105 protein-coding genes (1 of these 105 cut by a window edge) are annotated in these 113,685 nt (G+C 67.0%); 71 read left to right on the forward strand and 34 right to left on the reverse strand.

Annotation, left to right across the window (positions count from 1 at the left end; all coding sequences use genetic code 11):
* The 4 genes from topA to proC all read left to right on the forward strand — a co-directional run.
* A protein-coding gene (gene topA / locus QRM95_RS06465; RefSeq protein ID WP_285246986.1) for a type I DNA topoisomerase crosses the window boundary here: on the forward strand, positions 1 to 1,637 show its 3' portion. The gene continues 1,090 nt to the left of window position 1, outside the view; only the last 1,637 of its 2,727 coding nucleotides appear in the window; its start codon lies beyond the left edge, outside the window; it ends in the stop codon at positions 1,635 to 1,637.
* Between the two features lie 136 nt (positions 1,638 to 1,773).
* A complete protein-coding gene (locus QRM95_RS06470) occupies positions 1,774 to 2,193 on the forward strand; it encodes an SseB family protein (RefSeq protein ID WP_018761826.1) in 420 nt (139 codons plus the stop codon).
* Positions 2,194 to 2,200: 7 nt separating this feature from the next.
* Positions 2,201 to 3,190: a Ppx/GppA phosphatase family protein gene (locus tag QRM95_RS06475; RefSeq protein WP_285246987.1), complete on the forward strand. Its 990-nt coding sequence runs from the start codon at positions 2,201 to 2,203 to the stop codon at positions 3,188 to 3,190.
* A 250-nt stretch (positions 3,191 to 3,440) separates the two neighbouring features.
* A complete protein-coding gene (gene proC / locus QRM95_RS06480) occupies positions 3,441 to 4,274 on the forward strand; it encodes a pyrroline-5-carboxylate reductase (protein ID WP_285246988.1) in 834 nt (277 codons plus the stop codon).
* A 54-nt stretch (positions 4,275 to 4,328) separates the two neighbouring features.
* Here the strand turns inward: proC and QRM95_RS06485 are convergent, their stop codons facing one another.
* Both QRM95_RS06485 and QRM95_RS06490 read right to left on the reverse strand, forming a co-directional pair.
* On the reverse strand, positions 4,329 to 4,967 hold the full coding sequence (locus QRM95_RS06485; protein ID WP_018761823.1) for a potassium channel family protein: 639 nt from the start codon (positions 4,965 to 4,967) through the stop codon (positions 4,329 to 4,331).
* Positions 4,968 to 5,007: 40 nt separating this feature from the next.
* A complete protein-coding gene (locus QRM95_RS06490) occupies positions 5,008 to 6,441 on the reverse strand; it encodes a TrkH family potassium uptake protein (RefSeq protein ID WP_285246989.1) in 1,434 nt (477 codons plus the stop codon).
* 105 nt (positions 6,442 to 6,546) lie between these two features.
* Here QRM95_RS06490 and QRM95_RS06495 point away from each other — a divergent pair, with 105 nt between their 5' ends.
* Positions 6,547 to 7,758 (forward strand): acetoin utilization protein AcuC, encoded by a 1,212-nt coding sequence (locus QRM95_RS06495; protein ID WP_285246990.1) that lies wholly within the window; start codon positions 6,547 to 6,549, stop codon positions 7,756 to 7,758.
* An 80-nt stretch (positions 7,759 to 7,838) separates the two neighbouring features.
* Positions 7,839 to 8,468 (forward strand): ArsR/SmtB family transcription factor, encoded by a 630-nt coding sequence (locus QRM95_RS06500; protein ID WP_285246991.1) that lies wholly within the window; start codon positions 7,839 to 7,841, stop codon positions 8,466 to 8,468.
* Between the two features lie 3 nt (positions 8,469 to 8,471).
* Here the strand turns inward: QRM95_RS06500 and QRM95_RS06505 are convergent, their stop codons facing one another.
* Positions 8,472 to 9,809 carry an alpha-hydroxy acid oxidase gene (locus QRM95_RS06505; protein WP_285246992.1) on the reverse strand — a complete coding sequence of 446 codons (1,338 nt, stop codon included), beginning with the start codon at positions 9,807 to 9,809 and terminating at the stop codon, positions 8,472 to 8,474.
* 68 nt (positions 9,810 to 9,877) lie between these two features.
* Between QRM95_RS06505 and QRM95_RS06510 the strand changes: the two genes are divergently transcribed.
* On the forward strand, positions 9,878 to 10,582 hold the full coding sequence (locus QRM95_RS06510; protein ID WP_285246993.1) for a FadR/GntR family transcriptional regulator: 705 nt from the start codon (positions 9,878 to 9,880) through the stop codon (positions 10,580 to 10,582).
* On the opposite strand, the gene QRM95_RS06515 is transcribed toward QRM95_RS06510, so the two are convergent.
* Positions 10,579 to 11,613, reverse strand: a complete 1,035-nt coding sequence (locus tag QRM95_RS06515; RefSeq protein ID WP_285246994.1) for a LacI family DNA-binding transcriptional regulator — start codon at positions 11,611 to 11,613, stop codon at positions 10,579 to 10,581. The two genes, QRM95_RS06510 and QRM95_RS06515, sit on opposite strands and share 4 nt — an antisense overlap.
* 352 nt (positions 11,614 to 11,965) lie before the next feature.
* Here QRM95_RS06515 and QRM95_RS06520 point away from each other — a divergent pair, with 352 nt between their 5' ends.
* From QRM95_RS06520 to QRM95_RS06540, 5 genes are read left to right on the forward strand one after another with little or no spacing between them, the layout of a single operon-like run.
* Positions 11,966 to 13,393, forward strand: coding sequence for a Gfo/Idh/MocA family protein (locus QRM95_RS06520; protein ID WP_285246995.1), 1,428 nt, complete (start codon positions 11,966 to 11,968; stop codon positions 13,391 to 13,393).
* A 9-nt stretch (positions 13,394 to 13,402) separates the two neighbouring features.
* Positions 13,403 to 14,368 (forward strand): NAD-dependent epimerase/dehydratase family protein, encoded by a 966-nt coding sequence (locus QRM95_RS06525; protein WP_285246996.1) that lies wholly within the window; start codon positions 13,403 to 13,405, stop codon positions 14,366 to 14,368.
* Complete coding sequence (locus QRM95_RS06530; RefSeq protein ID WP_285246997.1) at positions 14,365 to 15,270, forward strand: 5-dehydro-4-deoxyglucarate dehydratase; 906 nt, start codon at positions 14,365 to 14,367, stop codon at positions 15,268 to 15,270. Before QRM95_RS06525 ends, QRM95_RS06530 begins: the two co-directional genes overlap by 4 nt.
* Positions 15,270 to 16,373, forward strand: coding sequence for a mandelate racemase/muconate lactonizing enzyme family protein (locus tag QRM95_RS06535; protein WP_285246998.1), 1,104 nt, complete (start codon positions 15,270 to 15,272; stop codon positions 16,371 to 16,373). Before QRM95_RS06530 ends, QRM95_RS06535 begins: the two co-directional genes overlap by 1 nt.
* Before the next feature lie 33 nt (positions 16,374 to 16,406).
* On the forward strand, positions 16,407 to 17,858 hold the full coding sequence (locus QRM95_RS06540; protein WP_285246999.1) for an aldehyde dehydrogenase (NADP(+)): 1,452 nt from the start codon (positions 16,407 to 16,409) through the stop codon (positions 17,856 to 17,858).
* Positions 17,859 to 17,976: 118 nt separating this feature from the next.
* Here the strand turns inward: QRM95_RS06540 and QRM95_RS06545 are convergent, their stop codons facing one another.
* The 4 genes from QRM95_RS06545 to QRM95_RS06560 are packed head-to-tail and all read right to left on the reverse strand — an operon-like array spanning position 17,977 to position 23,610.
* Positions 17,977 to 19,092, reverse strand: coding sequence for a M24 family metallopeptidase (locus QRM95_RS06545; RefSeq protein WP_285247000.1), 1,116 nt, complete (start codon positions 19,090 to 19,092; stop codon positions 17,977 to 17,979).
* Positions 19,089 to 21,134 (reverse strand): DUF6807 family protein, encoded by a 2,046-nt coding sequence (locus QRM95_RS06550; protein WP_285247001.1) that lies wholly within the window; start codon positions 21,132 to 21,134, stop codon positions 19,089 to 19,091. Before QRM95_RS06550 ends, QRM95_RS06545 begins: the two co-directional genes overlap by 4 nt.
* 31 nt (positions 21,135 to 21,165) lie before the next feature.
* Entirely contained in the window at positions 21,166 to 22,287 is a 1,122-nt protein-coding gene (locus tag QRM95_RS06555; RefSeq protein WP_285247002.1) for an alpha/beta hydrolase, read from the reverse strand.
* Positions 22,288 to 22,341: 54 nt separating this feature from the next.
* On the reverse strand, positions 22,342 to 23,610 hold the full coding sequence (locus tag QRM95_RS06560; protein ID WP_285247003.1) for an ABC transporter substrate-binding protein: 1,269 nt from the start codon (positions 23,608 to 23,610) through the stop codon (positions 22,342 to 22,344).
* Between the two features lie 372 nt (positions 23,611 to 23,982).
* Between QRM95_RS06560 and QRM95_RS06565 the strand changes: the two genes are divergently transcribed.
* From QRM95_RS06565 to QRM95_RS06575, 3 genes are all read left to right on the forward strand, one after another.
* Positions 23,983 to 24,927: a carbohydrate ABC transporter permease gene (locus QRM95_RS06565; RefSeq protein ID WP_285247004.1), complete on the forward strand. Its 945-nt coding sequence runs from the start codon at positions 23,983 to 23,985 to the stop codon at positions 24,925 to 24,927.
* Positions 24,917 to 25,861 carry a carbohydrate ABC transporter permease gene (locus QRM95_RS06570; RefSeq protein ID WP_285247005.1) on the forward strand — a complete coding sequence of 315 codons (945 nt, stop codon included), beginning with the start codon at positions 24,917 to 24,919 and terminating at the stop codon, positions 25,859 to 25,861. Before QRM95_RS06565 ends, QRM95_RS06570 begins: the two co-directional genes overlap by 11 nt.
* A 252-nt stretch (positions 25,862 to 26,113) precedes the next feature.
* The gene (locus QRM95_RS06575) at positions 26,114 to 27,472 is read left to right on the forward strand and encodes an ABC transporter substrate-binding protein (protein WP_285247006.1); all 1,359 of its coding nucleotides are present in this window, start codon (positions 26,114 to 26,116) and stop codon (positions 27,470 to 27,472) included.
* Between the two features lie 151 nt (positions 27,473 to 27,623).
* Here the strand turns inward: QRM95_RS06575 and QRM95_RS06580 are convergent, their stop codons facing one another.
* Positions 27,624 to 29,651 carry a beta-galactosidase gene (locus tag QRM95_RS06580; RefSeq protein ID WP_285247007.1) on the reverse strand — a complete coding sequence of 676 codons (2,028 nt, stop codon included), beginning with the start codon at positions 29,649 to 29,651 and terminating at the stop codon, positions 27,624 to 27,626.
* A gap of 198 nt (positions 29,652 to 29,849) precedes the next feature.
* On the opposite strand from QRM95_RS06580, the gene QRM95_RS06585 reads away from it, so the two are divergent.
* From QRM95_RS06585 to QRM95_RS06605, 5 genes are all read left to right on the forward strand, one after another.
* A complete protein-coding gene (locus QRM95_RS06585; RefSeq protein ID WP_285247008.1) occupies positions 29,850 to 31,139 on the forward strand; it encodes an ABC transporter substrate-binding protein in 1,290 nt (429 codons plus the stop codon).
* A gap of 46 nt (positions 31,140 to 31,185) precedes the next feature.
* On the forward strand, positions 31,186 to 32,139 hold the full coding sequence (locus QRM95_RS06590; protein WP_285247009.1) for a carbohydrate ABC transporter permease: 954 nt from the start codon (positions 31,186 to 31,188) through the stop codon (positions 32,137 to 32,139).
* Entirely contained in the window at positions 32,136 to 33,053 is a 918-nt protein-coding gene (locus tag QRM95_RS06595) for a carbohydrate ABC transporter permease (RefSeq protein ID WP_285247010.1), read from the forward strand. Before QRM95_RS06590 ends, QRM95_RS06595 begins: the two co-directional genes overlap by 4 nt.
* 18 nt (positions 33,054 to 33,071) lie before the next feature.
* Positions 33,072 to 33,704: a Poxvirus protein I5 gene (locus QRM95_RS06600; RefSeq protein WP_285247011.1), complete on the forward strand. Its 633-nt coding sequence runs from the start codon at positions 33,072 to 33,074 to the stop codon at positions 33,702 to 33,704.
* 125 nt (positions 33,705 to 33,829) lie between these two features.
* The gene (locus tag QRM95_RS06605) at positions 33,830 to 35,005 is read left to right on the forward strand and encodes an MFS transporter (RefSeq protein ID WP_502934941.1); all 1,176 of its coding nucleotides are present in this window, start codon (positions 33,830 to 33,832) and stop codon (positions 35,003 to 35,005) included.
* Here the strand turns inward: QRM95_RS06605 and QRM95_RS06610 are convergent.
* Together QRM95_RS06610 and QRM95_RS06615 are read right to left on the reverse strand one after the other, a co-directional pair.
* Positions 34,992 to 38,243 carry a family 78 glycoside hydrolase catalytic domain gene (locus QRM95_RS06610; RefSeq protein WP_285247012.1) on the reverse strand — a complete coding sequence of 1,084 codons (3,252 nt, stop codon included), beginning with the start codon at positions 38,241 to 38,243 and terminating at the stop codon, positions 34,992 to 34,994. The genes QRM95_RS06605 and QRM95_RS06610 overlap by 14 nt on opposite strands.
* On the reverse strand, positions 38,243 to 39,448 hold the full coding sequence (locus tag QRM95_RS06615; RefSeq protein WP_285247013.1) for a Gfo/Idh/MocA family protein: 1,206 nt from the start codon (positions 39,446 to 39,448) through the stop codon (positions 38,243 to 38,245). Before QRM95_RS06615 ends, QRM95_RS06610 begins: the two co-directional genes overlap by 1 nt.
* A gap of 240 nt (positions 39,449 to 39,688) precedes the next feature.
* On the opposite strand from QRM95_RS06615, the gene QRM95_RS06620 reads away from it, so the two are divergent.
* From QRM95_RS06620 to QRM95_RS06650, 7 genes are all read left to right on the forward strand, one after another.
* Entirely contained in the window at positions 39,689 to 40,363 is a 675-nt protein-coding gene (locus QRM95_RS06620; protein ID WP_285247014.1) for a YesL family protein, read from the forward strand.
* Between the two features lie 105 nt (positions 40,364 to 40,468).
* A complete protein-coding gene (locus QRM95_RS06625; protein ID WP_285247015.1) occupies positions 40,469 to 41,998 on the forward strand; it encodes an extracellular solute-binding protein in 1,530 nt (509 codons plus the stop codon).
* Entirely contained in the window at positions 41,999 to 42,970 is a 972-nt protein-coding gene (locus tag QRM95_RS06630; RefSeq protein ID WP_018761792.1) for an ABC transporter permease, read from the forward strand.
* A 2-nt stretch (positions 42,971 to 42,972) separates the two neighbouring features.
* Positions 42,973 to 43,845, forward strand: coding sequence for a carbohydrate ABC transporter permease (locus QRM95_RS06635; protein ID WP_285245144.1), 873 nt, complete (start codon positions 42,973 to 42,975; stop codon positions 43,843 to 43,845).
* 23 nt (positions 43,846 to 43,868) lie between these two features.
* Positions 43,869 to 44,579 (forward strand): rhamnogalacturonan acetylesterase, encoded by a 711-nt coding sequence (locus tag QRM95_RS06640; RefSeq protein WP_285247016.1) that lies wholly within the window; start codon positions 43,869 to 43,871, stop codon positions 44,577 to 44,579.
* Entirely contained in the window at positions 44,580 to 45,251 is a 672-nt protein-coding gene (locus tag QRM95_RS06645; protein WP_285247017.1) for a DUF1961 family protein, read from the forward strand.
* 61 nt (positions 45,252 to 45,312) lie between these two features.
* Positions 45,313 to 45,690, forward strand: coding sequence for a DUF7793 family protein (locus tag QRM95_RS06650; RefSeq protein WP_285247018.1), 378 nt, complete (start codon positions 45,313 to 45,315; stop codon positions 45,688 to 45,690).
* 12 nt (positions 45,691 to 45,702) lie between these two features.
* Here the strand turns inward: QRM95_RS06650 and QRM95_RS06655 are convergent, their stop codons facing one another.
* Entirely contained in the window at positions 45,703 to 46,725 is a 1,023-nt protein-coding gene (locus tag QRM95_RS06655) for a LacI family DNA-binding transcriptional regulator (RefSeq protein WP_285247019.1), read from the reverse strand.
* Positions 46,726 to 46,877: 152 nt separating this feature from the next.
* Between QRM95_RS06655 and QRM95_RS06660 the strand changes: the two genes are divergently transcribed.
* The 11 genes from QRM95_RS06660 (at position 46,878) to QRM95_RS06710 (ending at position 57,956) form a co-directional block, all read left to right on the forward strand.
* Entirely contained in the window at positions 46,878 to 47,222 is a 345-nt protein-coding gene (locus QRM95_RS06660; RefSeq protein ID WP_285247020.1) for an L-rhamnose mutarotase, read from the forward strand.
* Between the two features lie 91 nt (positions 47,223 to 47,313).
* Positions 47,314 to 48,480, forward strand: coding sequence for an L-rhamnose isomerase (gene rhaI / locus QRM95_RS06665; RefSeq protein ID WP_285247021.1), 1,167 nt, complete (start codon positions 47,314 to 47,316; stop codon positions 48,478 to 48,480).
* 11 nt (positions 48,481 to 48,491) lie between these two features.
* A complete protein-coding gene (locus QRM95_RS06670) occupies positions 48,492 to 50,534 on the forward strand; it encodes a bifunctional aldolase/short-chain dehydrogenase (RefSeq protein WP_285247022.1) in 2,043 nt (680 codons plus the stop codon).
* Entirely contained in the window at positions 50,531 to 52,006 is a 1,476-nt protein-coding gene (locus QRM95_RS06675) for a rhamnulokinase (RefSeq protein WP_285247023.1), read from the forward strand. Before QRM95_RS06670 ends, QRM95_RS06675 begins: the two co-directional genes overlap by 4 nt.
* A 4-nt stretch (positions 52,007 to 52,010) precedes the next feature.
* Entirely contained in the window at positions 52,011 to 52,814 is an 804-nt protein-coding gene (locus QRM95_RS06680; RefSeq protein WP_285247024.1) for a (Fe-S)-binding protein, read from the forward strand.
* Positions 52,814 to 54,286, forward strand: a complete 1,473-nt coding sequence (locus tag QRM95_RS06685; RefSeq protein WP_285247025.1) for a LutB/LldF family L-lactate oxidation iron-sulfur protein — start codon at positions 52,814 to 52,816, stop codon at positions 54,284 to 54,286. The genes QRM95_RS06680 and QRM95_RS06685 overlap by 1 nt, the downstream gene beginning before the upstream one ends.
* Entirely contained in the window at positions 54,283 to 54,912 is a 630-nt protein-coding gene (locus QRM95_RS06690) for a LutC/YkgG family protein (RefSeq protein WP_285247026.1), read from the forward strand. Before QRM95_RS06685 ends, QRM95_RS06690 begins: the two co-directional genes overlap by 4 nt.
* A gap of 54 nt (positions 54,913 to 54,966) precedes the next feature.
* Positions 54,967 to 55,986 carry an acetylxylan esterase gene (locus QRM95_RS06695; RefSeq protein ID WP_285247027.1) on the forward strand — a complete coding sequence of 340 codons (1,020 nt, stop codon included), beginning with the start codon at positions 54,967 to 54,969 and terminating at the stop codon, positions 55,984 to 55,986.
* A gap of 242 nt (positions 55,987 to 56,228) precedes the next feature.
* Positions 56,229 to 57,350: a 3-deoxy-7-phosphoheptulonate synthase gene (locus QRM95_RS06700; protein WP_285247028.1), complete on the forward strand. Its 1,122-nt coding sequence runs from the start codon at positions 56,229 to 56,231 to the stop codon at positions 57,348 to 57,350.
* A 143-nt stretch (positions 57,351 to 57,493) separates the two neighbouring features.
* The gene (locus QRM95_RS06705) at positions 57,494 to 57,706 is read left to right on the forward strand and encodes a helix-turn-helix domain-containing protein (RefSeq protein ID WP_018761777.1); all 213 of its coding nucleotides are present in this window, start codon (positions 57,494 to 57,496) and stop codon (positions 57,704 to 57,706) included.
* Positions 57,707 to 57,857: 151 nt separating this feature from the next.
* A complete protein-coding gene (locus QRM95_RS06710) occupies positions 57,858 to 57,956 on the forward strand; it encodes a 30S ribosomal protein bS22 (protein WP_003792170.1) in 99 nt (32 codons plus the stop codon).
* Positions 57,957 to 58,082: 126 nt separating this feature from the next.
* Here QRM95_RS06710 and QRM95_RS06715 read toward each other — a convergent pair whose 3' ends face one another.
* A complete protein-coding gene (locus QRM95_RS06715) occupies positions 58,083 to 58,901 on the reverse strand; it encodes an HAD family hydrolase (protein WP_285247029.1) in 819 nt (272 codons plus the stop codon).
* A gap of 78 nt (positions 58,902 to 58,979) precedes the next feature.
* On the opposite strand from QRM95_RS06715, the gene QRM95_RS06720 reads away from it, so the two are divergent.
* A complete protein-coding gene (locus QRM95_RS06720) occupies positions 58,980 to 59,234 on the forward strand; it encodes a glutaredoxin family protein (protein ID WP_109045200.1) in 255 nt (84 codons plus the stop codon).
* Between the two features lie 10 nt (positions 59,235 to 59,244).
* Positions 59,245 to 59,949, forward strand: coding sequence for a redox-sensing transcriptional repressor Rex (locus QRM95_RS06725; RefSeq protein WP_285247030.1), 705 nt, complete (start codon positions 59,245 to 59,247; stop codon positions 59,947 to 59,949).
* Between the two features lie 75 nt (positions 59,950 to 60,024).
* Here the strand turns inward: QRM95_RS06725 and QRM95_RS06730 are convergent, their stop codons facing one another.
* Both QRM95_RS06730 and QRM95_RS06735 read right to left on the reverse strand, forming a co-directional pair.
* Positions 60,025 to 60,813: a hypothetical protein gene (locus tag QRM95_RS06730; RefSeq protein ID WP_285247031.1), complete on the reverse strand. Its 789-nt coding sequence runs from the start codon at positions 60,811 to 60,813 to the stop codon at positions 60,025 to 60,027.
* 202 nt (positions 60,814 to 61,015) lie between these two features.
* Positions 61,016 to 61,564: a YceI family protein gene (locus tag QRM95_RS06735; RefSeq protein WP_285247032.1), complete on the reverse strand. Its 549-nt coding sequence runs from the start codon at positions 61,562 to 61,564 to the stop codon at positions 61,016 to 61,018.
* A gap of 202 nt (positions 61,565 to 61,766) precedes the next feature.
* Here QRM95_RS06735 and QRM95_RS06740 point away from each other — a divergent pair, with 202 nt between their 5' ends.
* The 10 genes from QRM95_RS06740 to QRM95_RS06785 all read left to right on the forward strand — a co-directional run bounded on the left by QRM95_RS06740 (position 61,767) and on the right by QRM95_RS06785 (position 75,630).
* Positions 61,767 to 62,447 carry a histidine phosphatase family protein gene (locus tag QRM95_RS06740; protein ID WP_285247033.1) on the forward strand — a complete coding sequence of 227 codons (681 nt, stop codon included), beginning with the start codon at positions 61,767 to 61,769 and terminating at the stop codon, positions 62,445 to 62,447.
* Between the two features lie 35 nt (positions 62,448 to 62,482).
* Entirely contained in the window at positions 62,483 to 63,061 is a 579-nt protein-coding gene (locus QRM95_RS06745) for a TlpA family protein disulfide reductase (RefSeq protein WP_109045380.1), read from the forward strand.
* A gap of 15 nt (positions 63,062 to 63,076) precedes the next feature.
* On the forward strand, positions 63,077 to 63,832 hold the full coding sequence (locus QRM95_RS06750; protein ID WP_285245318.1) for a cytochrome c biogenesis CcdA family protein: 756 nt from the start codon (positions 63,077 to 63,079) through the stop codon (positions 63,830 to 63,832).
* A complete protein-coding gene (gene resB / locus QRM95_RS06755) occupies positions 63,832 to 65,604 on the forward strand; it encodes a cytochrome c biogenesis protein ResB (RefSeq protein WP_285247034.1) in 1,773 nt (590 codons plus the stop codon). Before QRM95_RS06750 ends, resB begins: the two co-directional genes overlap by 1 nt.
* Positions 65,604 to 66,692 carry a c-type cytochrome biogenesis protein CcsB gene (gene ccsB / locus QRM95_RS06760; protein WP_285247035.1) on the forward strand — a complete coding sequence of 363 codons (1,089 nt, stop codon included), beginning with the start codon at positions 65,604 to 65,606 and terminating at the stop codon, positions 66,690 to 66,692. Before resB ends, ccsB begins: the two co-directional genes overlap by 1 nt.
* 127 nt (positions 66,693 to 66,819) lie before the next feature.
* Positions 66,820 to 68,934, forward strand: a complete 2,115-nt coding sequence (locus QRM95_RS06765; RefSeq protein WP_285247036.1) for an Hsp70 family protein — start codon at positions 66,820 to 66,822, stop codon at positions 68,932 to 68,934.
* Position 68,935: 1 nt separating this feature from the next.
* The gene (locus tag QRM95_RS06770; protein ID WP_502934938.1) at positions 68,936 to 71,023 is read left to right on the forward strand and encodes a LuxR C-terminal-related transcriptional regulator; all 2,088 of its coding nucleotides are present in this window, start codon (positions 68,936 to 68,938) and stop codon (positions 71,021 to 71,023) included.
* 166 nt (positions 71,024 to 71,189) lie between these two features.
* The gene (locus QRM95_RS06775; protein WP_285247038.1) at positions 71,190 to 72,167 is read left to right on the forward strand and encodes an IniB N-terminal domain-containing protein; all 978 of its coding nucleotides are present in this window, start codon (positions 71,190 to 71,192) and stop codon (positions 72,165 to 72,167) included.
* A gap of 122 nt (positions 72,168 to 72,289) precedes the next feature.
* Positions 72,290 to 74,140, forward strand: a complete 1,851-nt coding sequence (locus tag QRM95_RS06780; protein WP_285247199.1) for a dynamin family protein — start codon at positions 72,290 to 72,292, stop codon at positions 74,138 to 74,140.
* Positions 74,137 to 75,630, forward strand: a complete 1,494-nt coding sequence (locus tag QRM95_RS06785) for a dynamin family protein (protein ID WP_285247039.1) — start codon at positions 74,137 to 74,139, stop codon at positions 75,628 to 75,630. Before QRM95_RS06780 ends, QRM95_RS06785 begins: the two co-directional genes overlap by 4 nt.
* Here QRM95_RS06785 and QRM95_RS06790 read toward each other — a convergent pair.
* Together QRM95_RS06790 and QRM95_RS06795 are read right to left on the reverse strand one after the other, a co-directional pair.
* A complete protein-coding gene (locus QRM95_RS06790; RefSeq protein ID WP_285247040.1) occupies positions 75,622 to 76,131 on the reverse strand; it encodes a hypothetical protein in 510 nt (169 codons plus the stop codon). The genes QRM95_RS06785 and QRM95_RS06790 overlap by 9 nt on opposite strands.
* Before the next feature lie 65 nt (positions 76,132 to 76,196).
* Complete coding sequence (locus tag QRM95_RS06795; protein ID WP_285247041.1) at positions 76,197 to 76,586, reverse strand: PLD nuclease N-terminal domain-containing protein; 390 nt, start codon at positions 76,584 to 76,586, stop codon at positions 76,197 to 76,199.
* Between the two features lie 61 nt (positions 76,587 to 76,647).
* Here QRM95_RS06795 and QRM95_RS06800 point away from each other — a divergent pair, with 61 nt between their 5' ends.
* Positions 76,648 to 76,956, forward strand: a complete 309-nt coding sequence (locus tag QRM95_RS06800) for a DUF4229 domain-containing protein (protein ID WP_285247042.1) — start codon at positions 76,648 to 76,650, stop codon at positions 76,954 to 76,956.
* Here QRM95_RS06800 and QRM95_RS06805 read toward each other — a convergent pair.
* The 4 genes from QRM95_RS06805 to QRM95_RS06820 all read right to left on the reverse strand — a co-directional run bounded on the left by QRM95_RS06805 (position 76,953) and on the right by QRM95_RS06820 (position 80,562).
* Positions 76,953 to 77,834 (reverse strand): 1,4-dihydroxy-2-naphthoate polyprenyltransferase, encoded by an 882-nt coding sequence (locus QRM95_RS06805; RefSeq protein WP_285247043.1) that lies wholly within the window; start codon positions 77,832 to 77,834, stop codon positions 76,953 to 76,955. The genes QRM95_RS06800 and QRM95_RS06805 overlap by 4 nt on opposite strands.
* Positions 77,835 to 77,909: 75 nt before the next feature.
* Positions 77,910 to 79,133, reverse strand: coding sequence for an AMP-binding protein (locus QRM95_RS06810; RefSeq protein ID WP_285247044.1), 1,224 nt, complete (start codon positions 79,131 to 79,133; stop codon positions 77,910 to 77,912).
* Between the two features lie 12 nt (positions 79,134 to 79,145).
* A complete protein-coding gene (locus tag QRM95_RS06815) occupies positions 79,146 to 80,099 on the reverse strand; it encodes a 1,4-dihydroxy-2-naphthoyl-CoA synthase (RefSeq protein ID WP_285247045.1) in 954 nt (317 codons plus the stop codon).
* Positions 80,100 to 80,121: 22 nt separating this feature from the next.
* Positions 80,122 to 80,562, reverse strand: a complete 441-nt coding sequence (locus QRM95_RS06820; protein WP_285247046.1) for a VOC family protein — start codon at positions 80,560 to 80,562, stop codon at positions 80,122 to 80,124.
* Between the two features lie 163 nt (positions 80,563 to 80,725).
* On the opposite strand from QRM95_RS06820, the gene QRM95_RS06825 reads away from it, so the two are divergent.
* The 4 genes from QRM95_RS06825 to QRM95_RS06840 are packed head-to-tail and all read left to right on the forward strand — an operon-like array spanning position 80,726 to position 85,649.
* Positions 80,726 to 82,003 (forward strand): extracellular solute-binding protein, encoded by a 1,278-nt coding sequence (locus QRM95_RS06825; RefSeq protein WP_285247047.1) that lies wholly within the window; start codon positions 80,726 to 80,728, stop codon positions 82,001 to 82,003.
* Between the two features lie 4 nt (positions 82,004 to 82,007).
* Positions 82,008 to 82,949, forward strand: coding sequence for a carbohydrate ABC transporter permease (locus QRM95_RS06830; RefSeq protein ID WP_285247048.1), 942 nt, complete (start codon positions 82,008 to 82,010; stop codon positions 82,947 to 82,949).
* A 3-nt stretch (positions 82,950 to 82,952) separates the two neighbouring features.
* Positions 82,953 to 83,885 carry a carbohydrate ABC transporter permease gene (locus tag QRM95_RS06835; protein ID WP_285247049.1) on the forward strand — a complete coding sequence of 311 codons (933 nt, stop codon included), beginning with the start codon at positions 82,953 to 82,955 and terminating at the stop codon, positions 83,883 to 83,885.
* Between the two features lie 39 nt (positions 83,886 to 83,924).
* The gene (locus QRM95_RS06840; RefSeq protein WP_285247050.1) at positions 83,925 to 85,649 is read left to right on the forward strand and encodes a hypothetical protein; all 1,725 of its coding nucleotides are present in this window, start codon (positions 83,925 to 83,927) and stop codon (positions 85,647 to 85,649) included.
* A gap of 21 nt (positions 85,650 to 85,670) precedes the next feature.
* Here the strand turns inward: QRM95_RS06840 and QRM95_RS06845 are convergent, their stop codons facing one another.
* Positions 85,671 to 86,432, reverse strand: a complete 762-nt coding sequence (locus QRM95_RS06845; protein ID WP_285247051.1) for a CPBP family intramembrane glutamic endopeptidase — start codon at positions 86,430 to 86,432, stop codon at positions 85,671 to 85,673.
* 203 nt (positions 86,433 to 86,635) lie between these two features.
* On the opposite strand from QRM95_RS06845, the gene QRM95_RS06850 reads away from it, so the two are divergent.
* Positions 86,636 to 88,099, forward strand: coding sequence for an amino acid permease (locus tag QRM95_RS06850; RefSeq protein ID WP_285247052.1), 1,464 nt, complete (start codon positions 86,636 to 86,638; stop codon positions 88,097 to 88,099).
* A 101-nt stretch (positions 88,100 to 88,200) separates the two neighbouring features.
* Here QRM95_RS06850 and QRM95_RS06855 read toward each other — a convergent pair whose 3' ends face one another.
* Positions 88,201 to 88,935 (reverse strand): dienelactone hydrolase family protein, encoded by a 735-nt coding sequence (locus QRM95_RS06855; protein ID WP_285247053.1) that lies wholly within the window; start codon positions 88,933 to 88,935, stop codon positions 88,201 to 88,203.
* Between the two features lie 98 nt (positions 88,936 to 89,033).
* Between QRM95_RS06855 and QRM95_RS06860 the strand changes: the two genes are divergently transcribed.
* A complete protein-coding gene (locus QRM95_RS06860; RefSeq protein ID WP_502934939.1) occupies positions 89,034 to 90,104 on the forward strand; it encodes a DNA polymerase IV in 1,071 nt (356 codons plus the stop codon).
* A gap of 103 nt (positions 90,105 to 90,207) precedes the next feature.
* On the opposite strand, the gene QRM95_RS06865 is transcribed toward QRM95_RS06860, so the two are convergent.
* On the reverse strand, positions 90,208 to 90,384 hold the full coding sequence (locus QRM95_RS06865) for a CsbD family protein (protein ID WP_285247054.1): 177 nt from the start codon (positions 90,382 to 90,384) through the stop codon (positions 90,208 to 90,210).
* A 101-nt stretch (positions 90,385 to 90,485) separates the two neighbouring features.
* On the opposite strand from QRM95_RS06865, the gene QRM95_RS06870 reads away from it, so the two are divergent.
* From QRM95_RS06870 to QRM95_RS06885, 4 genes are all read left to right on the forward strand, one after another.
* Positions 90,486 to 91,160 carry a pentapeptide repeat-containing protein gene (locus QRM95_RS06870; protein ID WP_285247055.1) on the forward strand — a complete coding sequence of 225 codons (675 nt, stop codon included), beginning with the start codon at positions 90,486 to 90,488 and terminating at the stop codon, positions 91,158 to 91,160.
* Between the two features lie 117 nt (positions 91,161 to 91,277).
* A complete protein-coding gene (locus tag QRM95_RS06875; RefSeq protein ID WP_285247056.1) occupies positions 91,278 to 92,504 on the forward strand; it encodes a thiolase family protein in 1,227 nt (408 codons plus the stop codon).
* Complete coding sequence (locus QRM95_RS06880; RefSeq protein ID WP_285247057.1) at positions 92,504 to 93,307, forward strand: enoyl-CoA hydratase/isomerase family protein; 804 nt, start codon at positions 92,504 to 92,506, stop codon at positions 93,305 to 93,307. Before QRM95_RS06875 ends, QRM95_RS06880 begins: the two co-directional genes overlap by 1 nt.
* 3 nt (positions 93,308 to 93,310) lie before the next feature.
* Entirely contained in the window at positions 93,311 to 94,180 is an 870-nt protein-coding gene (locus tag QRM95_RS06885; RefSeq protein WP_285247058.1) for a 3-hydroxyacyl-CoA dehydrogenase family protein, read from the forward strand.
* A gap of 14 nt (positions 94,181 to 94,194) precedes the next feature.
* Here QRM95_RS06885 and QRM95_RS06890 read toward each other — a convergent pair whose 3' ends face one another.
* Complete coding sequence (locus tag QRM95_RS06890) at positions 94,195 to 94,428, reverse strand: DUF6480 family protein (protein WP_285247059.1); 234 nt, start codon at positions 94,426 to 94,428, stop codon at positions 94,195 to 94,197.
* Between the two features lie 81 nt (positions 94,429 to 94,509).
* Here QRM95_RS06890 and QRM95_RS06895 point away from each other — a divergent pair, with 81 nt between their 5' ends.
* The 3 genes from QRM95_RS06895 (at position 94,510) to QRM95_RS06905 (ending at position 98,145) form a co-directional block, all read left to right on the forward strand.
* Positions 94,510 to 95,130 (forward strand): GNAT family N-acetyltransferase, encoded by a 621-nt coding sequence (locus QRM95_RS06895; RefSeq protein ID WP_285247060.1) that lies wholly within the window; start codon positions 94,510 to 94,512, stop codon positions 95,128 to 95,130.
* Positions 95,131 to 95,211: 81 nt separating this feature from the next.
* Positions 95,212 to 95,922, forward strand: coding sequence for a tyrosine-protein phosphatase (locus tag QRM95_RS06900; RefSeq protein WP_285247061.1), 711 nt, complete (start codon positions 95,212 to 95,214; stop codon positions 95,920 to 95,922).
* A gap of 96 nt (positions 95,923 to 96,018) precedes the next feature.
* Positions 96,019 to 98,145 (forward strand): S1 family peptidase, encoded by a 2,127-nt coding sequence (locus QRM95_RS06905; RefSeq protein WP_285247062.1) that lies wholly within the window; start codon positions 96,019 to 96,021, stop codon positions 98,143 to 98,145.
* 41 nt (positions 98,146 to 98,186) lie between these two features.
* On the opposite strand, the gene QRM95_RS06910 is transcribed toward QRM95_RS06905, so the two are convergent.
* Complete coding sequence (locus QRM95_RS06910; protein ID WP_133830564.1) at positions 98,187 to 98,627, reverse strand: PaaI family thioesterase; 441 nt, start codon at positions 98,625 to 98,627, stop codon at positions 98,187 to 98,189.
* Between the two features lie 140 nt (positions 98,628 to 98,767).
* Between QRM95_RS06910 and paaZ the strand changes: the two genes are divergently transcribed.
* The 3 genes from paaZ to QRM95_RS06925 all read left to right on the forward strand — a co-directional run bounded on the left by paaZ (position 98,768) and on the right by QRM95_RS06925 (position 101,889).
* Positions 98,768 to 100,879, forward strand: a complete 2,112-nt coding sequence (paaZ, locus tag QRM95_RS06915; protein WP_285247063.1) for a phenylacetic acid degradation bifunctional protein PaaZ — start codon at positions 98,768 to 98,770, stop codon at positions 100,877 to 100,879.
* A 212-nt stretch (positions 100,880 to 101,091) separates the two neighbouring features.
* Entirely contained in the window at positions 101,092 to 101,487 is a 396-nt protein-coding gene (locus tag QRM95_RS06920; protein ID WP_285247064.1) for a VOC family protein, read from the forward strand.
* A gap of 117 nt (positions 101,488 to 101,604) precedes the next feature.
* Positions 101,605 to 101,889, forward strand: a complete 285-nt coding sequence (locus QRM95_RS06925) for a hypothetical protein (RefSeq protein WP_285247065.1) — start codon at positions 101,605 to 101,607, stop codon at positions 101,887 to 101,889.
* A gap of 97 nt (positions 101,890 to 101,986) precedes the next feature.
* On the opposite strand, the gene QRM95_RS06930 is transcribed toward QRM95_RS06925, so the two are convergent.
* The 4 genes from QRM95_RS06930 to QRM95_RS06945 form a co-directional block, all read right to left on the reverse strand.
* Positions 101,987 to 102,292 carry a hypothetical protein gene (locus QRM95_RS06930; protein WP_285247066.1) on the reverse strand — a complete coding sequence of 102 codons (306 nt, stop codon included), beginning with the start codon at positions 102,290 to 102,292 and terminating at the stop codon, positions 101,987 to 101,989.
* A 106-nt stretch (positions 102,293 to 102,398) separates the two neighbouring features.
* Positions 102,399 to 103,052 carry a TetR/AcrR family transcriptional regulator gene (locus tag QRM95_RS06935; RefSeq protein WP_285247067.1) on the reverse strand — a complete coding sequence of 218 codons (654 nt, stop codon included), beginning with the start codon at positions 103,050 to 103,052 and terminating at the stop codon, positions 102,399 to 102,401.
* Between the two features lie 61 nt (positions 103,053 to 103,113).
* Positions 103,114 to 104,466: a phenylacetate--CoA ligase PaaK gene (paaK, locus tag QRM95_RS06940; protein ID WP_285247068.1), complete on the reverse strand. Its 1,353-nt coding sequence runs from the start codon at positions 104,464 to 104,466 to the stop codon at positions 103,114 to 103,116.
* Positions 104,467 to 104,473: 7 nt separating this feature from the next.
* A complete protein-coding gene (locus QRM95_RS06945; protein ID WP_285247069.1) occupies positions 104,474 to 104,941 on the reverse strand; it encodes a hotdog fold thioesterase in 468 nt (155 codons plus the stop codon).
* 156 nt (positions 104,942 to 105,097) lie between these two features.
* Between QRM95_RS06945 and pta the strand changes: the two genes are divergently transcribed.
* Positions 105,098 to 107,218 (forward strand): phosphate acetyltransferase, encoded by a 2,121-nt coding sequence (gene pta, locus QRM95_RS06950; RefSeq protein WP_285247070.1) that lies wholly within the window; start codon positions 105,098 to 105,100, stop codon positions 107,216 to 107,218.
* A gap of 69 nt (positions 107,219 to 107,287) precedes the next feature.
* Here pta and QRM95_RS06955 read toward each other — a convergent pair whose 3' ends face one another.
* Positions 107,288 to 107,575, reverse strand: a complete 288-nt coding sequence (locus tag QRM95_RS06955; protein ID WP_285247071.1) for a hypothetical protein — start codon at positions 107,573 to 107,575, stop codon at positions 107,288 to 107,290.
* A gap of 102 nt (positions 107,576 to 107,677) precedes the next feature.
* Between QRM95_RS06955 and QRM95_RS06960 the strand changes: the two genes are divergently transcribed.
* From QRM95_RS06960 to QRM95_RS06970, 3 genes are read left to right on the forward strand one after another with little or no spacing between them, the layout of a single operon-like run.
* Positions 107,678 to 108,034 carry a VOC family protein gene (locus tag QRM95_RS06960; RefSeq protein WP_285247072.1) on the forward strand — a complete coding sequence of 119 codons (357 nt, stop codon included), beginning with the start codon at positions 107,678 to 107,680 and terminating at the stop codon, positions 108,032 to 108,034.
* Between the two features lie 55 nt (positions 108,035 to 108,089).
* Positions 108,090 to 109,250: an acetate kinase gene (locus tag QRM95_RS06965; protein WP_285247073.1), complete on the forward strand. Its 1,161-nt coding sequence runs from the start codon at positions 108,090 to 108,092 to the stop codon at positions 109,248 to 109,250.
* A gap of 5 nt (positions 109,251 to 109,255) precedes the next feature.
* Complete coding sequence (locus QRM95_RS06970) at positions 109,256 to 109,828, forward strand: GNAT family N-acetyltransferase (protein WP_285247074.1); 573 nt, start codon at positions 109,256 to 109,258, stop codon at positions 109,826 to 109,828.
* On the opposite strand, the gene QRM95_RS06975 is transcribed toward QRM95_RS06970, so the two are convergent.
* From QRM95_RS06975 to QRM95_RS06985, 3 genes are all read right to left on the reverse strand, one after another.
* Complete coding sequence (locus QRM95_RS06975) at positions 109,812 to 111,008, reverse strand: NAD(P)/FAD-dependent oxidoreductase (protein ID WP_285247075.1); 1,197 nt, start codon at positions 111,006 to 111,008, stop codon at positions 109,812 to 109,814. The genes QRM95_RS06970 and QRM95_RS06975 overlap by 17 nt on opposite strands.
* A gap of 4 nt (positions 111,009 to 111,012) precedes the next feature.
* Positions 111,013 to 111,219, reverse strand: coding sequence for a hypervirulence associated TUDOR domain-containing protein (locus QRM95_RS06980; RefSeq protein WP_026264575.1), 207 nt, complete (start codon positions 111,217 to 111,219; stop codon positions 111,013 to 111,015).
* 107 nt (positions 111,220 to 111,326) lie between these two features.
* Positions 111,327 to 113,546: a S9 family peptidase gene (locus QRM95_RS06985; protein WP_285247076.1), complete on the reverse strand. Its 2,220-nt coding sequence runs from the start codon at positions 113,544 to 113,546 to the stop codon at positions 111,327 to 111,329.
* Positions 113,547 to 113,685 lie beyond the last annotated feature (139 nt).

Raw genomic sequence — 113,685 nt, forward strand, 5'->3', positions numbered from 1 at the left:
CCGCCAACGCGCAGGAAGCGCACGAGGCCATCCGCCCGGCGGGAGATTCCTTCCGCACGCCGGCCCAGGTTGCCAAGCAGCTCTCCGGGGACGAGTTCCGCCTGTACGAGCTCATCTGGAAGCGCACCGTGGCGTCCCAGATGGGTGACGCCAAGGGCTCGACGGCGACCATCCGCCTTGGTGCCATTGCCGCCGACGGGCGGGACGCCGAGTTTTCCGCCTCCGGCACCGTCATCACCTTCCCCGGCTTTCTGGCCGCTTACGAGGAAGGCAAGGACGAGACCCGCGGCGATGACGAGTCCGACGAAGCACGCCGGCTCCCGAACGTGGCCAAGGACGACTCCCTCACTGCCGCGGACATCCTGGCGGTGGGCCACGAAACCTCGCCGCCGCCGCGCTACACGGAAGCGTCCCTGACCGCCGAACTGGAAAAGAAGGGCATTGGCCGCCCGTCGACGTACGCGTCCACGATCTCCACCATCCAGGACCGCGGCTACGTCCGGAAGCAGGGCTCCGCGCTGGTGCCCAGCTGGATCGCGTTCTCGGTGATCCGGTTGTTGGAGCAGCATTTCAGCGACTACGTGGACTACGAATTCACCGCCGACATGGAAGGCGACCTGGACAAGATCGCCAACGGCCAGGAGGCGGGAGCTTCGTGGCTCCGGCACTTCTACTTCGGCGAGGACTCCGACCCCGGCCTGTTGAGCATCGTGAACAACCTGGGCGAGATCGATGCACGTGAGATCAACTCCATCCCGATCACCGACGACATCACCTTGCGGGTGGGCAAATTCGGCCCGTACCTGGAAAGTTCGGCAGCCGTCGTCGATCCCAAGACGGGCGAGATCGTGGAGTCGGCCCGCGCCAACGTTCCCGAGGACCTGGCCCCGGACGAACTGACCGCGGCCAAAGCCATTGAGCTGATGGAGACTGCGGCGCCGGAGGAGCGCGTACTCGGTGCAGACCCGCACACGGGACACACTGTTGTGGCCAAGAACGGCCGCTACGGCGCCTACGTCACCGAGATCATCCCGGAAATGACCGACGAAGACCTGGCCAAGCAGCCGGTGGAGTACTACAAGAACGGCAAGCCCAAGCCGCCCAAGAAGCCGGTCAAGGCCAAGCCGCGCACGGGTTCGCTGTTCAAGTCCATGACCGTGGAGTCCGTGACGCTGGACGAGGCCCTGCAGCTCATGAGCCTGCCCCGCGCGCTGGGCGAGGACGCCGAAGGCAACCTCATTACGGTGCAGAACGGCCGGTTCGGTCCATACCTGAAGAAGGGCACGGATTCGCGCTCCATCGGATCCGAAGAGGAAATCTTCACCATTACCCTGGAGCAGGCGCTGGAGATCTATTCACAGCCCAAGCAGCGCGGAGCCCGTGCCGCCGTGCCGCCGCTGGCGGAGTTCGGTCCGGACCCGGTGTCGGAGAAGAACATCGTGGTGAAGGAGGGCCGTTTCGGTCCGTATATCACCGACGGCATCACCAACATCACGGTTCCGCGTGCCACCTCCCTGGAGGAACTCACCCGGGAACAGGCCGTGGAGCTGTTGGCCGAGAAGCGCGCCAAGGGCCCGGTCAAGCGGACGGCCACCCGCAAGGCACCCGCGAAGAAGAAGGCAACGGCCAAGAAGTAGTCCTGGGACCGCCGAAGTCGCCGGAGCGGTGCGGGCTCGCCGGAAAGAACCGGCGAGCCCGCATTTTTCCGGCGATTTCGGGTCATGGCAGCGACTCTGTTTGCGGTGCAGGGCACATCGTGATCGGGTAGACGGTATGACTGAACAGCCCGCGCACACGGATCTCCAGCCGCTCAACGACCTTGAGGAGAAGCTCGCCACCGGCGGGCAGGAAGACGCCAATCCCGTGGACGTCATCCTGTCCTTCCTGAACAGTGAGGTCTACATCATCAGCTCGGACACGGTGGAAGGCGTGGACTCCCAGGTTGAGCCGCTGGTCCTTGCCAACGCGGACGGCCGCCCCGTCCTCGCCGTCTTCTCACACCCCACCCGGGTGGACCAGCAGTACCTGGAAGCCGCACCCAACGTGCTGGGCACCCAGGGTGCGGCCATCATCGCCAACCTCGGCGACGAACTGGGCATGGTGATCAACCCCGGTGCCGCCTACGGCTTCGAGATCGATCCCGAAGGCGTGGCGAACATCCGGCGGGACTTCAAGCGCGCCGACGAGCAATAATGTCCCCATGCGTCTAGGCGTCCTCGACATCGGATCCAACACCGTCCACCTGCTCCTGGTGGACGCGCACCCCGGTGCGCAGCCGGTCCCGTTTGCGTCCCACAAGCGGCCGCTGTCCCTGGTCCAATACCTTGAACCGGACGGCAGCATCAGCGACGAGGGGCAGCATGAGCTGACCGAGTTCGTCCTGGAGGCCTGGGAGTTCGCCGCCCGGCACAAGGCCGAAGACCTGCTGGCATTCTGTACCTCGGCCATCCGGGAGGCCACCAACGGCCCCGCCGTGCTGGCCCGGGTCAAGCACGAGACCACGGTGACGCTCCAGGAACTCACCGGGAGCGAAGAAGCGTCCATGACGTTCTTCGCGGTGCGGCGGTGGCACGGGTGGGGCGCCGGCCCCATCCTGAACCTGGACATCGGTGGCGGATCCTTTGAAATGGCCTTCGGCCAGGACGAGCTTCCGGAGGTGGCCACCTCCGTGCCGCTTGGCGCCAGCAGGCTCACCCGCGACTGGTTCCCCGAGGACCCGCCGTCGGCCAAAAGCGTCAAGGAACTGCGGCGCTATATCAGGGCCACCCTCAAGCCTGCTGTCCGGGAATTCGACGGCCTCGGCCGGGCCAACGTGGTGGCAGGCACCTCAAAAACCTTCCGGTCCTTGGCCCGGATCGCCGGGGCCGCGCCCAGCGCTGAGGGCCCCTACGTCAAGCGCGAACTTCACGCCTCGGACCTGGGCATCTGGACCCAGCGGATCTCGGCCATGAGCTCCGAGGACAGGCTGCACCTCCCCGGTGTATCCGAAGCGCGGGCGCACCAGCTCCTTGCCGGCGCGCTGGTGGCCGAGGCCGCCCTGGAGATGTTCAAGTTCAAGAAGCTGCGCATCTGCCCCTGGGCCCTGCGCGAGGGGCTCATCCTGCGCCGCCTGGACCAGCTGGTCTTCGCCGGGCCGCTGGAACCGGCGCCCCATGTGGCCGCGTCGCGCCCGGTGGAACCTGCCGTCTAGCAACCAAACGTTCGGCCTGGCCGGGCCGCGCCTCCAGCTGAGCTTAAATGAGGAAGCACCGGGGCCGGCAACAGGAAAATGGGGGAAAACCTGTTGCCGAGCCACCGGTGCCTTGGCAGGCATCCCCATGCCTGCCGCATCACTCGCACCCTCAATGAGGTAATAACTACGTTAGGACTCCAAGTTGTGCGCTGCCTGCGCTGAACATGGGAGTTGCCTGTGAATGCATGCGTGCTGCAATGATGGAGGCATGAGCAACCGAATTGCATTCCTTGGCTGTGGATCCATGAACGAGGCCATTCTTGGCGGTCTGCTGGAGGCCGGCACGGACCCCGGGGATGTGGTGGCCACCGTCCGCCGCGCGGAGCGCGCCTCGGAACTCGCCGAACGGTACCCCGGTATTACCGCGATCGCCGGCGAGGAAGAACCCGACAACAACAAACAGGCCACCAAGGGATCCGCCGTCGTCATCCTTGGCGTCAAACCGGTGGGCATTGCTGACCTGGCCCGCGAAATCGGCCCTGCCCTTTCGCCGGATACCGTGGTGGTCAGCGTGGCCGCGGCAGTATCCATCGCCCAGCTTGAAGCCGCGCTCCCCGCCGGCCAGCCGGTCATCCGGACCATGCCCAACACGCCGGCAAAGCTGGGCCGCGGCGTGGTGTCCGTGTCACCGGGAACCCACTGCACTCCCGAGCAGCTCCTGAAGGTCAAGGACATCCTGCAGGGCGCCGGGACTGTGGTCGAAGTGCCCGAAGAGCAGGTGGATGCGCTGTCTGCGATCAGCGGCTCGGGCCCGGCGTACGCCTTCTACCTGGCCGAGGCCATGGCGTCGGCAGGGGAGGAGTTGGGCCTGGACCGCGAGCTGTCCCTGCTCCTGGCCCGCGAAACGGTGGCCGGCGCAGGCTTCATGCTCGCCGAACCGGGGGCGGACCCTTCCGCGCTGCGCAAAGCGGTCACCAGCCCCAACGGCACCACGGAGCGGGCCATCGCCACGTTCGACGAACAGGGCATCCCGGCCATCATTGCCGCCGGTGCCAAGGCGGCAGCGGACCGGGCAGCGGAAATCACCAAGCAGCTTGGGTAGCGGCGGTCGGGCCTGTCGAAATCCGGTTTCGACAGGCCCGACCACCGTGGGACTTTAAGGCCGGGCGGCGAACCGTTCCAGCAGGTCGACGTGCCCGGAGACAATGAGCATGTCCCGCGAGGACACCTTGGTCTCGGGCCGGGCGTAGGTGAAATCCTCGCCCGGGGACTTCACGCCCACAATGGTCACACCGTACTTGGAGCGGACCTTCGACTCGTCCAGCGTGAAACCCACGGTCTCGCGCGGCGGGTACATCTTCACAATGGCGAAGTCGTCATCAAACTCGATGAAGTCCAGCATCCTGCCGGAGACCAGGTGCGCTGCCCGGACGCCGGCGTCGGCCTCCGGGTAGATCACGTGGTTGGCCCCGATCCGCGTCAGGATCTTGCCGTGCGAGGGGGTGATGGCCTTGACCCAGAGATGTTCGATTCCGAGGTCCACCAGGTTGACGGTGATCAGCACGGAGGACTCGATGGACGTCCCCACCCCCACCACTGCGGAACTGAACTCCTGCGCGCCCAGCTGGCGCAGCGCGTCGATGTTGGTGGCGTCAGCCTCCACCACGTGGGTCAGGAGCGGGGCCCATTTCTGCACCAGGTTCCGGTCGCGTTCGATCGCGAGTACTTCCCGGCCCTGTTTGACCAGCTGCTCTGCCGTGGATGATCCGAAGCGGCCCAGCCCGATCACCAGCACCGGGGCGTTGTGGGCGGGGCGCCGCGGGGCGTCTGTGGAACTAGCCAATGATGGGCCTCTCTTCGGGGTAGTGGTACAGCTGGCTGCGCTGGCGCAGGGCCAGGGCGGCCGCGAGGGTAACGGTTCCCACGCGGCCCGCGAACATCAGGGCCGCGAGGACGTAGACGCCGGCAGGTGGCATCTCGGCGCTGAGGTTGGTGCTCAGGCCCACCGTGGCGAACGCGGAAATGGTTTCGAACAGCACCCGGTCAAGCGACTGGCCGCTGATGGCCAGCAGCAGGAAAGCGGACACGGACACCAGGGTGGCGCCGGCCACGATCACCGAGATGGCCACCCGCATGCTTCCTTGCGGGATGGTCCTGCCGTAGACCTTGACGTCCGCGTCACCGCGGGCCTCGGCGACGATGGCCAGGAACATCACGGCGATGGTGGTGACTTTGATGCCGCCCGCCGTGGATGCGGAACCGCCGCCGGCGAACATCAGGGCGTCCGTCAGCAGCATGGTGGTGGAATCCATCTGGTTCTGGTCCACCAGGTTGAAGCCGCCGGAACGCGTCATGACGGAGGCGAACAGCGCGTGGGTGATCTTGTCGCCCACATCCATGGTGCCGATGGTCCGGACGTTGTCCCACTCCATCAGCGCCCAGAGGAACGCCCCGGCCACCAGGAGGATCAGCGATACCTGGATGGTGAGCTTGGTGTGGAGGTTCCACTTTTTCCAGTTCAAGCCGTTCTGCTGGAGGACCATCACCACGGGGAAGCCCAGGCTGCCCAGGAACACGCCCACCATCAGCGGGATGAGGATCCACAGGTCCGTCTCGTAGGGCACGATGCCGTCAGAGTGCGGGGTGAAGCCGGCGTTGTTGAACGACGAAATGGCATAGAAGATGCCATGCCACACGGACTGCCAGAAGGGCTCGCCCAGGGTCAGGAAGCGGGGAACGAGGGCCAGCGCCAGGACGCCCTCGATGACCACGGAGGTGGTGATGACGATCCGGAGCAGCGTGCCCACCTCGCCGAGGCGGCCGGCGTTGTTCATGGATTCGGCGGCAATGATCTTCCCCCGCACCCCCAGCCGCTTGCTCACCATGAGCGCCAGCAGCGAGGCGAGCGTCAAGGTACCCAAACCGCCAATGAAGATGCCCACCAGGATCACCAGCTGGCCGAAGAAGGACCAGTGCACCGCCGTCGACACCACCGTAAGTCCGGTCACGCAGACGGCCGAGACGGCGGTGAACAGGGCCTCGTGGATGGGGGTGGCGGTTCCGTCGGCCGAAGCCATGGGCAGGGACAGCAGGAACGTGAACACCACGCAGACCGCGGCGAACGCCGTCAGGGCAAGCCTGGCAGGGGAGGTGTTGGCAATGTCGTCGATGAAGTCGCGAAGCCGCGTGAAGATCCAGAGGCCCTCCCGCTCCTGCGCTGGGGGGTGCCAGCTGGCCGGGGTCCGGGGCCTTGACTGGCTCTGCGTCATGTGTGGCTTTTCCTCGGTCGAAACTGCTTCCCCCAGTAGTAAACCACTAAAGCCCGGCTTCATGGCCTGGCTGGGAGTCCGGCGGGCTCGGGTAGCCTGTGATTGATGACATATCTGCCCGGTCTAAGCCAGCCCGCGCTGCCGACGATGGTGGCGTGGAGCCCTGACATGACTGCCTACAACTTTGGTCCGGGCCACCCCATGGCACCGGAACGGATGGACCTGACGGCCCGCCTGGCGCGCAGCCTGGGGCTGTTCGACCTGGACCACGTGGACGTGCAGGCGCCGGAGACGGCTTCCGATGCAGAACTGGAAGCGGTGCATTCGGTGGATTATGTCGCGGCGGTGCGCAGGGTCAGCGCCGACCCCTCCCGGCCGGACGAGTCCCGGGGGCTGGGAACCGAGGATGACCCGGCCTTCGCGGGAATGCATGAGGCTGCGGCGCGGCTCGCCGGCGGATCCCTGATGGCCGCCCAGGGCGTGCTGGAGGGCTGGGCCGTGCATGCGGTCAACTTCGGCGGCGGCATGCACCACGCCTCCCGGGACCGCGCCAGTGGATTCTGCATCTACAACGACGCCGCGCTTGCCGTGCAGCGGCTCCTTGACGGCGGCGTCGGAAAAGTGGCCTACATCGATGTCGATGCCCACCACGGCGACGGCACGCAGAACATCTTCTGGGACGATCCCCGGGTCTTGACGCTCTCGCTGCACGAAACAGGACTGACCCTCTTTCCTGGAACAGGGTTCGCCAATGAGATCGGCGGCCCCGCAGCGGAGGGAACAGCCGTCAACGTTGCGCTGCCCGCCGGCACCGGGGACGCCGGCTGGCTCCGGGCCTTTTACGCCATCGTGCCGCAGCTGGTAGCCGCCTTCGAACCGGAGGTCATCGTCAGCCAGCACGGCTGCGATTCACACCGCAGCGACCCCCTCACCCACCTCAACCTCAGCGTCGACGGGCAGCGCGAGGCCGCGAACGCCGTCGCGAACCTTGCCGAACGGTTCTGCGGTGGCCGCTGGATCGCCACCGGAGGCGGCGGATACAACGTCCTGGACGTGGTGCCGCGCGCCTGGAGCCACCTCGTGGCCATCGCCGCCGGACGGCCCGTGCCGCTGCGCACGGCCGTCCCCGAGGACTGGCGGCACTACGTGGCGGAGAAATTCGGGACCGTGGCCCCGGCGCTCATGGGGGACGACGTGGAACTCTGGTGGCGGTCCTGGGAAGTGGGCTTCGACCCCAACGACGCCGTCGACCGTACCGTCATGGCCACCCGCAAGGCGGTGTTCCCCTTGCACGGGCTGGACCCCTGGTTCGACTAGCGGCTCCGGTGCCGCCGTGGAGCACTGGGATACCGAAATAGTTGATGCCTTTCGGCGTATATGTCGCTAGGGTGGGAGGCATGGTGACAGACGACGTATTTGCCGTCATAGCGGAATCCACCCGGCGGGACATCCTGGTGGCCCTCCGGACGGGGGACAAAGCAGTGGGGGAGCTGGTGGAGGAACTGGACGCCAGCCAGCCCACCATTTCCAAGCACCTGAAGGTCCTGAGGGAAGCGCAGCTGGTCAGCATGCGCGCGCAGGGCCAAAAACGGTACTACGCCTTGAACCGGGGTCCGCTGGAAGGCATCGCAAGCTGGCTGGAGACGTTCGACGTCGGCACGGCCGCCAAGGCTGCCTCCTCGCCAACCGGCGCATCACCAAAGAACGCCTCCGCAAGCAGCGCCGCAGGGAGCACGGCAGCTGCGGCGAAAGGCCGGCCAACAGCGGCGGCCGCCGCAGCAGGCCCGACGGAGGCGCCCGCCGCCGTCGAACCGGGGCACGCGGCGCACATCCAGGAGGACGCCGCGGCCGCCGTCCTGGCGCGGGAGGGGGCCGAGCTGAGCCCCGCCGTCGTCATTCCCGGCGGAACCGCCGCCCCGTTGAGCGACGACAGCGTTCCGCAGCAGATTGGACGCAGCGTTGGCCGCGCGGCCACCAAAGCCGCGGACCTGCTGGCAAACCTGCCCAAGTTCGGCCGCAAGAAATAGCGGCTACCGCCCCAGCAGCCGCACATGGTCCGGCGTGAGCCCCGAAACGGAACTGACGCCCAGCAGGGCCATGGTGCGTGCCATGTCCTTTTCCAGGATCTGCAGGGCGCGGTCCACGCCGGCGCGGCCGCCGGCCATCAGGCCGTAGAGGTAGGCGCGCCCGATCAGGGTGAAGTCAGCGCCAAGGGCGAGGGCGGCCACGATGTCGGCGCCGCTCATGATGCCGGTGTCCAGCATGATGGCCGCGTCCGTGTTGTCCTTGGTGAAGGCCTCCTTGACCTCGGGGAGCAGGTGGAACGGGATGGGGGCCCGGTCCAGCTGGCGGCCGCCGTGGTTGGAGAGCACTATGCCGTCCGCGCCATGGTCCGCGACGCGGCGGGCGTCCTCCACCGTTTGGATGCCCTTGACCACCAGGTTGCCCTTCCAGGTGTCGCGCAGCCAGTCCAGGTCCTCGAAGGTCAGCGTGGGATCGAACATGGAGTTGATCAGGTCCGCCACGGTGCCGGTGTAGCGCGAGAGCGACGCGAAGGTCAGCGGCTCGTGGGTGAGGAAGTTGAACCACCAGGCAGGCCGGTAGGAGGCGTCCAGGACAGTCTTCAGGGTCAATGCCGGCGGAATGGTCATACCGTTGCGGACGTCGCGGAGGCGGGCGCCGGCCACGGCCGTATCCACGGTCACCATGAGGGTGTCGTTGCCGGCCTTGGCGGCGCGTTCGATCAGTTCCAGTGAACGGTCGCGGTCCGTCCACAGGTACAGCTGGAACCAGTTCCGGCCGTTGGGTGCAGCGGCGGCCACGTCCTCGATGGACGCGGTGCCCATGGTGGACAGCGTGTAGGGGATGCCCGCTGCCTCGGCGGCCCGGGACCCGGCGTATTCGCCCTCCGACTGCATCATCCGGGTGAATCCGGTGGGGGCGATGCCGACGGGAAGCCGGGACGGTTTGCCAAGGATGGTGGTGCTGAGGTCGATGGCTGAGACGTTCCGCAGGATCCCGGGCCGGAATTCGATGTCCAGGAAGGCCTGGCGGGCCCGGCGGAGGGTGATTTCCTCCTCGGCGGCTCCGTCCGTGTAGTCGAAGGGAGCCTGCGGCGTCCGCCGCTTGGCGATGTCCCGGAGTTCCCAGATGGTGCTGGCCCGCTTGAGCCGGGCGTCCTTGCTGAACCCGGGCTTCTTGAACTGCATCAGCGGAGCGAGGTCCGCGTACTTGGGCACGCGGCGCTTCAGGGCAGGGGGCACGGCGGACGACGCCGGCGCCTCGGCAGGGGCGGGGGCTGCGGGAATGTCCGTGGTGTCCGGGGCCGGGGCGGCTTCCGGGTTGCCGGGCTGGATGATGTGGGTCATGTCGTCCTCCTGTGGTCCAACCACACTGTAGGCCATGTGGTCCAACCACATCAACTACCATTGGCCGTATGCGAACCCATCAGCTGGTCCTGGCGTGGATCGAGGACCAACTCTCTGCCGGCCGGCTGGCCGTCGGCGGCAGGCTGCCGGCCGAACGGACCCTTGCCGAGCAGCTCAAGGTCTCCCGTACGTCGGTGCGGGAAGCCATCCGGATCCTCGAGGCGATGGGCGTGGTCCGTGCAGGTGTCGGGTCCGGCCCCGATGCCGGGACGGTGGTCATCTCTGACCCCACCGCGGCGCTCGGCTCGGCCCTCCGCCTGCACGTTGCCACCCAGCACCTGCCCGTGGCGGACATTGTGGAGACCCGCGTCCTGCTGGAGTCCTGGGCCGCGGGCAAGGCCAGGCCGGATGCCCCCGAACTCGACGAGGCCGCGGCCCTGCTGGCCGGGATGGACCAGGCGGAAGGCCTCTCGGTCGGTGACTTCCTGGCCCTCGACGTCCGCTTCCATTTCGCGCTGGCCAGCGCCGCCGGCAATGCGGTGGTCAGCGCCATGATGGGATCCCTCCGCGAGGCCATCCAGGGCTACGCTGCAGAGCTGACGTCAAACCTGCCCGACTGGGACGCCACCGCCTCCCGTTTGCGCGCCGAGCACCACGCCATCCTTGATGCGGTCCGGAAGGGCGACGGCGGCCGGGCGGCAGGACTGGTGGCGGCCCACATCGAGGGGTATTACCAGGAAGCTGGCCTGGGGGCCGGGTCCCGGGAACCCTAGCCGTGGACGGCGCTCCGTGGCGCCTTGGCCGGGCCGCTGCTGGCCCGCACTTCCAGTCGGGGCTGGAAGCGGCTGCCGGGCACCTCGTTCCCTTCCTTGCGGATCAATGCCCGGAGCTGGTGCCAGGCCTGCTCGCCCAGTTCGGTAATGGGGACGGCCGCGGTGGTGAGCGCCGGCGTCGTGTATTTGGCGAAGGGGATGTCGTCGAACCCGGTCACTGAGATGTCGCCGGGCACATCCAGGCCCCGTTCATGCAGTCCGCTCATCAGGCCCATGGCCACGAGGTCGTTGAAGGCGAGGATGCCGGTGGCCCCGCTCGCCAGGACCGCGTCAACTGCTTCATGCCCGGTGTCGAAGTCCGAGCCGCCCTCGAGCATGGTCACCTCCACCTGCGGGTGGGCGGCCTTGAATGCCTCCAGGCCCTTGAGCCGCATGCCGTTGGATGCGCTCCGCGGCGGCCCCGCCAGGAAGGCCAGCCGGGTGTGCCCCAGCTCCACCAGGTGTCCGGCGATGTCCTGGACGCCCTGCCCGTAGTCCACCACCAGGCTGGGCACGTCCGGCGCGGCCGTGGTGCGGTTGATCAGCACCAGCGGGTGCAGGGACGGCGCGATCTCCGTCAGTTCGGCATCGGACATGCGGGGTGCGCAGAGGACCAGTCCGTCGCAGCGGCGGCGCGCTTCGCCGGCCAGGATGGACTCCTCGCTGGAAACCTCGAACGAATCCGCGATCAGCACCCGGTAGCCATCCTGTGCCGCGGCCCGGCTGAGGCCGCGAAGGATCGCCTGGAACGTGGGGTTGGCCAAGTCCGGCACCACGATGCCGATGGTGTCCGTCTTCCCCAGTGCGAGGCTGCGGCCCACCGGGTTGGGCTGGTACTTCAGTTCGGCGGCGGCTGCGCGGACCCTGGCGGCGATGTCCGGGTCCACGGTGAAGTTTCCGTTCATGACACGCGAAACCGTGGCGTGTGAGACTCCTGCCTTCACGGCGACATCCGCGATGCCGATCCGGCCGCTTGCCGATTTCCTGGCCATGGGGAACCCTTCTTTCGCGCCACTCCGGACGGATGCTGCCGGCCGCGGCACGCGCCGGGCCAACAAGCCCCGGGTGGCAGGTGCTTTGGAAGACAGCATATACGGCAGCCGGAAAGCGATTTCTATCCTTTTCCCGGCAGTTTTCCGCCGGGGAGGGCGCCAGCGCGGCGCGTTGGGCTGGAAAACGCTTTCTGTCAGCGCCCGAAGTGGTTGACGGATGGGCGGGCGGGTTGATACAACTTCTATAGCGAACTGAGAAAACGCTTTCTCAGGCAGGTGCAGCAGAGTGCCACCGCCGAACCGCAGCGGCCGTCCCGGCGGCCGGGCAACGAGCTTTCGAAAGGTACCCCACATGGTCAACACAGCCCAGACGACGTCGGCCGCAGCTGCTCCCCACACGGCTGCCGGCAGCGCCACCTCCGACGGCCGCAAAGCGCGCCTTGCCCTGGTCGGCACCGGAGGGCGTTCCGAAATGTACATCCGCGCAGTGTTCGGCAAGCACGCCGACACCGCGGAACTGGTCGCGTTCTCAGACGTGAACCCCGGCCGCGTGGAGTTCTACCAGGGCCTCATCCAGGAACTCGGCGCTCCCGGCCCCATTGCCTCGTTCGATCCGGCGGACCTGACGGCGTTTATCCAGGCCAACAACATTGACCGCGTCGTGGTGACCACTCCGGACTACACCCACGCCGGCTACATCGTCGAAGCCCTCCGGGCCGGCGCGGACGTGGTGGTGGAGAAACCGCTCACCATCGATGCCGAGGGCTGCCGCCGCATCACCAAAGCGGTCCAGGAAACCGGCCGGAATGTGGTGGTGACGTTCAACTACCGCTACTCGCCCCGCAACAGCGCCCTGAAGGAAATCATCCAGAGCGGCGTGATCGGCAAGGTCACCTCGATCGACTTCAGCTGGGTCCTGGACACGGTCCACGGCGCCGACTACTTCCGCCGCTGGCACCGCGAGAAGAAGAACTCCGGCGGCCTGCTCATCCACAAGGCGTCCCACCACTTCGACCTCGTCAACTGGTGGATCGACGACGTCCCGGAGCGCGTCTTCGCCTCCGGCGGCCTGAAATTCTATGGCGACAAGAACGCCGCCGAACGCGGGCTGGGCCCCCGCCCCGAGCGCGGAACACCCGACGCCGGTGCGCCGGCCGGCGACAAGGACCCGTTCGCGCTGGACCTCCGTGAGGACGAGCGGCTCAAGGCGCTCTTCCTGGACAACGAGCACTACGACGGCTACCGCCGCGACCAGGACGTCTTCACCGGCGGCATCACCATCGAGGACAACCTGGCACTGGTGGTTGAGTACCAGGGCGGGCCGCGCCTGAGCTACTCCCTGAACGCGCACAGCCCGTGGGAAGGGTACCGGGTGGCGGTCAACGGCACCGAAGGCCGGGCTGAGCTCGAAGTGGTGGAACGCGCCGCCGTCCTGCACAGCACCGACAAGAAGGCCGTGGTGGACCCGAGCGCAACCCCCGTGGAGGAAGAGGACGCCGTGCGCCGCAACGGCGAACGGCTGGTGGTCCAGCGCCACTGGGAGGCCGCGTACGAGGTCCCGATCGTCAACGGCGAAGGCGGCCACGGCGGGGGCGACGAGCTCCTGCTCTCGGACCTCTTCAACGGCCCGGGTGAAGACCCGTTGGGCCGCCCCTCCGGCTACCTCGACGGGCTGCGTTCGGTATCCGTGGGCATCGCCGGCAACCAGTCGCTCGAAACCTCGCTCCCCATCCGCGTGGAGGACCTGGACCTCGGCGTCGACCTCCGCCGCAGCAAGTAAGGAACAACCATGAGCAGGATATTCGTTACCGGCGGCTCCGGCCGCCTGGGCCGCAGCGTCGTCGCGGGGCTTGCCCAGGCGGGCCACGAGGTGGTCTCCGTGGACCGTGACGCCGTGCCCGCCGGCCAGCTGCCGCCCGGCGTCGTGCAGGAAACCGCGGACCTCCTGGCGCCGGGGGAGGCGCTGCGCCTCCTCCGGGAGTCAAGGCCCGACGCCGTCATCCACCTTGCAGCGATCGCCGTCCCTTTCAGCGCGCCTGAGGACGTCATCTTTGGGACCAACACCAGGCTCGCCTTCGCCGTGATCAGCGCGGCCACCGAGCTGGGCGTCCCCAAAATCATCACCGCCAGCAGCCCCACCGTGCTCGGTTACGGCTCGCCCGCGGGCTGGCTTCCGCCGTCGTTCCCGCTCGACGAGCGGACGCCGCCGAAGCCTTGGAACGCCTATGCGCTGTCCAAGCTCATCGCCGAACAGACAGTGCAGATGTTCGCCGCCGCCCAGGGGGAGCGGATCCGGTACGCGGCATTCCGCCCATGCTTCGTGATCTCACCGGAGGAATGGGAGGGGGCGCCCACCCAGCAGAGCCACACCCTGGCTGAACGCCTGGCCGATCCCGCCCTTTCGGCGCCGGCCCTGTTCAACTACGTGGACGCCCGGGATGTGGCGGACTTCCTTGACCTGCTGCTCCGGAAAATGACGGACATTCCCAACGGCGAAACCTTCTTCGTCGGAGCTGCGGACGCCCTGGCAACCGCGCCGCTGGCGGAGCTCATGCCCCGGTTCCTGCCGGGCAGCGAAGACATCAGCGCGGGCTTGACCGGGACCAGCCCCGCGTTCTCCATCGCCAAGGCACAGGAACTCCTGGGCTGGCAGCCGCGGCGCAGCTGGCGCACTGAACTCACGTCCCGCCACACCCTCAACGACGAGGCTTCCACGCTGGTCACAGCCGGCGGCGGAAGCAAGGAGACACCATGAAATTCGACGGCGTACTGTTTTTTCCCGTCACCCCGTTCACGGCCGACGGCGCCGTTGACGTCGCACTGCTCAAGGAACACATCGCCTCCCGGCTGCCCTATGGCCCCGGTGGCGTCTTCCCTGCCTGTGGCACCGGTGAATTCCATGCCCTCAGCATCGACGAGGTCCGCACCGTGGTGGCGGCCGCCGTCGAGGTCGTCGCCGGAAAAGTCCCCGTAGTGGCAGGAGCTGGTGGACCGCTGGGCCACGCACTCGCTGCTGCCCGGGTGGCCGAGGAAGCCGGCGCCGACGCCCTCCTGGTGCTTCCGCCATACCTGGTGACCGGACCCACCGACGGCCTGGTGGCCTACATCGAGGCTGTCGCCGATGCCAGCAGCCTGCCGGTCATTGTCTACCACCGCGGCAACGCAAAGTTCACGGCCGCGTCCATGGCGAAGCTGGCGGCGAATCCCAAGGTCATCGGCTTCAAGGACGGCCTGGGCGACGTCGGCCTGGCCCAGGAGATCGTGTCCGCCGTCAAGGCTTCCGGCCGGGAGGACTTCGCGTTCTTCAACGGCCTGCTCACCGCGGAACTGACGCAGGGCGCCTACCGCGGCCTGGGGATCCCGCTGTATTCGTCGGCAGCGTTCGCGATGGCGCCGGAGATCGCCAAGGCATACTACGACGCCTACGTTTCCGGGGATGAAGACCGCCGCAATGCCCTCCTGGAGGGCTTCTACGCGCCACTGGTCCGCCTGCGCGACCAGACGCCCGGTTTCGGCGTCTCCCTGATCAAGGCCGGCCTGCGCCTGGGCGGCCTTCCGGTGGGCCCGGTGCGGCCGCCGCTGGTGGAACCCACGGAGGAGCAGCTCGTGGAGCTCAAGGCCATCCTGGCCAGGGGCTACGAGCTGGCCGGGCACTGATGAGCGCACCGGCGGCCGAAACCGTCCGCACCGTCCCGCGCATCACCGGCCTGTCGACGAGGCTCCTCACCGTTGCGCTGCGCCGCAGCTGGGGCGCGGAGGCACCGGAGAACCACGTGATCGCCACCGAGATCTCCACGGACGACGGCGGCACGGGTTTTGGTTTCTCCTGGACGCCTACCATCGGTCCCCAGGCAGTCAAGGCGTTGCTTGACCACGACATCGCCCCTTTCGTGACCGGGCTGCCCGCCACCCCCGAGGGTGTGTGGGACGTGCTCTGGAAGCGGCTGCACGAGGCCGGCGGCGGAGGGCTCACCACCATTGCCATGGCCGGTGTGGACCTTGCATTGTGGGACCTGCAGGCCCGCCGTGCCGGCATGTCCGTCACGGGCCTGCTGGGCCAGCGGCAGGAGTCAGCCGAGGTTTACGGTTCCGGCGTGAACCTGCACTACACCCTGGAAGAGTTGGTGGCGCAGGCCGAACGCTGGGTTGCCGCCGGCCACCAGGCAGTGAAGATCAAGGTGGGCAAGCCGGACCTCCGCGAGGACCGCGAACGCGTTGCCGCCGTCCGTTCCGTCCTGGGCCCGGACCGCAGGCTCATGATCGACGCCAACCAGCGGTGGGACCTGCCCACCACCCTCCGGGCCCTCGATGTCCTGGCCGAATTCGGGCTGGAATGGCTGGAAGAACCTATCCGTGCGGACGACCTCTGGGCCTACCGAAGGCTCCGCAAACATTCGCCGGTGCCCATTGCCCTTGGCGAAAACCTGCACACGATCTACCGGTTCCGCGATTTCATCGAGGCGGAGGCGGTGGACATCATCCAGCCCAACATCATCCGGGTAGGCGGCATCACCCCGTTCCGGCGGATCGTGGAGCTGGCACGGACCCACAGCATCAAGGTCATGCTGCACCTGCTGCCGGAACTGTCCGGGCAGCTGGCACTGACCCTGGCGGAACCCACAATGGTGGAGGATGTCGAGGAGGCATCCTTCGAACAGCTGGGGATCCTGGCCGGCCCGTCGCCGGTGCGGTTCGCCAACAGCAGGGTGGCCCTGGCGGACCAGCCCGGACTGGGCTTCCGTTTCCGGGACGCACCGTAACCACTACGCACATCCACAGAACAGGTACCTGACGTGACAACTGCAACGCTTTCCCTGTCCGAACTCACCGCTGCCGCGACGGAGGCCGCCCGGACTGCCGCTGCGGCCACCGATGCAGAGCGCGCCGCGTGGCTTCACGCGGTCGCGGACGCCCTGGACGCCAACGCGGCGGAACTGGTGGAAATCGCCGACGCCGAGACCAGCCTCGGTGTCCCGCGCCTGACGGGGGAAGTGGCCCGCACCACCGGCCAGCTGCGCTTGTTCGCCAGGGTGATCACCGAGGGCTCCTACCTTGAAGCCATCATCGACCACCCGGACCCCGCCGCCACGCCGCCCACACCCGACCTGCGCCGCCTCCTGCGGCCCATCGGGCCGGTGGCGGTCTTCTCGGCGTCGAACTTCCCGTTCGCCTTCTCCGTGGCAGGCGGTGACACGGCCTCGGCCCTCGCCGTCGGCTGCTCCGTGGTTGTCAAAGCCCACTCAGGGCACCTGCGGCTCTCCGAGCGGACCGCAGAAATTGTCGCGGAGGCGCTTCGCAGTGCGGGTGCTCCGGAGGGCCTGTTCGCCCTGGTCAGCGGCCGCGAGGTGGGAACGGCGCTGGTCCAGGACCCCGCCATCAAGGCCGTGGGCTTCACCGGGTCCATTCCCGGCGGCCGCGCCCTTTTCGACCTCGCCACCTCCCGCCCTGATCCCATCCCGTTCTACGGAGAGCTGGGCAGCCTCAACCCGGTGGTCATCACCGCGGCAGCACTGAAGGCCCGCTCCGCGGAGCTCGCCGCCGGCCTGGCAGGCTCCTTCACCCTTGGGGCGGGCCAGTTCTGCACCAAGCCGGGCCTGGTATTCATCCCTGCCGGAACCTCCTTCCCAGCCGAAGTGGCGGAAGCCAGCAAGGACAAGCCCGCGGCCGGCATGCTGACCAGCCGCATCGCCGAAGCCTACCCGGACGGGCTGCGCAGCTTCGCAGCCGTGGAGGGCGTGGAGGTGGTGGGCGGCAGCGTTGACCAGGACGCCGCAGCCAACGGGGCGGCCCCGGTGGTGTTCGCCACCACCGCGGCCAAGGTCCTGGACCGGCCCGGGCAGCTGCTTGAAGAATGCTTCGGCCCCACCACCATCCTCATCGAGTACACGGACCAGCAAGAGCTGTCTGCTGTCCTGGCGGAGGTTCCCGGCAGCCTGACGGCTACAGTGCATGCACAACCGGGCGAGGACATCGCCGCCCTGGTGGAGCAGCTCTCCGGCCTGGCCGGCCGGGTCCTGTTCGACGGCTGGCCCACCGGCGTCGCCGTGAACTGGGCCCAGCAGCACGGCGGCCCGTACCCCGCCACCACCTCGCTGTTCACCTCGGTGGGTGCGACGGCGGTCCGCCGCTTCCAGCGTCCCGTGGCCTACCAGGACGCCCCGGAAAGTGTCCTGCACCCGGCGTTGCGCGAGGACAATCCGCTGGGGATCCTGCGCCGTGTGGATGGGGAACTGCGGCTTCCGTAACAACGCCCGCCCACCTGCTGCAGCCAAACACGAAACGCCCGCTCACTTATGGCCGTATTTACGGCCATAAGTGAGCGGGCGTTTCGATTAAAGCTGCAGCAGGTGAGCGGGCGTCGACTTAGAGCTGCAGGGTCACGGGGCGTTCCAGCCCGTTCACGGTGGCCACCGGCCAGCGCGGATCAACAGTCAGGATGCGGAGCCCGGATCCCGTGAGCTGGACCGTGTCTTCGATCTTGACGCCCGGCCCTGACGGGTTCCACGTGAACGCCTGGTCCAGCACCACCGTATCCGTGGCGCCGGAGGTGACCCGGGGGTCACGGCCCGCGTAACCTGCGGGCCCGCCCTGGTGGTGCTGTTCCCACTGGTCCGCGCCGAAGCCATGCCGGACGTAGGCGGCCTGGATCTCGGTGAAGATACGGTCCAGCCGGGTGCCGGGAACCGTCGCATCGAAAATATCAGCCTCTACTGCCGCGATGCGGGCCTCGGCGTCGCGCTCTCCGGGAGTGCCGGCGTCGAACCTGATCCAGCGGGTGATGTTGGCCACCAGGCCGTCGCGGCGGGCGCAAACCACCGCCATGGCACGCCGGCCAAGAGGCGCGTGCGTGGCCAGGGGGTGCCGGAACGTGCTGCGGGAGCTGCCGTTGCACAGGAGCACCAGCGGCTCTGCCCCCGCGGCCACCACTCGCGCGGCCAGCGCCGACACCAGCGCGAATTCGCTAGTGTCCGGGCGGGCGGCGGACAGGACATCGGTCATGATGCCGGCAACGTCAGCGCTGAGCAGGGCATAGCGGGCGCTCTCCGCCGGAAGCAGCTGCTGGCGGGCGGCGCGCAGTTCGGCGACAACCTCTGCCTCGGACAGCGGCGGCCCGGCATCATTGCCCACGGCGGCCGCAGCCTGGTGCAGGTTCGCGTACCAGGGAACGGTATGCAGGTTGACTCCCAGCGGAAGCTCCTCGGCGGCGATCCTGCCGGCTTCGTTGTTGAACGTCACCAGGTGATCGCCGTCGCGCGCCACGAGCAGGGCGGCGATGGGGTCGCCGGCCAGGCTGACGTGCACCCGGCTGCCATCCAGGTACCAGGTCAGGGCCGTGTTGGTGGTGAGGAGCAGCGAATCCCGCCCGGCCACGTCAAGAATGTCCAGTACGCGCCGGCGCTTGATGGCCCGGTCACCCGGGGATCCGGGAGCCAGGCGTGCCTCCTGCTGGGGAACGGCTGCGGCTGTGGTCTGGGTCATGACGGATCCCCTTGCTGGTTGATCAGTGCTTCGATGTCGGCGGTGGCCAGGAGTCCGTCGGCCACGAAAACGGTGACGTGCCGCCGCACCGGCGCGCCGGGTTCCGCCATGACGGGCGAATCCCAGGCCAGTGACTGGCCGACGCCCGGGTAGCCGTCCACCCGGACAAACCATGGGTCCGTGGAGTCTCCGGCGGCGACGAACACCAAGGTGGCCGGGCCGCCGTCGAACGTTCCCGACCAGGCGAGCCATGGCGTGACGCTGCCGTGGGCCTGCGACTCACCGGAGCCGGCGGGCGTCCAGACGGCAGGATCCGCGCATTCGGGCAGCCGCCAGAAGACGCCGCCGTAGCCACCCTCGAACCGGCCGTTGGAGCCGGGACTGCCCAGGCTGACCGGCGAGTTCCCAGCGGGCGACAGCGCAAAATCCAGTGACAGCCGCCAGGCGGAGGGTTCGACGGCGGACCACGCCCAGGTGCGTTCCTCACGGAGAACGGGGGAGCCGTCCGGCCCGTTCCAGCTCAGCGTCTCCTGCAGGACGCCGGGCCGGCCCGCGCCGGCGTCGGCCTGGAGGGATACGGTGCCGGTGCTTGCGATGCTGCCATGGTCCGGGCGCCACACGTACTGGCCGGCTTCCCTGGTGTAGGTGCGGCCGCCCCAGAAATTCACCCCGTCCACATCCTGCAGGGCCACGCCGGCACCCAGGTGCCACACGTGGTCAAGGGGCTGATGATCCGTCACCACGACGCCGTTCAGGGTGCGCACCGGGTGGAGGTAGGGGCGTGGGGAGGATACTGCCCGGATATGGCTGCCGTCCTGGTATTCCGCCACCGGGTGGCCCTCAACGGTCAGCGTCCGGACCGCCGGAAGGGGACGGGCCCAGGGCACGCCCAGTTCTGCGAACGTTGCCTGTGCCTTGACGGCGCGCTCCAGCGTTCCGGAGATGCCCTGCACCACCGGATGGGCGTCGTCGCCCTCGCCTTCCCACGTGATGAAGCCGGTGCCGATCGGGGCTGGTGCGGGCGCGGTGCGGATAGCCTCCAGGACGGCGGTGAACGCTCCGGTGTCTTCCAGCGCGCAGAGCAGGGGCGTCCCGTGGGCCCGGGCATCCAGCAGGTTTTCGAGCAGGTCGGTCCGGCCGTAGGACTCCCGGCGCTCGCCGGCCGGGGTGGTGATGACGACGTGGTCCTCCGTATAGGAGTGCGTGATCTCGCCCAGCGTTCCGTGCACCGTAACGGCCGGGTTGAGCTGCTCGGGGGCACAGAGCGTGAGGGCACAGAGCAGGGTCTCTCCGCCAGCGGTGCGAATCCGCAGAATGGACGTGTCATCGCTTTCGGTGCTGTTGGCCCGGTACAGGTCCGTTTCCACGGAGCGGACGTCCGCGAGGGTATGCGCGCCCGCCAGGTGCAGTCCGGTGGCAACGGCATGGGCCAGGGCGTTCGTTGCCACCCCGTCCACCACGTCCGTGCCGTCGAGGCTGCGCTTCCCGGCCCAGCGCGAGCGGTTGAAGTACGCCTTGGTCCGCAGCCATTGGCCGGTGGCGCTGAGCCCCAGCACGGTGCCTATTTCACCTGACTCCACCAGGCCCCGGATGGCGGGCAGGGCTTGGGAGCCCAGGCTCTGGAAGCCCACCTGGACCAGGCGGCCGTGATCCCTGGCCGCGGCCAGGACCTGCTCGAATTGCGCCAGGGATGCCACCGGCGGCTTTTCGACATAGACGTCCATTCCGGCGGACAATGCCGCGATGGCCAGGGGAGCATGCGTCTGGATGGGGGTGGCAATAATGACGACGTCGACGCCCGGCTTGGCGGCCAGCAGCCGGTCCAGGTCCGGGTACACGGCCACTGATCCGGCCAGGCTGCCTGGCTGCGGCGGGTTGGGATCGGCGACGGCCACCAGTTCCAGGGCGCCGGCCTGTTCGAGCCGGGCCAGGTTGGCGAGGTGCCGTTCGCCGAAGCCGTGCACGCCCACCAGGGCAACCCTGGGAAGGTCTGTGGGCGTGGACTGCGGATGGGTGGATTCCGCCGAATGCTGTGTGGTCACGTGGGTCCTTGGGAGCGTTGCTGGTTGGGGGTCAGGAGGTGAGCGTTTCCGCCAGGAAGTCGATGGCCTCGTCCTGCATGGCCGCCGTGAAGACGTGCCCGCCGGGCCAGAGGCTGCCGGCATACCTGTCCGTGCCGCTGTGCAGGGATTCGAGTAACTGGTGGGCCTGCCGCATTCCGGCTTCCGGGAAGAGTTCGTCAGCAAGGGCGTACTGCACCAGGAACCGGGCGGACCCGGCGCGGGCGGTGAGTTCGGGCCAGTCACCCAGCTTCCACAGTCCAGGAGTCTGCAGCAGCCACGAATGTGCGTCGAGGTAAGCGGGGAAAAGGGACTCAAACGTGGTCATCATGCAGGTGACCACGGCGGCCCTGATGCGCGGGCTGAGGGCGGCGAGGGTGAGGGAACGGCCGCCGCCGCCGGAGAAACCGATGCACCCCAGGCTGCCCGCATCGACGCCGGGCAGTGCGGCCAGGACGTCGAGGGCGGCAAGGTCGTCATGGGCCACCATGCCGGCCAGGCTGGTGCCGAGCAGCCCCGCCGCCTTGGCCACAGTGTCCTCATGGACGCCGGCCGCGGCGTTGTATTCCTCCGCCTCGGAAGGCGCGACGCCGTCCGCCCGCCACTGCGCCTGCCGTGCGTCAACGGCCGCGGCGGTCCGCCATGGCGGGGCGGAGAGGTCAAACCTGCGGCTGCCCCAGGCAAACGTGTCATGGGCCAGGACAGCGAAACCCTGGCGGGCGATGCCGGTGGCCAGCGCACGGCCGTCATAGTGGCCTGCGCGTGCGGCAGCCGCAGACGGATGGGTTGTTGGGAGCTCCACCAGCCGGTCTGCGCCGCCGAACTTGTTTCCGCCGTGGCAGTGCAGGGCCAGGACGCCTGGCAGGGGGCCGGAATGTCCTGCCGGCCGGACCAGCCAGCCCGTGGTGCGCGGCCCGAAGCCCACCTGCCAGCTCAGTTCGGTGGTGGTGGCGTCGTCGTACGTTTCCTCCCACTGCACCCGAACCTCCAACGGCGCGGACGCAGCCGGGACGCCCAAGGCGTCCGAGAGTTCCTGCGCCGCTGCGGTGGATGCCCGGTGGCGGGGATGGGCCCGGACATAGGCAGGCCAATCGTCGTAGCCGGCGATGGCGCTGGGCCGTGTTGCCGTGATCATGTGCCTGCCTCCTTTCGTGGTTGGTGGCTGTTCGTCCGTCCGCCGCGGCAGGCGTCAGGCGAGGTTTTGGTTGACCTCTGAAATCATGCCTTTGGCGGCGTCCCGTGGCGCGATCTTTCCGAAGAGTACATCCGTGTTGTAACGGTTCAAAACTTCCAGGGTTGCGGATGATCCCGCCGGGAAGGGCTTGGGTGCCGGGATCTTCATGGCCGCTATCCGGTCCAGGTAGGTGGCTTCCTTCTGCTGGGTTTCCTTGAGCAGGGGAGTGATGCCGGCCTTCAGCTCGGTGTTGGCGGGCATGCCGCGGTCGCTCTTGATCTTGGTGGCCGCGTCCATGTTGTTGACCAGGTAGTTGACGAACAAGGCCGCTTCCTTGGGTTGGGCGGATTTGGACGAGATGGCGTATTCCATCGACGAACGCAGCCAGGCCCCCGGCGTCTTGCTTTCGCCCGGAAGTTTCATCATGACCAGCGGGGCGCCGGAGTAGGACGTCATCTGGTTGCTCCAGGAGATCTTCATTCCTTGCCTTCCCTGGCCCATCAGTGTCATCTCAGGCTGGGCGGACCCGTCCTCGACGGTCTGGGACGCGGAGGGTGCGCCCCCGGTTTCCATCAGCTTCTTGTTGAGCTCAAACCACTTGGCGAGCGTGTCCTCGCTGATACCCATCTTCTTGCCGTCGTCCGTGTAGAGCTCCTGGCCATTCTGGCGTGCCCAGACGGCGAGGAAGGAATCGTTGGCCATGGGGGTCGTGCCGAAAGTTCCGCCCGGCGACTTTTTGGAAATTTCCGCGGCGATCCGTGCGTAGTCGTCCCACGTCCACGTTTCGTCGTCCGGCAGCGGCACGCCGGCGGCCTCGAAGACCTTGGGGTCCAGGACCATGGACATGGAGTTGACCCCAGCCGTAATGGTGTACTGCTTTCCGTTGATCTTGCCCAGGTCGACAGTCCCGTCGGCGAACTTCGAGGTGTCGATCTGGTCCTTGACCTTGTCCAGGTCCAGGAGGACGCCGCGGCTGGAGTATTCGCTGGGGTAGGCGCCGCTCATGGCGATCACGTCCGGGGTGGTTCCGCCGGCGATCTGGGTGGCCATCTTGTCCCAGTAGGAGCTGAACTCGGTGTTCTCACCCTGGACCTTGATGGTGGGGTTGGCGGCTTCGAAGGCTTTGATGACCTCCATGGTGGTCTTTGCCCTGGAATCGTTGCCCCACCACGCGAACCGGATGGTGACGGGATCCTCCGCAGTCCCCACCTTCCCGGCCTGCTGGCTGTTGCCGCAGCCGGTAAGGACCATGGCAAGCGCTGCGGCGGCGCCGGTGATTCCCATTACCGATTTCCTGAGACCAAACCTCATTGTTGTCCCCCTCATTTTGGTGGTCACGTCCCCCTGCCAGATGTAACAGAAAACGTTTTCTCAAAAACTAACAAAGGGCTGTACAGGAGTCAAGAAACCGTTTACTTTGGTACGGAGCCGCTTTCTAAAACGACGCTCCCGGCGGGCGGAACCGCTCCAGCCCTGACGGGCAGGCGGCGGGCCCGCGAAGGGAGTCCAATTCCCCCCATCGCCTGGCGATGACCGAAACGTGGAGGCCACGATGACCAAAGGAGACCACATGGCCGCAAAGCATATTCCCAGGACGCGCCGTCCGGCCCCGCTGCCGGGCGACGCTTGCCTGCTGTCCGTGACGGAGCAGCAACCGTGAGCGCCATCAGCGAACTGTCTTCGTTGAGCCGGCGGAAGGGCAAAGCCACCGCTGAGGAGAAGAAGGCCAACAGGCGGGATAACAAGGCCGCCTATATTTTCCTGCTCCCGTGGCTGGTGGGCCTGGTGGCCATCACCATCGGCCCCATGTTGATGTCCCTCTACCTTTCCTTCACGGACTACAACCTGCTGCAGCCGCCGGAGTGGACGGGGCTGGACAACTTCACCAGGATGCTCAGCGACGCCCGGCTGCACAACTCGTTGCGGGTTACGTTCACGTACGTCCTGGTGGGTGTGCCACTGCAGCTGGCTGTGGCACTGCTGATCGCGCTCGTCCTGGATAAGGGGCTCCGCGGCCTTCCGTTTTACCGTTCCGTGTTCTACCTGCCGTCGCTGCTGGGCGGTTCGGTCGCCGTCGCCATCCTGTGGAAGCAGATCTTCGGCACCACCGGCCTGGTCAACCAGGTCCTGGCCATGTTCGGCATCCAGGGTCCCGGCTGGATCTCGGACCCCAGCACGGCCCTGGGATCCATCATCCTGCTGCACGTGTGGACCTTTGGCGCTCCGATGATCATCTTCCTCGCGGGCCTGCGCCAGATCCCCAACATGTACTACGAGGCGGCAAGGGTTGATGGTGCCACCACGCTCCAGCAGTTCTGGCGGATCACCATGCCGCTGCTGAGCCCCATCATCTTCTTCAACCTGGTACTGCAGATCATCGGTTCGTTCCAGTCCTTCACCCAGGCGTTCATCGTCTCCGGCGGCAACGGCGGACCTTCCGACTCAACGATGTTCTTCACCTTGTACCTCTACCAAAAGGGCTTCGGACAGTTCGACATGGGCTACGCCTCAGCCATGGCGTGGGTGCTGCTGCTCATCATCGGCGTCTTCACCGCCATCAACTTCATCGCTTCTAAGTATTGGGTTTTCTATGACGACTAAGCTTGAGACGCTGCCCACCCCGGACAAGAAGTCCGGGGGCGCCGGCAAGCCTACGAACCGCAAGCCCAGGGTCCGCGAGTCCCGGGGAACGCTGGCCTTCAGCAGGGCCCAGCGCGGCAAATCGCTGATGAAGCACGGCATCCTGATCCTGGCCGGCGGGCTGATGATCTACCCGCTCCTGTGGATGGTGGTCTCCTCGCTGCGGCCGAACGACCTGATTTTCCGTGAACCGGGCCTGTGGCTGAACAGCCTGGAAATGAGCAACTACACGTCCGGATGGTCGGCCCTGACGCACCCGTTCGGCCACTACATGATCAACTCCGCAATCGTGGTGATCGGCTCGATCCTGGGCAACCTGGTCTCCTGCTCGATGGCCGCCTACGCGTTCGCGCGGCTGCAGTTCACCGCCAAGAAGCTGTTCTTCGGCATCATGCTGCTCACCATCATGCTCCCGTTCCACGTGGTGATCGTGCCGCAGTACATCCTGTTCTCGCAGATCGGCTGGGTGAATACTTTCTGGCCGCTGATCGTCCCCAAGCTGCTGGCCACGGATGCGTTCTTCGTCTTCCTCATGGTGCAGTTCATCCGCGGCATCCCCAAGGAGCTTGACGAGGCCGCGAGGATCGACGGAGCCGGCCACCCGCGCATCTTCCTTCGCGTGATCCTGCCGCTGATGGTGCCGGCCCTGGCCACCACCACGATCTTCACGTTCATCTGGACCTGGAACGACTTCTTCGGCGCCCTGATCTACCTCACGGACCCGGATATGTTCACCGTTCCGGTGGCACTGCGCGCGTTCGTCGACTCGCAGTCCGCCACCAGCTGGGGATCCTTGTTCGCCATGTCCATCGTGTCCCTGCTGCCGGTCTTCCTGGTGTTCCTGTTCGGCCAGCGGTTCCTGATCAAGGGCATCGCCACCACGGGCATCAAGTAACGCCGGGCCTCACCCCGGCGCCATGCGCCCCTGCGCCACCTGTTTGAACGGCCCGTCGCCAGCGACGGGCCGTTCGCGCGTCATGGGATGGACGCACTTCGCATAACATCTTGTAATACAAGTTTTAGACTTGTAGTATTAGGTGCAGAAAGCGCTTTCGCAGCTTAGGCGCAGTCTTCGAAACCTCGACGGCTGCTGCCAGGCCATCCCCAACATCACCGCACCTTGATCAAAGAAGATCGGAGTTACACAGTGCCGCTTTTTCCCCGTCCTGCATTTGCTGCCAAGCAGCCGGCAGGGGCACCACCTTCACGCGCACCGCGCCGAACCCGGACAGCAGGTGCTGTCGCAGCCGCAGTCGCCGCAGTCATGGCCCTCAGTGCCTGCGGCGGGGGAGCCGCTCCGCAGAGCGCTGACGGAACCGTAGAGCTTCGCTTCTCCTGGTGGGGCGGCGACAAACGCGCCCAGTTGACACAGGAAGCCATCAAGCAGTTCGAAGCCGAAAACCCCAAAATCAAGATCAAGCCGGAGTTCGGCGACTGGAGTGGTTACTGGGACAAGCTCGCCACCCAGGTGGCAGCCAACGACGCCCCGGACATCATCCAGATGGACGAAAAATACATCACTGAATACTCCAGCCGCGGCGCGCTCCTGGATCTTTCCAAGTACGACGTCGACACCTCCAAACTGGACGAAGCGGCCCTGAATGCAGGCAAGAGCCAGAAGGGCCTGACGGGCATCGCGGCCGGCATCAACGCCGCCACCATCCTGGCCAACCCCGCAGTTTTCCAGGCCGCCGGAGTTCCGCTGCCGGATGACACCAAATGGACCTGGGACGATTTCGGCCGGATCGCCGCCGAGATCACCGCGAAGTCGCCAAAGGGCACCTACGGCGCGGCAGCTTACGGAACGGATGAGGCCTCCCTCGGAGTCTGGCTCCGGCAGGACGGCAAGTCCCTCTACACCTCCGACGGCAAGCTGGGCTTCGAGCCCGGTGACATCGCCGAATGGTGGGCGTTCCTCAAGGAATTGAGCCAGAAGAAGGCGGTGCCCTCCGCGTCCGAAGTGGTTGAGGCTGAGGCCGCTCCCCTGGACCAGAGCGGCCTGGCGACCGGCAAGAACGCCATGGCGTTCTGGTGGTCCAACCAGGCGCCTGCCCTTGAGAAGGCCAGCGGCGGAGACCTCAAGATCCTGCGGTTCCCCACCAAGACGGGATCGGCAGCCGACGCGGAGCTTTGGTACAAGGCCTCGCAGTTCTGGTCCGCTTCCTCGCGCACCAAGCACCCGCAGGAAACGGCCAAGTTCATCAACTTCCTGACCAACAACGTCAAAGCCGGCGAAGCGCTCCTGGCGGACCGTGGTGTGTATCCCAACGCTGATGTCCGGGCAGCCATCCAGTCAAAACTGACTCCGGCAGACGTCAAGGTGGTCACCTTCATCGACCAGATCAAGGGCGAACTTGGCGAAGCCCCGGCGCCGCCGCCAAAGGGTGCGGGAGCCATCCAGGAAATCATCAAGCGCTACACCTCGGAAGTCCTGTTTGACCGATTGTCCCCGGCCGACGCGGGCAAGAAGGCCACCGACGAGATGAAGTCCGCCATCGGCAGCTGATCCGCACGCCGCTACACGGCTCCGGACATCTCGGGCGGGTAACACCCCACCCGAGGCGTCCGACGGCGGGTGGCAGCTCCGCCCCGGCGGGAACCGATGGTTCCTTCCGGGGCGGAGCTGTTTCCCAGGCCCGTGCCGCCGTCGGCCGTCGTTAGGGCTTTGCCTGGCCCTCCGCCACCACCGCGGCGCCGCCGGCAGGAACCGTGCCCGGGAACGGCTCTCCGGTCAGCAGGTCCAGGCCGGTGGCCGACACGGCGGCATCCGCCCTCGTGTGGTTGATGGCGAAGAGGAAGCTGCGCCCCTCGGCGGACAGGCGCCGCACCAGTTCCACCCCGGGATCGGCAGCGGCGACGGGGGAAACGCCTGATTCGGCCAGCAGCTTGTCCACCAGGGCCTCAATGCCGTCGGCGTCGGGGAAGGTGGCCAGGTACCAGGCGGCCCCTGACCCGACAGGCCGCCGGGTCAGGGAGGGGACACCCTCCAAGGGGTATTCGGTAAAGGCCTGCATCACCTCGGCGCCGGCAAGGTGGACATGCTCGCTCCAGATGGATGAGGTGGTCCCGTCGCTCAACTTCAGCTGGGCCCCGGCCAGCAGCGGGTGGAACTCCTCCACCCGGACACCCAGGAGATCGCGGAACGCGCCCGGGTAGCCGCCGAGCCGCACATGGTCCTGAGCGTCCACGATGCCGCTGAAATAGCTGACCAGGACCGTGGCCCCGCTCGAAGCCGCAGCGGCGATGTTGGCGGCGGACTCATCGGACACGGCGTACAGCGTGCACACCAGGACCAGGTCGTAGCCGTCCAGTGACGTTGAGGGATGCACCAGGTCCACGGAGATGCCGCGGAGGACCAGCGACCGGTGGAACGCCCTGAGCAGCTCCAGGTACTTCACGTCGATGCTTGGCTTGGAGTCGATTTCACTGGCCCACCAGGCCTCGTAGTCGAAGACAATGGCGGCACGCGACTGGACCCGCGAACCGCGCACGGGTTCGAGGCGTTTCAGTGCCGCGCCGAGCTCCACCACCTCACGCCATACCCGCGTGTCCCGTCCCCCGTGCGGCACCATGGCGGAGTGGAACTTCTCAGACCCCGCAAAGCTTTGCCGCCACTGGAAGAACATCACGGCGTCCGCCCCGCGGGCCACGTGGGCCAGCGAATTGCGCAGCATCTCGCCGGGCATCTTGGGTTGGTTGCGCGGCTGCCAGTTGACCGCCGAGGTCGAATGTTCCATCAGGATCCACGGGTCGCCGCCCGCAATGCCGCGCGTGAGGTCCGCGCTGAACGCGAGTTCGACGTGGCGTTCCGGGTCCGAGGCCACCAGGTAGTGGTCGTTGGCGGTGACGTCCAGGTCTTTGGCCCAGCTGAAGTAGTCCATGGATTTGGTGGCACTTGAGGCCATCAGGTTGGTGGTGCAGGGGATGTCCGGGGTCACCTCGCGCAGGACGGTCACCAGCTCCCGGCAGTAGTCCATCAGCGCCCACGAGTTGAACCGCTGGAAGTCCAGTTGCTGGCCCGGGTTCAGGGTGGACGGTGCGACGGCGGGAGGCAGGATTTCCTCGAAGGATCCGTAGTTCTGGGACCAGAATGCCGTGCCCCAGGAAGCGTTCAAGGCATCGATGCTCCCGTACCGGCGTTCGAGCCAGGCCCGGAAGGCGGCTGCATCCTCTTCGCCGTAGAACTCCGAGACGTGGCAGCCCAGTTCGTTGTCCACATGCCACAGCGCCAGCGCGGGGTGGTCCTTGTAGCGTTCGGCGAGTGCGCGGGTGATCCCGGCGGCGTAGCGGCGGTACACGGCCGACGACGGCGTGTAGTGCCGCCTTGAGCCCGGTCCCAGCACGGTCCCGTCAGCCGTGACCGGCAGGATTTCCGGATGCTTGCGCACCAGCCAGGCCGGAGGTGCGGCCGTGGCGGTGGCCAGGGCCACTTTCACGCCAATCCCGGCGAGGTTGTCCAGGACTTCGTCCAGCCAGCCGAACTCGTACTGCCCCTCGGCGGGTTCCAGCAGGGCCCAGGAGAAAATCCCCACGCTGAGGAAATTCACGCCCGCCTCCTGCATAAGCTCCAAATCCTCCAGCCGGACACTCGCTGGCCACTGCTCAGGGTTGTAGTCGCCCCCGAACGCGATGCCTTCGACCGCGGACCAAACGCTCGACGGGCGGGTGCTTTCCTGCTGTGTCATGGGACTCCTTTGTCAACTGAGGGGCTGGCTTACGGTGAGGAAACGCTTTCTTGGATAGCGCTTGCCTGAGGGCTCGGAAAACGCTTGCCCATTCATTCGAATGCAGCTATTGTATCGTTTCAGACGCCGTGTTAGCCAGCTCACTACTTCCGTTGTAGACCGAGCCGAGGCAGGCACCCATTGAGCAAGGAGGCTCCCGTGATCAACAGAAGGCATTTCCTCACAACCGTGGCCATTGGCACCGCATCGGCCGCAGCCCTGGCAGCCTGCGGGAACGGAGGCAGCTCGTCCGGCCAGACCGGAACCGCCGAAAAACCGGTGACCATCAACTACACCTGGTGGGGCAACGACGACCGCGCCGAGCGGACCCGCAAGGCCATCGCCCTGTTCGAGTCGAAGAACCCGGATATCAAGGTCAACGGCAACTTCACGGACTTCGCCGGCTACTGGCAGAAGCGCGCCACCGAAGCGGCCGGCGGCGGCCTGCCTGACGTGATGCAGTGGGACCTGTCCTACCTTCGCGATTACGGCCAGCGCAACCAGCTCCTGGACCTGGGCACGGTGAAGATCGATACCTCCGCGTTCGAGAAATCACTCCTGCCGTCCGGCCAGATCAAGGGCAAGACCTACGGCATCCCCACCAGCACCAACGCCTTCGCGGTCTACTATGATCCCGCCAAGCTGGCCTCCCTGGGCATCGCCGAACCCACCGGCAAGTGGACCTGGTCCGAATTCCAGGCCTTCCTGAAGGAAGTTGGGGACAAGGGCAACGGCACCCTCTACGGCTCCACGGACTTCACCGGTGTCTGGTGGCAGTTCAACATCTGGCTCCGGCAGAAGAATATCCAGGCCTTCACCAGCGACGGGAAGCTGGGATTCAGCAAGGACGACCTGAAGACCTGGTGGAGCCTCAACTCGAAGCTGCGCGGCACCCAGGCCATCGTGCCGGAAGACAGGGTGACCCAGCTCAAGCCCAAGTCGCCGTTCGGCTCCAACGTCAGTGCCGCCGAGGTCACCTGGGACAACTTCATGGCCGGCTACCTGGCTGACAGCGGTGCCAAGCAACTCAAGCTGGTGCCGGTACCCTCGGACGACCCGAACAACCTGGGCCTGTTCCTGAAGCCGTCCATGCTGATGGTGGCCAGCGCCAAAACCAAGTTCAAGGACGCTGCCGCACGCTTCATCGATTTCATGGTCAACGATCCCGAGGTGGGCCAGATCTTCAAGACCTCCCGCGGCGTTCCGGCCTCCAAGACCCAGCGCGACGGCACCACCTTCGACGGCGCCGACAAGCTGGTGGTGGATTACGAGAAGTCCATCGAGCAGTACCTCAAAGACGCACCCGAGCCGCCCATTGTCGGTTTCGGCACGCTGGAAGCATCGTTCGGCCGGATCGCCTCCGACCTCAACTACGGCAAGCTCACCGTTGACGGTGCCGTCGACGCGTGGTTCAAGGAAGCCGAAGACCTCATCAAGCAGAACGCCTGATCCGGCCAGTGCCTGATCGAGTGTTCACGACTGACGGATTGAACTCGTGACTCAAAGCCCAACCCTGAGCAGGCGCCAGGGGCATCCCGGTACCGCGTTGCCGCGCAAGTCGCGGCAGCGCGGGGCGGATGCCCGCGCCGGTTACACCTTCCTGCTGCCCTGGCTGCTGGGTTTCATCGCCCTGACGGTCGGGCCGATGATCTCCTCCCTGTACCTCTCGTTCACCAACTACAACCTGTTCGAGCCGCCCAAGTGGATCGGTTTCGACAACTACGCCACCCTCTTCCAGGACGAACGCTTCCTGCAGTCCGTAGGCGTGACCCTGTCCTACGTGGTCTTCGGTACCCCGCTCAAGCTTGCCGCGGCACTGGCAGTGGCGATGCTGCTGAACAGCAAGCGCCGCGGCCAGGGCTTCTACCGGTCGGCGTTCTACGCCCCGTCCCTGATCGGGGCCTCGGTGTCCATCGCGATCGTCTGGAAGGCCATGTTCGGCGATTCCGGACCGGTGGACCAGGGCCTGTCCTTCTTCGGGATCAACATCGGCGGCTGGGTGGGGAATCCGTCCATGACCATGCCCATGATGATCCTGCTGACCGTGTGGCAGTTCGGCGCCCCGATGGTGATTTTCCTGGCCGGCCTGAAGCAGATCCCGGGCGAACTCTACGAGGCGGCATCGATGGACGGTGCCGGCCCGGTCCGGAAGTTCTTCAACATCACCTGGCCCATGCTCTCGCCGGTGATCTTCTTCAACCTCCTGATGGAAACCATCCACGCGTTCCAGATCTTCGCGTCGGCCTACATCATCTCCAACGGTGACGGCGGCCCCGCCGGCTCCACCCTCTTCTACACCCTCTACCTGTACCTGCGGGGCTTCAGCGACTTCCGGATGGGCTACGCGTCGGCCATGGCCTGGCTGCTGGTGATCGTGGTCGGCATCATCACGCTGATCTTCTTCCGCACTTCCAAGTCCTGGGTCCACTACAGCGGTGATGCAAAATGACAACCACGGCAACCCCCGTCCAGCCGGCCCCCGGCGCCACCGCCCCGGCCTACAACCCGAAGTCCGAATCCACCACCGCCAAACGCGCCAAGAGCACCATCTTCCACGCCGCAGCCCTCCTGCTGACCTGCGTGGTGCTCTACCCGGCCCTGTGGATGATCGCCTCCGCGTTCAAACCCAACTCCGAAATCGGCGGCCAGAACACGTCGCTGTGGTCCAACAACTTCAGCTTTGACAACTTCGCCACCGCGATGGACGGAATCGGCGGGGTCTCCACCCTGCAGTTCTTCACCAACTCGCTGATCCTGGCCATCGGCGCCGTCGTCGGCACCATCCTCTCCGCGAGCGTGTCCGCCTACGCCTTCGCCCGGATCAAATTCCCCGGCCGCAGCGTGTTCTTCGGCATGATGATCGCCACCTTGCTGCTGCCGTTCCATGTGGTGATCATCCCGCAGTACATCATCTTCCAGCAGCTCGGACTGGTGGACACCTACGTCCCCCTGCTCATCGGCAAGTTCCTCGCCGGAGACGCGTTCTTCGTGTTCCTGATGGTGCAGTTCATGCGCAACCTGCCCGCCGAACTCGACGAAGCAGCCCGCATCGACGGCGCAGGGCACGTCCGGATTTTCACCTCCATCATGCTGCCCCTGATGAAACCGGCCCTGATCTCCACCTCGATCTTCTCCTTCATCTGGAGCTGGAACGACTTCCTGGGCCCCCTGCTGTACCTGAACACCCCCGACAAATACCCGCTGCCCCTGGCCCTGCGCCTCTTCGTGGACCAAACCCAGTCCTCGGACTACGGCGCCATGATCGCCATGTCTGTCCTGGCCCTGCTCCCCGTGCTGATCTTCTTCCTGATCTTCCAGCGGTACATCGTCGAGGGCGTTTCCACCCAGGGCCTCAAGGGCTGACGGTCAACGGAGAGAAAAATGAGCGCCATGGACAGCACCACCCCCGTTTCCGGCCACGAGCCAATCCCGGTGAACCGGTTTGCCCTGTTCTCCGAAACCCTCCTGGCAGGCCTGCTGGTGCTGGTGCTGTCCATTCCGCTGGTGACCCTGCCGGCCGCCTACGCGGCCGGCATCGCCCACCTGGAACGGCACCTGGCCGGCCGGGATGATTCCGTCCGCGGACTCTGGAGCCTCTTCAAGGCGGCACTGCCCGGCAGCTGGAAGCTGGGCCTCACGACGGCGGCGGCCGGCGTCGTGATTGTCCTCAACCTTTTACTCGCCTGGGTGGGGCAACTGCCGGGCCGTGGAGTGGTGCTTCCCGCCACCCTGGTGCTGGCGGCCGGAGCGGCGGTCGTGCTGCTCCGCACCGCCTCGGCCTGGACCGACGCAACCGGCCAAGGCACCTCCGCAGGGGATTCCTGGCGCACGGCCCTCCAGGCCGGGCAGGCAATGACCCTGCGCGACTGGACCGGTTCGCTGCTGCTCGCGGCCGCGCTGTTCTGCGCCGTGGTGTTCGTCTGGATGCTCGCGGCACTCTTCGTGGTAGTCCCCGGCACCCTCATCCTCGCCGCGGCGGCAGTGAAACTGCGCTCCGGCCGGCCCCGACGCTAGCTGTGCCGTTCCGCCGCGCCCGAACCGAACAACGCGCCCGTACCGAACAACGCGGCCAACCCGGGCCCGGCCAACCTCGCTGGTACCACCCGCTGAAGCGGCACAACTACCGGCTGTTCCTGGGCATGCAGCTGGCCGGCAGCCTGGGGGTGTGGATGCAGCGCCTGGCCCAGGACTGGCTGGTGCTGCAGCTGACCGGAAGCCCCGCAGCGGTGGGCGCCGCCGTCGCCCTGCAGTTCCTGCCCATGCTGGTGGTGGGCCCGCTGGCCGGACTGGTGGTGGACCTCTTCCCCAAGCGCCGGATCATGATGGTGTGCCAGTCCGTCATCGTGCTGCTGGGCATTGGCCTCGCTGCCTGGGCCGCGAGCGGCACCCTGACCGTATGGGTGGTGTACGCCAGCTGCGTCGCCTTGGGCATCACGGCGGCGGTGGACCAGCCCACCAGGCAGGTCTTCGTCAATGAAGTGGTGGGGGACGCCGCGCTGCGGCCGGCCATCGGACTGAACAATGCACTGTCCCAACTGGGCGGCATGGCCGGGCCGGCTTTGGGCGGGGTCCTCATCGCCCAGGCCGGCCCGGCGGCGGCCTTTGCCGCCAACGCGCTGATCGGCATGGGTGTCCTGGGCCTGATCACCGCCATCCGGACCAGCGAGCTGTATCCCGGCCCGCGCGCCGGACGCGGCCGGGGCCAGGTGCTTGCCGGCCTCCACTACGTACGGGAGCGGCCGCGGCTCCTGCTCCTCATCCTCCTCGCCGGCCTGCTGGGCGCCTTCGGGATGAACGGGCCGGTGGTCCTGGCGGCGTTTGCCGAGCGGGTGTGGCACAACGGCGTGGAAGGCTTCGGCCTCTTCAACACCGTCAGTGCCGTCGGCGCCCTGGCCGGGGCGCTCCTGGCCGCGCGGCTTGGCACCATGGGCCGGAAAGGCATTGTGGCTGCGGCCGGCCTCTTCGGCTTGTCCCAGCTGCTGGCGGCGCTCATGCCCACCGTTGGCCTCTTCATCGCCATGCTGGTGGTGGTGGGCATGATGACGCTGCTGTTCCTCACCAGCGCCGCCACCGCCGTCCAGCTCGAGGCCGGTCCCGCCATCCGCGGCCGCGTCATGGCCCTGTACCTTCCGCTCCTGCTGGGCGGACATGCGCTCGGTGGCCTCCTGGCCGGCTGGCTGACCGAGCAGTTCGGAGTCCGGGCGGGCCTCGTGGCCACCGGCTGCCTGGGCATGCTGTCCGCCCTGGTCATCGGCCTCCTGCTCTGGCGGCACGGGCGGCGCACCCGTCCTGCAGTGGCAACTACCGGGGCGTAAACGTCCAGGTGCCGGTGTGCACGCGGAATTCCCTGGCGGCGCCGTCCGCGGTGCCCAACGGGGCGGAAAGTACCGGGGCGGCATCCGCAGTGGGCCCCTTGACCCCGTAGGTGCCGGCGGGCAGCCGCACGGTGGCAGTGGTGCCCGGTGGAACCGTGCACTCCAGCTCCACCGAACCACCTCGCCTGCGCCAACTCGCCTGTACGTATCCGTTGTCCACCGGGATACTGCCGCGGGCGTGCTCCAAGCGGCACAGCGGCGGTTCAATCACCACCGCGGTGCCGCCGGGCACGGCGTACCGGATGCCGAGCAGGTGCTCGAGGATCTCCTTGAGCACGGACGCGGACCAGGCGTGCGACTGGCTGTAGTCGGTCCCCTTGGCCAGGTCCCAGGCTTCCCAGGTGAAGGTGGCTCCGCGGTCCAGGAGCCGTGCCCAGCCGGGCTGGTCTTTGGCGGTGAGGAGGTCCAGGACGGCGTCCATGCGGCCCTGGCGCACCAGGGCACGGACCAGCCGGTGCACCGTCATGGGACCCTGCCGCATGCCCATTCCGGCGATCCGGGCGGCATCGGCGTCCGCGTGGCCGGGGTCCGTGATGCCCAGTGAGAGCGGGAAGGACGTGGCATGCTGGGAGGCGTGGGAACTGGGTGTCCCGTCCCCATGGAGCCCGTCCACCATGACCCCGCCAACCCGCAGCCGGCCGCGGATCGCGACGGCCAGCACACGGGCCGCCGTGGCGTAGCGGACGGCGGCGTCTTCCTGGCCGGCCGCGTTGCAGAGCCGTGCCGTTGACACCAGCGCCGAGTAGGCCTGGGCGTTGACGGTGGTCTTGGCCGCGCACTCCATGTCGTAGCCGAACCGGCCGGGTGCGGGCCAGTCCACGATGCCGTGCAGGTAGGGGCCCGCGCCGCCGCCCAGCCTGGTGACCAGTCCCGCCGTCGGGCCTTCCGCCGGAATGCAGCGCAGCGCGTAGTCGGCCGTGTCGCACAGGTGGGGGAGCAGTTCGCGGACCAGGCCCAGGTCTCCGGAGCGCAGGTGGTACTCCTCCGCCCACTCCGGCAGCATCAGGGAGAAATCGGGGATGTCGCGCTTGCCATCGCCGTTGGGATAGACGGCGTTGTACCGGCCCTTGTCCGCCCCGGTGTTCCAGTAGCGGCGGGCCGACCAGGCGAATTCCCGCAGTGCCTGCGCCGTGTAGGCGTGTTCGCCGAAGAACGCCATGGTGGCGTAGGAAATGTTGGCGGCATCGGCCAGGAACTGGCCTTTTTCCCGGGTGGGAGTGTCCACGAACTGCTCCTGGACACCGTAGAGCGCAGAATCGCGCAGCAGCCCGACGACCTCGTCCAGGACGGGGTCGGAACTGTTGAAGCTGCCCTCGCCGGGGTGGCTGCCGTAGACCGTGACGGCGCCGACGCGTGACACGTCCGCGGCCTCCACGCCCGGCAGTTCCAGGTAGCGGAAGCCGAGGTGGACCGAGGCCCGGAACTGCTGTGGCCCGGCGGTTTGCGTGTAGGGGAAGGACATGTCCGTGTTCTGGCTGGGGGTCTTTCCGGCATCCACCCTGCCGTCCGGGCGCAGGACGTAGCCGGCACGCAGCATGACCGTGCGCCCCGGGACGCCGGCCAGGAAGTCCACCTCGGGCCGGGCCGGGATGACGCGCCCGAAGTCCGCCACCATGGTGCCGTCCTCAGCGGCAAGGAACTGCCGCGGTGCCACGAACTCCCCGCCCAGGAACGTCCGGCGGGCGTGCAGCCGGGGAAAGTCCGACGACGGGTGCCGGCCAACGCTGATGGCGGCAGGGAGGTCCTCGGTGATGTCCAGGGACGCTGCGGCCTCGCCATCCAGGTGCTCCACGGGGTCGCCCTCGTCATTGCGGTAGCCCGACTGGCGGTACGGGGCCTCGCCGGCACGCCAGCCGGGGCCCGAGACAAGGACGTCCCGCCGCCCGTCGTCGTAGTCAACACTCAGCCTGACCACCAGGCCGGGAACACCTGCGGCGCGGCCCTGGCCCGGACCGTACCAGTGGAGGAGGGCCGTCACCGGCACGGGCGTACCGGCCGGATGTGCCGCCAGGATCCCGGTGACGTCGGCGGCATCGAAATACCCCTCGCCGGGGTAGCCGAATGAGGTGGTGCCGAGGCAGGGCGTCCCGGCCACCGAAACCTGCGCATGGTGGTGTGCCGCCACGAAGAGCCTGGCCCGCCGGACCGTCCCGTCCAGCGCCATGGTGCCCCGGACCAGGGTCCACTCGTCGGGCTGCCGGTGCCCGGTGGTGCGGTCCCATTGTGCCAACGAGGCAAGCGCTTCGTCCTCGCCGGCATCAAAATGGTGGTCCAGCAGGACGTCCCCGGAGCGGCCGGGAACCTCCCCGGTGATGCGGAGCCGGGTGTACTCCGCCTGGCTCCGGGGTCCCTGGTGCAGGGCGGCCCTTCCGCTGCTGCCCGGGGATGCCGGTACGTCAACCACCAGCAGTTCCGTTCCGTCCAGCGACACCCGGATGCTCTGCCCGTCGTCGCTGATATCCAGGTCCTGCCACGATCCGGGGCCAGGTTGCCGGTCTCCTGCCGGTGCGGCGGTCCCCAGGACCTCGGAATCCGGGGCGGCGGGGGAGGGGATTTCCCAGTCCGGAGTGCGGCGGAGTACCAGTTCTCCGGCCGGGCCCAGTTCGAGCAGCAGGCCCGTCCCGGGTCCGCTGCTCCGCAGGATAATGCCGGCTTTGCCCATGACGGGCCGGAGCCGGGCCTGGATCCGGACGCTGCGGACTGCGGGGCACGGAAGAGGCAGGAACGGCGAGCCCGCCACCCGCAGGGCGCGGTTGTGGATGTCCAGCGGTGCCCGCCCGCCCGGGGCCCGGCTGATCCAGCCGGCCTGCCAGGACGCATCCGTCAGGCCGGTGCTGAAGGGTTGCGGGGAAGACCAGGAGCCCGGGTTGCCGGCAGCATCGCGGATGCGCACCCGCCAGGCGAAGTCGGAGTCGTCCGCCAGGGCGGGACCGCCGTAGGGCACGCCGCGCTGGGACGCGGAAGCCACCGGGCCTGATCCCCACACGACTGTGCCCAAGGTGTCCCGGACCTCAATCTCGTAGCCGGTCTGCCGTGCCAGGGCGGGATCGCCGCCGTCGCCTTGGGCCAGCTGCCAGCTGAAGGCGGGGGCCGGCGAAGCAGTCAGGCAGGGGGAAAGCCCGTCCGTCAGCAGGGTGGCTGCGTGGAGGTGCCCTGCGTCGTGGAGTTGGCCTTCCATCAGGAGGCCGGAATATCGAAGGTGGCCGGGGCAGACTTGGCCCAGGGGAGTCCCAGCTCGCTGAAGGTGGCGTGCTCCCGGCCCGCACGTTCCAGTGCGTCTTCAATGCCTGGCACGACGGCGTGGGCCGAGTCGCCGTCGCCCTGCCACCGGACGTGGGCGGGATCGATGGGGGAGGGCAGCGGCGCCGTCCGGACCGCTTCCAGCACCAGCATGAAGGCTCCGCTGTCCGGCAGGCTGCTGGTGAGCGGAACGCCAGTGGCGCGGTGGGCCAGCAGGTTCTCGGTGAGGTCATCGCGGCCATACGTTTGCTCGGTGCGCCCGGCTGCGGTTTCAACGATGAGCCGGTCCTCGGTGTAGTGGAACACGGCGGTACCGGCCGAGCCCTGGAGGGTCACGTAGGGCTCAACGGATTCGGACGCACAGATGGTCAGCGCGCAGGTGATGGGCAGGCCTGGAGTGGTGCGGATCCGGATCACGGAGGTGTCATCCGATTCTATGTCGTTGGCCCGGTACAGCTCGGTTTCCACGGATGCGATGTCAGCGGTGGTGCGCGCCCCGGCAATCCGGAGGGCGGTTGCCACGGCATGCGCCAACGGATTGGTGGCGACGCCGTCCACCACGTCCACGCCGTTGATGCTGCGTTTCCCGGCCCAGCGCGAGCGTTTGTAGTACGCCCGGTCCCGGACCCAGCGGCCGGTGGCCGAGATGCCCTCCAAGGTGCCGATGGTGCCGGCCGCGAGCAGTTCCTCGATGGCCCGCAGGGCGTGCGAACCGAGGCTTTGGAACCCGATCTGGACGCCGCGGCCGGAATCCGACGCCGCGGCACACAGCCGGTTGAAATCGGCAAGGGACGCGACGGGGGGTTTTTCCAAGTACAGCTCCGCGTCCGTGGCAAGGGCAGCCAGTGCCAGCGGGGCGTGGGTCTGGATGGGCGTGGCCACGATGACCAGGTCGAGATCCCCGGCGGCCTGGAGGAGCTCGTCGAGCCCGGGGTGGATGGCGGCCGACGGCGGCACGGCACCTGGTGCGGGCGGCTGCGGATCGGCAACCGCCACCAGCTCGACGGCGCCTGCCGCCTGCAGGCGTTCCAGGTTCCGGAGGTGGTGGGTGCCAAAGCCGTGCACGCCCACCAGTGCCACCCGCGCCGCAGTCCTCGGGGCGGTTCCGGCGTCCTTGCCGGCCGCTTCCGTTGCCGTTCCCATGGTTCTCCGTCCTGCCCGTCCGGGCACCAGCCTGTAGCGCGGGCCATCATCCAGCAAGCGCTTTCCACCGTTCAGTGTGCGGCATGAAGGCATTGCCAGTCCAGCTATGTAACGATTCAAAAATTCACTTGACCGGGATGCCGGTGCGGGTCTAGATTTTCGAGAAACCGATTACCAGCGTGATGCGGGACACTTTCCGCTTCGCCTCTGCAACGATGGAGAACAGAAGGGAGCCCAGCCATGCTGTCCGGGACCTTCAGTGCGCGTGCCTATTCATTCTTTGACACGCTCGCATGGATTGCGGGCCTGAACCTGCTGTGGATCGCGTTTACCTTGATGGGCGGCGGCGTCCTTGGTGCCGGGCCGGCCACGGCCGCGGCGCAGATCCTGGTGCGCAAGCGGGCCCGGGGGGAGGCGGCTCCGCTGGTGCGTGGATTTGCTGCCGGATACGCCAGGAATTTTGGCCGAGCGAACATTCTTGCGCTGCCGGTCATGGCCGTCTCCGTGGCTCTTGCCCTGAACTGGAACTACTTTTCGGCGGGGCGCGGGCTCTTCCCGCAGCTCATGGCGGCCGGCATCTTTGTTGCCGCAATCTTCCTGGCCGGCGCAGCGTGCTACGTGTTTCCCATGTATGCCCGCTACGAACTGCCGCTGGGGCAGTACCTGCTGACGTCGTCGCGCTTTGCTGTGCGGCATCTAGCGGGAACGGTCATCCTGCTGTTCGTCACCGCCGCCACGGCGTACGCCAGCGCGGCGCTCCCGGGCCTGATTCCGTTCTTCAGCATCGGAGCCTGGCTCTTCCTGACCGGCTGGCTCTGCGACCGCTTCTTTACCGCGAATGACGAATCGGTAGCCGAGGCGCTGGCAGTGGAATCGAACGGCCGGGCCGCCCTGCAGCGAGCCTCCACCGCCTGACCGCCATCCTCCCGGGTGCGGCTCCGCCGTGCCCGGCTTCAAATGAAACGTATCAATACTGGCCTCAAGGCCCAATGAACCCCAATGAAGTGGAATAGGAAAAATATGATCCGCAGGAAACTTTCCCTGGCCGCCGCCGTCGTCACCGCAGCGGCCCTGTCCCTCACGGCCTGCAGCGGAGGTGACGCTCCGGCCGCCGACCTCACCTCGGTGTCCATCATGGCGCCCTTCCTTGAGGCGCAGCCGCCCGGCGCGGACGGCGCAGTGCAAAAGAAGCTGGAGGAGATCACCGGCAAGCAGGTGAAGATCAACTGGGCTCCCAACGCCTCCTACGAGGACAAGACCAACATCACCCTGGCGGGATCGGACATCCCCCAGGTCATGGTGATCCAGGGCAAGAGCCCCGGGTTCGTCAAGAATGCCCAAGCCGGCGCCTTCTGGGACCTCACCGGCAAGCTGGACAAGTACCCCAACCTCAAGACCACCTACCCGGACATCCAGCAGAACGCCAGCGTCAACGGCAAGGTCTACGGCATCTTCCGCGGCCGCGCCCCGATGCGGACCGCGGTCATGTTCCGGCAGGACTGGCTGGACAAGCTGGGCCTGCAGCCGCCCAAGACCGTGGAGGACCTCTACAAGGTGGCCAAGGCGTTCACCGAGCAGGACCCGGACGGCAACGGCAAGAATGACACCTACGGCATCACGATTCCCAAATGGGGCGCGCTGGGAAGCAACAGCCCCTACGACGTCATCGAGGAATGGTTCGGGGCAGGCAACCGCTGGACCGAGCGGGACGGAAAGCTGGTACCCAGCTTCGAGACCGACGAGTTCCTCCAGGCAGACCGCTTCATCAAGAAGATGGTGGATGAGAAGCTCATCAATCCCGACTTCGCCACGTTTGACAGCACCAAATGGAATGAGCCGTTCTTCAACGGCAAGGGCGGCATCATCGTGGACGTCGATTCCCGGGTCAGCGTCCTCATTAACCTGTTCAAGCAGGCAGATCCCAACAACTTCCAGAACAAGGTGGGCTTCGTGGGCAACCTCGAAGGCCCCGACGGCAAGCTGCACGCCCATCCCACCGACGGCTACTCCGGCTTCCTGGCCGTCCCGAAAGCCAGTGTCCGGACGGAAGCCGAACTGGACAAGGTCCTGGAATTCCTGAACACCCTCAACGGCAAGGACGCCGGCATCCTCCTGAACAACGGCATTGAGGGCGTCAACTTCACGGTGGTGGACGGCAAGGCCGCTCCCGTCAAGCCGGAAACGGACGCCAGCAAGGCCGTCACCACGGACATCAAGAGCTACGCCCAGCTGGGCATGAACGTCGCCGGCAACCAGTTCTACCCGGTCAAGCAGGCCACCGACTACGAACAGCAGGTCTTCGACAAGCGCACAGACGTCATGGCTGAAGACCTCAAGAGCGCCGTCTACAACCCGGCAGCGCCTTACGTTTCCGCCACCTACGTGGCCAAGGGAGCCCAGCTGGACAACATCGTGGCCGACGCCCGGATCAAATACCTGGCCGGCCAGATCGATGAGCAGGGGCTGAAGGACGCCATCAAGCTGTGGGACACCAGCGGCGGCGACAAGGTCAAGGAAGAGATCAACAAGCTCTGGCAGGACAACAAGTAAATGGCAGCCCCCGTCGTCGAGGCTGAGGCACGGGCGGCCAACCGGCCGCCCGTGCGGGAACGGAAGAACGGCAGGTTCTCCGTCCATTTCGCGCACTACAAGTGGCTGTACCTGCTGCTGCTGCCCGGCGTGGTGTACTTCGCGGTGTTCCGGTACGCCCCCATGTACGGCGTATCCATCGCGTTCAAGGATTACGTCCCGTTCCTGGGGGTGAACGGCAGCCCCTGGGTGGGAGTGCAGAACTTCACGGACTTCTTTGCCAACCCGGATTTTCCCCGGCTGTTGGGCAACACCCTGATCCTGGCTTTCCTGAACCTGGGCATCGCGTTCCCGCTGACCATCGTCCTGGCCTTGCTGCTCAATGAGGTACGCCTGTCCGTGCTCAAGCGCACGGTCCAGACCCTCGTGTACATCCCGCACTTCCTGTCCTGGACCATCGTGGCGTCGTTGAGCTTCCTGCTGTTCGCCCTGGACATCGGCCCGCTGTTCCAGTTCCTGAACAACGTCATGGGCACGAACATCGATTTCCTGTCGGATCCGGCCTGGTTCCGGCCCCTGATCGTGCTGCAGGACATCTGGAAGAACACCGGTTGGGGCACCATCATCTTCCTGGCCGCCCTGGCCACGGTGGACCAGGACCAGTACGAGGCCGCCATCATCGACGGTGCCGGCCGGTTCCGCCGGGTCTGGCACATCACGCTTCCCGCGATCCGGTCCACCATCATCGTGATGCTGATCCTGGCCATCGGGCAGATGCTCAATACCGGCTTCGAACAGATCTACCTGATGACCAACGCCCTCAACCGCGAGGTGGCGGACGTCTTTGACACCTACGTCTACTTCGTGGGCATCACCCAGGGCGCCTACAGCTACTCCACGGCGGTGGGCCTGTTCAAATCCCTGGTAGGCATCGTGCTGATCTTCGGCACCAACTGGCTGGCCAAACGATTCAACCAGAGCGGACTGTTCTAGCCATGAAAATCCACAACACCCGCGGCGGCCGGGTTTTCGACGCCGTCAACTACGTGTTCCTCGCCCTGATCGGCATCATCACCCTGCTGCCGTTCGTCTACGTCTTCGCCGGGTCCTTCGCCACCGAAGCGGAGATCACCCGCCGGGCGTTCTTCGTCTGGCCTGAGCAGTTCACCCTGGGCTCCTACGAGTACATCTTCGCCACCCCCGCGTTCACCCGCGCCCTGGTCACCACCATCCTGGTCACCGCCGTGGGCACCCTGGTCCAGCTGGCCTTTACCGTGACCATGGCCTACCCGCTGGCCAAGAAGAGCCTGCGCGGCAGGAACGTCATCCTGTCGCTGGTGGTCTTCGCCATGGTCTTCTCCGGCGGCATGATCCCCACTTTCCTGCTGGTCAAGGACCTGGGCCTGCTGAACTCGTACTGGGCCCTGATCCTGCCGGCAGCCATCAACCCCTTCAGCCTGATCATCATCAAGAACTTCTTCCAGGAACTCCCTGCGGAGCTGGAAGAGTCGGCCAAGATGGACGGCGCCACCGAAATCGGGATCCTCTGGCGGATCCTGCTGCCGCTGTCCAAGCCAGTACTCGCAACTTTCGCGCTCTTTTACGCCGTGGGGATCTGGAACGACTTCATGTCCCCGCTGCTGTACCTGAGCGACAACTCCAAGTGGACGCTGCAAATGTACCTGCGGCAGGTCACCGCCGCCTCGGACCTCCTGGGCACTGGCAACGTGGACCCCAACTACATCCCGCCGGAACAGGGCATCAAGTTTGCGGTGATCGTGGTGGCCACCCTGCCCATCCTGATCTTCTATCCGTTCCTGCAAAAGCACTTCGCCAAGGGCATGCTCATCGGCTCCGTCAAGGGCTGACCCCGTACTGGAGGAAGCACACCATGAAAATCCTGCTGGCCGGCGACTCCACGGTCGCCGATTGCCCCACCCAAGAGTTCCCCATGAGCGGTTGGGGAGCGCAGCTTCCGCCGCATACCTACCGGTGGGGCTCGGTGCACAACTTCGCCAAAGGCGGGGCAAGCACGGAGTCCTTCCGCGACGATGGGCTCTGGGCGGACCTGCTGGCCGAGGCCGGGCCCGGCGACGCGGTGCTCATCCAGTTCGGCCACAACGACCAGAAGAAGCAGCACCTCGCTGCCCGAACCGGATACGCGGCCAACCTGCGCACCATGGTGGACGAGGTGCGCGGGGCCGGCGCCGCGCCGGTCTTGTGCACCTCGGTGGAGCGGCGGCACTTCCTCGACGCCCGGCACCAGGGCGACGGTCCGGCGTCGGACGCTGTCCTGGAGGCAAGCCTGGAGGACTACCCCGAGGTGGTCCGCGAACTCGGCCTGGAACTGGGGGTGCCGGCGGTGGACCTGAACGCCTGGACCCGGGACCTGTACCTGCGGCTGGGCCGCGACAGATCGCGGAACCTCTTCTGCCACTTCGCGCCGGGTGAGCACGCCCGCTGGCCAGGCGGCCTGGCGGACAACACCCACTTTTCGCAGCAGGGTGCCATGCTGGTGGCCGGGGAGGTGGCCCGGCAGCTTGGCCGGCTGGGATACGGGGTGCTGGAACCGGCATTGGGTACGACGTCGGGACAGGGCTAGGTGGGCGCCGCGAGCTTGGAAGCGGGCGTCCTCTACAGCAACCCGCTGGCAGGACCGGACGATGTCGCCGGCTGGGTGGCGGAAGGGCCACTGGGCCTCGGCAGCCACAACGGCGCCCTGGAGCTGTCCGGCACCCTGGACGACGGCGAATTCGGCGACCATGCGCACTGGACCTTCTGGTGCCCCGAGGAATTTCCGGACGGCATCCGCATCAGCTGGGACTTCCTGCCGCTCGCCGAACCGGGCCTGGCCATGCTGTTCTTCGCGGCCGCCGGACAGGGCGGCCTGGACCTCTTCAGCCCTGCGCTCGCGCCCCGGACCGGGTACTACCCGCAGTACCACTCAGGGGACATCGATGCACTGCACGTCTCCTACTTCCGGCACAAACACCAGTCCGAGCGCGCCTTCCGCACCTGCAACCTCCGCAAGAGTGCCGGCTTCGAACTGGTGGCCCAGGGTGCGGATCCGCTGCCGCCCACGGAAGACGCCGCCGGCTTCTACCGGCTCGAAGTAGTGAAAGAAGGGCCACGGGTGGAGTTCGCCATCAACGGTTTGGGGCTCTTTCGGTGGCACGATCCGTCGGACAAAGTGTTGGGCGGCGGCCGGATCGGATTCCGCCAGATGGCACCACTCCGCGCCGCGTACCGCAACCTGGTGGTGGAGAAGGTTTAGGCCGCTTCCGCACTGGGGCAAGATAGGAGGCGTACATCTGCCCACTGAAGGGAGGCGGGACATGGAACCCGTATTGGTCGACGGCGGCAAGGGCACCGTGGAGCTGGGCCCGGACGGCATTCTCCATCTCATTTGGGAACCCAAGGTTCGGATCGAAATCCATGATGCGCAGGCGGCCATGGCCGCGGTCAACGACATCGCCGGCGACGGCAGCTACCCCATGCTGGTGGACATGGCCACCACGGAGTCTGTCAGCCGGGAGGCCCGCGGAGTGTTCTCCATCCCGTGCGCGGCCAACCGCATCGCCCTGCTCGGGGCCAGCCCGGTGGACCGGATTATCGCCAACTTTTTCCTGGGCGTGCACATTCCGCCGTGCCCCACGCGCTTCTTCACGTCCCGGTCAGAGTCCATGAAATGGCTGCTGCAGCCGGACAAGTAGCGGACCCGCGGCTCAGCCGGCTGCCGGCGCCGCCGTGCTCTGCCGGACCACCAGCTCGGGCGTGAACACTACCGCCCGGTGGACGGGGTTTTGGGATTCCACTTCTTCGGACAACAGCTCGATGGCGGTCCGCCCCAGCAGCTCCGTGGGCTGGCGGATGGAGGAGAGGGGGACCACGGCGGAAACCGCAAAATCGATGTCGTCGTAACCGATCAATGCCACATCCTCCGGGATGCGGAAGGTGTGCGTCATGGTGAGGGACTGCATGACGCCCAGGGCCAGGAGGTCGTTGGCGCAGAAAATTCCGTCCGGCAGCTCCGCGCGGCCCCGCTGCACCAGCATGTCGCCCACGCTTCGGCCGGCAAGGACCGTCTGGCCCTCCGAGTCCAGCACCTCCAAGGTGGCGTCCGGTTCCTCCTTGACGGCCCGGCGGGCCCCCTCGAGGCGGTCCGCCACCTGGCGGATGGAGGTGGGGCCACCCACGAAGGCCAGCTGGCGGCGGCCGGTGTCCAGCAGGTGCCGGGCTGCGAGGTAGCCGCCGGCGTCGTCATCCACTGCCACGGAGCTGAACTTGGATTCGTCCGCCAGGCGGTCCACCAGGACGGTGGGGACGCCGCGCTCGCGGAGGAGGTCCAACCGGTCCGTGACATCGCCTACGGGGGAAATCAGCAGGCCCTGAACGCGCTGCTCCTGGAAGAGGTCGATGTAATTCGCTTCGCGGCCGGCGTCGTGGCCGCTGTCCCCGAGCAGCACTGCACTGCCCTGCAGGGCCGCCGCGTCCTCCGCGGAGCGGACCACGGAGGTGAAGAAGGGGTTGCCCACGTCCAGGACAATGAGGCCGATGGTGCGGCTGTGGCCAACCCGGAGCTGGCGGGCGGCATCATTGCGGACGAAGCCCAGCTCGTCGATGGCCCGCAGGACCCGTTCCTTGGTCCGCTCCGATACCCGGTCCGGGTAATTCAGGACGTTCGAGACCGTTCCCACGGCCACGCTCGCGTGGGTGGCGACGTCCTTGATACTTGCTGTCCGGTTCATCGAATCTCCGTGCTGGTCTGTCCGCGGCCGGGTGTCCCGCGCGGGCGATCAAAAGTTCTTTGCCATTGCTTGACACCTGCTCAGGTTCAACTGTACTTTGAATCGTAACAATGAAACGATTCAAAAGATCGCGAGTTTGAACAGGAGAACCAATGAGGGTCTGTTTCCGTTCCTCGGTCCAGCCGGCGCTCATCGACGAATACCGGCGCCGGCACGCGGCGGTATGGCCGGAGATGCTGACCGCCCTCAAAGAAGCAGGCTGGCACAACTATTCGCTGTTCCTGGGGGAGGACGGGCTCCTGGTGGGGTACGTGGAATGTGACGACTTCGACGCCGTCCGCGCCCGGATGGCCCTGACGGACGTCAACACCAGGTGGCAGGCAGAAATGGCGACACTTTTTGAAGACTCCGGCCAGGCGCCCGATGAAGGGTTCCGCGTGCTGGAGGAAGTCTTCAACCTCGACAGCCAGTTGGCAGCCGGCGCATCCGCGGGCTGACCGCCCGCGCGCACAACTACCGCACCGACAGCAACAGGGCTCCAGCAGCGGGGCACCACAACCACACGAACCACACACCGGAAAGAACATCATGAACGACGTAGCAACGGCGCTGGGCAGGCTCGAGGAGCTTGCCATCGAGGTCCCCTCGTGGGCTTATGGAAATTCAGGCACGCGGTTCAAGGTGTTCGGTACGCCCGGCACGCCGCGCACGGTCCAGGAAAAGCTGGCCGATGCCGCCAAGGTCCACGAACTGACCGGGCTGGCCCCCACCGTGGCCCTGCACATCCCGTGGGACAAGGTGGACGATTACGCCGCCCTGAAGGATTACGCCGCCGGCCTGGGGGTGGGGCTGGGCACCATCAACTCCAATACCTTCCAGGATGACGAGTACAAGTTCGGTTCCCTGACCTCCTCCAACGGATCGGTGCGCCGCCGCGCCATCGATCATCACCTGGACTGCATCCAGATCATGCACGCCACTGGCTCACGCGACCTGAAGATCTGGTTGGCTGACGGCACCAACTACCCGGGCCAGGACGATATCCGCGGCCGGCAGGACCGGCTGGCCGAATCCCTGCAGGAGATCTACGCCGCCTTGGGCGATGAACAGCGGCTGGTGCTGGAGTACAAGTTCTTTGAACCGGCGTTCTACCACACCGACGTTCCGGACTGGGGCACGTCCTACGCCCAGACCCTGGCCCTTGGCGAGAAGGCGTTCGTCTGCCTGGACACCGGCCACCACGCCCCGGGCACCAACATCGAGTTCATCGTGATGCAGCTGCTTCGCCTGGGCAAGCTGGGGTCCTTCGACTTCAACTCGCGCTTCTACGCCGACGACGACCTGATCGTGGGCGCCGCCGATCCGTTCCAGCTCTTCCGCATCATGCACGAGGTGATCCGCGGCGGCGGTTTCGGGAAAGAGGCCGGCGTCGCCCTCATGCTGGACCAGTGCCACAACCTGGAGGAGAAGATCCCGGGACAGATCCGCTCGGTCCTGAACGTCCAGGAGATGACGGCCCGCGCCCTGCTGGTGGACACCACCGCCCTGGGCGAGGCACAGCGCGCCGGGGACGTGCTGGCCGCGAACGGCATCTTCAACGATGCGTTCTACACCGACGTCCGGCCCATCCTGGCTGAATGGCGTGAATCCCGCGGCCTGCCCGCGGACCCGATCGCTGCCTACAAGGCCAGCGGCTACCAGAAACAGATCAACGAGGACCGCGCAGGCGGCCAGCAAGCCGGATGGGGCGCATAAAGGGCATGAACATGCAGAACGCAGCCAAGACTGTTGAAGACCTGATTTCCCGTTCCAACCGCCTCGGCGCGGACAAGCGGAACACCAACTTTGCCGGCGGGAACACCTCCGCCAAAGGCATCGAGAAGGACCCGGTCACGGGCGAGCACGTCCAGCTGTTGTGGGTGAAGGGGTCCGGTGGGGACCTGGGCACGCTGAAGCCACAGAACCTGGCCGTGCTCCGGCTGGACCGGTTGACCGCCCTGAAGAACGTGTACCCGGGCGTTGAGCGTGAAGACGAGATGGTGGCGGCTTTCGATTATTGCCTGCACGGCAAGGGCGGGGCCGCACCGTCGATCGACACGGCGATGCATGGCCTGGTGGACGCCGCGCACGTGGACCACCTGCACCCGGACTCCGGCATCGCCATCGCCACCGCCGTTGACGGGGAAGCGCTGACCGGCAAGATCTTCGGCAACAAGGTGGTCTGGGTTCCCTGGCGCCGCCCCGGATTCCAGCTGGGCCTGGACATCGCGGCCATCAAGGACGCCAACCCGCAGGCCATCGGCACCATCCTGGGCGGCCACGGCATCACCGCCTGGGGCGCAACCAGCGAAGAAGCGGAAGCCAATTCCCTGTGGATCATCGAACAGGCCGAAAAGTACATCGCAGAGAACGGCACGGCCGAGCCCTTCGGCGCCAAGCTGCCCGGATATGCAGCCCTGCCGGAAGCTGAGCGCCGCGCCAAGGCCGCAGCCCTGGCACCGGTGATACGCGGCCTGGCCTCCACGGACAAGCCGCAGCTGGGGCACTTCAGTGACGACGCCGTCGTCCTGGACTTCCTCGAAGCGGCCGAGCACCCGCGCCTGGGCGCCCTGGGCACCTCCTGCCCGGACCACTTCCTGCGCACCAAGGTCAAGCCGCTGATCCTGGACCTTCCGGCCGATGCCTCGATCGAGGATTCGATTGCCCGGCTTCAGGAACTCCACGCCGACTACCGGGAGGACTACCAGGCCTACTACGACCGTCACGCCGATGCCGACTCGCCGGCGCTGCGGGGCGCCGACCCGGCCATCGTGCTGGTGCCTGGCGTGGGCATGTTCTCCTTCGGCGCCAACAAGCAGACCGCCCGGGTTGCCGGCGAGTTCTACATCAACGCCATCAACGTCATGCGCGGCGCCGAGGCCATCTCCACCTATGCACCGATCGAGGAATCCGAGAAGTTCCGGATCGAATACTGGGCGCTGGAGGAAGCCAAGCTGGCCCGGATGCCCAAGCCCAAGTCGCACGCCACCCGCATCGCACTGGTCACCGGCGCGGCATCCGGGATCGGCAAGGCCATCGCCACCCGCCTCGCCGCGGAAGGCGCGTGCGTGGTCATCGCCGACCTCAACCTCGAGAACGCGCAGAAGGTCGCCGAGGAACTCGGCGGCCCGGATGTCGCCGTCGGCGTCCAGGCCGACGTCACCGACGAAGCCCAGGTCGCCGCGGCGATCGACGCCGCCGTGCTGGCCTTCGGCGGCGTGGACCTGGTGGTCAACAACGCCGGACTGTCCATCTCCAAACCGCTGCTGGAAACCACCGAAAAAGACTGGGACCTGCAGCACAACGTCATGGCCAAGGGCTCCTTCCTGGTGGCCAAGGCCGCGGCCAGGGTGATGATCGCCCAGGGCCTGGGCGGGGACATCATCTACATCTCCTCCAAGAACTCCGTCTTCGCCGGCCCCAACAACATCGCCTACTCCGCCACCAAGGCAGACCAGGCCCACCAGGTCCGGCTCCTCGCGGCCGAACTGGGCGAGCACGGCATCCGCGTCAACGGCATCAACCCCGACGGCGTGGTCCGCGGCTCCGGAATCTTCGCCGGCGGCTGGGGCGCCAAGCGTGCAGCGGTCTATGGCGTTGACGAGGAGAAACTGGGCGAGTACTACGCCCAGCGCACCCTGCTCAAGCGCGAAGTCCTGCCTGAGCACGTGGCCAACGCGGCCGCCGTCCTCACCAGCAACGAACTGTCCCACACCACCGGCCTGCACATCCCCGTGGACGCCGGAGTGGCCGCAGCCTTCCTCCGATGAGCACGCACGTTCCAAGCATTGACGGCGCCGGCGTCTTCGCCGCCGTGGACATCGGTGCCTCGTCCGGCCGGGTCATCCTGGGCCGCGTGACTGCCGGTGCCGGGGTGTCGCTGGAGACCGTCCACCGCTTCCCCAACGGAGTGGCGGAGATCGATGGCGGCCTCCGTTGGGACTTCGACGCGTTGTTCGCCGAAGTCCTTGCCGGCCTTAGGGCTGCGGCCACCGTGGCCTCGGCACAGGGGGAAACCATTGCCAGCATCGGTATTGACACCTGGGCCGTGGACTACGGCCTGGTGACCAAGGCCGGCCGGCTGGTGGCGCAGCCGTTCAGTTACCGCGACGACCGCAGCCGGGCCGCAGTGGCGCCGGTCCACGCCAAGCTGGACCCCGCGCGCCTCTATGCCACCACGGGGTTGCAGTTCCTGCAGTTCAACACCATCTACCAGTTGGCCGCGGAACAGGACCTCGACGGGCTGCAGGCCCTGCTGATCCCGGACCTGATCGCCTTCCTGCTCACGGGCATCCGCCGGACGGAAGCCACGAATGCCTCCACCACCGGGCTCTTCGACGCCGTGGCAGGGGAGTGGGCCACCGAGTTCTTCGCTCCCCTGGGCCTGCGGAGGGACCTGTTCCCGCCGCTGATCCAGCCTGGTGAAACCATCGGCACGCTGCTGCCGGAGACCGCCGCTGCGGTAGGGCTTCCCCAGGAAACCAAAGTGGTGGCCGTCGGCTCGCACGACACCGCCTCCGCCGTCGCCGCTGTCCCTGCGCAAGAAGAGAACTTTGCCTACATTTCCTCCGGCACGTGGTCGCTGGTGGGACTGGAACTGAAGCATCCGGTCCTCACCGAGGCCGGCCGGGAAGCCAACTTCACCAATGAACGCGGGGTGGACGGCACCATCCGGTACCTGCGCAACATGGGCGGGCTCTGGCTGCTCAGCGAATGCCAGCGGACCTGGGCCTTGGAGGGCTTCCGGCCGGAACTGACCGCCCTGCTCACGGCAGCCGCGGCCCTTCCTGCCGGTGGCCCGCAAGTGAACGCCGATGATCCCTACTTCATCGCCCCCGACAACATGCCCGAGCGCATCCGCGCGGCGGTCCGGCGCACCGGTGAGGTCCTGCCCGACGATCCCGCGGCGATCACCCGCTGCATCATGGACAGCCTCGCCAGTGGTTACGCCCGGACCATCACGGCTGCCGAACGCCTGGCCGGCCGTGCCGTGGAAGTGGTCCATGTGGTGGGCGGAGGCTCGCAGAACACCCTGCTCTGCCAGCTCACCGCCAACGCCACTGGACGTCCCGTCATCGCCGGCCCCGTGGAAGCCACTGCCTTGGGCAACGTGCTCGTACAGGCCCGCGCGGCCGGTGCGGCCGCGGGCGGGCTGCCGCAACTGCGCGAAATCATCGCGACGGGAACGAGCCTTCGCCGCTACGAACCCGCGTACCTGCCCGTGAACGCCGCCAGGAATTGAACCCATGAAAATCGCACTTTTCGCCACCTGCATCGTGGACGCCATGTATCCACGCGCCGCCCAAGCCACGGTGGCGGTCCTCGAACGCCTGGGCCATGAGGTGGTGTTTCCCCCGGGGCAGGCATGCTGCGGGCAGATGCACGTCAACAGCGGCTACCGCAAGGAGGCCCTGCCCGTGGTGGCCAACCACGTGCGGGCCTTCGAATCCGAAGACTACGACGTCGCCGTGGCGCCGTCCGGTTCCTGCGTCGCGTCGGTGAAGCACCAGCACCCCATGGTGGCCCGGCACGCGGGGGACACCGCGCTGGAAGAGCGGGCTGACGCCGTCGGAAAGAAGACCTACGAACTCTCAGAACTCCTGGTGGACGTCCTGGGCGTCACCAACCCGGCGGCGCAGCTGGGCTCCTACTTCCCGCACACTGTGACCTACCACCCGTCCTGCCACGGCATGCGGCTGCTCAAGCTGGGTGACCGGCAGGCCGGGCTGCTGCGCGGCGTCAAGGGCCTGGAACTGGTGGACCTGCCGGAGTCGGACCAGTGCTGCGGCTTCGGCGGCACTTTCGCCGTGAAGAATGCCGACGTCTCATCCGCGATGCTGGCGGACAAAACAGCGAACATCCGCAGCACCGGTGCGTCTGTGTGCGCCGGCGGCGACTACTCCTGCCTCATGCACATCGGCGGCGGCCTCTCCCGGCAGGACTCAAGCGTGGCTACCCTCCACCTGGCGGAAATCCTTGCCAGCACCGAAACAGAACCGGTCGCAGTCCCCGGGCCCGCCGGACAAACCGTCAAGGTGGTGGCCAAATAATGTCCCGCACCCCGATCGGCATGCCCGGCCTGCGCCCCGGCATCGGCAACCTGTTCGCCGAAGAGAAGTTTCCTTCCGCTGCCCGCCGCGAGCTCGGCAACAGCCAGCTGCGGAAGAACCTGAAGCACGCCACGTCCACCATCCGCGCCAAGCGCCTGGCCGTGACCGGTGAACTGCCGGACTGGGAAGAACTGCGGGAGGCGGGCAGTGCCTTGAAGACCTCCGTCATGGCCCGGCTGCCGGAACTCCTGGAGGCTTTCGAAGCCAACGTCACCGCCCGCGGCGGAACGGTCCACTGGGCCCGCGACGCCGACGAGGCCAACGCGATCATCCACGGGCTGGTCACCGCCGAAGGCGTGGATGAGGTGGTCAAGGTCAAATCCATGGCCACCCAGGAAATCGGCATGAACGAGTACCTGGAAGAGCGCGGCATCTCGGCGTTCGAGACCGACCTTGCCGAGCTCATCGTCCAACTGGGCCACGACAAGCCCAGCCACATCCTGGTCCCCGCGATCCACAAGAACCGCACCGAAGTCCGCGACATCTTCCTCCAGGAGATGCCCGGCGTCGATCCCGGCCTCACGGACGAACCCCGCCGGCTGGCCATGGCCGCCCGCGCCCACCTGCGGGCCAAGTTCCTCACCGCGAAGGTGGCAGTCTCCGGCGCCAACTTCGGCATCGCCGACTCCGGCACGCTGGGTGTGGTGGAGTCCGAGGGCAACGGCCGGATGTGCCTGACCCTCCCCGAAACCCTGATCACGGTGATGGGCATCGAGAAGCTGCTTCCCACGTTCTCCGACCTGGAAGTCTTCCTCCAGCTCCTGCCGCGCTCCTCCACCGGCGAGCGGATGAACCCGTACACCTCGCTGTGGACCGGCGTGACCGAGGGTGACGGTCCGTCGAACTTCCATGTGATCCTGCTGGACAACGGCCGCACCAACGCCCTTGCCGACGAGATGGGACGCTCAGCGCTGCACTGCATCCGCTGCAGCGCCTGCATCAACGTCTGCCCGGTCTACGAGCGGGCCGGCGGCCACGCCTACGGCTCCACCTACCCTGGCCCCATCGGCGCCATCCTGTCGCCGCTGATGACCGGCATCGAGGCGGAAGAGAACGGCTCGCTGCCGTATGCGTCCTCGCTGTGCGGCGCCTGCTACGACGCCTGTCCGGTGAAGATCAACATCCCGGACATCCTGGTCCACCTGCGCGGCAAGGACGTGGACGCCCACCGCGGCGGCGTGCCGTCCCAGATGGACGTGGGACTCAAGGCCGCCTCCTGGGCGCTCTCCGACGGGCGCCGCCTGGCCGCCGTCGAAAAGCTCCTGCCCCTGGGCCGGGCCGCCGCCGGACGGGACAAGAAGATCAAGAAGCTGCCCGGCCTCGCCGCCGGCTGGACCCAAAGCCGGGACATCCCGGCGCCCCCGGCGCAGTCCTTCCGTGACTGGTGGGCCAAGGAGCACAAGAGACCATGAGCACCCGAGAACAGATCCTTGCGGCCGTCCGCACCGCACTCAAGGACGCCCCCGCCGTCCCGGACATCCCCCGGAAATACCGGCTGGACGGGGAGGCCGACGCGCAGCAGCGCATTGACATCCTGGTGGACCGGCTGGAGGACTACAAGGCCGGGGTCACCGTGGTGGACGAAGACGCAGTGCCCGCCACCATCCGGGACCTCCTCGCCGGGGCCGGCACCTACGTGGTACCGGCCGGCTTGGACCCGGCATGGCTGGCCTGGGAGACAGACACCACCAGGATCAGGTACGACGGCGGCGGCCACGGAGCGAGGTCCGTCACCGAGCTCGACGCAACAGACGCCGTCGTGACTGCCAGCGCGGTGACCGTGGCGGTATCCGGGACCATCATCCTGGACGGCAGCCCGGACCAGGGCCGCCGCGCCATCTCGCTCATCCCGGACCACCACGTCTGCGTGGTGCGCAGCCGGGACGTCACCGCGATCCTGCCCGAAGCCCTCCGCCGCCTGGACGGAACCAGGCCCCTCACCATGATCAGCGGACCGAGCGCAACCTCGGACATCGAGCTTGAACGCGTCGAAGGTGTCCACGGGCTCCGGCGGCTGGATGTCGTCATCATCCGGTGAAGCTGAAGTAGGCTGCAACCAGGCCACCAACCACCCCTGACAGAACGGACAACGATGCCCCTCTTCGACCTGCCCCTGGCCCAACTGCGCAGCTACACTTCCGACGTCACGCCGCCGGAGGACCTGGGCGCGTTTTGGGACGCCACCCTCGAAGAAGTCAGGGCCTTCCCCTTGAACGCCGCGTTCGAACCGGTGGAGAACCACCTGACGGTCATCGATACCTTCGACGTCACCTTTTCCGGCTACGGCGGGGCGCCGGTCAAAGGCTGGCTGCACTTGCCCGCCGCCCGGGAAGACGGCGCGAGGCTGCCCGTGGTGGTGCACTACGTGGGCTATTCGGGCGGCCGGGGCCTGGTCAACCAGGACACCCGCTGGGCCCAGGCAGGCTATGCGCATTTCATCATGGACACCCGCGGCCAAGGGTACGGCGGCACCCTGGGTGACACTCCGGACCCGCACCCCTCCGCCGGGGACGTGGCCCACGCGGGCCTGATGACCCGGGGCCTGGCGAGCCGCGAGGACTACTATTACCGGCGCGTCTACGTGGACGCCTTCCGCGCCGTGGAGGCAGCCCAGGCCCACCCCGCCGTCGACCCCGCCAAGGTGGTCCTCGCCGGAGTCAGCCAGGGCGGCGGCATCGTGGTGGCCACGGCGGGCCTCACTGCGGGACGGCTCGACGGCGTCATCGCGGCCCTTCCCGACGTCCCCTTCCTGCAGGACTTTCCCCGCGCCATCGATATCACCCCGCGCGGGCCCTACCCGGAGATCGCCCAGTTCCTGGCGCGCCACCGCGACCGGTACCAGCCCGGACTTGAGGTCCTGAACTACTTCGACGGCGTCAACCTGGCCCGGTACGCCACGGCACCGGCGCTGTACTCGGTGGCCCAGATGGACGACATCTGCCCGCCGTCCACGGTCTTCGCCAGCTTCAACGCTTACGGCTCCGGGACGTCCGGGGCATCCTCCACCGGGGCGGCCAAGGAGATCGAGGTGTACCGGTTCAACAACCACGAAGGCGGCCAGGAACACCACTGGATCCGGCAGCTGCAGTACCTGCGCAAGCTTCTGGGGTAGGCCGGTGCGGGAATGTGACGGACGCTGATTTTGCGGCGCCGGGCGGCCGGGCTTATGGTCTTTCCCATGACTAACCGTTGGTATGCGTATTTTTCGTTGGCTCTGGAGGGGCCCGCGTCTAACTGACACGCATCCAGCATTCCTTCAGAGCCAACAGGGCAGAGATCATTCTCTGCCCTTCGCCGTTTCTCCGGCGGGTTCTGAAATCCGGGCCCGCTTCCCATCTGGAACAGGACCCGATCATGAGCACCGCAACAGCAGCAGCCGCCAACGCCGGCACCACATCCACCTCGAACCTGCGCGTCAGCGAATTCACCGCGCTGCCCACCCCTTCCGGGCTCCTCGCCGAACTGCCGCTGGACGCCCGGGCGGCTGACGTCGTCGAACGCGGACGCGACCAGGTCCGGGCCATCATGGACGGCGTGGATGACCGCCTGCTGGTCATCGTGGGCCCATGCTCCATCCACGATCCCAAAGCCGGCCTGGAATACGCCCGGCGGCTGGTCAGCCAGGCTGAAAAGCACAAGGAAGACCTGCTGGTGGTCATGCGGACCTACTTCGAAAAGCCCCGCACCACCGTGGGCTGGAAGGGCCTGATCAACGACCCCCGGCTGGACGGCAGCCACGACATGGTCACCGGCCTGCGCACCGCCAGGCAGTTCCTGCAGCAGGTGACCGCGCTGGGACTGCCCACCGCCACCGAATTCCTGGAGCCGATCAGCCCGCAATACATGGCGGACCTGATTTCCTGGGGTGCCATCGGCGCCCGCACCACCGAAAGCCAGATCCACCGCCAGCTGGCCTCCGGCCTGTCCATGCCCATCGGCTTCAAGAACGGGACCGACGGCGGCCTGCAGGTGGCGATCGACGCATGCGGCGCCGCGGCGGCGGCCCAGGCATTCCTGGGGATCGACGGCGACGGCCGGGCAGCACTGGTGGCCACAGCCGGGAACCCGGACACCCATGTCATCCTCCGCGGCGGCCGCAAGGGACCCAACTACTCAGCCGCCGACGTCGAACGGGCGTCCGGGGAGCTGGCCGGAAAGGGCCTGAACCCGCGGCTGGTGGTGGACGCCAGCCACGCCAACAGCGGCAAGAGCCATCACCGCCAGGCCGAGGTGGCGTTGGAAATCGGTGCCCAGCTTGAGGACGGGGGCGCCGCGGCGCAGGCGATCGCCGGGGTGATGCTGGAAAGCTTCCTGGTGGGCGGCGCCCAGAACCTGGACGTTGCCGAGCATGCGGCCGGCCGCTCCGCACTCGTGTACGGCCAGAGCGTCACCGACGCCTGCATGGACTGGGACGTTTCCGCCTCCGTGCTTGAGCAGCTGGCTGCCTCGGCACGGAAGCGCCGGCAGGCGAAATAGTCGCTTTACCTACTTTCACATCTGCCACATGAACATCTAGAGTATCTATTTAGGTGATTGGTGGATGGCTCAGCATCGGAACACCGCATTGGCACGTACCTGGGGTCACTGTTGTCCATCCGTCAGCAAAGGAAAATAGGGAAATGTCGGCAGAACAGAACTTCTCCAACGCGAAGTTCCTGACCGTGGCTGAGGTAGCCGAGGTCATGCGCGTCTCCAAAATGACTGTTTACCGGCTGGTCCACTCCGGCGAAATGCCGGCAGTGCGGTTCGGCCGCTCCTACCGGGTACCTGAGAATGCCGTGGAGCAGTACCTCAAAGGTGCTGTGGTGGACGGTCACTCCGAGACAGCCTAGGGCAGCTTGTCCCAAGCCGCCCCCGATAGGCGGTACCCTGTTAAGGAACGTTTTACGTCATTGTAAGAATCTGTCAGTTGTCCAGTTCGTAGCTCTGTCCACGAACCATTTCCATCAGACAGGTACTGCATCTAGTTTGTAAGGAACTTTCGTGGGTTCAGTTATTAAGAAGCGTCGCAAGCGTATGGCCAAGAAGAAGCACCGCAAGCTGCTTCGCAAGACTCGTCACCAGCGCCGCAACAAGAAGTAGCAATACTTCGAACAGCGTGGAGAACGCCCGTCGCCTGCAAAGGCGGCGGGCGTTTTTTGTCAGGCGCCACCCAACTGGGTAGCAGTAGATGTCGTTTTGGGGGCTCAAAACGGCATCTGCTGCTACCTAGATGCGCGGGCCGCGAATCCGGGCGAAACCCTTCCACAGCCCGTAGATGGCGCCGCCAAAGGTTGCCACCTTGAGTCCGAAGGTGGCGGCACGGCGGCCGGCACGGAAATCGTAGACCGGCCAGTTGCGGTCGCGGGCGTGCCGGCGGAGCCTGGCATCGGGGTTGATGGCCACCGGGTGGCCTACCAGTGAAAGCAGCGGAACGTCGTTGTAGGAGTCGCTGTACGCCCAGCAGCGCTTCAGGTCCAGGTCTTCCTCGTCGGCGAGGGCCTGGACCGCCACGGCCTTGGCCGAGCCATGCAGGATGTCGCCCACCAGGCGGCCGGTGTACATGCCGTCGGAGACTTCCCCGACCGTGCCGAGGGCGCCGGTGAGGCCCAGGCGGGTGGAAATGACCGTGGCAACTTCGATGGGAGTGGCCGTGACCAGCCACACCCGGCGGCCCACGCGCAGGTGCTGCTCGGCCAGCGCCTTGGCGCCCGGCCAGATCCGGGAGGCGATCATTTCGTCATAGACCTCTTCGCCCAACGCCCGGATATCGTCAACGCTGATGCCCACAGCCAGGGTCAGTGCCGAGTCCCGGACGGCGTGGACATCATCCATGTTTTCACCGCGGGCCACAAACTTGAACTGTTTCCAGGCCATACCAGCCGCCTGCCTCAGGGTGAACGCCCCGCGCTGGTGCATTTTCCGGGCCACATGGAAGAGGCTGGCGCCGCGCATCAAGGTGTTGTCCACGTCGAAAAACGCCGCTTCGCCGGGCTGCGGCGCAGTGACGGGCCGCGTGACTACGGCGACGTATTTCTCCTCGGGCATGGACTCGAGTCTAGTCAATAGGCCGGGCAGCCGCCGTCGGCGTCGCCCGCATGCCGCGAACGGCGATACCGTTAAGCCATGGCTACCCCCCGCGTCGTCCTGGTCACCAAAGCTGACTGCCACCTTTGCGAAGAGGCGCGCGACGCCGTCGGCCGGGTTACTGCCTCGTTGGGACTGACCTGGGCGGAAGAGTCGGTGGATCACCAGCCCGAGCTGCGCGAACGCTATGCCGAGGAAATCCCGGTAGTCCTGGTGGACGGGGTCCAGCGCGACTTTTGGAAAATTGACGAAGCCCGGCTGGAACGCGTGCTGCAGCGCGCCATGGCCCGGTAGGGGGAGGCCAATGACGTCCTTGGAATCAACGTCCCAGCCTGTCCCGGACCTTCCGGGCACCACCGGTACGCCGGCCAAGCAGATCCCGCCCGCGGCGGTGGCCCGGCTGACCCTGTACCTCCGCGCCTTGAATACCTTGCTGGCCGAGGGGGTGGAGCGGGTCTCGTCCGAGTCATTGGCGGAGGCCTCCGGCGTCAGTTCCTCGACGCTGCGCAAGGACCTGTCCCATGTAGGGTCGTACGGCACCAGGGGAGTGGGCTATGAGGTGCAGTACCTCAGCCGCCACATCGCAGCGGCCCTCGGCCTCACGCATGACTGGAAAGTCGCGATCGTCGGCGCCGGAAACCTGGGCAAGGCCCTGGCCCGGTACGGCGGCTTCGAATCCCGCGGGTTCGACGTCGTGGCGATCTTCGACGCGGACCAGATGGTGGTGGGCAACGAGGTGGGCTGGCTGCGGGTCAGCGACGTGGCAGACCTTGAAACCGTCCTGCACCGCACCGGAGCCAACATGGTGGTGCTGGCGCTCCCGGCGGCTGTGGCCCAAGGCATCTGCGACCGCGTGGTGGCCGCAGGCGTGCACAGCGTCCTGAGCTTCGCGCCCGTGATGCTGCAGGTCCCGGAAGGCGTGAACCTCCGCAAGGTGGACATGGCCACCGAGCTGCAGATCCTGGCCTACCATGCCCAGCGGGCACAGGCGCCGGGCCAGACCGCGTAAGGACCACCGGTTAAGGAAAAACGGCCCGGGACGCTGCGAAGCATCCCGGGCCGTTTTCCGTGGTGTGGCAGGCTGCTACCGGCCGTAGGGGTTTCCGAAGCCGCCGGCATACGGGTTGCCGAACTGCTGCTTCCGGAAGTAGGGGGCGGCCGCCGGAAGGTACAGCAGCACAATGGCCGCGATGCCCAGGACGGTGCCGACCGTGGCGAACGACGGAACCCCGAAGAGGCCCAGCACCGACAGGGCTGCCAGGACGGTCCCCAGGATGCGTGCCCAGTTCTTGCCCTTGCGGACGAAGAAGGCCACCAGCAGGTACAGCCCGGCACCGATGATGGCGAAGACCACCAGGGTTCCGGCGATGACGCCCTTGATATCGTCGTACGTGACGCCGGCGTTGCTGGCCTTGACCTGCTGGTCAAAGGCCTGCCGGAATGCGGGATCATCCAGTTGGGTCAGCCCGGTGAGCAGGGAGATGACGAAGATCACGGCGGCTGCGATCAGCATCCAAAAGGAAATGTTGACCAGTTGCGGGATGCCGGTGCTTGCCGCCGGCTGCGGCTGCTCCGATGGGTACTGGCCGTAGGGGGACTGGCCGTACGGCTGCTGTCCATAGGGCTGCTGCTGTCCGTAGCCCGGAGCCTGCGGCGGGTTCTGGCCATACTGCGGAGCGTTTTGCCCGTACTGCGGTGCAGCCGGCGGCTGCGAACCGGGTGCGTTCTGTCCGTATTGCGGAGCGTTCTGCCCGTACTGGGGGGCGTTTTGTCCGTAGCGGGGTTGTTCGCCGGCCGGCTGGCCGTTGCCGGGCTGGTCGTTTCCGGATGGCGGATCGTGCGGCACGGGAGGCGGGACGGGAGGAGTACTCATGGGCGTTCCTTCTGCAGGTCGGGATCCGGGCGGGCTGCCGGGAATCGGTCCTGTGCCGCCCCCAGCATGGCTTAGGTCCACCGTACCCCCGGCAGCCCTGGTTGTGCGTGATTCCGCGGGGCCGTTCAAGGTGCGACAGGCGTTAAATGCGGCACCCCGGCACCAGGCGGAATGCTTGCTGCCGGGGTGGGCCGGAGCGGAATCAGGCTGCGGGAGCGATGAAGGCGAGCTCCAGGTTGATGGCAACCTTGTCGCTGACCAGCACGCCACCGGTCTCCAGGACGGCGTTCCAGGTCAGGCCGAAGTCCTTGCGGCTGATCGTGGTCTCGGCGGAGACGCCTGCGCGGGTGTTGCCGAACGGGTCAACGGCCACGCCATTGAACTCGGTCTCCAGGGTTACCGGGCGGGTGACGCCCTTGATGGTGAGGTCGCCGGTGAGCTCGTAGCTGTTGCCCTTTGCCACCAGGCCGTTGGAGACGAAGGAGATCTCCGGGAACTTCTCCACGTCGAAGAAATCCTCGCCCTTGACGTGGCCGTCGCGGTTGGCGTCGCCGGAATCGAAGCTGGCGGTCTTGATGGTGGCGTTGATCTTCGAGTCGGCCACGTCCTCGAGGAGGTCAAGCGTCGCGGCCGCTTCGGTGAACTGGCCGCGGACCTTGCTGATGCCGGCGTGACGGACGGTGAAGCCGATCTCGCTGTGGGAGTTGTCCAGGGTCCAGGTGCCGGTGGTGATGTCTGCGGGAAGTGCCATGATGATGCTCCTTGTTCTTAATGCCTGTTGTGGTCTTGCGGTTGAACCTTCATCGGTTGAAGCCTCAACTATCTTGCTGCATCCAGTATAAACATGCATTTGCATCTTTTGTTCCCGCATTCGGAACATTTCTTCAGAAACTTAAGTTCTACTGTTCGTAGAAGATTTCGGATCGCACGCCATCTTTGAGAAACTGGTAAACATGCCCCAAGCCACTGTCCATCTGCTCCGCCACGGCGAGGTCCATAATCCCGACGGCGTTCTGTACGGACGGCTCCCCGAATTCCACCTCTCCGAACTGGGGCAGGAGATGGCCAGGACCCTCGCCGAGCACTTCCGGCAGCGTGCCGAGCAGGGCGCCCGCATCACCTACCTGGCCGCCTCGCCGCTTGAGCGTGCGCAGGAAACGGCACGGCCGACGTCGGAAGCCCTGCACCTGCAGATCAACACCGAGCCGCGGATCATCGAGGCGGAAAACTACTTCGAGGGCATGAAGGTCACCAAGGCAGAGCTGCGCCGGCCCAAGCACTGGCCCCGGCTGGTCAATCCGCTGCGCCCGTCCTGGGGCGAGCCCTACACGCAGCAGGCGGCCCGCGTTGCCGCTGCAGCGCAGGACGCCCGGCTCCGGGCGATTGACCTGGCTGCCGGCGATTTCGGCGCCACCGGACCCGAGGCCATCCTCGTCAGCCACCAGCTGCCCATCTGGGCCGCACGGCTCAGCGCCGAAGGCCGGCCCCTGTGGCATGATCCCCGCAAGCGCGAGTGCACGCTGACCTCCGTCACGTCCCTGGTGTTCGCCGACGACGGCTCGCTGCTGCGCGTTGAGTACAGCGAACCCGCCGCGTCCCTTCTTCCCGGTGCCGCCAGCACCCCTGGAGCCTAGCTGTGACCAACGATTTCCTCCCCACGCGCCGGAGCATGCTCGCCGCGGGCGGCCTGGCCCTCGGCGCATTGACCCTGGGCCTGTCCGGCTGCGCCCAGGAAGACGCCCTGGCAAAGCAGGCAAAGGCCGGGGACAACAAGAACTATGTGGCAGGCGACGGTTCCGTCACCGAGTTCGCCGCCGGCGACCGCAAGGAAGCCGTCCAGATCCAGGGGGCACTCTTCAGCGGGGCCAAGGTCACCCCTGCCGACTTCCAGGGCAAGGTCAGCATCCTGAACTTCTGGTTCGCCGCCTGCGCCCCGTGCCGGGTGGAGGCGCCCATCCTCGAAGAACTCCATCAGGAGTTCAAGGACCAGGGCGTGCAGTTCTTCGGCGTCAACCTCCGGGACGAGAAGCCCACGGCGGAGGCGTTCGAGAAGACCTTCAACCTGACGTACCCGAGCTTCGATGACAAGGACGGCGGCGTCCTGCTGTCCGTGTCCGGCCTGGTTCCGCCCGGGGCCGTTCCCACCACCCTGGTCCTGGACAAGCAGGGGCGGGTGGCGTCCCGGGTCCTCGGCGAGATCGAGAAGGGCACCTTGAAGGCCCTCATCACCGCCGCCGTGGCGGAGTAGGGCGGCCCGGGAACCGTGAACAGTCCCTTCGCCGAAGCCATCCTCAGCGGCTCGCTCCTCCTGGCCATCCCGGTGGCGCTCCTCGCCGGCCTGGTGTCCTTCCTTTCGCCCTGCGTGCTGCCCCTCGTTCCGGGCTACCTCGGATACGTCACGGGATTGAGCGGCGTTGACCTGCAGAAGCAAAAGCGCGGCCGGATGCTGGCAGGCATCGGCTTGTTCGTCCTGGGTTTTTCGGTGATCTTCGTCCTGCTGGGCGGCGCGTTCGGGCAGCTGGGCACCCTGATCAGCGGCAGCCGCAACGCCTGGATCACCCAGCTCCTGGGAATCCTGGTGATCATCATGGGCATCGTGTTCATGGGCGGCTTCAGCTGGCTCCAGCGCGACGCAAAAATCCACGCCAAACCGCCTGCCGGACTCTGGGGAGCACCCCTGCTGGGCCTGACCTTCGGATTGGGCTGGGCGCCCTGCATCGGACCTACCTACTCCGCCGTGCAACTGCTCAGCCTCTCCGGCGGATCATCCGCCGCCAAGGGCGCTTTCCTGGCGTTCGTCTACAGCCTGGGACTGGGCATCCCGTTCCTGCTGATCGCGCTGGCCGTGCGCCGCGGGATGGGCGTCATGGCGTTCTTCCGCAAGCACCGCCTTGCCATCCAGCGGACCGGCGGCGGCATCCTGGTGGTGCTGGGCCTGCTGATGGCCACGGGCGTCTGGGGGGCCTGGGTGACCGGGCTGCAGTACTGGTTCCAAACCGACGTGAAGTTGCCGATCTGATGAGCGAGCGTGTGAACGTAAAGAAGAAGCAAGCCACCCCTGTCGCGGAAGCCAAGGCAGAGGCCAACCTCCCGGCGCTGGGCCCGATTGGCATGCTGCGGTGGGCCTGGACCCAGCTGACCAGCATGCGGACAGCATTGTTCCTGCTGCTGCTCCTCGCCGTCGCGGCCGTCCCCGGCTCCCTGTTCCCGCAGCGGCCCGCCAACCCCTCCGTGGTGACCCAGTACATCAAGGACCACCCTGACTACGGCAAGCTGCTGGACTCCCTGCAGCTCTACGACGTCTACTCCTCGGCCTGGTTCTCGGCGATCTACCTGCTGCTCTTCATCTCGCTGATCGGTTGCGTGGTCCCGCGCGCCATCGCCCACTACAAAGCCATGCGCTCACAGCCGCCGCGTACACCGCAGCGCCTGTCCCGGCTCCCCGAATACGGCACCTTGGTGGTTCCCGCCGACGCCGGGATCCCGGCGTCGGACGCCATCAACAGCGCCGCCGGGCTGCTCCGCAAGCGCGGCTACCGGGTGGAGGTCAGGGATGCCGACGGCGCCCTGCCGTCCCTGGGTGCCGAGCGCGGCTTCCTCAAGGAAGTGGGCAACCTGGTCTTCCACACCTCGCTGATCGGCGTGTTGGTGTCCGTGGCTGCCGGCGGCCTGTTCGGGTACAGCGGCCAGCGCATCCTGGTGGAGGGCGACACGTTCGTGAACACCCTGGTGGGCTACGACCAGTTCAACCCGGGCACCAACTTCCAGTCCAGCCAACTCCAGCCCTACTCGCTTCAGCTGGACAAGTTCAACATCACCTTTGACCGGGAATCGAAGGGCAAATTCGGGCAGCCCATCGACTTCTCGGCCGCCGTCACCACCAGGGAAACCCCGGACGCCCCCGCCAAGCAGGAAATCCTGAAGGTCAACGATCCCGTGAGCCTGGGCGGCACCAGCATCTACCTCACCGGCAACGGCTACGCCCCTGTGGTCACGGTCCGCGACGGGGCCGGGAACATCGCCATGCAGGGCCCGGTGGTGGCCAAGCTGCAAGGGGACAACTACTACTCCTCAGTGGTGATCAAGGTCCCCGACGCGAAGCCGGACCAGCTGGGCTTCGTGGGCTTCTTCCTTCCCACCGCCTTCGTCACGGACAAGAACGTTTCGTTCAGCGCCGACCCCGAACTCTTCAACCCGCAGCTGACACTGAACTCCTACTACGGCGACCTGGGCTTGAACAGCGGTGCGCCGCAGAACGTCTTCGAACTCGACGTCAGGAACCTGACGCCCCTCAACGCGCGGAACCTGGCCGCAGGCGGCATCACCCTGGCGCCCGGCTCCACCTACACCCTGCCCGACGGCAAGGGCAGCATCAGTTTTGACGGCGTGAAGCGCTACATCGGCGTGGACATCCACCACAACCCGGGCCAGGTCTACGCCCTGGTGTTCGCACTCCTCGCGGTGGCCGGCCTGATCGTCTCGCTCTACGTCAACCGTCGGCGCGTCTGGGTGCGCACCGGCACCGCTGCGGACGGCCGCACCATGGTGGAATACGGGCTCCTGGCCCGCGGCGAGGACCACCGCCTCGCCGGCGAGGCGGCCGCCCTCCGGAAACTCTTCGCCACGGAATGGCAACTGCCCGCGGACAATGCCGCCGAAGAAGCGGCATCCGACCACGTTGATGCCGAAAGCACCGCCGGGTCCCAGCAAACTCCCAGCCGGACAGGCGATAATGTCGCAGGCTCCGTCAGCACCCCAGCAGGCCCCACCGGGCCCGAAAAGGACCAGTAATGCCATTTGGAATCAACGAAACCATGGGCCAGTACAGCGAACTCTTCATGCTGCTGGCCGCGGGTACTTACACGGTGGCTTTCATCGCCTTCGCCTGGGACCTGGCCAAAAGCAGCAAGGCGCTGCGCGCGGTGGACCTCAAGGCCGCCCAGGCGGGTGCCCCGGCCAAGGTTCCCGTAGCAGCCGGCGTGGGTGCCGGCTCCGCCGAAGCCCGCCTGGACGGGCCGGCCGGCCGGGCCGAGCGGCCGTCGTCGTCAACTGCCAAAGCCAACGCGGCAGGTTCCGGCGGCGTCGCCACGGCCGACGGTGACATGAAGTACGCCGCGGAGCGCCGGGTTCCGGCGCGGGTTGCCGTGGCCCTGACCACCCTCGCCGTCCTCATCCACGGCGCCGGCGTGGTGACCAGGGCCATTGGTGCCGGCCGGGTGCCGTGGGGCAACATGTACGAATTCCTGACCACCGGCGCGTTCCTGGTGGCGGCTGTGTTCCTGCTCTCCCTGATCCGCCGCGACCTGCGCTTCCTTGGCACCTTCGTGGTGGGCCTGGTGATCATCATGATGGTGGCCGCCTCGGTGGCTTTCTGGACCCCCGTCGGCCACCTCGTGCCCGCGCTGCAGAGCTACTGGCTGGTCATCCACGTTTCCATCGCGGTGCTGTCGTCCGCCCTGTTCACCCTGACGTTCGCCATGTCCGCCCTGCAGCTGGTCCAGTCGCACCGGCAGAAGGCCGTTGCCGCGGGCGGCGCCGACAAGTTCGGCTTCATGCGCCTGGTGCCCTCCGCACTGAGCCTGGAGAACCTGTCCTACCGGATCAACGCCATCGCCTTCATTGGCTGGACCTTCACCCTCATGTTCGGTGCCATCTGGGCCGAAAAGGCCTGGGGCCGGTTCTGGGGCTGGGACACCAAAGAAGTGTGGACATTCGTGATCTGGGTTGTCTACGCCGGCTACCTGCACGCCCGTGCCACGCGCGGCTGGACCGGAACCCGCGCCGCCTGGCTCTCGATCGTCGGCTACTGCTGCGTGATCTTCAACTTCACCATCGTGAACACGTTGTTCAACGGGCTCCATTCCTATTCGGGCCTCTAAGGCGGCCTGCATCGAATAACCATTCGATGTAGCAACAGGGCTGTTCCCCGGTCCTCCGGAAATGCTACTTTGGTCAGGTTCCCTGTGATGAAGCTTGCAGGCGGATCACCAGCTTTCCGAGGTACCCATGGGCTACGCTCTCGCCGTCGACGTCGGAACCAGTTACACAGCGGCTGCCGTTGTCCGTTTCGACGAAGGTGCTTCGCCCCTCCCGGAGTGCCTGCCGTTAGGCCTCCGCGGAACGTCCGTGCCCTCCGTCGTGTACTACCCGGAGGAAGGCCCGATCCTGGTGGGGGAAGCCGCGGCGCGCCGCGGCCTCGATTCACCCGGCCGCGTCGTCAGGGAATTCAAGCGGCGCGTCGGCGACGACGTCCCGTTCGCCCTGGGCACCCTGACAGTACGGCCTGAAGATGTGTTCGCCACCGTGGCACGGTGGGTGGCAAACCGGGCGGCCGAACGCGAAGGCGCGCTTCCGGCGGCCATCTTCCTGACCCACCCGGCAGCCTGGGGGATCCACCGGCTGTCCGCCATCCGCGATGCCCTGGCCGCCCATGGCCTGGACAATGTCACGCTCCTTCCCGAACCCGAGGCTGCGGCCCTGCACTATGCCTCCCAAGTGCGGGTGGAGGACGGAAGCACCATCGCGGTGTACGACCTCGGCGGCGGGACCTTCGACACCGCCGTGCTGAGGAAATCCGGCGCCGGCAGCTTCGAGCTCCTGGGCCGCCCGGACGGCATCGAGGACCTGGGCGGCGCGGACTTTGACGCCGCCGTATTCCGCTACGTCGCACAGCACACCGGAACTGCGCTGACGGACCTCGACCCCGCCGACCCCGCCGTGATGGGCGCCCTGAGCCGGCTGCGGCGTGAATGCGTCGAGGCCAAGGAAGCGCTCTCTGCCGACAGCGAAGCCACCATCCCGGTGCTCCTGCCCGGAGTCCAGCAGCAGGTGCGGCTGGTGCGGGCCGAATTCGAGGCCCTGATCGAAGACCCCGTGCGGGACACGGTGGACGCGCTGGAACAATCCCTGTCCAGGCTCCACCTTGAACCCGCCGACCTGTCCGCGGTGCTCCTGATAGGTGGCTCGTCCCGGATTCCCTTGGTGGCCCAGCTGGTGTCCGAACAACTGGGCCGGCCCATCGCGGTAGACGCCGATCCGAAATCCTCCATCTGCCTCGGGGCTGCCGTCGCGGCCGCCCTGGCACACTCAGCTGACGCCACTGCCCTGGCCGCAGCGTCCGGGCCTGTTGCCGAGGCAGCCGGGGTCCCGTCCGGCGTCGTCCCTGTCCCTGCGGCACCGGGCGTGTCCGGCGCCCCGGTCAGGCCCAGCTGGTCACGCCGGCATGCGACGACGGCGGGGGCCTTGGTGGGGACGGGCCGGCTTCCCGGAGTACGGGGCGGCCGAAGGGGTGCGCACGCCCCGAGACCGACGGTCCGCGTCACGGCGGTCGCCGCCGCTGCGGCCATCCTGACGGTCCTGACGGCCACGGCCGCGCAAAGTCCGGACGGGTTGGGGAACCTGACTGCGATGTTCGTCCCGCAGGCAGGGGCAGACACCGGAGCTTCCGGTCCGGGAGCGGCCACCGGTCCGGCGGGGACCGAAGCCCCGGGCGCCGGGGGAACTGCTGTCGCGGTGAACCCGCAGCCGCTGGCCGGGATCGAGGCCGTTGCGAAAAAGCCGCTCGCGCCGCAGGCGGGCCTGGACGTTTCCGCCTCTCCCACCAGCAAACAACAGGAGTTGGGACGTACGGCAACCACGGGCGCCGGTGCAGCCGGTGCAGCCGATGGTGCCACGGCCGGGGGTGCCCCGGCAGGGACCGGGACGGCCGGAACGGGAGTGGTGCCTGAATCCGTGACCGTGGATCCCGCCCCGCCACCGGACACCGCCCCGCCCGGCAGTACGGCCCCCGGGACGGGAACTGCCACGCCGTCAGACACCGCGACACCGTCGGAGACCGCGCCGCCGAGTACCACCACCGAACCCACGCCGGTTTCCGGTTCCACGAGCCCCACCGATCCGCCCACCTCGGCTGCACCCCCGCCCACGCCGCTCTCAACGGCGGTGCCCACCACCACCGGGGCCTCGGACCCGGCCACCGAGCCCATCGTGTCCCCGACATCCGTAGACCTGACGCCGGTGCCGGCCACCGCCCCTTCCCCCACGCCGGAGGAAACAAACCCCACGACCACGCCCACTGATGCAGCCGTAGCGACGGCTCCGACGACGTCCCCGGCGGCCTGATATGGACGGGCACCTGCAGCGTGTGGAACGGTCCGGATCCCTGCACGCTGCGCTGGAGCACCCGGGGCACCCGCCCCATCCCGCGGAATTAATGCCCACACAGTTGAAGGGGGCCAACGCGGCAGTCCGCGAACTGCTGCTGGCGCTCTCCGTGGGCTTCGCATTGCCCGGTCCGCTTCCGGCAGGCCTTCAGCACAAAGTTGGCAGGGGAGCCGTGGACAACCTTGACGCCCTGGTGGACCGCGCCGAGTCAGCGGGTCTGCTGATGCCGGACGGCTCGGTGGTGGGCCCGGTCCGGCACGCCCTGCTGGCCGTTACCCCGACCGCCAAGATCCAGGCCCTCCAGCGGGAACTCGTAACCGTCTTCACGTCCGCAGGACAACCGCTCGGAACCATTGCCCGGGAACTGGCACGGGGAGGCCTCGCAGATCCGCGCGTAGCCAGGGAACTGGAGCAGGCCGCAGATACCGCGCTGCAGGATGACCCCAGGCTCGCCTCGCAGCTCTACGAAGAGGCCCTCCTCGCCGGAGCCGATCCCCTGGCAACAGCAGCCCGGCGCGCACAGGCCGCAGCCGGAGACGGGGAACTCGACGCCGCGGCGCGGATCATCGACACCCTCCTGGTCAGCACAGACCCTCCGGACGTACGCCGCGGCGTTGACGTGGCCGCTTCCGTGTGGGCGCAGCGGGGAATGCTGGCCCGCGCCGGCGACGTCTACAACTGGCTGGGCACCGAGCGCGTGGGGGCATCCGCGCCGCTGGCCGCCGTCGCCATCCTGGGGACCGGAGACCTCAAGGGCGCGGAAGCCTTCTTCCCGCCGGGAGCCCCGCAGGCCTCCCCGACCCTCCTCGCGTCCGCACTGCTCCAGACCGGCCAGGGGATCCTCGCCTCCCTGGGGGAGAAACCGCAACAAGGAATCGCGGTACTGATCCATGCCTCGGACCTGCTGAACTCGGCCGGCATGGCGCTTCCGTTGCCGGAAACACCCGGTGCACTGGCCGCACTGCTGGCCCTGCACAGCGGGGAGCCGCACCTGGCGGAGACCGTATGCCGGGCAGCCGTGGCGGCGGGCCAAGGGGGCAGCGCCGCCCAGCCCAGGCTCCTGCTGATCCAGGCCTGGGCGGCCATGATGCAGGACAAACCCGAGGAGGCGCGGCTGGCTGCCACGGAGGCCGCCAAGATCAACCACTGGCCGCTGGTCCCGCGTGACGAATTCCTCAGCGCGGCGCTTGACGTGGGGCTGGCCCGCAGGAATGGCGAGGTTCCGGAGCTCCTCCGGGCCTGGGAACGCGCCCGCGAGGCCATGCTGCACACCTCCGTGGACCTCTACAGCCTGCTGCCCTGGGGCGAGCTCCTCATTGCTGCGTCCCGGCTGCGGGAGACGCGCCGCGTTGCGCATTACGTGGACGAGGCGTGGAAGCTGCTCGGCCGCCTGGGGGAACCTTCCTTGTGGGCTGTACCACTGCACTGGGCCGCGGTACAGGCCGCTCTGCTGAACGAGAGCCCCGCCGACCTCGCTCCACACGCGACGGCGCTGGCCAAGGCCTCGACCCACAGCCACCTCGCCGCCATCCTGGCTGCCGCTGGCAAGGCCTGGGTTTCGGTGCTGGCCGGGAGGTTCCGGCCCGCCGAAGTCGAGGGTGCGGCCCGTCTGCTGGGTGGGGTGGGGATGCCATGGGAGGGAGCACGCCTCGCCGGGCACGCTGCCGCGCGGGCAGAGGACCGCAGGGACATGATGCGCCTGCTGGCCTGCGCCCGGGACCTCCACCCGCAGGGCGGCCCGGCCGGGACGCCTGAAGTGCCGGCAGGAACCAGCGCCGAGACCGGCGGAAAGGGCCAGCCTGACGCCTCGGGACTGAGCGAGCGGGAGAAGGAAGTGGCCAGGCTGGTGCTGGAAGGCAAGACCTACCGGGAGATCGGGGAGTCCATCTACATTTCGCCCCGGACGGCCGAGCACCACATCGCCCGCATCAGGCGGCGGCTGGGGGCCGAGAACCGCTCCGACCTGCTGGCCCGCCTGCGCCTTGCCCTCGGTACGGACAATTCCGCGCCGGCCAAACCCCAGCACCTGCATCCGCGGCAGGAATGAAACCCCTAATGCCCCTAGCGCCGGGGGTGCCCGAACCCCGCATCCACGCCCGCCGTTAGGGGGAATGAGCCCGATGCCCCGTGCACGGCTGCGAACCTAGGTTTGAACCAGCCCGGGTCCTGCACCCGTCGATCCGAAACTCGAAGAAGATGTGAGGAGCACGCAGATGCCAACACTCGCGAACGACCTCGTGCAGTTCCTCATGAACCTCTTCGGCGACCGGGAAGCAGTCCAGGCTTTCCTGGACAACCCGGAAAGGGCGCTGGCAGACCACGGATTGGGCAACGTGTGTTCGGCCGATGTGGACGCCGCCATGCCTGTTGTTCTCGATTATGCCCCGATCACGGTCAACGCTTCCTCTTTCGAGCGGAGCTACAGCGCCGGCGGCAGCGGCCCGTGGACCGGGCCCGCGGGCCCCGCGGCAGGGCAAGGCGGCCATGGCGCGGGCTACGGCGGTGCCGGCTACGACCCTGACGACCACGCCTACGCGGTCCAGCAGCTCCACCACGTGGTGGACCACTTCTCCTACACCGCCGGCGCCACCATCGTCGATGAGCGGGCCACCATCTCAGGCCAATCCGCGCCACAGAACGTCTGGGCCCACGGGGACGCGGAACAGTGGTTCGACAACGAGGTTCCGATGGCACCGGGTGACCACGCGGCTATGGCCTCAGTCCATGCCCCCGCCGTGTTCGGCGACGCCGGCCTTGGGGACCCGGCCATTGGGGACCCGGGTAACGGAGGTTCAGGTCCTGGGGACACCGGCCTGGTGGACGCAGGTCCCGGGGACGCCGGCGTCGCGAACGACCCCTGGGACGATCACGGTGGGCTGTCCGGCTCCTTGGCCGCCGGGCCCGGGCCCGACCCGGATGATTCATCCGCCGGGGAACCCGGTCATGCCGACCACGCCTTGGAGGCCGGCCTTTTCCCACCTGCGGGCGGGCCGTTCAGCGATCCTTCCGGCTATGGCTCCGCGGCGCTGGATGCACACCTGGACGACTCCTTCCAGGACAACGCAGCCACCAGCCTGGCCGGGGACAACCAGCTCGATTTCGCCGAGGATAACCCTGCCCACCCCGACACGGACCTGGAGGCCCACCACATCATCGAGATCCCGGTGGTTGACGACTCAGCCGGGCTGTAACACGCTGGTGCCGGAAAGGTAAACCGGCGGGCAGGAGGCGTCCACCTCCCGCCCGGGACATTGGGTACTGGAACGAAGGACGCGCCGTGGCAGAAGCAGGACCCGCAAGGCCCCCTGGCCCCATGACGGCGGGCCAGCTCATGACGCTGGTTGAGCAGGGCCTGCAGCTGGTGGGGAGCGGGGACCGCCCGGACCTGCGGAAGAGGCTGGAGCAGGCCGTGGTCCGGCTGCAGGATCCAAGCATCAGGGTGATCGTGGTGGGGGAGTTCAAACAGGGCAAGAGCAAGCTCATCAATGCCTTGGTGAACGCCCCCGTATGTCCGGTGGACGATGACATTGCCACTTCTGTTCCCACGGCAGTCCGGTACGGGGATCCGGCGTCTGCCGCCATCCTGGTTCCCTCGACCGGCACTCCCGACGCCGGGGAGGAGGGCCTCGAACGCCGTCCAGTGGACCTGGCGGAGCTGCCCGCCCTCGTCTCCGAGCAAGGCAACCCGGGCAACAGCAGGAAGCTCACGGCCGCGGAGGTCTGCCTGCCCAGGCGGGTCCTGACCGGCGGTCTCACCATCATCGATTCCCCGGGGGTGGGCGGCATGGGGTCGACCCACACGCTGACTACGCTCACCGCACTTCCCACGGCCGATGCCATGCTGCTGGTCTCGGATGCGTCCCAGGAATACACCGAACCCGAGCTCCGCTTCCTGCGAAAGGCCATGCGGATCACTCCCAGCGTGGCAGCGGTGCTTTCCAAGACGGACCTCTACCCGGACTGGCGGCGCGTGGAGGAGCTGGACAGGGCACATCTTGACCACGTGGCACCCGACATTCCGCTGTTCCCCGTGTCCGCGGACCTCCGGCTGGAGGCCTCGCGGCTCCAGGACAACGAGCTCAATGCCGAATCCGGCTATCCCGCCCTGGTAGCGCACCTGCGCAACGAGGTCGTGGCGAAGGCCCAGCGCCTCCAGCGGCGCTCCGTCAGCCAGGACCTGCTCTCGGTCACCGCGAACCTCCGGTTGTCCCTGCAGTCCGAGCTGGAGGCCCTGGAGAATCCGGACGGGACCCCGTACATGCTCGAGGCGCTGGAACACGCCAAAGCCGAAGCCGACGAACTGCGGAAACGCTCCGCCCGCTGGCAGCTGACCCTCAGTGACGGCATCAACGACCTTATTGCCGACATGGAGTACGACCTCAGGGACCGTCTGCGCCGGATCCAACGCGAAGCCGAGGCCGCGATCGACCAAGGCGATCCCGGGCCGGTCTGGGCCGAGTTCTCCCAGTGGCTCGAAGAATGCGTTGCGGCAGCGGTTTCCGACACGTTCGTCTGGACCAGCGAACGGTCCCAATGGCTCGCGGCCCAAGTGGCAGAGCACTTTGCCGCGGACGAGGTCTCCTTGCCGGTCCTGCACGTCTCCGACGCGGGGGACGCCCTCGACCCGGTAGACCAGATGCCCGGGTTGGATCCCGGCCGGGTGAACCCGGTCCAGAAGGTCCTGATCGGCATGCGCGGGTCCTACGGTGGCGTGCTGATGTTCGGCCTCCTCACCGGGATCTTCGGGATGGCCCTGATCAATCCGCTCTCCGTAGGAGCCGGCCTGCTGCTGGGACGCAAGGCCTACCGGGAAGACAAGGAAGCGCGGCTGAAACGCCGCCAGGGCGAAGCTAAAACCCTGGTCAGGCGCCAGCTCGACGACGTGACGTTCCAGGTGGGAAAGCAACTCAAAGACAGGCTGCGCCTGGTCCAGCGGACCACGCGGGACCACTTCACCGAAATCGCCGACGAATACCACCGCTCCCTGTCGGACTCCGTGGCGGCAGCCCAAAAAGCCGCCAACTCCTATGCCCAGGAGAAGGAAGGCCGCATCCGCGACATCAGGACCGAGCTCAAGAAGGTGGAGGCGTTGCATCGGGCCGCCGAAGCTGTAGCCGCCGAGGTAAGCGCCTCCGGCGTCCGCACCGCCGCGGGGGTGGGATGACAGCGGCCACCATGGCCGGGGCGGCGAAGCTCATCCGGGACACCCTGGAGGCCTACGGCGACGACCGGGAAGCCGCCGTGATGCTGGAGGGCTATGCCCGGCGCCTGGCCGAGCCACTCAGGATCGCCGTGGCGGGCATGGTCAAAGCAGGGAAATCAACCCTCCTGAACGCCATCATCGGCGAAGAAATCGCTCCCACGGACACCGGCGAATGCACCAGGATCGTCACGTGGTACCGGCACGGGCCCACGCCCCGCATCACGCTGTTCCCCTTCAACGGGGAGCCCCGAAACCTGCCGTTGAAACGCGTGAACGGTCGCCTGGTCTTCGTCCTGGACGGGACGCGTGCGGAGGAAGTGGAAAAGCTCGAGGTCGAATGGCCGGCACCGGCACTGCAGGGCATGACCCTGATCGACACCCCGGGGATCGCATCCCTGTCCCGGGACGTGTCCGCACGAAGCCTGGCGTTCCTCACGCCGGAGGATTCGGCGTCGGAAGCTGACGCCGTCGTCTACCTGATGCGCCACCTGCACGCGTCGGACCTCCGGTTCCTCGAGTCCTTCCGTGACACCCGGGCCGGCCGCTCCGGCACGGTCAATGCCATCGCGGTGCTGTCGCGGGCCGATGAAGTCGGGGCCGGCCGGATTGACGCCCTGATCTCCGCGGGCATCATCGCGGAGAGGTACAGCCGCGACCCCAACCTGCGGAAACTGGCGCTGGCGGTGGTCCCGGTGGCCGGACTCCTGGCACAGAGTGCCCGCACCCTGCGCCAAGCGGACTTCGAGGCCTTGCGCCTGCTGGCAGGCCTTGACCGGGCCGTCCGTGAATGGATGCTGCTTTCCGCCGACAGGTTCCGCCGGGCCAGCGAACCCGCGGGACTGACGGAGGAGGCACGGGCGGCCCTCCTGGAGCGGTACGGGCTGTTTGGCATCCGGCTGGCTTCGGTCCTCATCCGGAACGGGTTCACGGAAGCCACACCCCTCGCCCATGAGCTTGCCCGGCGCAGCGGACTGGATCCCCTGCTGGATGTGCTGGACCGCCAGTTCCAGGCGAGGTCCGAGGCACTGAAGGCCAGGACCGCGCTGGCGGCTGTGGAGAACCTCCTGTCCAGCCGCCCCCGCGAGGGGACGGAGCGCCTGGCGGCCGCCCTGGAACGGCTCCAGGCCAACGCCCACGAGATCCGGGAGCTCCAATTGCTCGCGGTGTTGCGGACCACGGGCGTTGACCTGCCACCGGAACTGGGTGCGGAAGCTGAACGGCTCGTCGGCGGCAGCGGTGCGGCCTCCTGGGTGCGGTTGGGCCTGGACGCCGGTTCCCGTCCCGAGGTGCTGGCGGCAGAGGCCCGGCGGTACCTGGCACGCTGGCGCGGGGTGGCCGAGAGCCCACTGACCGGAAGGCAGGCCGCGGAGGCATGCCGGGTGGTGATCCGCAGCTGCGAGGGCGTGGTGGCCGCGTGCGACGGCGGCAACCGCCAGCCGCGGTCAGCCTAGGGAGCGTCCTTGGTGCAGCCAGGCACCGGCCGGCGGCAGGAAGAGCAGTACCAGTCCGCCGAACGCCAGGGCCACGCCGGCCACCCACAGCATCACCACATAGCTGCCGGCCGCGCCGGTGGGGACCAGGAAGACGGACGCCAGCAGCAGCACAGGCAAGTGGCTGGCCAGCAGCGGAAGCAGGACCCAACGGGCCCAGGGCCGCCGGCTCAGGACCGCAGCCAAGGCCAACGCCTCCAGGAGCGTGACCAGCAGCAGGGCGCCCATGCTTCCCCAAAAGACGATGTCTGCGGCGGTACCTGCGGGCGCCACGCCGCCACGGGCCGCCGCGTCCGCCACCACGGCGCGGAGGCGCTGCAGGTTCGAATCGCGGGCCACGAAGGAGCCGGCCAGCACGGTAAGTCCGGCGAGGAAGCTGAGGACCCAGAGGGTCCGGGCAGTCCTGACGATTCGGGGCAGGGAAGGGATGGCCGGGATGGGCGGCGGTGCGGACCAGGACATCCCAGGCCGAGGTGGAGGAAGGGACAGGCGCTGCTCGTCTCCTCCGGGCGGGGACGTCATGGCCCCTATTTCAGTCCGTCGGTGTCGTGTTCGTCGGTGTCGTGCCGGGGTTTCCGGTCGGCGTCCTTGGCCTTGGCGTCCAATTCATCCTTTAGCTTCTTGAGCCGCTCAGCCTCGGCCTGGGTGCGGCGCCGGGCCTCCAGGTTGCGCAGGAAGTCGGGATCGTCGTCGGGAGCGGTGGGGTGGGGGTAGCTCGGCCGGGGCTGCGCGGTGCCGCGCGGCCTGCCGATCAGCAACCACAGGATGGCGCCCAGGACGGGCAGGATGATCTGGACGATAATCCACGCCGGTTTGGAAATGCCCCGGGTCAGGCGGCCCTCGGTACGGATCACGTCCACCAGGCCATACACAAAGATGACGAGGACTGCGACGGCCAAAGCCACACGGAAGAGCATGCCATCAAGTCTATCGTCAGGACGCGCAGGGGCCGCGGGCGGAGGCGGCTAAACTTGAATAGTGGCCTTTTTGAAATATTCCCTGATCCGGCTCGCGATCTTCGTGCCCCTGTTCGTCCTGTTCGCGTTCCTGCAGGTCGGGGTGCTGATGTCCGTGGTCTGCGCCGCGCTCATCGCCTTCGCCATCAGCTACCTGTTCTTCCAGAAGCAGCGGGACGCTGCCACCGCAGCCCTGCAGCACCGCTTTTCCGGAAAGGCCAAGCCGCTTCGCTCGGCCGGGGAAATCCAGGACGCGAATGCCGAGGACGCCCTTCTCGATGCCAACCCCGACATCACGATCAACAACGCCAAGGGCAAAAAGAACGCCTAGAACCCGTGGCTGAGGATCAACCCCAGTGAGAACAAAATGCTGTAACCGAGGTTGATCAGCCCGGTCTGCTTAAGGACCGGGATCAGGCTCTTGCGCTTGCGCCCATTGATCATCAGCCAGGCCGGCATCAGGCAGGCCGGGATGAGCAGCAGCACGATCAGGATCCATGGCCGGCCGGGGGCCAGGATCACCACCAGCAGGATGGCGACGGCCAGCATCAGGACGTAGCTTTCGCGCGCATGCTTGTCTCCGAGCCGCACGGCGAGGGTCTTCTTGCCGGCCTGCATGTCAGTGGGAATGTCCCTGACGTTGTTGGCCATCAGCAGCGCCGTGGCGATCAGCCCGGTGCCGATCGCGCCGATGACTGCGGGCAGGCTGATGTGCCCGGCCTGCGTGTAGGTGGTGCCCAAGGTGGCCACCAGGCCAAAGAACACGAAGACGAAAAGGTCGCCGAGGCCCATGTAGCCGTAGGGGTTCTTGCCGCCCGTGTAGCCCCAGGCGGCCATGACGCAGCCCAGCCCCACCAGGATCAGCCACCACGCCTGGGTCAGGACCACCAAGGCCAGGCCGAAAACCATGGCCAGGGCAAACGTGCCGAACGCGGCCCACTTCACGTGCTCAGGCCTGGCGGCGCCCGAACCCACCAGCCGCAATGGCCCCACGCGGTCGTCGTCGGTTCCGCGGATGCCGTCGGAGTAGTCGTTGGCGAAGTTCACGCCCACTTGCAGCAGGAGTGCCACCAGGGCCGCGAGGAGGGCGTTGGGCAGCAGGAACGAGTCCATTTCGTAGGCGGCGGCGGTGCCGATCAGCACGGGCGCGATTGCTGCCGGAAGTGTCCGGAGTCGGGCGCCTTGGATCCATTGGGCGGCTGTGGCCACGGTTAGTACCTCGTGTTGTTTCGATATGACGGCAGGATGGAGCGGGCGCACCCGCCGCGGTGGTGCAGGTCCACTCTACTTTCCCTTGTGCAGGGCACTGAGTTCCGCGGTCATGGCGAGCCGGTCGGGTTTGCCGTTCGGCAGCATCCGCAACTCCGGCGCGGTGAGCACGGTCTTGGGTGCCAGGACCCCCAATTCGCGCTGCCACTGCTTTTGAAGCTCGACGCCGGGTTCCCCGGCGTGCTGCCCGGCGCCGGCCTTCGCCGTGTCGCCGTGCCCGGAGGCGCCGCCCCCGGCAAGGGCCACGTAGGCGGCCACGGCCTGGCCCCATTCCGCGGAGGGGACGCCGGCCACGAAAGCCGAGGAGACGGCGTCGGACTGTTCCAGCTGCTCCTGCACGTGCGCGGCGGAAACCTTGATACCGCCGGTGATGATGACGTCGTCGGCCCGGCCCAGCACGGTGAGGCGGCCGTCGTCGTCAATGGAGCCGAGGTCGCTGGTGCGGTACCAGCGCACGCCGTCTTCCTCGAAGAACGTCCCGGTTTCTTCATCCGGTGCCTCGATGTAGCCGGCGGCCACCGTGTCCCCGCCCAGGAGGATCCGGCCGTCCGCGGCCACGCGGACGGAGACGCCTTCCAAGGGGTAGCCGTCGTAGATGCAGCCGCCGGAGGTCTCGGCGGAACCGTAAGTGGTGATCACCCGCACGCCGGCGTCCCGGGCAGCTGCCAGCAGGGACTGCGGCGCCGGGGCGCCGCCCAGAAGGATGGCATTGAACCGGCGGAGCACCGCGAGGGTTTCCGGCGACGGGTCCTCCAGGAGCCGCTGGAGCTGGGTGGGAACCAGGGAGGTGAAGCGGATTTTGTCAGTCAGTTCCAGCGCTGCGGCGGTGAAGGCCTCCGGCGTGAAGCCGCCGGACATGTCCATGACCCAGGGCCGGGTCCCGGCGAACAGGGACCGCACCAGAACCTGGATTCCGGCAACGAACTGCACGGGGAGGGCCAGCAACCACTGCCCCTCTCCCTTGAGCCGCAGCGCCGTGGCCATGGAGGAGGCCGCCAGGGATTCCACCGTCAACAGCGTCGCCTTGGGGGTACCGGTGGATCCGGACGTGCGGACCACGGCCACTGCGTCGTCGCAGCCGGGGGTTTCCACGTGCCCCACCACCAGCCCGCCGTCTGCCCCGACGGAGAGTTCGACGGCGGGGCCCTCGCCGTGGAGGGCGGCCGCGAGGGCTTTCAGGGCGGGTTCGATATTGAGGGGGCCGCCGGTGCCGGGGGCCGGTGATTCGTCGCTGTTCATTGCCGTCCCTTCTTAGAAATAGTGGGGGAAGCGTGACCAGTCGGGGTCGCGTTTTTGCAGGAAGGCTTCTTTTCCTTCCACCGCCTCGTCGGTCATGTAGGCCAGCCGGGTCGCCTCGCCGGCAAACACCTGCTGGCCTGCCAGGCCGTCATCGGCCAGGTTGAAAGCAAACTTCAGCATGCGGATGGCCTGCGGCGACTGCCGGGCGATGTCCGCCGCGTATTCCAGGGCCACTTCTTCCAGCCGCGGGTGGTCCACTGCCTCGTTTACCGCGCCCATCCGAACCATGTCTTCAGCGGAATATTCACGGGCCAGGAAGAAGATTTCGCGGGCGGTCTTCTGTCCCACCTGCCGCGCGAGCAGCGCCGACCCGTAGCCGGCGTCGAAACTGCCCACCGTGGCGTCGGTCTGCTTGAACTTGCCGTGCTGCCGGGACGCGATGGTGAGGTCTGAAACGACGTGCAGGGAGTGCCCGCCGCCGGCCGCCCAGCCGTTGACGACGGCGATGACCACCTTGGGCATGGTCCGCATGAGCCGCTGGACTTCCAGGATGTGGAGGCGTCCGGCACGGGCGGGGTCGATGGTCTCCTGGGTCTCGCCGTCGGCGTAACGGTACCCGTCGCGGCCCCGGATCCGCTGGTCGCCGCCCGAGCAGAAGGAGTGGCCGCCGTCCTTGGGGGAGGGGCCGTTGCCGGTGAGCAGCACGGTGGCGACGTCCGGGGTCATGCGGGCGTGGTCCATGGCGCGGTACAGCTCGTCCACGGTGCCCGGACGGAACGCGTTGCGGACCTCCGGCCGGTTGAACGCAATGCGGACCGTGGGCAGGTCACGCACCCAGCCGCCGTCGGAATCCCGCTCCACCTGCCGGTGGTAGGTCATGTCCTGGAAGTCCTCGAAGCCGGAAACCACCCGCCAGCGCGTGGGATCGAAGACGTCGGACACCGGGGCTGGGATCTGGTTGCTCACCGTCCAAGTCTAGTAATCGGCGTCAGCTGATGCAGAACTCGTTGCCCTCGGGGTCCGCCATGGTGTGCCAGGAATGCGGCCCCTGCCCCGCCGTCCAGAGGAAAGTGGCGCCGCGCTCCTCGAGTTCGCGCCGCACCTCGTCCTTGTCCCGGCCGTCCAGCCGCACGTCCCAGTGCACGCGGTTCTTCACGGTTTTCTGCTCGGGGGCGGTCTGGAACAGCATGCGACGGGCGGGGGCTTTGGCTTCTATTTCCTCGGGCGGCCGGATGGCGGCGCCGTCCTTCCATACGAGGTTTCCGCGGTGCGTCATGGTCTGGTCCCCGGTGGCGTATCCCTGCTCGATCATGGAACGGATGAAGCCGGCATCCTGTGGTTCCACAGCCCACTGCAGGGTTTCCGCCCACCAGTCGGCGAGCTCATGCGGGTTTGACGAGTCGATCACGATTTGGATATTCAGTCCCATCCGTCCACGGTAAGGGCGGCCGCGGAGTTGGGGAAGGGGCTGATGCGGATGTGCGGCCCAGCCCGACAATATCCAAAAGTATTCTTGACAATATGTCATGACATAGGTCACAGTTTCTAGCGGAAAGGGTTTTCCCAGCGATCGCGAGAGACAGGACAGAGCATTGTCAGAGACGACAAGAATCTCCAGCATTACCCGCCGCCAGTTTGGGCTGACGGCCTTCGGACTGTCGGCCCTGGCTGCCGGCCTCACCGCCTGCAGCGGAGGCGGGGGAGGGAGCTCCTCGGACGGCGGCGCCAAGACGCTGCAGCTTATCCTGTCCGGCGACACCAACCAGGGCGGTGCGTTCGCGGCCGCCGCCAAAAAGTACAAGGAAGCCACCGGGATCACCATCGAGGTGGTCGACGTCCCCACCGCTGACATCACCACCAAGCTGAAAAACGCCGCCACGGCGAACGACCTCCCGGCCTTGGCCAGGGTTACCGCCATCGACCCGCTGTGGGCCAACCAGCTCCAGGACCTCACGGACATTGCCACGTCGCACGCCATCGACCCGAACTTCCTGCAAAAATCGCCGGACGGCATCCTTCCGGCCATCCCTTCGGACCTGACCGCCGTGGGCCTCTTCATCAACAAGAGTCTGTTCACCAAGGCCGGCGTCGTCTTCCCCACGTCGATCGACACCACCTGGACCTGGGATGAGTTCATCGCAGCCGTGAGCCAGGTCCGCGAGAAGGCGGGCGCCAAGTACGGCGTGGTGATGGACCGCTCCGGCCACCGCCTGCGGGCCATGATGTACGAATTCGGCAGCACGGCCTTCGCCAAGGAAAACGGCAAGTACACCGGCGACAGCAAAGCCGTGGAAACGCTGGACTACTTCAAGAAGATCAACGACGACCAGACCATGCCCAAGTCCGTCTGGCTCAGCGGCGAGGACGGGAACGCCATGTTCAAGAGCGGCCAGGTGGCCGCCTACTACTCCGGCAGCTGGCAGGTGGCGGACTTCAACAAGAACATCAAGGACTTCGAGTGGCTGTCCGTTCCGCTGCCCAAGAAGGCCGTCAACGCCACCAACCTCGGCGGCGGCTTCATGGTCGCCTTCAAGGACACCGGCGCAGATGAGGAAGCCAAGAAGTTCATCGACTGGTTCTACAACGACGCCAACTACACCGAGTTCGCCAAGACGGGCGGCTACCTGCCCGTCAAGGACCTGAAAGTGGACTACCCGTTCCAGCAGGCATCGTTCGAGCTCTACCAAAAGCAGATCGCCGGCAACCAGGCGAAGGGGGACAACGCCATCAAGCGCGTGGTCATCGAGGCGTATGCAGAGACCCCGTTCTCCGGCGATCCGCTCCGGGAGGAGACCGTCAAGATGCTCTCCGGCAGCCAGGACGCCAAGACCACGGTGGACAACATCGTGAAGCTCTACAACGGGGCCTGATCCCGTGGCACAACCAACCATCACTCCGACGGCGCCCCCGGCACCCCAGGCAGGGCCGGTCCGAAGCAAGTCGGCGTTGAAGCGCCGTAACCGCTACGTCATCGCGCCGCTGGTCCTCATCGGCGTCAACGTGGTGCTCTTCCTGGTGTTCTTTGTTTGGCCGGGAGCGCTGGGCATGCTGTACTCCTTCACGGACTACCGCGGAATCGGCAAGCTGCACTTCATCGGCCTGGCCAACTTCCAGAAGCTCTTCGCGGACGGCTCGTTCTACGCCGCCCTGGGCCGGACCTTCGTGTACACGGTCCTGTCGGTCCCGCTGGTCTACGTCTGCTCCCTGGGCGTGGCCGCGCTGCTCGTCAGCAAAGCCGTCCGCGGACGCACGGCGGCAAAGACCGTGATCTTCCTGCCCTGGCTCATTTCGCCCATCGTGGTGGGCGTCATCTGGAAGTGGCTGTTCGGCCAGGACTTCGGGTTCATCAACTTCCTGATCTCCGGCCTCGGCGGCAATCCACTGCCATGGTCCAGCGACGGCAACCTGGCCCTCGCCGTGGTGATCTTCGCTTCGGCGTGGGGCGGCACCGCCTTCAACATGCTGCTGTTCATCGCCGCGCTGAAGAACATTCCGGAATCCCTGCTGGAGGCCGCGGAACTCGATGGTGCCAACGCCTGGCAACGTTTCCGGCACGTCACCCTGCCGGGCATCGCGCCGACGTCGTTCATGGTCATCCTGCTCTCCACCATCCACGCTATGAAGGAATTCGCCATGATCCAGGCGCTGACCGGCGGCGGCCCCGGAACGCAGAACACGCTGATCGTGCAGTACATCTACAAAACCGGTTTTGAGCAGTCAAAGGTGGGCTACGCCAGCGCCGCCTCCATGGTGCTGATGGTGGTCCTGCTGGCCATCGCGCTCATCCAGCTGCGGTTCAACAGGAAGAAGGGCTGACCCATGGCAACAGCTGCCAACCTGCCTCCGGCGGTAGCGGAGGAGCACGCCCCACCAACCCTGAAGGCCCCGGCTCCACGCCGCAGGGACGGCCGCGCCCAGCCGGGCAACCGGGAGATCCGGGCCAAGGCCTCCATTCCCCTGACCCTGCTGATGTGGGTAATCGCCGCCATCTACGCGCTTCCCCTGCTCTGGTTCCTGCTCAGCTCGTTCAAGCCCGGCAGCGAACTCTTCAGCTACCCGCTGTCCATGATTCCCCGGGAATGGACCTTCCAGGGTTTCGTGGACGCATGGGAACGGGTGGACTTCGCGCAGTACTTCCTGAACACCGCCACGGTGTCCATCACCACCACGGTGCTGACGGTCTTCTTCAGCGCCTGCACCGGTTATGCGCTGGCCAAGTACAACAACAAGGGCGCCAGGCTGTTCTTCGTATGCATCCTGGCCACCACCATGCTGCCCACCGAGGTAATCCTGAACCCCACGTTCTCGGTAATCCGGGACCTGGGCCTCTACAACTCACTGGCAGGCATCATCGTCCCGTCGGTGCTCACGGCCACCGGGGTGTTCATGTTCCGCCAGTTCTTCCTCACGGTTCCGGATGACCTGCTGCACTCCGCCAGGATCGACGGTGCGGGCGAGCTGGCCATCTTCTTCCGGATCATGCTCCCGATGTCCAAGCCCATCCTGTTCACACTGGCCATCTTTTCCTTCCAGTGGCGGTGGAACGACTACATCTGGCCCCTGATCGTGCTCAACGACCCCAAGTGGTACACCCTGCAGGTGGCGCTGCGGAGCATCGTGGGGGCGGAAAACATCGACTGGCCGGTGCTCCTGGGGGCCTCGGTGATTTCGCTCCTGCCGCTGGTCCTGGTGTTCTTCGTCTTCCAGAAATACGTGCTCAACGCGGACGTCAGCGCCGGGCTGAAAGATTAGGACGGTCCCGCCACGGCGGGCCGGTGAAAGGCAGCAACAGTGCAGACAGCAACAACGGACACGGCCTTCCTGGCGCGGGTGGCGGCAGAAGCGGACCGGGAGGTCGCGGCGTTCCTGGCAACCCACGACGACGACGTGCGGGCCTTGGCGCACCGGCCGGCCATGGCCAGGCTGCTGGCCCTGGCTGCGGTCTTCACCGAGCCCGGCTCCGGCTACTACCGGCGGGAAACCCTTGCTGCGGCGATGCGTCGGTGCCTGGACCGGCTGGAGACCCTCCAAGGGCCTGCCGGCCTGTTCGACGGCACCAACCTGTCCTCGCCGCCGGACTCCGCGTTCACCCTGAACGACGTCTGCCTGGCGGTCCGGCTGGTTCGTGGGACGGAAACCCCGGACGCCCTCCTGGCGGAGGTGGACGAGCGTCTCGAGGCCATCATCGCCAGGAGCGTTGACGCCATGGTGGCCGGCGGCGTCCACACCCCAAACCACCGCTGGGAGCTTTCCGCCGCGTTGGCGCAGATCAATACGCTGCGCCCGCGGCAGGACATCGGCGCCCGGATCGAACAATGGCTGGCCGAGGGTATCGACCAGCTCCCGGACGGCATGTACTCCGAGCGCAGCCCCTTGTACGCCACTGCCGTGACCAATCCCTCGCTGCTGGCCATTGCGGACGCGACGGGCCGAACGGACCTCCTGGACCACGTCCGGCGGAACCTCACCGCCTTCCTGCCGTGGTTCAACGCCGACGGCACTGTGGAATCCGTCTTCTCCCGCCGGCAGGACCAGTGGATGCAATTCGGCGCGGCCCCGTTCCTCCACCTCCTCCGGCGGCTGGCGGCCCAGGACGGCCGGAACGATTTCGCCGCCGCTGCCCACTGGCTGGCCACGCTGCCCCTGCACGAACCCGCGAAACTGCTTGCCCTCGCCCGGCTGGACCCCTGGCTGTCAGCGGCCCTGCCGGCCGAACCGCCGTCGGACGCCACCGCGCTGCCGGCGCCCCTCGCTCCGGCCGGGGCAGCCCTCGAGAGTTGCGGCGCCTACCGGTTCCGCGCAGCAGGGTCCGTGGCCACCGTGTACGGCGGCTGCGACCCCCTGGTCCCGGGCGTGGGCTCCGGGCTTGCCACCAATCCCACCTTCCTCCGCTTCGGGCACGGCGACGCCGTACTGTCCGATCTGCGGCTGTCCAGGAGCTTCTTCGACTTGGGCCCGTTCCGCAGCGGACATACGGTCCGGCAGGGCGGTGCGCTGGTGCTCGCCGAACAGCTCGAAGCCAACTTTTATCAGCCCCTGCCGCCCGCCAAGCAGCGCCCGGACGGCATATACGCCCTGGAGCATGAAGGCCGGTTCAGCGCCGGAATGGAGTTCAGCTCGCGCACCGCCGACGTCCACCGGCTCGCCACGGAGATCAGGATCGAGGCCGCAGACGGGCAGGTGGGCCTGGAACTGGGGTTCGAAGGGACGCACACGGCCTTCGCGCTCGAGCTGACCTTCCAGCCAGGCGGGGTGCTCGACGGCGTAGAGCCGGCAGGTGCGCCTGGAACCTTCCAGCTGGTGTCCGGTACCGGAACGTACCGGGTGGGCGCGGACGTGATTGAGTTTGGCCCCGGGCTGCCCGCGGATCCGGATACTCCTGCCACCTACAACCCGGGCGAAAGCTACCGCTACCTGGGCGGCACGAACGCGGCCGGCGGCACCAAGGTCTACATCACGGGGCGGACCAGCGGCACGCACCGCTTCACACTGCGCGGGTACACGCTGCGGGCCTGAGCGCCGGGACTGAGTGGCGGCCTACGCCTGGACGTGCTGCATCTGCTCGAACAGTTCCGGCGGGATGGCGTAGACCAGGACCACGGCCAGCAGGTTCTTGGCGGCGTGGACGAAGTAGGAAAACATGACGTTTTTCCCGGTCCATACGTAGACGAACACCAGCGTGGCGCCCATGGCCAGATAGGGGAGCAGTGCCGTGAGGGTGATGGCCTCCTGCCCCACGATGTGCATCGCCGCGAACAGCACTGCCGACAGGACGCAGCAGATCCAGATGTTCACCCGCCTGCCCAGCTTGCCGATCAGCAGGTGGCGGAAGATGTATTCCTCTACGAAAGGTCCCACCACCACCAGCAGGGGCACCATGAGCCAGGGCGGCACCTGCTGTATCAGCGCCTGCAGGCCTGCCTGGTTGGCGGACGTTTCCACCTGCCCGTTCAGCGCCACCAGGACCGCGGTCAGGACCAGCATCGCGATGACCGCGGCGGGAACCATCAACAGGGTAAACCATGGCCGGGTCGCCAGGACTCTGAGGTCGCGGGCCACCACTGTCCGGGCGGCCAAGAGTGCCACGATTCCCACCGAGGCGTAGAACAACAGGTTCACCGCATACGAGGCAGCGGCCGGGGACGGCGCAATCTGGCGCAAGAAAGGGGCCACCAGATCGCCGGCCGCAGCGAAGAATCCCGCAATGGCCACGTAGAGGCAGAGTGCCGCCAGGTCCAGTCGGGAAAAACGGTACAGCTGCGGCTGCGGAGCGGGGGGAACGCGATGGGCTGTGGCCATGCTTCAGCCTATCGCCGGGGTCGCCGTGTAGTGCGCGTCACGTGGCCGCGCCCGGTCTTGTAGGATGGACAGGCCGCGTGAAGCTTCGGCTGCTCGATGATTTACGCTCACAATCGCTGGTTTCTTGGCCGTAAGGCCGAATTTTGTGAGCCTGATCATACGGATTCCGGATGCGGCCAACCCCCAACCCACAAGGAACAGTTGTGCCTCAAAGTACCCCTACAGACCTCAAGAACACCGCCGCGGAAACCTCCGCCGTCGACTCCTCCCTCAGCGCCGAGGGCTACAGCAAGACCCTGGGCCGACGCCACGTCACCATGATCGCCATGGGCGGCGCCATCGGCGTGGGCCTCTTCATGGGAGCCGGCGGCCGCCTCGCGTCCACCGGCCCGGCCTTGATCTTCTCCTACGCCATCGCCGGCGTCATCGCCTACCTGCTCATGCGGGCCCTGGGTGAACTCATCATGTACCGCCAGACCTCAGGCTCACTGGTGAGCTATGCCGGCGAGATGTTCGGCAAAAAGGGCGCGTACATGTCCGGCTGGATGTACTTCATCAACTGGGGCATGACCGGCATCGCCGAGCTCATCGCGATCGGCCTGTACTTCCAGTTCTTCTTCCCCAACGTCCCCGTGGAAGCTTCGGCCATCGCCGCGCTGGCGCTCCTGGTGGCAGTGAACCTGCTCAGCGTCAAGGCGTTCGGCGAGTTCGAATTCTGGGCCTCCTGCCTCAAAGTGGGGGCCATCCTGATCTTCCTGGTGGTGGGCACGTTCATGGTGGTCACCAACGCCCAGGTGGGTGACGGGCACGCCTCCGTCAACAACCTCTTCGCGGCCGAGGGCGGCATGTTCCCCAAGGGCGCGCTGGTGATGGTCCTGGTCCTGAACGCCGTCATCTTTGCCTACAACGGCATCGAGCTCGTCGGCGTCACTGCTGGCGAGATGCAAAAGCCTGAACGCGAGGTGCCCAAGGCGATCCGCGCCGTCGTACTCCGCATCGTGGTGTTCTACGTTGGATCCGTCCTGCTGCTGGCGATGCTGCTGCCCTCGGACCAGTACAAGGCCGGCACCTCCCCGTTCGTTACCGTCTTCGGCCAAATGGGCCTGGGCTGGGTGGGTGACGTGATGAACATGATCGTGATCACCGCCGCCCTCTCCTCCTGCAACTCTGGGCTCTACTCGATCGGCCGCGTCTTCCGCACCATGGCCAACAATGGCCACGCCCCGCAGTGGCTCACCCGCATGTCCAAGCGGCACGTCCCGTATGCCGCCATCCTGGCCATCGCCGCGTTCTACCTGGTGGGCATCCTGCTGAACATCTGGCTGGGCGGCTCACACGCGTTCGACCTCGCCCTGAACACCGCCTCGATCGGCGTGATCTTCTGCTGGGGCTCCATCTTCGCGAGCCAAATCGTGCTGCGCCGACGCAAGGGCATCACCTCCACCCTGCCGATGCCGGGTTCGCCCTGGACCAGCTGGGCCGGCCTGCTGGGCCTGCTGGCCATCACCGTGCTCATCGGCTTCGACACCATGACGGACAAGGCCACCGGCGAGGTGTTCTACCTGGGCCTCTGGACCCTGGCCACCATCCCGTTCTTCGCGCTGGTCCTGTGGCTTGGCTGGCAGAAGGTCAAGGACAACCAGCCCAAGAGCGAGCTCTACAGCTAAGGCCGGATCTTCCTGGAACAACGTCCGACGGCGGGCCGCCCCTTTGGTGGGGTGGTCCGCCGTCGGCGTTTCCTCCTTGATGTCCGGGCGGGCCCGGTGCGTCAGGCAGCGGAGTCCTTCAGGTAGCGGGCAAAGTAGTCCTCGATCCGCTGCCAGGCCTCCGGGGCGGAGCCCGGGTCAGGCCCGATGCCCATCACGCGCATGAGCGGGCGGAGGACCACGGGACCTTCGTCGGCGTCGTTCAGGAAGGCGTGGCCGGCGCCAGGGAATTCCTTGACGCTGTGTTCGATTCCCAGCCTGTCCAGTGCTGATTCGAGCCGGGCAGCGGCGCCCTTCAGGGGCCTGTCCGCGCCGCCGTAGTTGGCAACGATGGGGCAGGCGCCGCGGAGCGCGTCGTCCAGGTTGCCAGGCAGGCGACCGTAGTTGACCGAGGCTGCGTCGAAACCGTCCTTCGCCACCAGCAGCGCGAAGCCGCCACCCATGCAGAAACCGATCACACCGGTTTTTCCGGCTGACTGCGGGGAGGCGGCAAGCCACTTCCGCGCAGTGGCGATGTCCGTGAAGGCCCTGCCGGTGCCGGCAGCCATGCTGCGCATGGTGCTGACCAGGCAGCGGCGGGCCCCGCCCTCGCTGAACAGATCCACGGCCAACGTCAGGTAGCCGGCCCGGGCCAGCCTGTCGGCGTGCCTGCGGGTTTGGTCGGTCAGGCCAAAGGCCTCGTGGATCATCACGACGCCGGGGAAAGGGCCCTGCCCTTCCGGCGTGGCAAGGTAGCCGCCCAAAGAGGGCGAGCCGCCGGCGGTGGCGCTTTCGGCGCTGAGGTCAACGTAGGTCATGGCTAAGGCTAACCGGGCAGTACGGGTTAGCGGGGTGGATTTCAGCCGCCCACCCGGGGAAGCTGGTGCACGGCGCCTGGCCCGGGCAGACTGGGGCTGTGAACGAACCATGGGTGCTGCACGTGGACCTGGACCAGTTCATCGCTGCCGTTGAAGTGCTTCGCAGGCCCGAGCTCGCGGGCAAACCCGTGATCGTGGGTGGCCGCGGCGACCCCACCGAACGTGCGGTGGTGTCCACCGCGTCCTACGAAGCCAGGGCCTACGGCGTGGGCTCCGGCATGCCGCTGCGCATCGCCGCGCGGAAGGTGCCGGCCGCGGTCATCCTGCCCGTGGATCATGAGGCATACCTTGAAGTGTCCGAAAAGGTGATGGCGGTCCTGCGCTCGCAGCCGGGCGCCACTGTCCAGGTGCTGGGATGGGACGAAGCATTCGTGGGCATCGAGAGCGACGTCCCCGAAGATATTGCCAGGCAGCTGCAGCTGGCAGTCCTGGCGGAAACCAGGCTGCACTGCAGCATCGGCATCGGGGACACCCTGGTCCGGGCCAAGGTGGCCACGGGGTTCGGCAAGCCAGCGGGCATCTTCCGGCTGACGGAAGGGAACTGGCTCCAGGTGATGGGGGACAGGCCTACGATCGACTTGTGGGGCGTGGGAAAGGCGGTGTCGCGGCGGCTCGCCACCCTTGGCGTCAAGACTGTTGCCGAGCTCGCGGCGGCCAACCCGGCGGACCTGGTGCCCGAGTTCGGTCCCAAGATGGGCCCGTGGTACGCCCAGTTGGGACGGGGCGAAGGATCGCAGGTGGTTGATGACACGCCGTGGGTGGCCCGGGGACACAGCCGGGAAACCACCTTCCAGCGCGACCTGACGGAGGAGGCGGACATTGACGCGGCCGTCAGGGAATTGGCAGCGCACGTCCTGGACGATGTCGCCGCGGAAGGGCGGCCGGTGGTCGGCCTCACCCTGAAGGTGCGCTATGCGCCGTTCACCACCACAACGTACGGCCGGAAGATCCCCGAAACATCCGCCCCTGCGGAAGTGCTGGCGCAGGCCCTGGAGCTTGCAGCGAAGATCGAGCCCGGCCGCCCCATCAGGTTGCTCGGCCTGCGGGCGGAAATGACCATGCCGGAAGATTCCCGCCAGGGCCACACCCCCACCCGCAGCGGTTGGTGATTTTGCAATCGGTGTGGACAGCGGAACGGCGGCGGATCGGTCCGATCCGCCGCCGTTGGGCTGGTGCAGCACGCCGTTCGCTGCGGCTGCAGCAACGTGGGTATTAGTCGCGCTTGAACTCGTCCTTGACGCTTTCGCCGACTTTTTTGGCATCCGCCTTGACCTGGTCCGCCTGGCCTTCAGCCTTGAGACGGTTATTGTGGGTGACGTTGCCGGCGGCTTCCTTGGCCTTGCCGCCAAGTTCTTCGGCTTCGTTGCTGATCTTGTCTCCGAGGCCCATAGTGGTGGCCTCCTTCCGTTTCCGTCGATCGTTTACATTTTCACCATAAACGAAGCTTGCTTACTAATTCAAGGGCGTGGCGGCCGGGCTAGGCTCGGGGGATGGAAAAAAAGCGCGGGCGGGGGCCGGCTGGGGTGCAGGCGCCCCGGGTTTCAGCGGTGGAGCTCAATGACCTTGAAGACCAGGCGGAGGCCGCCTTCCGGCGCGGTGACAGGCACGAAGGGTTCCGGTTTAGCCGCGCGGACGCGGAGGGGCTGGACCTGGGCGGGTCTGTCTTTTCCGAGTGCCGGTTTGAGGCTGTGTCCTTCAATGACGCGCAGCTTCGGGGAGCATCTTTCCGCGACTGCATCCTGGCGGAGCTGTACGCCCCCGTCTTACGCGGTGCCCGCAGCACCTGGCAGGACGTGGAGCTCCACAATCCCCGGCTGGGTTCCGCGGAGCTCTATGAAACCGGGTGGCAGTCCGTACGGATCGACGGCGGCAAGGTGGACTTCCTGAACCTGCGTGGTGCCAAGCTTACGGATGTGCTGATCAGCGGCTGCATCATCAATGAACTGGACCTTGGGGCCGCGGGAGCCGTCCGGGTGAGGTTCGAGGACTGCACCATTGGATCCCTGGACCTGGCCGGTGCCAAGCTGAAGGATTTCGACATCCGCGGAACCGCGTTTCGCAAGATCAGCGGGCTGGGCAGCCTCTCCGGCCTGGTTGTTGACGAGTACCAGCTGGGCCTCCTGGCGCCGCTGATCGCCGCGCACCTGGGTGTCACAGTCCTTTAGTCGGGTGCGGAGCGGAACCTTGCCGTGTACCATTTACAGAACGAACGGTCGGTAAGTGGCTCCTCCGCTGTCCCGGCCGCCGATGACAGTGCTGTTTATCGCGTGAAGGGTGTATCCATGGCTGCAACCGCAGGTCCGCAGGCTTTCCTTGTTGGCGGGGTCCGAACACCGGTGGGCCGGTATGGAGGTGCCTTGTCCGCCGTACGGCCGGACGACCTCGCCGCCCTCGTGGTCCGCGAAGCCGTGGAACGCGCCGGCCTGGATCCGGAAGCCATCGATGAGGTGATCCTGGGCAACGCCAACGGCGCCGGGGAAGAGAACCGGAATGTTGCCCGCATGGCCACCCTATTGGCGGGCCTCCCGCTCCACATCCCGGGCATTACGGTCAACCGGCTCTGCGCCTCCGGACTGAGCGCCATTATCCAGGCGAGCCACATGATCAAGGCCGGAGCCGCGGACATCGTTATCGCCGGCGGGGTGGAGTCCATGAGCCGGGCACCCTGGGTACAGGAAAAGCCCGCCGCCGCCTTTGCCAAGCCAGGCCAGATCTTCGACACCTCCATCGGCTGGCGCTTCACCAACCCGCAGTTCCAGCACGGCGGCCTCTCCCGTGACGGGAAAATGACCTACTCCATGCCGGAAACAGCGGAGGAAGTGGCCCGAGTGGACGGCATCTCCCGCGAGGATGCCGACGCATTTGCCGTCCGCTCGCACCAACGCGCCCTCGATGCCATCGCCGCCGGGCGCTTCAAGGACGAGATCGTCCCCGTCACGGTGAAGACACGCAAGTCCGAAACGGTGGTGGACACGGACGAAGGACCCCGCCCCGGCACGAGCCTCGACGTTCTCGGCGCCCTCCGGCCGGTAACACACGGCGGCTCCGTGGTCACCGCCGGAAACTCGTCCTCGCTCAACGACGGCGCCTCGGCCATTATCGTCGCGTCCGTAGCCGCCATCGAGCGCCTGGGCCTGACACCGCGGGCACGCATCATCGACGGCGCCTCCGCCGGCTGCGAACCCGAAATCATGGGCATCGGCCCTGTCCCCGCCACGCAGAAAGTGCTCAAGCGCAGCGGCCTGAGCGTTGGTGACCTGTCCGCCGTCGAACTCAATGAAGCTTTTGCCACCCAGTCACTGGCCTCCATCCGGCGCCTGGGCCTGGACCCGGACATCGTGAACCGCGACGGCGGCGCCATCGCGCTGGGCCACCCCCTCGGCTCGAGCGGGTCCCGGATAGCCATCACCCTGCTGGGGCGGATGGAACGCGAGGACGCCAAAATCGGCCTCGCCACCATGTGCGTCGGCGTTGGCCAAGGCACTGCCATGCTCCTGGAGAAAATCTGATGGCCGCCGCAGTGGACCTTGCCGCCGAAGTATTTTCCGCCCTCAAGGTAGAAGAACGGGACGACCGTGTGGTGGTGCTGCTCAACCGGCCCGAGGTGAAGAACGCCATCGACCAGCAGATGGTGGACGAACTCCACACCGTGTGCGCGGCGCTGGAACAGAACCCCAGGATCCTGATCATTGCCGGGGTGGACGGGGTGTTCGCCTCCGGAGCGGACATCGCGCAGCTGCGCGAACGGCGTCGGGACGACGCCCTGCAGGGGATCAACTCCACCATCTTCGTCCGGATTGCGAAGCTGCCCATGCCGGTTATCGCCGCACTGGACGGCTACTGCCTGGGCGGCGGGGCGGAACTCGCCTACGCGGCGGACTTCCGGATCGGCACCCCCACCGTGCGCATCGGCAACCCCGAAACGGGGCTGGGGATCCTGGCGGCGGCAGGCGCCAGCTGGCGGCTCAGGGAACTCGTGGGTGAACCGCTGGCCAAGCAGATCCTCCTGGCCGGCCTGGTCCTCGGCGCCGACGAGGCACGGGCGGCCAACCTCATCACCGAGATCCACGACCCCGCAGACCTGCTGGCCGCGGCCCACAGCCTTGCGGACAGGATCGGGCGGCAGGATCCGCTGGCCGTCCGCATCACCAAGTCCGTGTTCCACGCCCCCGCGGAAGCCCACCCACTAATCGACCAGCTGGCCCAGGGCATCCTCTTCGAATCCCAGGCCAAGTTCGACCGCATGCAGGCGTTCCTCGACCGCAGTGCCCGGAAAAAGCCCAACCCCGCCAACCCCGCAGACGGAAAGTAGACCATGAGCGAATCGCAACTGACCCCAGCCCTCCCGGCCCGGGTGGGCGTCCTGGGCGGTGGCCGGATGGGCGCCGGGATCGCCCACGCTTTCCTCATCAAGGGCGCCGACGTGCTGGTGGTGGAACGCGACGAACAGTCTGCGGAAGCCGCCCGGGAACGGGTGGAATCCGCGGCGGCAAAGAGCATCGAGCGCGGGGCAACCGACGCAAACCTGGACGAACTGGTCTCCCGCCTGGCCGTCGGCGTGGACTATGACGCCTTCAAGGACCGCCAGCTGGTGGTGGAAGCCGTCCCTGAAGACTGGGGCCTGAAAGTTACGGCCCTGCGGGGCATCGAGGAGCGCTTGGCGGAAGACGCCTGGCTGGCTTCCAACACGTCCTCGCTGTCTGTGAACGGTCTGGCGAAAGAGCTGAGGCGCCCGGGCAATTTCCTGGGGCTGCATTTCTTCAACCCGGTGCCGGCGTCGACCCTCATCGAGGTGGTGCTGGGCGAGCAGACCCTGCCCGGACTCGCCGCGGAGGCGAAGAGGTGGGTGGCGGCACTCGGCAAGACCGCCGTCGTCGTCAATGATGCGCCGGGGTTCGCGTCCTCGCGGCTGGGCGTGGCCATCGCCCTGGAGGCCATTCGGATGGTGGAAGAAGGTGTTGCCTCGGCCGAGGACATCGACAACGCCATGGTGCTGGGCTACAAACACCCCACCGGGCCGCTGAAAACCACGGACATCGTGGGCCTTGACGTCCGCCTGGGCATCGCCGAATACCTGCAGTCCACCCTGGGTGACCGGTTCGCACCCCCGCAGATCCTGCGCGACAAGGTGGCCCGCGGGGAACTGGGCCGCAAGACCGGCAAAGGCTTCTTCGACTGGAGCTGAGCCGGCCGCCCGCGTTAGTCGAAGAAGCCCACAATGTAGCCGATGAAATACAGCAGGCAGAGCAGGACTACGAGCCCGATGATGGCAATCCAGAGGAACTGCGTGCCCTTGCCCGGCCCGCGCTCCTCCTTGCCATGGGGGCCCACCGTGGATGCTTCGCCCGGCGGTGTTTCGCCGGGCGGCACGCCGCCGCCGGGCTCCAGGCCGGTGATCTTGTCGTCTTCCGGATCCGGATTGGTTCCTGACACAATGACTCCCTCGCTCGCCGTCCACGTGCTTGCCCCAGCGTAACCGGCCCCGAACGGGTGGGCCGGGCCTAGGCTGGTGCAGTGACTTTCCTTGAACCCCTTACCCTGACCGGCCGACGCGTAATCCTGGAGCCGCTCGCGGAGGAGCACCACGACGGCCTGGTGGACGCCGCCAGGGACGGTGAGCTCTGGAAGCTCTGGTACACCTCGGTGCCGGCGCCCGATGCGATGGCCGCCGAAATCAGGCGGCGGCTGGCACTGCAGGACCAGGGATCCATGCTGCCGTTCACCACCCGCCTGATCGACGCGGAAACCGGCGGCCCGGGCCGCATCATCGGCATGACCACCTACATGAACATCGACGCCGCCACGCCCCGCGTGGAGATCGGCTCCACGTGGAACGCGGCCTCCGTGCAGGGGACCGGCACCAACCCGGACTCCAAGCTCCTGCTGCTGGGGCACGCCTTCGAGGCCGTGGGCTGCCCGGCGGTGGAATTCCGCACCCACTGGCTGAACCATCAGTCGCGGGAGGCCATCGCCCGGCTCGGTGCCAAGCAGGACGGCGTGCTGCGCAGCCATTCCCGGACCAGCGACGGGAACCTGCGCGACACCGTGGTGTTCTCCATCCTGGACCACGAATGGCCCGCCGTCCGCGCCGGGCTCGAGTACCGGCTGGACCGCCGCGGCACGGCTGGCCGCTGATGACGCCAAACTCTTGCCCTGCGGCATACGGCTCCCAGCACGGTGTGATTAGCTGGGCGGATGAGCAAACGGGGCAGGCCCATGCACTGGGATGGAGCTGTCAACGCCTGGCACATTTCGGGCGGCATCTACCGGATGGGGCGGCGTGAGTGGCTGACGGCGTCCGGGTGGCGGCAGGTGTTCGACGACGGCGTCCGCACCGTCGTCGACCTCCGCAATGCGGCGGAGGGCCGGCGCCGGGACACCGACCCGGTGGTCCCGGACGCGTCCATGCCGGACATCGACGTGGTCCAGGCCCCCACGGAAGAGCCCGGCGATCCACGCTTCACCGCCGTCACCGGGCCGTACCTGAACGACCCCAGGCATTACGCCGAGAACGCCCGCCTCTTCCCGGAAAAGCTGGTGGGCGTCTTCCGGGCCATCGCCCATGCCGCACCCAAGGGGGATGTCCTGCTGCACTGCGCCGCCGGCCGGGACCGCAGTGGAATGGTGGCAGCCATGGTCCAGGACCTGGCGGGCGATTCCGACGAAGCGATCGCAGAGGGCTACCGGCAGGCGGCACGCGGCATCAACGAAAGGTACCGAACGCACGGCCCGCCGCACAGCCGCGAACGCTACCTGGACGCCGGTGAACTTGAGCCCTTGCTGGAACAACGGGGGATCACCGTGGTCAGGTTTGTCCGCAACCTGGATACCCGCCGCTACCTCCTGGCCAACGGTCTCACCGCAGTGGAACTTGAAGCCGTCCTGGCTTGTTGCGATGACAGCGTAGATACAATGGGACCAGCGTGACGCATGTGACCTGAGATACTGTTGTTGCCTCGGTCAGGTTGATCGGCAGAGAGACGGGCATGAGTTCAACGGCAGCACCCAAGGAAGAAGACCTCAATGGCGCGTGACCTGGGGTTTAGTGCTGCCACGCTGCGGCGGGTGCTTGCCCTGGGTGCCGCAGCCGGCGTGCTGGCATCGTCCGCGTACGCAGCCGTTCCCGCTTTCGGTACCGGTGAATCGTCGCCTGCTCCGGCGTCGCCGAATCAGGCGACAGCGTCCCCCAGCCCGACTTTGGGAAGCACAGCCCCGGCGTCCCCGGCGCCCACCGCCCTTTCGCAGGCCGCCCTCGACGACGCCGTGCAGCGGGACCTCAAGCTCAACCCCCAGCAGTTCGAGGCTGCCGGACAACTCGGTGCCCAGGCAGCGCAGGCGGCCGTCCAGCTGCGACAGGTCCCGGGCTACGTGGGAATCCGGATCGAGCATGGATCCATTATCGTCAGCGGTTCCGGGCAGAAGCTGCAGGCCGCCGTTGCCGCCCTCGCAGGCACGATCTCCGGTTTGTCCCTCGAGGCGCCCGCCGCCGTCACCGGGTCCGAACTGGCGGTCAGCACGGAGCAGCTCTTCCAGGCCTATCTCCGCGAGGTTGGGGCGCAGGGCCTGCAGGCGGTGATGTACGCCGGCGGAAAGTTCGTGATCAGGACGGGCGGGATCAATGCGCCGGAGGCGCTGTCGCCGTCGTCGTCCGCAGACCCGTCGTCGTCCGCAGCCCCGTCGCCGGGGGCCGGAAAGGTCACTCCGGCCCAGTTCGTCTCCCGCTATGCCAACGTCGAGCTCGACGGCGGTACGCCGCTTAAATCCGAGGCGGACGTCCCCGGCGGCGTCGGGTACCAGACCGATATCGGCTGGGTCTGTTCCACGGGTTTCTCTGCCTTCGATCCCACCGGCCTCCCCACTGTTCTGACCGCAGGGCACTGTGCTTCGGATGGTGCTGCCAAGACAGCCACCCTGGAGTTCCAAGGGGTGCCGGCGGGCCTGCTGGGGAAATTCGGCTTCAGCCAGTTCGGCGGCCCGGGGAACACCCGCGTGCTCGACCCCACCACTGCCATCGGTCCGGACCAGACGGCGGTGACCAACCCCGGCAATGTGGGAACTGACATCTCGGTGATCCAGTCGCTGCGGCCGGACATTGATCCCCTTCCCGCAGCCAGCACGTGGGGCAACCCATCCCAGCCCGGGCCCGACGTCAAGATCATCGGCTCCGAAGACCCCGTTGTGGGAATGCCCATTTGCCGCTCGGGACGTTCCTCGGCCTGGTCGTGCGGAACAGTTGACGCCGTCGGCATCTTCTTGGTGCCTGGCCCGGGCTACGCCTCGGACAACAAAGACATCCGCGCGTTCAACGGGTTCCTGTCCTACGGGGTGCAGTCCAGCGGAGGAGACTCCGGGGGACCCTACGTCAGCGGCAATTACGCCGTGGGCACCCACTCGGCAGGGGACACCCCGGACCAAAACGGCAACGTGATCCAAAACTTTGCCGTCGGCGCCACCCTGCGGAACAGTTTGGCCGTACTTCCCGGCTACCAGCTGGAACTGTTCCTCAACAAGCCTGCCGTCACCGCGCCCGCGGCCGGCCGTACCTATGATTCCGGCCAAACCATCACCGGCACCGTGGCAGCGGCTCCGGCGTCCGCTGTCGCAGCCGGGTCCAAGGTCCGGATCACCCTGCAAGGCCAGGGCCCGTTCGAGGTCCCGGTGGACGCCGCCGGGAACTGGAGCTTCACCGCGCCGCAAGGCAAGGATCCGCTCCGCTTCACGGCCGAGACCGTCAACGGGTACAGCCGGTCGGGCGCCAACGCCTTCGAGTTCGCGGCCACCCCGCCGGCTCCCACCAGCCCTGCGCCGCCGTCGAGCCCTGCGCCGCCGGCTCCCACGAGTCCTCCCGCCAGCATCGCTACCGCGGCCCCGTCACCCACCCAGGCCACCGCGGCTCCATCACCCACCCAGACCAGCCCGGCCGCCGTCGTCACGCCGCCGGCCAGTGTCCCGGCACCCAGTACCCCGGCACCCAGCGTCGCGCCTGCTGGCCTGGCGATCACGGGCGGCGACGGTTCCGCGGGTGCGGGCGGTCTGGCGTACACCGGTGCTACGGCGCTGGTTCCCGCAGCCGTTGCCGCGGCGGCCGCGCTCGCCGTCGGGATCGTGCTTATGGTGCTGGTCAGGCGCCGGAAGCGGGGATCGGACTAGGTTTCGACGGGCTCAACCACCGGGGACGGGCTTAACCACCGTTACTTGTGGCGGCGCATCAGCAGGTTGGTGATGCGCAGGGTGCAGAGCCGCTGGCCGGCCTCGTTGGTGATCAGCACCTCGTGCGTGGTCAGCGTGCCGCCCAGGTGGATGGGCGTGGCCGTGATGGTTACCTGGCCCTCCCGTGCGGACCGGTGGTGGGTGGCGGAAACGTCCACCCCCACTGCGGTCTTGCCCATGGTGCTCGCGTGGATCACGGCGGCCCAGGAGCCCACGGCCTCGCCGACGGCCAGCGAGGCGCCGCCGTGCAGCAGGCCGAAGGATTGCCGGTTTCCCTCCACCGGCATGGTGGCCACCACCCGCTCCACGGACTCCTCCAGGATCTTCACGCCCATCTTTTCGTCCAGCTCGCCCAGCGTGATTTTCCAGAGTTCATGCTGCGACGGCTGGTTGTCGCCGGAATCCTCGTGTGGGGCGCTCATTCGTTCTCCTTTGGTGGCCAATTCAGTCCCGGCCTTCTAGTGTGCGGCACGGCACTTCATGTATGGTGAATATATTACCGAACGGACGGTCAGTAATGACTGCTGTTCGCCTGCCCCAGCGTTGGAAGGACCCGTCAACGATGACCACCACAGCCACAGCTCCCCAGGCCACGGTTGACACCGTGGAGACAGTGCCCAGCTTCGTCAAGGATGCCTGGTGGACGCCCGACGCCGGCTCGTCGGCTTCCGCGGTCCCTGTCCGGGATGCGAGCACAGGGGAGATCCTGGCCAAGGTCAGCACGGAGGGCCTGGACCTGGCCGCCGTCGTCGAATATGGCCGCACCACCGGCCAGGCGGAACTGGGCAAGCTGACCTTCCACCAGCGCGCCCTCAAGCTCAAGGAACTGGCGCAGTACCTGAACGCCCGCCGCGAACACTTCTACGGCTTCTCGTTCCAGACCGGCGCCACCAAGATCGACTCTATGGTGGACATCGACGGCGGCATCGGCGTCCTGTTCACCTTCGGTTCCAAAGGCCGGCGCGAACTGCCCAACGCGCAGGTAGTTGTGGACGGGCCAATGGAGGTGCTCTCCAAGGACGGCTCCTTCGCCGGCGAGCACATCTACACCCGCATTCCCGGCGTTGCCGTCCAGATCAACGCCTTCAACTTCCCGGTCTGGGGCATGCTGGAGAAGTTTGCCCCCGCCTTCCTGGCCGGCGTCCCCACCATCGTCAAGCCTGCCACCCCCACCGGTTACGTTGCCGCGGCCGTGGTCAAAGCCATCGTTGAGTCCAACATCCTCCCGGTGGGCTCGCTGCAACTCATTTCCGGATCCGTCCGCGGACTGCTGGACGTCCTGGACTACCGCGACCTCGTCGCCTTCACCGGCTCGGCTTCCACCGCGAAGTCGCTCAAGGCGCACCCGAACGTGGTGGAGGGCGGGGTAAGGTTCACCTCCGAGACGGACTCCCTGAACGCTGCCATCCTTGGCCCGGACGCGGTGGAGGGCACCCCGGAATTCGATGCGTTCGTCAAGTCCGTAGTCACCGAAATGACCGTCAAAGCCGGCCAGAAGTGCACCGCCGTCCGCCGCGCCATCGTGCCGCAGGAGCTGGTTCCCGCCGTCACCGCCGCGATCGGCAAGCGCATTTCGGAACGCATCGTCCTGGGCGACCCCCGCGGCGAGGGCGTCACCATGGGCGCACTGGCGTCCGTAGAACAGTTGAAGGACGTCCGGGCGGCCGTCCAGTCCATGCTCGACGCCGGCGGTGAGCTTGCGTACGGAACCCTCGATTCGCCGTCGGTCACCTCGGCCGACGGAACCACTGGGGTAGTGGACGGCGGCGCCTTCATGGCCCCCGTCGTCCTGAACTGGGACAACCCCGAAGCGGACGCGATCCACTCACTCGAAGCATTCGGGCCGGTATCGTCCGTGATCGGCTACCGCGATCTGGCCGACGCCGTCCGCCTGGCTGCCCGCGGCGGGGGCTCCCTGGTGGCCTCGGTGTGCACCAACGACCCCGCGGTGGCACGGGAGCTGGTCACCGGAATCGCCGCGCACCACGGCCGCGTCCTTATGCTGAACCGGGAGGACGCCCGTTCGTCCACCGGCCATGGATCACCGGTGCCGCACCTGGTCCACGGAGGCCCGGGGCGCGCAGGAGGTGGCGAGGAACTCGGTGGTATCCGGTCGGTGCTGCACCACATGCAGCGCACCGCCATTCAGGGCTCACCCAACATGCTCACCGCCGTCACCGGCGTCTGGCATCCCGGGGCGGACCGCAACTTCACTGTGGAAACCGAAGGCGCGCACCCGTTCCGGAAATCCCTCGCCACGCTTCGAATCGGCGATGCCGTCCGTTCTGACCTGCGGCAGGTCACGCTTGAGGACATCACCGCGTTTGCCAACTCCACCGGCGACACCTTCTACGCCCACACCAACCAGGAAGCGGCGGAAGCCAACCCGTTCTTCCCGGGCATCGTGGCTCACGGCTATCTGCTGCTGAGCTGGGCCGCAGGGCTGTTCGTGGAGCCGGCCCCGGGACCCGTGCTGGCCAACTACGGCCTGGAGAACGCCCGTTTCCTCACCCCCGTGGCTGCCGGTGACTCCATCCGGGTCACCCTCACGGCCAAGAAGATCACCCCGCGCGAAACGGATGAGTATGGCGAGGTGGCCTGGGACGCCGTCCTGACCAATCAGAACGACGACATCGTGGCCACCTACGACGTCCTCACCCTCGTCGAAAAGTAACCCGCAACGCCCGCTCACTTGTTGCGGCTTTCACCGGGACGCCCGCTCACTTCTCTCGGGAAAGTGAGCGGGCGTTTGGGGTTTGAGGGTCGAAAGTGAGCGGGCGTTTGGGGTTTGAGGGTCGAAAGTGAGCGGGCGTTGCCGGGGAGGGGCTTTTCCGGTAGCCCGGGCGTAAGATTCTGCCCGTAGGAGGTGGCCACATGAACCTTAGAATGAGCACAGCCACAACCATCCTGCCAGTCGACAACGCAGCCCGCGCCCGCAGCTTCTACACCGAAAAGCTCGGACTCCCGCACCGCGGAATGACAGACGATGGAAGCGAATTACTCGGCACCGACGGCGGCCCCATGCTGCAGCTGATGCCGGTCTCCGATGGCAAGCACTCCGAGCACACAGCGCTGAGCTTTGAGGTTGCCGACATTGAGGGGACCGTCCGCGACATGGAGGCCAGGGGGGTGATGTTCCAGGACTATGACCTTCCCACCCTGAGGACGGAAAACCACATCTGCACCACGGAATCCGAAAAATGCGCGTGGTTCATGGACACCGAGCACAACATTCTCTGCGTCCACCAGAACCTCGCGGCCAATCCGGAATACCAGGTCTAGGCGCCCGGGCCAGTGCGGGTGTCCGGCACCTCCGGGGCGCAACAGCCCATGGTCCCTGTCCCTTCCGGGCGAAGTTTCAGCTGGCTTCCGGGAACCAGGGCCGGCAAAGCTGCGCTGGTGCTGGACGTTGTCCTGGCCGCGGTTCCGGTCTGGGTCCTGCCGTCCTGGTACCTCATCACCTTCCTGATTGGTGCCGGTGGCATGTTCGAGTCGCCGCGAGCCATTGCCGCGAACAGCATTTTTCAGGTTGTCGTGGTGGCTGTCGGCCTTGTCACCAACCTGGTGGCCCTGCTCGTCGCGCGGGACCGCTCGATGGTGTTGCTGGTGGCCGCGCTCCTGCTGTGCGCGGTGCTCGCCTACATGGGCTGGTACGCCTCGACGTTCGGGGTGCCGGGTACCTAGGCGGGATCCGGCGGCCGGTGAAAAACGGCAGCAGGGGTGCCCCGGTCGGATCGGGGCACCCCTGCTGCCTGTGGTGGAACGCTTTGGAACCTGGTGGTCAGTTCTCGGCGCCGCCGTGCAGGCCGTCGTCGCTGCTGTCATCCTCGCGGCCGGTACCGTGGCCTTCTTCGCTGCGGTCGGAGAGGTCCATGTTGCCGCGGGCCTCTTCCATGGTGGGGCCTCCCGGCGGGACGCTGTAGGTGTCCGGGCGGATACCGTGCGACTGTTCCTCGATCAGGGCCTGTTCTTCGCTGAACCGGATGGCGTTGGCCTCGTCGCCCGAATCACCGGCGATGTCTTCGCGGAGCTTTGAGGGATCCGGAACGATGTACCCTGTCTCGGGCTCTTCCTTGGGATGGCTCATCTTAATTTCCTTCCAGCGGGTGGTGGCTTCCTACCACCGTAGCGGGGGAGCCGGGAAAATACCAAGCACGCTTATTATCAGCGGTGATGCGTGCTGGACCAGCCTCCTATCCTTTGCTGTGCAGGCCGTCGAACGCGACGGTGATGACGTCGTCGGCGAGCTTTTCCGGGGAAAGTGAGCCGCCCGGCTTGTACCACTCCACGATGGAGTTGATCATGCCAAACAGCAGGCGCGAGACGGTACGGGGATCAATGTCTGCGCGCAGCGATCCCTCATCGCGGGCAGCCGAAATCAGGCCGGCCACCTTGTGGTCGAAGGTCCGCCGCCGTTCCAGGGCGTCCCGTTCGATCTCGGTGTTGCCGCGCAGGCGCAGCAGCAGGGTGACGAACGGCAGGCGCTCCACGAGCACGGCCACCGTTTGCCGCAGCACGAACTCGAGTCGGGCATCGGCCGCCCCGGAAGTGGCCTCCGGCTGCTCCAGGATGGCTTCAAGTCCGCCCAGGGCGTGGTCCAGCGCGAGCTTGAGCAGGTCGCCCTTGGACGGCACATGGTGGTAGATGGCGGACTTGGAAATGCCCAGGTTCTCGGCCAGGATGCCCATCGAGGTTGCGTCATAGCCGTGCCGGTTGAAGACGTCGACGGCGATGCGCAGCACGGACTGCTGGTCATAGCCGGGGCGGCCCCGCTTGGTGCCGCCGGCGGCTGTGCCGTTGGCGGCGGGGGTGTCGGTGGTGCTGGCAGTTCTGCTGGCGCTGGGCATAGTGGCTAGTTTCTCACGAACGGTCGGTAAGTCCGGGGACGGCGCAGCGCCACCGAAACGATTATGCCTTCGGGCGGAGGTCGTAAATGCGGCGCAGCTTGCCGTTAGACCGCTCCAGCGAGCCCGGTTCCACCACGTCAACGGTGCACGAAGAACCCACGTGGATCTTGATCTGCTCCTTCAAGGTGCGGGCCGCCGTCGTGCCCTGCTCATTGGTGACGGCGTCCCGGCGCTCGATCCGGACAGTCAGCTGGTCCATCCGCTGGCCCTCGGGCCGGGTGAGCTCGAGCTGGAAGTGCGGGCTGAGTTCGGGGATGCGGAGGGCGATTTCCTCGATCTGGGAGGGAAAGAGGTTCACGCCGCGCAGGATGATCATGTCGTCGCTGCGGCCGGTGATGCGGCCCATCCGGCGGTGCCCGGGGCGGGCAGTTCCCGGGAGCAAGCGGGTGAGGTCCTTGGTGCGGTACCGGATGATGGGCAGCGCTTCCTTGGTGAGCGAGGTGAAGACCAGCTCGCCGTGTTCGCCGTCGCGCAGGACGTTCTCCTTGCCGGCCACGGGGTTGAAGGCGTCGATGATCTCGGGGCGGAAGTGGTCCTCCCAGATGTGGCTGCCGTCCTGGGTTTCCACGGCTTCGCCGGCGACGCCCGGGCCCATGACCTCTGACAGGCCGTAGATGTCGCAGGCCTTGATATTCATCATCACTTCGAGCTCGTGCCGCATCTCCTGGGTCCACGGCTCGGCCCCCAGCACGGCGAACTTCAGCGAGGTGGAGGCGGGGTCGATGCCCATGTGCGCCATCGCGTCGGCGATGGTCAGCAGGTAGGTGGGAGTGGCCAGGATGGCGTCCGGCTTGAAGTCCTGGATCAGCTGGATCTGGCGTTCGGTCTGGCCGCCGGACATCGGGATGACGGTGCAGCCCAGGGCTTCGGCGCCCGCGTGTGCACCCAGGCCTCCGGTGAACAGGCCATAGCCGTAGGCGTTGTGGACCTTCATGCCGGGGCGGATGCCGGAGGCGCGGAAGCTGCGGGCCACCAGTTTGGCCCAATCGGCCAGGTCCTGCTTGGTGTAGCCGACGACGGTGGGCCGGCCGGTAGTGCCCGAGCTGGCGTGGATCCGGGCTACTTCGCTTTGCGGCACGGCGAACATGCCGAAGGGGTACTCGGCGCGGAGGTCGTCCTTGGTGGTGAAGGGAAAATTGCCCAGGTCTTCAAGTTCGCGCAGGTCGCTGGGGTGGATGCCGGCGTCGTTGAACTTGCGCTTGTACAGCGGGACCCGGTCGTAGGCGTAGGCCACCGTGTGCTGCAGGCGGCTGAGCTGGAGGGCTTCGAGTTCGTCGCGGGAGATGGTCTCTTCGCGGTCCAGGCCAGGGTCGATGCCGGCAGCGGCGGGGGTTTCGGGGGCATGCAGTGTCATGGTTTTCCTACTTCTTGGGGATGGTGCGGCTGCGTCCACGGAACTCGGCGATGAGCTCGCCCGGGGAGCTGGGGTGGGTTTTGGAGGCAGCGGCGGCGTCGGCGGCAAAGATCTGGATGTCGTACAGGCCGCTGCGCCCCGCGCTGGAGCGGCGGTCCGCGACGGCGGTGAGCACCTGGCCGCGGAATGCCGGCTTGAGGAAATTGATGTCGACGCCGGACGCCACGGTGATGGTGTTTTCCTCGCCCGGTGCAGGCTGGATGGGGTTGCACGCGAGGGCGAAGGCGGTGTCGCCGAAGGCGAAGATCATTCCGCCGTGGGCCATGGCGAAGCCGTTGAGCATTTCCTGCCGGAGGGTCATCCGGATGGTGGCGTGGCCGTCGCTGAGCGCGAGGACCTCGATGCCCATCCATTCGGAGGCGTAGTCGTTTTCCAGGATGGGGTGGGTGGCCCCGGAAAGTGTTGCTTCAGCCATGCGTCATTGCCTCCAGCTTTATTTACCGAATGTTCATTAGGTAATCCCATGAGGGGGTCCGGTGTCAAGGGTGGGCGGCCCGCCCATGTGCCCCCGGGCCGCCTGAAGTGCAAGGATGGGAGGACCGGCACGAGCAAGCACAGCAAAGGGCGGACCATGGCCAAAGGCATCTACGTCAGCGCAACCACCCCTGGGTCGGGCAAGTCCCTGGTGGCCCTGGGCCTGGCGGACACCCTGCACCGGCACGCGGACAGGATCGGCTTCTTCAAGCCCGTGGTCCACGGCCCCTCCGCCGCGGACGACCCCATGGTGGCGTTGATGAAGGCACGGTTTGCCCTGGATGACGACCTGTGCCGCGGCGGCCTGACCTATGCGGAGGTCCGCGAACTCCTTGCGGCAGGCAACCGCGCGGAGATCGACGCCCTGTGCGTGGAAATCTACGCCGACATCGCCCGGCACTGTGATGTGGTGATCGTGGAGGGGACGGACCTGGTGGGCCAGGACTCCGCCGTCGAGTTTGACCTGAACGCCCGGCTGGCCAACAACTTGGCCACGCCCGTGGTGGCCGTGGTGGGCGCCAAGGGGCGGACCGTCGCCGAGACTGCCGCCGCCGTTGAAGTTGCCCGCAAGGAGCTTGCCGCCGAACGCTGCTCGCTGCTGGCCATCATGGTCAACAGGGCGGACGCCGCGGACCTGGATGCCATTGCGGCGGCGTTGAAGCCGGGGGCCTCCGGCCGGCCCGTGTACATCCTGCCCGAACTCGAAGAGATCGCCCGGCCCACCACAGGGGAGGTGGCAGCGGCCCTGCGTGTCCGGCAGATCGCGGGAACCCCGGACATGGAGCGCGACGTCAAGGACATCAAGGTTGCCGCCATGAACGTGGGCAACTTCCTGAATGTCCTGGACGAGGGGGCCCTGGTGATCGTGCCTGGGGACCGGGCGGACGTGATGGTGGCCTGCCTGGCATCCTCCTTCTCACCGGAGTTTCCCGTGGCGTCTGCGCTGATCCTCACCGGCGGCCTGGCGCCGGATGCCAACATCTACCCGCTCCTGGCGCAGGCGCCGTTTCCGGTGTTCGCGGCGGATGAGGACACCTACCAGACGGCGCGCCGGGTCTCCGAGGTCCGCAGCGAGATCTGGTCCGGGCACCGCCGCAAGGTGGCGTCGGCGCTGGGCCTCTGGTCCCGCCGGGTGGACGAAACAGAACTGGTGGAGCGGCTGCACCTTCCGCGGGCCGAACGGATGACCCCGTTGCGGTTCCTGCACGACCTGATCGAACGCGCCCGGGCCCAGCGCCGCCACGTGGTCCTGCCCGAGGGCACCGATGTCCGGATCCTGCGTGCAGCCGAGATCCTGCACCGGCGGGACGTCTGCGACCTCACCCTCCTGGGGCCTGAATCGGACGTCCGCGAGCTGGCCGCAGCCAACGGCATCGACCTGTCGGGAATCAACGTCATCGATCCCGCCACCTCGGAGCTGCGGCAGAAGTTCGCGGAGAAGTACGCCGAGCTGAGGGCCCACAAGGGCGTGGACCTGGCCAAGGCCCTGGAGATCATGCAGGACGTCAGCTACTTCGGCACCATGATGGTCCAGCTGGGGGTGGTGGACGGCATGGTGTCAGGCGCCGCGCACACCACCGCGCACACCATCCGGCCCGCGCTGGAGTTCGTGAAGACCCGCGAGGGCGTGAAGATCGTGTCCTCGGTGTTCCTGATGCTCATGCCGGACCGGGTGCTGGTGTACGGGGACTGTGCCGTGAACCCGGATCCGAACGTCGAGCAGCTGGCGGACATTGCCTTGGCCTCGGCCGAGACCGCTGCCCAGTTCGGGGTGGAGCCGCGGGTGGCCATGCTCTCGTACTCGACCGGCGGCTCGGGGTCCGGTGAGGCGGTGGACGAGGTACGGCAGGCCACCGAACTGGTGCGCGCCCGCCGGCCCGACCTCGCCGTGGAGGGGCCCATCCAGTACGACGCCGCCGTTGACGCCTCCATTGCCGCGTCCAAGATGCCAGGGTCCTCCGTGGCCGGCCAGGCGACGGTGTTCATCTTCCCGGACCTGAACACCGGCAACAACACGTACAAAGCAGTCCAGCAAAGCTCCGGTGCCGTTGCCGTGGGCCCTGTCCTGCAGGGGCTGCGGAAGCCGGTCAACGACCTCTCCCGCGGCTGCACCGTGGAGGACATCGTCAACACCGTGGCCATCACCGCCATCCAGGCGCAGGCCCGCGATGCCGGGCAGGAACGGGCGCAGGTCCCTGCAGGGGCGCCGGCGTCCTAAGGCGCCACGCACAACGGACGACGCCGGCACTTTCGAAAGTGCCGGCGTCGTCCTTTTGCCTGGGGGAGCCTAGCTGTTGTCCGGCTTGGCTATGCTCTCCGGATCCTCCTCCTTGGCAGGCTCGTCTGAGAGGCCCTGCGGGGTCAGGTCGAGGTCTTCCGGGTGCTCCGGTGCCTCCGGTGACTCGCCGGTTTCGGCGGCCTTGAGGTTGCCTGTGTCGTCCAGGGCCGGGTTGGCGCCCTCCACGACGGTAGGGTCCTTCTTCCCGGAGCCGGAGCCCGCATTGAGCGGGGCGGTGCTGCTGGATCCCGTGTTGGTGGGGTCGTTCTCGTCGATCGAAGTGGGCTCGCTCGTCATGGAAATGTCCTCTCGCCGTGGTCCAGCCTTGTCCGCCGACCATAGGCACAGCAGGGGTGCATGCGCAAGGAAAGGGCGGACCCATCAGCTACCATCACTGGCATGCCCGGTACAGCCATCACCACCGCCTTCATCCCCGTCCGCGACCCCCAAGTGGCGGCCCACTGGTACAGCCGCATGCTGGGACTCACCGTCGCGGACGCGAACCGATTCTCGGCGCTCCTTACCGGCAGCGGAACCGCATCCGTAACGCTGATGGGCCCGGACAGCGGCATCCAGGTTTCCCCGGGGCTGTCCTGGGCGACGTGCAACTTCACAGTCGATGACCTGGGCGCGAAGCGCGCGGAGCTGGCGGAGCAGGGCGTTCCGGTGGGGTCCATTACGGGCTCGCCGGACGTCTGCCTCTTCTTCACGGCCCAGGACCCGGACGGGAACACGCTGCTGCTGACCGACCGTTAGCGGCGCCACCTATAGTGGGGTTTGAACTGCTGACGCCAGGCTGAGGAGGCCCCGCATGCTCGTGCTCGTCATCAACTCCGGCTCGTCGTCGCTGAAGTACCAGGTCCGCGACGTCGCCGCCGGGACGGTCCTCACCGAGGGGCTGATCGAGAAGATCGGGATGGGCAACGGTGGCGGAGGGGACGGCGAGATCGAGGGCCCGCGGGACCACGCGGAGGCCCTGGAGCAAGTGGACGCCGCCATCCACCAGGAACTGGGCGGCCTGGAACTGGGCGCGGTGGGCCACCGGGTGGTGCACGGCGGCGAGCGGTTCGCCGAACCCGTGCTGATCGACAACGAAATCACCCGCGCCATCGAACGCCTCAACCCGCTGGCGCCGCTGCACAACCCCGCCAACGTCCTGGGCATCCGCGCCATCACCAGGAAATGGCCGGACATGCCGCAGGTGGCCGTGTTCGACACCGCCTTCCACCGGACCCTGCCCGAGCACGCCTGGCGCTACGCCGTCCCCGATGAGCTCTACACCAACCACGGGATCCGCCGGTACGGCTTCCACGGCACCTCGCACGAGTACGTTGCCCGCCGGTCCGCTGCTCTGCTGGACCTCCCCGCGGAGGAGTTCGACGGCGTCATAGCCCACCTGGGCAACGGCGCCTCGGTCACCGCCATCCGGGGCGGACACTCCGTGGACACCTCCATGGGCTTCACCCCGCTCGGAGGCCTGGTGATGGGCACCCGCTCGGGCGACCTTGACCCCTCCATCCTGGTGTTCCTGGGCCGCGCCGGGTGGACGCCGGAAGACATCGACTCCATGCTGAACCGGGAATCCGGGCTGAAGGGCCTGGCCGGCAACAATGACATGCGCACCGTGGTGGAGGCCGCCGAATCCGGGAACGCCAAAGCCGCCATGGCGCTGGCGGTGGCGTCCTACCGGCTGGCCAAATACATCGGTGGGTACCACGTGGCAGTCGGCGGGGCTAAGGCACTGGTCTTCACCGCGGGGATTGGCGAGAATTCCTCCCAGTTCCGGGCGCTCGTTGCGGACCGGCTGGGCGCCCTGGGCATAGAGCTCGACGCCGGCCTGAACGCCAAACGGTCAAGGGAGCCGCGCGTGATATCCGCACCGTCCTCCGCGATCCCCGTCCTGGTGGTTCCCACGGATGAGGAACGCGCGATCGCCGAGGCGACGGCCGCCGTCGTCGGTTCAAACAGGTAACCGGCATGCCGGAGATCCTGCTGCCAATCCGCACCGACCGGCTGGTCCTGCGGCGCTTCGAAGGCCGCGACCTGGACGCCTTCCACGCCTACCATTCACTCGCGGAGACTGCCCGGTTCCTGCCGGGACCGGCCAAAAGCTACACCAAATCCATGGAGTACGTGGGCAAGTACGCCAACTTCGTGTACGAAAAGGAGGGCGACTGGCTGTCGCTGGCCATCGAAGCCAAAGATGAGCCGGGCCTCCTGGGCGAAGTGGTACTGAAGTGGCTCCCGGGCCGCGGGCAGGCGGAGATCGGCTGGTCCACGGCACCGCAGGCGCGCGGCAAAGGGTACGCCACCGAGGCGGCAGCGGCGGTCCTGGACCTCGGCTTCGGGGAGCTCGGCCTGCGCCGGATTGAGGCCCGGCTTGACGAGCTCAACACCGCCTCCGCCGCGCTCTGCCAGCGGCTGGGGATGCGGCCGGAGGCGCGGCATGTGGACAAGTGGTTCTACAAAGGCCAGTGGGCCACCGAACTGGTTTACGCCGTCCTGGCCGACGAATGGAGCGGGGAAAGGAACCCTACGCCCGGCCCTTGAGGATCAGGTTCCAGTAGATCTTTGGGAAAAGGTCCCGGTCCACCACCCAGGACAGCCTGCTTTCATTCCAGGTGGGAACGTGCGGGATGCTGGGCTTGACCCGGTACTGGTCGTCGAATTCGGCGAACACCACGGTGTCCCGCGATACCGTGAACGGGCACACCGAGTACCCGTCATACTTTGCGCGCAGCGGCTCTCCCTTGCGGGCGGCCACCAGGTTCTTCGCCAGGACCGTGGCCTGTTTTCGCAAGGCGCCGCCGGACTTTGAGTTGGTGGTCCCCGCAGCATCGCCCAGGGACCACACATTGCCATACCGCAGGTGCTGCAGCGTCTGGCGGTCCACCTCCACGAAGCCGTCGGAGACACCGGCCGCCGGCAGGTCCGTGGCCTTGAGCCAGTCAGGGGCCGACTGTGGCGGGACGGCGTTGAGGACGTCGTAGGTGAGCTCCTCGGTGGTGTTGGCGGCGTGCTTGCGGATGGTTGCCCTGCGCTCGCCGGGGTTGACCGCGACCAGTTCGCTGTTGGTCCACAGCTCGATCCCGTACTCGGCGATCTTCCGGTCCAGCTCCCGGTCCACCTCAGGTACCCCGAAGACGGTGGGGTACGGCTGCACCATCACCACCCGGATCTTGTCCAGGACGCCCAGCTCCCGCCAATAGTCGCAGGCAAGGTACATGGGCTTCTGGCTGGCTCCGGCGCATTTGACGGGCCCGGCGGGCATGGTGAACACGGCGGTGCCGGAGGCCAGGCCGCTGAGCAGGGTCCAGGCCTTGGGGGCAAGGTCGAACTCGTAATGGGAGGCGCCGTGTGGCGAGTGCACGGCGTCGGCAAGGCCCGGAATGGCGTCCCAGTCATACTGCAGCCCGGGGCACACCACCAGCTGCCCGTAGTCAACGGACGCCCCGGACGCCAGGGTGACCGTGTTCGCGTTGGCGTCCACGTCCACCGCGGCATCCCTGATCCAGGTGACGCCCGCCGGGGTCACCGACCCCTGGGTCCGGATGGCTTCCCGGGCCTGCGCCCGGCCACCCGCGATGTGCGAGAACAGCGGCTGGTAGAGGTGGTGGTCCTTGGGTTCGACCACCGCCACATCCTGGACGCCGTAGCGCTGCAACCTGGCCGCCAGCGAGATGCCGGCGTTGCCGCCACCAATAATGACAACCTCGTGGCGGGCCGCCACGTGCCTACTTCTTTTCGGTCAGGGCGGATGCCTTGTGCGCCGCGCGGGCACCGGTCTTGGCCGATTCCACCACATACTGCGGCTCATCCTCGCTGGCGCGGTGCGTGTTGCCGTCGAGTTCGAAATCGCTGGTCTTCTTTTCCACGATCTTGCCGTGGGTCTTGCCTTGTGAAGTGTTCCACTCCACGTGCGTTCCCTTGCTTAATGACATGCCTGCCCCTTTTGGTAGCCCGGATCGCAGCCCGGATCGGAAAACGAGTGCCCCACAATGGTAAGCATGATGAGCATTTCCGGGAACAGGGCGGTGGCTGGCAGGCGCTACTGCTTCAGCCCGGCGCCTGGAAGCAGCCCGGTGGCGCCCAGGGCGTCGGCGATGAAGGCGTAGTCCCACGCACGCTCACGCCACTGCACATAGCGCCCGGAGGCCCCGCCGTGGCCGCCGTCCATCTCGATCTTCATGACGATGGGCTCGGAACCGGTGGTCTTGTTCCGCAGCTCCTGCACCCATTTGGCGGGCTCGACGTACAGGACCCGGGTGTCGTTGAAGGACGTCACGGCCGCGATCTTGGGGTAAGCCACCGCCCGCACATTCTCGTACGGCGAATAGGACTTCATGTACGCGTAGGCCGCGGGGTCCGTGATGGGGTTTCCCCATTCCTCCCACTCCAGGGCGGACAACGGCAGGTCCGGGTCCAGGATGCTGGTGAGCGGATCCACGAACGGCACCTGCGCCACGATCGCCGCGTACTTCTCCGGCGCCATGTTGGCCACGGCGCCCATCAGCAGGCCGCCCGCGGAACCGCCCAGGGCTGCGATCCGCGCCGGGTCCACCCAACCCGAGTTCGCCAGCCAGTCCGTGGCGTCGACGAAATCGGTGAAGGTGTTCTTCTTGGTGAGCTTCTTGCCGTCCTCATACCAGTGCCGGCCCAGTTCGCCGCCGCCGCGGATGTGGGCGATCACGAACACCACGCCACGGTCCAGCAGGGACAGCCGCGCAATGCCGAATCCGGGGTCCATGCTCATCTCGTACGAGCCGTACCCGTAGACCAGGCCCGCCGCCGTCGCATCCTGCTTGACGCCCTTGTGCCGCAGGACGGACAGCGGGATGCGCGTGCCGTCGCCGGCGGTGGCCCATTCGCGGGTGGCGATGTAGTCGCTTCCGTCGTAGCCGCCCAGGACCGGGCTTTCCTTGCGCAGCAGCAGGTCGCCGGCCGGCAGTTCGGGGGTGGGGAGGACGAAGTCGTAGATCCGCGACGGCGTGAAGTAGGACGTATATCCAAGCCGGATCACCGGAGCGTCGTAGTCCGAGCCGCCCACCCCGGCGGTGTACAGCTCCTCATCGAAGGCCGGCTCCACCGGGGCCTGCTGCGCGTGCGTGCCCAGCCCGGCCAGCCCCATCACCTGGACCCGCTCGATGGTGTCCTTGCGGACGGAGACGATGAGGTGGGAGGAGGTGACACCCGCGCCGTTGACGCGGACGCCGTCGGAATGCTCGACGACGGTCTGCCAGGCCTGGTCGGCCAGCGGCTTGTGCAACTCAGCCGGATCCGTCAGGGAGACCATCGAGTTGATGGCGCCGCGGTTGTGCGTGAGCAGGATCTTTTCTTCGCCGTCCAGCAGGAAGGGTTCTGCCTCGTAAAGGATGCGTTCGTCCCGGGAAATGACCGTGCTGACCGTTGCCGAGGGGTCGTCGCAACGGAGCAGCCGGGTCTCGCTATACTCCGAGCAGCCAATGCCGAGCACCAGGTGGCGCCGGTCCGCGGAGAGCTCGAAGCCCAGCCACATGGCGGGATCGTCCTCCTGGTACACCACGGTGTCGTCGGCTACGGGCGTGCCCAGGACGTGGGACTTCACCTGGTAGGGGCGCCAGGACTCATCCACCACCGTGTAGAAGAGGCGGGTGCCGTCCGGGGAGAACGAGACGCCGTAGAAGATGTTCTCGAGGACATCCGGCAGCAGCGTGCCGGTGCGAAGGTCCTTGATCCGGAGGGTGAAGCGCTCATCGCCGGAGTTGTCCACCGCGTAGGCGTAAAGGTGGCCATCGATGGTCACGGCGGTGCCGCCCACCGAGAAGAACGGCTTGCCCTCAGCCTCGACGTTGCCGTCCAGCAGGACTTCCTCGCCCGGGATGCCCACGCCGGCCTCCACGGCCGGGGGAGTCCAGTCGGCCACCTTGTCCCCGGTGTCCTGCGCCTTCACCCGGCAGTGGATGCCGTATTCCTTGCCCTCTGCCGAGCGGCTGAAATACCACCAGCCGTCCTTCCGGTGCGGGACGGAAAGGTCGGTTTCCTGGGTGCGGCCCTTGATCTCCTGGAATATGGCCTCGCGGAGCGGCTCCTGGCCGGCGGTGACCGCTTCCTGGTACTCGTTTTCGGCCCGCAGGTGCGCCACCACCTCCGGGGATTCCTTGTCCCGGAGCCACTCGTAGTTGTCCACGAAGGTCTCCCCGTGGTGGGTGCGTTCGGTGGGAATCTTCTTGGCAACCGGGGGTGCCGGGACGGAGGTGCCGGTGGAATCCTGCAGCGGGGTGGAGGTCATGGATTCAATATATAGACCCGTCCCTGCAAGTCCGCAGGCCGTTCGCTGACGGGGGAGCGGAGGGCGGCGGGACGGGTGGTTGCCGGGGCATGTCCGGCGTATCCTGAGCAGTCCAAGGCACATCTGCCCAGCCTGAGAG

The sequence above is a fragment of the Pseudarthrobacter sp. efr-133-R2A-89 genome (assembly GCF_030209315.1).
Classification (GTDB): Bacteria; Actinomycetota; Actinomycetes; order Actinomycetales; family Micrococcaceae; genus Arthrobacter.

Bases quoted from the DNA above. Each gene is read 5' to 3' on its own strand.
- QRM95_RS06695 (WP_285247027.1), top strand. From the start codon at position 54,967: ATGCCCCTCTTCGACCTGCCCCTGGCCCAACTGCGCAGCTACACTTCC.
- QRM95_RS06620 (WP_285247014.1), top strand. From the start codon at position 39,689: ATGCTGTCCGGGACCTTCAGTGCGCGTGCCTATTCATTCTTTGACACG.
- QRM95_RS06960 (WP_285247072.1), top strand. From the start codon at position 107,678: ATGCCCGGTACAGCCATCACCACCGCCTTCATCCCCGTCCGCGACCCC.
- QRM95_RS06635 (WP_285245144.1), top strand. From the start codon at position 42,973: ATGAAAATCCACAACACCCGCGGCGGCCGGGTTTTCGACGCCGTCAAC.
- QRM95_RS06510 (WP_285246993.1), top strand. From the start codon at position 9,878: ATGCGAACCCATCAGCTGGTCCTGGCGTGGATCGAGGACCAACTCTCT.
- QRM95_RS06780 (WP_285247199.1), top strand. From the start codon at position 72,290: ATGACGGCGGGCCAGCTCATGACGCTGGTTGAGCAGGGCCTGCAGCTG.
- QRM95_RS06785 (WP_285247039.1), top strand. From the start codon at position 74,137: ATGACAGCGGCCACCATGGCCGGGGCGGCGAAGCTCATCCGGGACACC.
- QRM95_RS06930 (WP_285247066.1), bottom strand. From the start codon at position 102,292: ATGAGCCATCCCAAGGAAGAGCCCGAGACAGGGTACATCGTTCCGGAT.
- QRM95_RS06795 (WP_285247041.1), bottom strand. From the start codon at position 76,586: ATGCTCTTCCGTGTGGCTTTGGCCGTCGCAGTCCTCGTCATCTTTGTG.
- QRM95_RS06525 (WP_285246996.1), top strand. From the start codon at position 13,403: ATGAGCAGGATATTCGTTACCGGCGGCTCCGGCCGCCTGGGCCGCAGC.
- QRM95_RS06495 (WP_285246990.1), top strand. From the start codon at position 6,547: ATGACATATCTGCCCGGTCTAAGCCAGCCCGCGCTGCCGACGATGGTG.
- QRM95_RS06655 (WP_285247019.1), bottom strand. From the start codon at position 46,725: ATGAACCGGACAGCAAGTATCAAGGACGTCGCCACCCACGCGAGCGTG.
- QRM95_RS06705 (WP_018761777.1), top strand. From the start codon at position 57,494: ATGTCGGCAGAACAGAACTTCTCCAACGCGAAGTTCCTGACCGTGGCT.
- QRM95_RS06980 (WP_026264575.1), bottom strand. From the start codon at position 111,219: ATGTCATTAAGCAAGGGAACGCACGTGGAGTGGAACACTTCACAAGGC.
- QRM95_RS06530 (WP_285246997.1), top strand. From the start codon at position 14,365: ATGAAATTCGACGGCGTACTGTTTTTTCCCGTCACCCCGTTCACGGCC.
- QRM95_RS06900 (WP_285247061.1), top strand. From the start codon at position 95,212: ATGCACTGGGATGGAGCTGTCAACGCCTGGCACATTTCGGGCGGCATC.
- QRM95_RS06630 (WP_018761792.1), top strand. From the start codon at position 41,999: ATGGCAGCCCCCGTCGTCGAGGCTGAGGCACGGGCGGCCAACCGGCCG.
- QRM95_RS06720 (WP_109045200.1), top strand. From the start codon at position 58,980: ATGGCTACCCCCCGCGTCGTCCTGGTCACCAAAGCTGACTGCCACCTT.
- QRM95_RS06920 (WP_285247064.1), top strand. From the start codon at position 101,092: ATGAGCACAGCCACAACCATCCTGCCAGTCGACAACGCAGCCCGCGCC.
- QRM95_RS06835 (WP_285247049.1), top strand. From the start codon at position 82,953: ATGGCAACAGCTGCCAACCTGCCTCCGGCGGTAGCGGAGGAGCACGCC.
- QRM95_RS06935 (WP_285247067.1), bottom strand. From the start codon at position 103,052: ATGCCCAGCGCCAGCAGAACTGCCAGCACCACCGACACCCCCGCCGCC.
- QRM95_RS06775 (WP_285247038.1), top strand. From the start codon at position 71,190: ATGCCAACACTCGCGAACGACCTCGTGCAGTTCCTCATGAACCTCTTC.
- QRM95_RS06865 (WP_285247054.1), bottom strand. From the start codon at position 90,384: ATGGGCCTCGGAGACAAGATCAGCAACGAAGCCGAAGAACTTGGCGGC.
- QRM95_RS06545 (WP_285247000.1), bottom strand. From the start codon at position 19,092: ATGACCCAGACCACAGCCGCAGCCGTTCCCCAGCAGGAGGCACGCCTG.
- QRM95_RS06505 (WP_285246992.1), bottom strand. From the start codon at position 9,809: ATGACCCACATCATCCAGCCCGGCAACCCGGAAGCCGCCCCGGCCCCG.
- QRM95_RS06690 (WP_285247026.1), top strand. From the start codon at position 54,283: ATGAGCACCCGAGAACAGATCCTTGCGGCCGTCCGCACCGCACTCAAG.
- QRM95_RS06470 (WP_018761826.1), top strand. From the start codon at position 1,774: ATGACTGAACAGCCCGCGCACACGGATCTCCAGCCGCTCAACGACCTT.
- QRM95_RS06640 (WP_285247016.1), top strand. From the start codon at position 43,869: ATGAAAATCCTGCTGGCCGGCGACTCCACGGTCGCCGATTGCCCCACC.
- QRM95_RS06555 (WP_285247002.1), bottom strand. From the start codon at position 22,287: ATGATCACGGCAACACGGCCCAGCGCCATCGCCGGCTACGACGATTGG.
- QRM95_RS06670 (WP_285247022.1), top strand. From the start codon at position 48,492: ATGCAGAACGCAGCCAAGACTGTTGAAGACCTGATTTCCCGTTCCAAC.
- resB (WP_285247034.1), top strand. From the start codon at position 63,832: ATGAGCGAGCGTGTGAACGTAAAGAAGAAGCAAGCCACCCCTGTCGCG.
- QRM95_RS06745 (WP_109045380.1), top strand. From the start codon at position 62,483: ATGCTCGCCGCGGGCGGCCTGGCCCTCGGCGCATTGACCCTGGGCCTG.
- QRM95_RS06520 (WP_285246995.1), top strand. From the start codon at position 11,966: ATGGTCAACACAGCCCAGACGACGTCGGCCGCAGCTGCTCCCCACACG.
- QRM95_RS06500 (WP_285246991.1), top strand. From the start codon at position 7,839: ATGGTGACAGACGACGTATTTGCCGTCATAGCGGAATCCACCCGGCGG.
- QRM95_RS06955 (WP_285247071.1), bottom strand. From the start codon at position 107,575: ATGACGAGCGAGCCCACTTCGATCGACGAGAACGACCCCACCAACACG.
- QRM95_RS06595 (WP_285247010.1), top strand. From the start codon at position 32,136: ATGACAACCACGGCAACCCCCGTCCAGCCGGCCCCCGGCGCCACCGCC.
- QRM95_RS06675 (WP_285247023.1), top strand. From the start codon at position 50,531: ATGAGCACGCACGTTCCAAGCATTGACGGCGCCGGCGTCTTCGCCGCC.
- QRM95_RS06570 (WP_285247005.1), top strand. From the start codon at position 24,917: ATGACGACTAAGCTTGAGACGCTGCCCACCCCGGACAAGAAGTCCGGG.
- QRM95_RS06615 (WP_285247013.1), bottom strand. From the start codon at position 39,448: ATGGGAACGGCAACGGAAGCGGCCGGCAAGGACGCCGGAACCGCCCCG.
- QRM95_RS06965 (WP_285247073.1), top strand. From the start codon at position 108,090: ATGCTCGTGCTCGTCATCAACTCCGGCTCGTCGTCGCTGAAGTACCAG.
- QRM95_RS06605 (WP_502934941.1), top strand. From the start codon at position 33,830: ATGCAGCTGGCCGGCAGCCTGGGGGTGTGGATGCAGCGCCTGGCCCAG.
- QRM95_RS06475 (WP_285246987.1), top strand. From the start codon at position 2,201: ATGCGTCTAGGCGTCCTCGACATCGGATCCAACACCGTCCACCTGCTC.
- QRM95_RS06680 (WP_285247024.1), top strand. From the start codon at position 52,011: ATGAAAATCGCACTTTTCGCCACCTGCATCGTGGACGCCATGTATCCA.
- proC (WP_285246988.1), top strand. From the start codon at position 3,441: ATGAGCAACCGAATTGCATTCCTTGGCTGTGGATCCATGAACGAGGCC.
- QRM95_RS06660 (WP_285247020.1), top strand. From the start codon at position 46,878: ATGAGGGTCTGTTTCCGTTCCTCGGTCCAGCCGGCGCTCATCGACGAA.
- QRM95_RS06880 (WP_285247057.1), top strand. From the start codon at position 92,504: ATGGCCGCCGCAGTGGACCTTGCCGCCGAAGTATTTTCCGCCCTCAAG.
- QRM95_RS06535 (WP_285246998.1), top strand. From the start codon at position 15,270: ATGAGCGCACCGGCGGCCGAAACCGTCCGCACCGTCCCGCGCATCACC.
- rhaI (WP_285247021.1), top strand. From the start codon at position 47,314: ATGAACGACGTAGCAACGGCGCTGGGCAGGCTCGAGGAGCTTGCCATC.
- QRM95_RS06985 (WP_285247076.1), bottom strand. From the start codon at position 113,546: ATGACCTCCACCCCGCTGCAGGATTCCACCGGCACCTCCGTCCCGGCA.
- QRM95_RS06875 (WP_285247056.1), top strand. From the start codon at position 91,278: ATGGCTGCAACCGCAGGTCCGCAGGCTTTCCTTGTTGGCGGGGTCCGA.
- QRM95_RS06770 (WP_502934938.1), top strand. From the start codon at position 68,936: ATGGACGGGCACCTGCAGCGTGTGGAACGGTCCGGATCCCTGCACGCT.
- QRM95_RS06610 (WP_285247012.1), bottom strand. From the start codon at position 38,243: ATGGAAGGCCAACTCCACGACGCAGGGCACCTCCACGCAGCCACCCTG.
- QRM95_RS06700 (WP_285247028.1), top strand. From the start codon at position 56,229: ATGAGCACCGCAACAGCAGCAGCCGCCAACGCCGGCACCACATCCACC.
- QRM95_RS06560 (WP_285247003.1), bottom strand. From the start codon at position 23,610: ATGGGAATCACCGGCGCCGCCGCAGCGCTTGCCATGGTCCTTACCGGC.
- QRM95_RS06740 (WP_285247033.1), top strand. From the start codon at position 61,767: ATGCCCCAAGCCACTGTCCATCTGCTCCGCCACGGCGAGGTCCATAAT.
- QRM95_RS06625 (WP_285247015.1), top strand. From the start codon at position 40,469: ATGATCCGCAGGAAACTTTCCCTGGCCGCCGCCGTCGTCACCGCAGCG.
- ccsB (WP_285247035.1), top strand. From the start codon at position 65,604: ATGCCATTTGGAATCAACGAAACCATGGGCCAGTACAGCGAACTCTTC.
- QRM95_RS06845 (WP_285247051.1), bottom strand. From the start codon at position 86,432: ATGGCCACAGCCCATCGCGTTCCCCCCGCTCCGCAGCCGCAGCTGTAC.
- QRM95_RS06810 (WP_285247044.1), bottom strand. From the start codon at position 79,133: ATGAACAGCGACGAATCACCGGCCCCCGGCACCGGCGGCCCCCTCAAT.
- QRM95_RS06490 (WP_285246989.1), bottom strand. From the start codon at position 6,441: ATGACGCAGAGCCAGTCAAGGCCCCGGACCCCGGCCAGCTGGCACCCC.
- QRM95_RS06910 (WP_133830564.1), bottom strand. From the start codon at position 98,627: ATGAGCGCCCCACACGAGGATTCCGGCGACAACCAGCCGTCGCAGCAT.
- QRM95_RS06515 (WP_285246994.1), bottom strand. From the start codon at position 11,613: ATGGCCAGGAAATCGGCAAGCGGCCGGATCGGCATCGCGGATGTCGCC.
- QRM95_RS06765 (WP_285247036.1), top strand. From the start codon at position 66,820: ATGGGCTACGCTCTCGCCGTCGACGTCGGAACCAGTTACACAGCGGCT.
- pta (WP_285247070.1), top strand. From the start codon at position 105,098: ATGGCCAAAGGCATCTACGTCAGCGCAACCACCCCTGGGTCGGGCAAG.
- QRM95_RS06870 (WP_285247055.1), top strand. From the start codon at position 90,486: ATGGAAAAAAAGCGCGGGCGGGGGCCGGCTGGGGTGCAGGCGCCCCGG.
- QRM95_RS06820 (WP_285247046.1), bottom strand. From the start codon at position 80,562: ATGGGACTGAATATCCAAATCGTGATCGACTCGTCAAACCCGCATGAG.
- QRM95_RS06970 (WP_285247074.1), top strand. From the start codon at position 109,256: ATGCCGGAGATCCTGCTGCCAATCCGCACCGACCGGCTGGTCCTGCGG.
- QRM95_RS06855 (WP_285247053.1), bottom strand. From the start codon at position 88,935: ATGACCTACGTTGACCTCAGCGCCGAAAGCGCCACCGCCGGCGGCTCG.
- QRM95_RS06600 (WP_285247011.1), top strand. From the start codon at position 33,072: ATGAGCGCCATGGACAGCACCACCCCCGTTTCCGGCCACGAGCCAATC.
- QRM95_RS06945 (WP_285247069.1), bottom strand. From the start codon at position 104,941: ATGGCTGAAGCAACACTTTCCGGGGCCACCCACCCCATCCTGGAAAAC.
- QRM95_RS06580 (WP_285247007.1), bottom strand. From the start codon at position 29,651: ATGACACAGCAGGAAAGCACCCGCCCGTCGAGCGTTTGGTCCGCGGTC.
- QRM95_RS06735 (WP_285247032.1), bottom strand. From the start codon at position 61,564: ATGGCACTTCCCGCAGACATCACCACCGGCACCTGGACCCTGGACAAC.
- paaZ (WP_285247063.1), top strand. From the start codon at position 98,768: ATGACCACCACAGCCACAGCTCCCCAGGCCACGGTTGACACCGTGGAG.
- paaK (WP_285247068.1), bottom strand. From the start codon at position 104,466: ATGACACTGCATGCCCCCGAAACCCCCGCCGCTGCCGGCATCGACCCT.
- QRM95_RS06715 (WP_285247029.1), bottom strand. From the start codon at position 58,901: ATGCCCGAGGAGAAATACGTCGCCGTAGTCACGCGGCCCGTCACTGCG.
- QRM95_RS06885 (WP_285247058.1), top strand. From the start codon at position 93,311: ATGAGCGAATCGCAACTGACCCCAGCCCTCCCGGCCCGGGTGGGCGTC.
- QRM95_RS06650 (WP_285247018.1), top strand. From the start codon at position 45,313: ATGGAACCCGTATTGGTCGACGGCGGCAAGGGCACCGTGGAGCTGGGC.
- QRM95_RS06790 (WP_285247040.1), bottom strand. From the start codon at position 76,131: ATGTCCTGGTCCGCACCGCCGCCCATCCCGGCCATCCCTTCCCTGCCC.
- QRM95_RS06730 (WP_285247031.1), bottom strand. From the start codon at position 60,813: ATGAGTACTCCTCCCGTCCCGCCTCCCGTGCCGCACGATCCGCCATCC.
- QRM95_RS06685 (WP_285247025.1), top strand. From the start codon at position 52,814: ATGTCCCGCACCCCGATCGGCATGCCCGGCCTGCGCCCCGGCATCGGC.
- QRM95_RS06725 (WP_285247030.1), top strand. From the start codon at position 59,245: ATGACGTCCTTGGAATCAACGTCCCAGCCTGTCCCGGACCTTCCGGGC.
- QRM95_RS06905 (WP_285247062.1), top strand. From the start codon at position 96,019: ATGGCGCGTGACCTGGGGTTTAGTGCTGCCACGCTGCGGCGGGTGCTT.